The 115,343-nt window shown below is 47.0% G+C and carries 87 protein-coding genes and 3 pseudogenes (2 of these 90 running past the window's edge); 38 read left to right on the top strand and 52 right to left on the bottom strand.

The window, feature by feature from the left end; all coding sequences use genetic code 11:
• Together MSMTP_RS08485 and eno are read right to left on the bottom strand one after the other, a co-directional pair.
• Positions 1 to 1,127: the 5' portion of an ABC transporter permease gene (locus tag MSMTP_RS08485; RefSeq protein WP_048178632.1), read on the bottom strand. It extends 43 nt beyond the left edge of the window; only the first 1,127 of its 1,170 coding nucleotides appear in the window; it begins with the start codon at positions 1,125 to 1,127; its stop codon lies off the left edge, out of view.
• 262 nt (positions 1,128 to 1,389) lie between these two features.
• Positions 1,390 to 2,676, bottom strand: a complete 1,287-nt coding sequence (gene eno, locus MSMTP_RS08480) for a phosphopyruvate hydratase (protein WP_048178631.1) — start codon at positions 2,674 to 2,676, stop codon at positions 1,390 to 1,392.
• Between the two features lie 523 nt (positions 2,677 to 3,199).
• On the opposite strand from eno, the gene MSMTP_RS08475 reads away from it, so the two are divergent.
• Positions 3,200 to 3,589 (top strand): transcriptional regulator, encoded by a 390-nt coding sequence (locus tag MSMTP_RS08475; RefSeq protein ID WP_048178630.1) that lies wholly within the window; start codon positions 3,200 to 3,202, stop codon positions 3,587 to 3,589.
• A 70-nt stretch (positions 3,590 to 3,659) separates the two neighbouring features.
• Here MSMTP_RS08475 and MSMTP_RS08470 read toward each other — a convergent pair whose 3' ends face one another.
• From MSMTP_RS08470 to MSMTP_RS08450, 5 genes are all read right to left on the bottom strand, one after another.
• A complete protein-coding gene (locus tag MSMTP_RS08470) occupies positions 3,660 to 4,115 on the bottom strand; it encodes a PPC domain-containing DNA-binding protein (RefSeq protein WP_048178629.1) in 456 nt (151 codons plus the stop codon).
• 105 nt (positions 4,116 to 4,220) lie between these two features.
• Entirely contained in the window at positions 4,221 to 4,907 is a 687-nt protein-coding gene (locus MSMTP_RS08465) for an ABC transporter ATP-binding protein (protein WP_048178628.1), read from the bottom strand.
• Positions 4,908 to 5,074: 167 nt separating this feature from the next.
• Positions 5,075 to 5,983, bottom strand: coding sequence for a DMT family transporter (locus MSMTP_RS08460; protein WP_048178627.1), 909 nt, complete (start codon positions 5,981 to 5,983; stop codon positions 5,075 to 5,077).
• Between the two features lie 63 nt (positions 5,984 to 6,046).
• Positions 6,047 to 7,000 carry a DMT family transporter gene (locus MSMTP_RS08455; RefSeq protein WP_048178626.1) on the bottom strand — a complete coding sequence of 318 codons (954 nt, stop codon included), beginning with the start codon at positions 6,998 to 7,000 and terminating at the stop codon, positions 6,047 to 6,049.
• Positions 7,001 to 7,080: 80 nt separating this feature from the next.
• A complete protein-coding gene (locus MSMTP_RS08450) occupies positions 7,081 to 8,781 on the bottom strand; it encodes an adenosylcobalamin-dependent ribonucleoside-diphosphate reductase (RefSeq protein WP_048178625.1) in 1,701 nt (566 codons plus the stop codon).
• 447 nt (positions 8,782 to 9,228) lie between these two features.
• Between MSMTP_RS08450 and MSMTP_RS08445 the strand changes: the two genes are divergently transcribed.
• The gene (locus MSMTP_RS08445) at positions 9,229 to 10,521 is read left to right on the top strand and encodes an IS701 family transposase (RefSeq protein WP_082090557.1); all 1,293 of its coding nucleotides are present in this window, start codon (positions 9,229 to 9,231) and stop codon (positions 10,519 to 10,521) included.
• A 396-nt stretch (positions 10,522 to 10,917) separates the two neighbouring features.
• Here MSMTP_RS08445 and MSMTP_RS08440 read toward each other — a convergent pair whose 3' ends face one another.
• Positions 10,918 to 11,385: a peptidylprolyl isomerase gene (locus MSMTP_RS08440; RefSeq protein WP_048178623.1), complete on the bottom strand. Its 468-nt coding sequence runs from the start codon at positions 11,383 to 11,385 to the stop codon at positions 10,918 to 10,920.
• Positions 11,386 to 12,325: 940 nt separating this feature from the next.
• On the opposite strand from MSMTP_RS08440, the gene MSMTP_RS08435 reads away from it, so the two are divergent.
• The 4 genes from MSMTP_RS08435 to MSMTP_RS18485 all read left to right on the top strand — a co-directional run bounded on the left by MSMTP_RS08435 (position 12,326) and on the right by MSMTP_RS18485 (position 14,658).
• The gene (locus MSMTP_RS08435) at positions 12,326 to 12,892 is read left to right on the top strand and encodes a hypothetical protein (protein ID WP_048178622.1); all 567 of its coding nucleotides are present in this window, start codon (positions 12,326 to 12,328) and stop codon (positions 12,890 to 12,892) included.
• A gap of 682 nt (positions 12,893 to 13,574) precedes the next feature.
• Positions 13,575 to 14,054, top strand: a complete 480-nt coding sequence (locus tag MSMTP_RS08430; protein WP_156153752.1) for a hypothetical protein — start codon at positions 13,575 to 13,577, stop codon at positions 14,052 to 14,054.
• Positions 14,055 to 14,199: 145 nt separating this feature from the next.
• A complete protein-coding gene (locus tag MSMTP_RS08425) occupies positions 14,200 to 14,385 on the top strand; it encodes a hypothetical protein (RefSeq protein ID WP_048178620.1) in 186 nt (61 codons plus the stop codon).
• Positions 14,386 to 14,391: 6 nt separating this feature from the next.
• Complete coding sequence (locus MSMTP_RS18485; RefSeq protein ID WP_082090556.1) at positions 14,392 to 14,658, top strand: M48 family metallopeptidase; 267 nt, start codon at positions 14,392 to 14,394, stop codon at positions 14,656 to 14,658.
• Positions 14,659 to 14,679: 21 nt separating this feature from the next.
• Here the strand turns inward: MSMTP_RS18485 and MSMTP_RS08415 are convergent, their stop codons facing one another.
• Positions 14,680 to 15,144 carry a hypothetical protein gene (locus tag MSMTP_RS08415; RefSeq protein WP_048178619.1) on the bottom strand — a complete coding sequence of 155 codons (465 nt, stop codon included), beginning with the start codon at positions 15,142 to 15,144 and terminating at the stop codon, positions 14,680 to 14,682.
• A gap of 205 nt (positions 15,145 to 15,349) precedes the next feature.
• Between MSMTP_RS08415 and MSMTP_RS08410 the strand changes: the two genes are divergently transcribed.
• The 7 genes and pseudogenes from MSMTP_RS08410 to MSMTP_RS08380 all read left to right on the top strand — a co-directional run.
• Positions 15,350 to 16,156 carry an indole-3-glycerol-phosphate synthase gene (locus MSMTP_RS08410; RefSeq protein ID WP_048178618.1) on the top strand — a complete coding sequence of 269 codons (807 nt, stop codon included), beginning with the start codon at positions 15,350 to 15,352 and terminating at the stop codon, positions 16,154 to 16,156.
• Between the two features lie 327 nt (positions 16,157 to 16,483).
• Positions 16,484 to 17,734: a tryptophan synthase subunit beta gene (trpB, locus tag MSMTP_RS08405; RefSeq protein ID WP_048183109.1), complete on the top strand. Its 1,251-nt coding sequence runs from the start codon at positions 16,484 to 16,486 to the stop codon at positions 17,732 to 17,734.
• A gap of 75 nt (positions 17,735 to 17,809) precedes the next feature.
• A complete protein-coding gene (trpA, locus tag MSMTP_RS08400) occupies positions 17,810 to 18,634 on the top strand; it encodes a tryptophan synthase subunit alpha (protein ID WP_369799632.1) in 825 nt (274 codons plus the stop codon).
• A 35-nt stretch (positions 18,635 to 18,669) separates the two neighbouring features.
• Positions 18,670 to 19,770, top strand: a complete 1,101-nt coding sequence (trpD, locus tag MSMTP_RS08395) for an anthranilate phosphoribosyltransferase (protein ID WP_048183103.1) — start codon at positions 18,670 to 18,672, stop codon at positions 19,768 to 19,770.
• Complete coding sequence (locus MSMTP_RS08390) at positions 19,767 to 20,510, top strand: phosphoribosylanthranilate isomerase (protein ID WP_048178617.1); 744 nt, start codon at positions 19,767 to 19,769, stop codon at positions 20,508 to 20,510. The genes trpD and MSMTP_RS08390 overlap by 4 nt, the downstream gene beginning before the upstream one ends.
• Positions 20,497 to 22,335 (top strand): anthranilate synthase component I, encoded by a 1,839-nt coding sequence (gene trpE / locus MSMTP_RS08385; RefSeq protein ID WP_048178616.1) that lies wholly within the window; start codon positions 20,497 to 20,499, stop codon positions 22,333 to 22,335. The genes MSMTP_RS08390 and trpE overlap by 14 nt, the downstream gene beginning before the upstream one ends.
• Positions 22,336 to 22,399: 64 nt before the next feature.
• A pseudogene (locus MSMTP_RS08380) lies at positions 22,400 to 22,984 on the top strand (aminodeoxychorismate/anthranilate synthase component II); the annotation flags it as partial.
• Positions 22,985 to 23,274: 290 nt separating this feature from the next.
• Here MSMTP_RS08380 and MSMTP_RS08375 read toward each other — a convergent pair.
• Both MSMTP_RS08375 and MSMTP_RS08370 read right to left on the bottom strand, forming a co-directional pair.
• Positions 23,275 to 24,069, bottom strand: a complete 795-nt coding sequence (locus MSMTP_RS08375) for a hypothetical protein (RefSeq protein WP_048178615.1) — start codon at positions 24,067 to 24,069, stop codon at positions 23,275 to 23,277.
• Between the two features lie 318 nt (positions 24,070 to 24,387).
• The gene (locus MSMTP_RS08370) at positions 24,388 to 25,317 is read right to left on the bottom strand and encodes a hypothetical protein (protein WP_048178614.1); all 930 of its coding nucleotides are present in this window, start codon (positions 25,315 to 25,317) and stop codon (positions 24,388 to 24,390) included.
• Positions 25,318 to 25,353: 36 nt separating this feature from the next.
• Here MSMTP_RS08370 and MSMTP_RS08365 point away from each other — a divergent pair, with 36 nt between their 5' ends.
• Complete coding sequence (locus MSMTP_RS08365; protein WP_048178613.1) at positions 25,354 to 25,563, top strand: hypothetical protein; 210 nt, start codon at positions 25,354 to 25,356, stop codon at positions 25,561 to 25,563.
• Between the two features lie 111 nt (positions 25,564 to 25,674).
• Here the strand turns inward: MSMTP_RS08365 and MSMTP_RS08360 are convergent, their stop codons facing one another.
• The 3 genes from MSMTP_RS08360 to MSMTP_RS08350 form a co-directional block, all read right to left on the bottom strand.
• Complete coding sequence (locus tag MSMTP_RS08360) at positions 25,675 to 26,559, bottom strand: hypothetical protein (protein ID WP_048178612.1); 885 nt, start codon at positions 26,557 to 26,559, stop codon at positions 25,675 to 25,677.
• Positions 26,560 to 27,012: 453 nt separating this feature from the next.
• Entirely contained in the window at positions 27,013 to 27,852 is an 840-nt protein-coding gene (locus tag MSMTP_RS08355) for a hypothetical protein (protein WP_048178611.1), read from the bottom strand.
• A gap of 137 nt (positions 27,853 to 27,989) precedes the next feature.
• A complete protein-coding gene (locus MSMTP_RS08350) occupies positions 27,990 to 28,838 on the bottom strand; it encodes a hypothetical protein (protein ID WP_048178610.1) in 849 nt (282 codons plus the stop codon).
• A 527-nt stretch (positions 28,839 to 29,365) separates the two neighbouring features.
• Between MSMTP_RS08350 and MSMTP_RS08345 the strand changes: the two genes are divergently transcribed.
• The gene (locus MSMTP_RS08345; RefSeq protein WP_048178609.1) at positions 29,366 to 29,584 is read left to right on the top strand and encodes a DUF2769 domain-containing protein; all 219 of its coding nucleotides are present in this window, start codon (positions 29,366 to 29,368) and stop codon (positions 29,582 to 29,584) included.
• A gap of 166 nt (positions 29,585 to 29,750) precedes the next feature.
• On the opposite strand, the pseudogene MSMTP_RS19175 reads toward MSMTP_RS08345, so the two are convergent.
• The 5 genes and pseudogenes from MSMTP_RS19175 to MSMTP_RS19170 all read right to left on the bottom strand — a co-directional run bounded on the left by MSMTP_RS19175 (position 29,751) and on the right by MSMTP_RS19170 (position 34,859).
• Positions 29,751 to 31,127, bottom strand: a pseudogene (locus MSMTP_RS19175) (monomethylamine:corrinoid methyltransferase).
• Positions 31,128 to 31,142: 15 nt separating this feature from the next.
• Entirely contained in the window at positions 31,143 to 31,796 is a 654-nt protein-coding gene (locus tag MSMTP_RS08330; RefSeq protein WP_048178606.1) for a methyltransferase cognate corrinoid protein, read from the bottom strand.
• Between the two features lie 577 nt (positions 31,797 to 32,373).
• On the bottom strand, positions 32,374 to 32,739 hold the full coding sequence (locus MSMTP_RS08320) for a Rieske (2Fe-2S) protein (RefSeq protein ID WP_048178605.1): 366 nt from the start codon (positions 32,737 to 32,739) through the stop codon (positions 32,374 to 32,376).
• A gap of 290 nt (positions 32,740 to 33,029) precedes the next feature.
• A complete protein-coding gene (locus MSMTP_RS08315; RefSeq protein WP_048178604.1) occupies positions 33,030 to 34,484 on the bottom strand; it encodes an NAD(P)/FAD-dependent oxidoreductase in 1,455 nt (484 codons plus the stop codon).
• Positions 34,485 to 34,721: 237 nt separating this feature from the next.
• Positions 34,722 to 34,859 (bottom strand): hypothetical protein, encoded by a 138-nt coding sequence (locus MSMTP_RS19170; protein WP_156153750.1) that lies wholly within the window; start codon positions 34,857 to 34,859, stop codon positions 34,722 to 34,724.
• Positions 34,860 to 35,693: 834 nt separating this feature from the next.
• On the opposite strand from MSMTP_RS19170, the gene MSMTP_RS08310 reads away from it, so the two are divergent.
• From MSMTP_RS08310 to MSMTP_RS08300, 3 genes are all read left to right on the top strand, one after another.
• Positions 35,694 to 36,944: an RNA-guided endonuclease TnpB family protein gene (locus tag MSMTP_RS08310; RefSeq protein WP_048178603.1), complete on the top strand. Its 1,251-nt coding sequence runs from the start codon at positions 35,694 to 35,696 to the stop codon at positions 36,942 to 36,944.
• An 872-nt stretch (positions 36,945 to 37,816) separates the two neighbouring features.
• Complete coding sequence (locus tag MSMTP_RS08305) at positions 37,817 to 38,335, top strand: 4Fe-4S binding protein (protein WP_082090555.1); 519 nt, start codon at positions 37,817 to 37,819, stop codon at positions 38,333 to 38,335.
• Between the two features lie 37 nt (positions 38,336 to 38,372).
• On the top strand, positions 38,373 to 40,133 hold the full coding sequence (locus MSMTP_RS08300; protein WP_048178602.1) for an aldehyde ferredoxin oxidoreductase family protein: 1,761 nt from the start codon (positions 38,373 to 38,375) through the stop codon (positions 40,131 to 40,133).
• Between the two features lie 931 nt (positions 40,134 to 41,064).
• Here MSMTP_RS08300 and MSMTP_RS08295 read toward each other — a convergent pair.
• Positions 41,065 to 42,624: a dicarboxylate/amino acid:cation symporter gene (locus MSMTP_RS08295; RefSeq protein WP_048178601.1), complete on the bottom strand. Its 1,560-nt coding sequence runs from the start codon at positions 42,622 to 42,624 to the stop codon at positions 41,065 to 41,067.
• 895 nt (positions 42,625 to 43,519) lie between these two features.
• Here MSMTP_RS08295 and MSMTP_RS17940 point away from each other — a divergent pair.
• A complete protein-coding gene (locus MSMTP_RS17940) occupies positions 43,520 to 46,249 on the top strand; it encodes a NosD domain-containing protein (protein WP_052718328.1) in 2,730 nt (909 codons plus the stop codon).
• 466 nt (positions 46,250 to 46,715) lie between these two features.
• Here the strand turns inward: MSMTP_RS17940 and MSMTP_RS08285 are convergent, their stop codons facing one another.
• The 5 genes from MSMTP_RS08285 to MSMTP_RS08265 form a co-directional block, all read right to left on the bottom strand.
• Complete coding sequence (locus tag MSMTP_RS08285; protein ID WP_048178600.1) at positions 46,716 to 47,858, bottom strand: hypothetical protein; 1,143 nt, start codon at positions 47,856 to 47,858, stop codon at positions 46,716 to 46,718.
• A 689-nt stretch (positions 47,859 to 48,547) separates the two neighbouring features.
• On the bottom strand, positions 48,548 to 50,848 hold the full coding sequence (locus MSMTP_RS08280) for a DEAD/DEAH box helicase (RefSeq protein WP_048178599.1): 2,301 nt from the start codon (positions 50,846 to 50,848) through the stop codon (positions 48,548 to 48,550).
• Positions 50,849 to 51,662: 814 nt separating this feature from the next.
• The gene (locus MSMTP_RS08275; protein WP_048178598.1) at positions 51,663 to 53,576 is read right to left on the bottom strand and encodes a threonine--tRNA ligase; all 1,914 of its coding nucleotides are present in this window, start codon (positions 53,574 to 53,576) and stop codon (positions 51,663 to 51,665) included.
• Between the two features lie 990 nt (positions 53,577 to 54,566).
• Entirely contained in the window at positions 54,567 to 55,685 is a 1,119-nt protein-coding gene (locus MSMTP_RS08270; RefSeq protein WP_048178597.1) for an AI-2E family transporter, read from the bottom strand.
• Positions 55,686 to 56,222: 537 nt separating this feature from the next.
• Entirely contained in the window at positions 56,223 to 58,529 is a 2,307-nt protein-coding gene (locus tag MSMTP_RS08265; RefSeq protein WP_048183090.1) for a phosphoadenosine phosphosulfate reductase family protein, read from the bottom strand.
• Positions 58,530 to 58,791: 262 nt separating this feature from the next.
• Between MSMTP_RS08265 and MSMTP_RS08260 the strand changes: the two genes are divergently transcribed.
• Entirely contained in the window at positions 58,792 to 59,925 is a 1,134-nt protein-coding gene (locus MSMTP_RS08260; RefSeq protein WP_048178596.1) for an RES domain-containing protein, read from the top strand.
• Positions 59,926 to 60,145: 220 nt separating this feature from the next.
• Positions 60,146 to 61,444 (top strand): NAD(P)/FAD-dependent oxidoreductase, encoded by a 1,299-nt coding sequence (locus MSMTP_RS08255; RefSeq protein ID WP_048178595.1) that lies wholly within the window; start codon positions 60,146 to 60,148, stop codon positions 61,442 to 61,444.
• Between the two features lie 749 nt (positions 61,445 to 62,193).
• Here the strand turns inward: MSMTP_RS08255 and MSMTP_RS08250 are convergent.
• On the bottom strand, positions 62,194 to 63,255 hold the full coding sequence (locus MSMTP_RS08250) for a tyrosine/phenylalanine carboxypeptidase domain-containing protein (RefSeq protein WP_048178594.1): 1,062 nt from the start codon (positions 63,253 to 63,255) through the stop codon (positions 62,194 to 62,196).
• A 377-nt stretch (positions 63,256 to 63,632) separates the two neighbouring features.
• Between MSMTP_RS08250 and MSMTP_RS08245 the strand changes: the two genes are divergently transcribed.
• Positions 63,633 to 64,883 (top strand): Glu/Leu/Phe/Val dehydrogenase, encoded by a 1,251-nt coding sequence (locus MSMTP_RS08245; RefSeq protein ID WP_048178593.1) that lies wholly within the window; start codon positions 63,633 to 63,635, stop codon positions 64,881 to 64,883.
• Positions 64,884 to 65,047: 164 nt separating this feature from the next.
• Positions 65,048 to 65,203, top strand: coding sequence for a rubredoxin (locus MSMTP_RS08240; RefSeq protein ID WP_048178592.1), 156 nt, complete (start codon positions 65,048 to 65,050; stop codon positions 65,201 to 65,203).
• A gap of 109 nt (positions 65,204 to 65,312) precedes the next feature.
• On the opposite strand, the gene MSMTP_RS08235 is transcribed toward MSMTP_RS08240, so the two are convergent.
• Positions 65,313 to 65,498: a hypothetical protein gene (locus MSMTP_RS08235; protein ID WP_048178591.1), complete on the bottom strand. Its 186-nt coding sequence runs from the start codon at positions 65,496 to 65,498 to the stop codon at positions 65,313 to 65,315.
• Positions 65,499 to 65,799: 301 nt separating this feature from the next.
• Here MSMTP_RS08235 and MSMTP_RS08230 point away from each other — a divergent pair, with 301 nt between their 5' ends.
• From MSMTP_RS08230 to MSMTP_RS08220, 3 genes are all read left to right on the top strand, one after another.
• Positions 65,800 to 68,418 carry a PAS domain S-box protein gene (locus MSMTP_RS08230; protein WP_231582969.1) on the top strand — a complete coding sequence of 873 codons (2,619 nt, stop codon included), beginning with the start codon at positions 65,800 to 65,802 and terminating at the stop codon, positions 68,416 to 68,418.
• Positions 68,419 to 68,688: 270 nt separating this feature from the next.
• Positions 68,689 to 70,410 (top strand): hydantoinase/oxoprolinase family protein, encoded by a 1,722-nt coding sequence (locus tag MSMTP_RS08225; protein ID WP_048178590.1) that lies wholly within the window; start codon positions 68,689 to 68,691, stop codon positions 70,408 to 70,410.
• Entirely contained in the window at positions 70,407 to 71,972 is a 1,566-nt protein-coding gene (locus tag MSMTP_RS08220) for a histone deacetylase (RefSeq protein ID WP_048178589.1), read from the top strand. The genes MSMTP_RS08225 and MSMTP_RS08220 overlap by 4 nt, the downstream gene beginning before the upstream one ends.
• Positions 71,973 to 72,131: 159 nt before the next feature.
• On the opposite strand, the pseudogene tnpC reads toward MSMTP_RS08220, so the two are convergent.
• Positions 72,132 to 73,724, bottom strand: a pseudogene (tnpC, locus tag MSMTP_RS18480) (IS66 family transposase).
• Between the two features lie 122 nt (positions 73,725 to 73,846).
• On the bottom strand, positions 73,847 to 75,094 hold the full coding sequence (locus MSMTP_RS08200) for an ATP-binding protein (protein ID WP_048178588.1): 1,248 nt from the start codon (positions 75,092 to 75,094) through the stop codon (positions 73,847 to 73,849).
• Positions 75,095 to 75,956: 862 nt separating this feature from the next.
• On the opposite strand from MSMTP_RS08200, the gene MSMTP_RS08190 reads away from it, so the two are divergent.
• Positions 75,957 to 76,256 carry a hypothetical protein gene (locus MSMTP_RS08190; RefSeq protein ID WP_048178586.1) on the top strand — a complete coding sequence of 100 codons (300 nt, stop codon included), beginning with the start codon at positions 75,957 to 75,959 and terminating at the stop codon, positions 76,254 to 76,256.
• Positions 76,257 to 76,469: 213 nt separating this feature from the next.
• Complete coding sequence (locus tag MSMTP_RS17935) at positions 76,470 to 76,991, top strand: winged helix-turn-helix domain-containing protein (protein WP_052718327.1); 522 nt, start codon at positions 76,470 to 76,472, stop codon at positions 76,989 to 76,991.
• Positions 76,992 to 77,138: 147 nt separating this feature from the next.
• Here the strand turns inward: MSMTP_RS17935 and MSMTP_RS19160 are convergent, their stop codons facing one another.
• Both MSMTP_RS19160 and MSMTP_RS08180 read right to left on the bottom strand, forming a co-directional pair.
• Positions 77,139 to 77,303 carry a hypothetical protein gene (locus MSMTP_RS19160; protein ID WP_156153747.1) on the bottom strand — a complete coding sequence of 55 codons (165 nt, stop codon included), beginning with the start codon at positions 77,301 to 77,303 and terminating at the stop codon, positions 77,139 to 77,141.
• A gap of 281 nt (positions 77,304 to 77,584) precedes the next feature.
• Positions 77,585 to 78,208, bottom strand: coding sequence for an ATP-binding protein (locus MSMTP_RS08180; RefSeq protein WP_048178585.1), 624 nt, complete (start codon positions 78,206 to 78,208; stop codon positions 77,585 to 77,587).
• A gap of 148 nt (positions 78,209 to 78,356) precedes the next feature.
• On the opposite strand from MSMTP_RS08180, the gene MSMTP_RS19155 reads away from it, so the two are divergent.
• On the top strand, positions 78,357 to 78,503 hold the full coding sequence (locus tag MSMTP_RS19155) for a hypothetical protein (RefSeq protein ID WP_156153746.1): 147 nt from the start codon (positions 78,357 to 78,359) through the stop codon (positions 78,501 to 78,503).
• 2 nt (positions 78,504 to 78,505) lie between these two features.
• Positions 78,506 to 79,045 (top strand): GNAT family N-acetyltransferase, encoded by a 540-nt coding sequence (locus MSMTP_RS08175; RefSeq protein WP_048178584.1) that lies wholly within the window; start codon positions 78,506 to 78,508, stop codon positions 79,043 to 79,045.
• 341 nt (positions 79,046 to 79,386) lie between these two features.
• On the opposite strand, the gene MSMTP_RS08170 is transcribed toward MSMTP_RS08175, so the two are convergent.
• Positions 79,387 to 79,695, bottom strand: a complete 309-nt coding sequence (locus MSMTP_RS08170) for a hypothetical protein (protein ID WP_048178583.1) — start codon at positions 79,693 to 79,695, stop codon at positions 79,387 to 79,389.
• A 102-nt stretch (positions 79,696 to 79,797) separates the two neighbouring features.
• Between MSMTP_RS08170 and MSMTP_RS08165 the strand changes: the two genes are divergently transcribed.
• The gene (locus MSMTP_RS08165) at positions 79,798 to 80,004 is read left to right on the top strand and encodes a type II toxin-antitoxin system HicB family antitoxin (protein ID WP_048178582.1); all 207 of its coding nucleotides are present in this window, start codon (positions 79,798 to 79,800) and stop codon (positions 80,002 to 80,004) included.
• The gene (locus MSMTP_RS08160; RefSeq protein ID WP_048178581.1) at positions 79,997 to 80,212 is read left to right on the top strand and encodes a type II toxin-antitoxin system HicA family toxin; all 216 of its coding nucleotides are present in this window, start codon (positions 79,997 to 79,999) and stop codon (positions 80,210 to 80,212) included. The genes MSMTP_RS08165 and MSMTP_RS08160 overlap by 8 nt, the downstream gene beginning before the upstream one ends.
• A gap of 134 nt (positions 80,213 to 80,346) precedes the next feature.
• On the opposite strand, the gene MSMTP_RS19960 is transcribed toward MSMTP_RS08160, so the two are convergent.
• From MSMTP_RS19960 to MSMTP_RS08145, 3 genes are all read right to left on the bottom strand, one after another.
• Positions 80,347 to 80,610 carry a hypothetical protein gene (locus MSMTP_RS19960; protein WP_048178580.1) on the bottom strand — a complete coding sequence of 88 codons (264 nt, stop codon included), beginning with the start codon at positions 80,608 to 80,610 and terminating at the stop codon, positions 80,347 to 80,349.
• A gap of 400 nt (positions 80,611 to 81,010) precedes the next feature.
• Positions 81,011 to 82,513: a helix-turn-helix domain-containing protein gene (locus tag MSMTP_RS08150; RefSeq protein WP_048178579.1), complete on the bottom strand. Its 1,503-nt coding sequence runs from the start codon at positions 82,511 to 82,513 to the stop codon at positions 81,011 to 81,013.
• A gap of 432 nt (positions 82,514 to 82,945) precedes the next feature.
• Entirely contained in the window at positions 82,946 to 83,674 is a 729-nt protein-coding gene (locus MSMTP_RS08145) for a hypothetical protein (RefSeq protein ID WP_156153745.1), read from the bottom strand.
• 350 nt (positions 83,675 to 84,024) lie between these two features.
• On the opposite strand from MSMTP_RS08145, the gene MSMTP_RS08140 reads away from it, so the two are divergent.
• The 3 genes from MSMTP_RS08140 (at position 84,025) to MSMTP_RS08130 (ending at position 90,221) form a co-directional block, all read left to right on the top strand.
• Positions 84,025 to 86,529 carry a site-specific DNA-methyltransferase gene (locus MSMTP_RS08140; RefSeq protein WP_048178577.1) on the top strand — a complete coding sequence of 835 codons (2,505 nt, stop codon included), beginning with the start codon at positions 84,025 to 84,027 and terminating at the stop codon, positions 86,527 to 86,529.
• Positions 86,530 to 86,542: 13 nt separating this feature from the next.
• On the top strand, positions 86,543 to 89,326 hold the full coding sequence (locus MSMTP_RS08135; protein WP_048178576.1) for a BPTD_3080 family restriction endonuclease: 2,784 nt from the start codon (positions 86,543 to 86,545) through the stop codon (positions 89,324 to 89,326).
• Between the two features lie 556 nt (positions 89,327 to 89,882).
• Entirely contained in the window at positions 89,883 to 90,221 is a 339-nt protein-coding gene (locus MSMTP_RS08130; protein WP_048183081.1) for a nucleoside triphosphate pyrophosphohydrolase, read from the top strand.
• 226 nt (positions 90,222 to 90,447) lie between these two features.
• On the opposite strand, the gene MSMTP_RS08125 is transcribed toward MSMTP_RS08130, so the two are convergent.
• The 8 genes from MSMTP_RS08125 to MSMTP_RS08095 form a co-directional block, all read right to left on the bottom strand.
• Entirely contained in the window at positions 90,448 to 90,711 is a 264-nt protein-coding gene (locus MSMTP_RS08125; RefSeq protein ID WP_048178575.1) for a hypothetical protein, read from the bottom strand.
• Positions 90,712 to 91,182: 471 nt separating this feature from the next.
• Positions 91,183 to 91,851, bottom strand: a complete 669-nt coding sequence (locus MSMTP_RS19955; protein WP_231582968.1) for a HepT-like ribonuclease domain-containing protein — start codon at positions 91,849 to 91,851, stop codon at positions 91,183 to 91,185.
• A 99-nt stretch (positions 91,852 to 91,950) separates the two neighbouring features.
• Entirely contained in the window at positions 91,951 to 92,073 is a 123-nt protein-coding gene (locus MSMTP_RS20190) for a hypothetical protein (RefSeq protein ID WP_255351025.1), read from the bottom strand.
• Between the two features lie 60 nt (positions 92,074 to 92,133).
• Complete coding sequence (locus tag MSMTP_RS08110; protein ID WP_052718326.1) at positions 92,134 to 96,432, bottom strand: bifunctional RecB family nuclease/DEAD/DEAH box helicase; 4,299 nt, start codon at positions 96,430 to 96,432, stop codon at positions 92,134 to 92,136.
• Positions 96,433 to 96,457: 25 nt separating this feature from the next.
• Positions 96,458 to 96,649 (bottom strand): hypothetical protein, encoded by a 192-nt coding sequence (locus MSMTP_RS19150; protein ID WP_156153744.1) that lies wholly within the window; start codon positions 96,647 to 96,649, stop codon positions 96,458 to 96,460.
• Positions 96,639 to 97,016 (bottom strand): type II toxin-antitoxin system PemK/MazF family toxin, encoded by a 378-nt coding sequence (locus MSMTP_RS08105; RefSeq protein WP_052718325.1) that lies wholly within the window; start codon positions 97,014 to 97,016, stop codon positions 96,639 to 96,641. Before MSMTP_RS08105 ends, MSMTP_RS19150 begins: the two co-directional genes overlap by 11 nt.
• On the bottom strand, positions 96,991 to 97,254 hold the full coding sequence (locus MSMTP_RS08100) for a hypothetical protein (protein ID WP_048178574.1): 264 nt from the start codon (positions 97,252 to 97,254) through the stop codon (positions 96,991 to 96,993). The genes MSMTP_RS08105 and MSMTP_RS08100 overlap by 26 nt, the downstream gene beginning before the upstream one ends.
• Positions 97,226 to 97,531: a hypothetical protein gene (locus MSMTP_RS08095; protein ID WP_048178573.1), complete on the bottom strand. Its 306-nt coding sequence runs from the start codon at positions 97,529 to 97,531 to the stop codon at positions 97,226 to 97,228. The genes MSMTP_RS08100 and MSMTP_RS08095 overlap by 29 nt, the downstream gene beginning before the upstream one ends.
• Positions 97,532 to 98,197: 666 nt before the next feature.
• Here MSMTP_RS08095 and MSMTP_RS08090 point away from each other — a divergent pair.
• Entirely contained in the window at positions 98,198 to 98,872 is a 675-nt protein-coding gene (locus MSMTP_RS08090; RefSeq protein ID WP_048178572.1) for a class I SAM-dependent methyltransferase, read from the top strand.
• A gap of 19 nt (positions 98,873 to 98,891) precedes the next feature.
• Here the strand turns inward: MSMTP_RS08090 and MSMTP_RS08085 are convergent, their stop codons facing one another.
• The 9 genes from MSMTP_RS08085 to MSMTP_RS08045 all read right to left on the bottom strand — a co-directional run bounded on the left by MSMTP_RS08085 (position 98,892) and on the right by MSMTP_RS08045 (position 111,121).
• Positions 98,892 to 101,153 (bottom strand): hypothetical protein, encoded by a 2,262-nt coding sequence (locus MSMTP_RS08085; protein WP_048178571.1) that lies wholly within the window; start codon positions 101,151 to 101,153, stop codon positions 98,892 to 98,894.
• Positions 101,134 to 102,630, bottom strand: a complete 1,497-nt coding sequence (locus MSMTP_RS08080; RefSeq protein WP_048178570.1) for a hypothetical protein — start codon at positions 102,628 to 102,630, stop codon at positions 101,134 to 101,136. Before MSMTP_RS08080 ends, MSMTP_RS08085 begins: the two co-directional genes overlap by 20 nt.
• A complete protein-coding gene (locus MSMTP_RS08075) occupies positions 102,596 to 105,814 on the bottom strand; it encodes a tubulin-like doman-containing protein (RefSeq protein ID WP_048178569.1) in 3,219 nt (1,072 codons plus the stop codon). Before MSMTP_RS08075 ends, MSMTP_RS08080 begins: the two co-directional genes overlap by 35 nt.
• On the bottom strand, positions 105,811 to 106,590 hold the full coding sequence (locus MSMTP_RS08070; protein ID WP_048178568.1) for a hypothetical protein: 780 nt from the start codon (positions 106,588 to 106,590) through the stop codon (positions 105,811 to 105,813). Before MSMTP_RS08070 ends, MSMTP_RS08075 begins: the two co-directional genes overlap by 4 nt.
• A 1,298-nt stretch (positions 106,591 to 107,888) precedes the next feature.
• Complete coding sequence (locus tag MSMTP_RS08065) at positions 107,889 to 108,185, bottom strand: hypothetical protein (protein WP_048178567.1); 297 nt, start codon at positions 108,183 to 108,185, stop codon at positions 107,889 to 107,891.
• 125 nt (positions 108,186 to 108,310) lie between these two features.
• Positions 108,311 to 108,709 (bottom strand): molybdopterin dinucleotide binding domain-containing protein, encoded by a 399-nt coding sequence (locus MSMTP_RS08060; RefSeq protein ID WP_048178566.1) that lies wholly within the window; start codon positions 108,707 to 108,709, stop codon positions 108,311 to 108,313.
• Positions 108,709 to 109,959 (bottom strand): formylmethanofuran dehydrogenase subunit B, encoded by a 1,251-nt coding sequence (locus tag MSMTP_RS08055; protein ID WP_048183066.1) that lies wholly within the window; start codon positions 109,957 to 109,959, stop codon positions 108,709 to 108,711. The genes MSMTP_RS08060 and MSMTP_RS08055 overlap by 1 nt, the downstream gene beginning before the upstream one ends.
• A 10-nt stretch (positions 109,960 to 109,969) precedes the next feature.
• Entirely contained in the window at positions 109,970 to 110,434 is a 465-nt protein-coding gene (locus MSMTP_RS08050; RefSeq protein WP_048178565.1) for a (Fe-S)-binding protein, read from the bottom strand.
• Positions 110,435 to 110,839: 405 nt separating this feature from the next.
• The gene (locus MSMTP_RS08045) at positions 110,840 to 111,121 is read right to left on the bottom strand and encodes a ferredoxin-thioredoxin reductase catalytic domain-containing protein (RefSeq protein ID WP_048178564.1); all 282 of its coding nucleotides are present in this window, start codon (positions 111,119 to 111,121) and stop codon (positions 110,840 to 110,842) included.
• A 1,018-nt stretch (positions 111,122 to 112,139) separates the two neighbouring features.
• Here MSMTP_RS08045 and hdrA2 point away from each other — a divergent pair.
• A complete protein-coding gene (hdrA2, locus tag MSMTP_RS08040; protein WP_048178563.1) occupies positions 112,140 to 114,494 on the top strand; it encodes a CoB-CoM heterodisulfide reductase HdrA2 in 2,355 nt (784 codons plus the stop codon).
• A 107-nt stretch (positions 114,495 to 114,601) separates the two neighbouring features.
• Positions 114,602 to 115,343, top strand: partial view of a 4Fe-4S binding protein gene (locus tag MSMTP_RS08035; RefSeq protein ID WP_048183063.1) — the 5' portion only. The gene runs 530 nt beyond the window's last position; the window shows 742 of its 1,272 coding nt (coding positions 1-742); its start codon is at positions 114,602 to 114,604; its stop codon lies beyond the right edge, outside the window.

The raw sequence follows: 115,343 nt of genomic DNA, 5'->3' as shown, positions 1-115,343 counted from the left end.
TTTCTGGCAGGGTAAACCCCGGCAATCAGGTTAATAACGAAGGCAAAGATAGCGGCATAGACGAAGTTAAGGGGTTCGACCTCGAGAGGGAGGGTCTGCAGCCCGAAATACATTTCCTGGGGGATGTCAATCTTATAATTCTGGAGAAAAACAGTTGCCGCATAGCCCAGGACCGTGCCCAGCACCAGACCAATGGCGCCAAGGAGTGCGGACTGGATAAGGAAAACAATGGTGATGCTCCGCCGGGAGGCTCCCATGGCTTTCAGGATCCCGATCTCCGGGGTCCGTTGGGCTACAACGGTTATCAGGGTGTTGGCAATCCCGAAACCAGCAATCCCGTAGATCAGCGCGTAGAAGATATATATGAAAGCCTGCTGGGTTTCAAGGAGGTCCAGGATATCGGCGTTCGCCTCGCGCCAGCTTACGGCGTCCAGACCCGTTTCTTCCTCGATTGAGGCTGCTATTGTCTCTGCCTGGTAGGGGTCTTGCACCCTCACCCCGATGGTGCTCACGACTCCGGGCTCGTTGTAGAAATCCTGCACGGAATCAAGCCTTGCGTAAGCCATAACCTCATCGGCTGCGGTGCCCGTATGGGTAAGCCCTACCACTTTGAAAGAGCTTGTCTTTGAGTCCGGAAAAACAGCATCTACCCGGTCTCCTACCTTAACTTCGAGGTTTTCCGCAAGTTTGTCCCCGAGTATGATCCCCTGCCTGCTGTGCACAAGGGCAAAAAAATCCCCGTCAATGACGTCCTCGCTTACCCGCATGACCGCATCTTCTGCCATGGGTTCCACGCCCTCAAGGGAAACACCTTCGGCATTGTCCCGGAACTCCAGCGCCGCCTGACCCAGGTACTTGGGGGAAACGGCTATAACACCTTCTTTTTCCATGATTCGTGTGGAAGTGTGCCTGTAGAGGTGTATGAACTCCTCTTCCTCGTCTGCCGGGGAGATCACTATGTGCGGGTTATTCTCAATGCTCGATTCTACCAGTTCCCCCTGAAAACCCGACATCATAGCCATCATTACCGTAATCACGGCAACGGCAAGGGCAACGGCAATAATTGCAAAGATGGTCTGCCTCCGCCTTGAAAACCCCTGTCTGAATGCGATACCCAGTTCATACATGAAGACAAACTCCCTGCCCCTAAAGGACAAACTCCCTGGCTCTCCCCGGGAGTTCGGGGATAATTAAGGAAACTGATCATTTAATTTTTGTACCTAACTCTTTGCTTGCGGATTATAAATTAGTTTCTGAGCAGGTATTTGTATGAAAAAATCAGGACAGCAACCGGGCGCAAAGAATTGATTCAAGAAAACAAGAAGATGATTGGAATTAGGGAGAAAAAGGAAAGGAAAGGAAAGGAAAGAAAAAGGAAAAGATGGGGTGTTAGAGCTGCACGAAGTGTGCGACTTCACCCAGGTCTTCCTCGATCCTGAGGAGCTGGTTGTATTTTGCGGTCCTTTCGCCGCGGGCCGGGGCTCCGGTCTTGATCATCTCGGCTCCGATACCTACAGCAAGGTCCGCGATGGTGGTGTCTTCGGTTTCCGCAGAGCGGTGGCTTACAACCACGGTGTAGCCGTTCCTGGCTGCCATGCTTGCGGCGTCAAAGGCTTCGGAGATGCTTCCTATCTGGTTGACTTTCAGGAGAAGGGCATTTGCCGCTCCCATGTCCACGCCTCTGGAGAGCCTTTCGATGTTTGTGACGAAGAGGTCGTCGCCCACGATGATCGTGTCCCAGAGTTCGCTGGTCAGGGCCTCGAAGTCCTCGAAAGATTCCTCGTAGAAGGGGTCTTCGATGGAGAGGATCGGGTAGGTGTTTACAAGTTCGATGTAGTAGTCCATGAGTTCCGGAGCTGCGAGCTTCTTCCCGTCAATCGTGTAGAACTCGTCCGCATAGAACTCGGAAGCAGCGCAATCAAGCCCGATGGTTACTTCGGTTTCGGTGTAGCCTGCTTCCTCGATTGCCTGTACCAGGGCATCAAGAGCTTCCGTGCTCTCGCTCATCATGGGAGCGTATCCGCCTTCATAGCCCACGTTTGTCGAGGAGCCGCCGTATTTCTTTTCCAGGATTTTCCCGAGGGTGTGATAGATCTCGGCGCCTACCTGCATGGCCTCGAAGAAAGTTTCGGCGCCCTTGGGCTGGATCATGAATTCCTGGATTGCAAGGTCGTTACCTGCGTGCTTCCCTCCGTTCAGGACGTTCATGGTAGGGACAGGCAGGGTAAAAGCGTTAGAACCGCCGAAATAGCGGTAGAGAGGCATGTTAAGGGAATCGGCACCGGCCTTTGCAACAGCCATCGAAACTCCCAGGATTGCATTTGCTCCAAGGTTAGCTTTGTTTTCCGTTTCGTCGAGCTCGATCATCAGCTCATCGATTTCCCGCTGGTTCCGTACATCAAGCCCCAGCAGTTCCTTCTGGATAACGGTGTTCACGTTTTTGACAGCGTTAAGTACGCCTTTTCCACCGTACCTGTTCGGGTCTCCGTCCCGCATTTCAAGAGCTTCGTAGGTCCCCGTGGAAGCACCCGAAGGAACAGCTGCCCTTCCGAACCCCTTATCTGTAAACACATCAACTTCGACGGTGGGGTTTCCTCTGGAATCCAGAATCTCCCTAGCGTGTATCTTTTGGATTTTGTACTCTCCAGAACCCTGCTGTAAACCGATATACGACATCATTTCACCCTTTCTAATAACTGACCTAGGTATAGATATATCCTGTTATTTGAAGCTTGACCTTCAACTTAACCGTTGATTTTTAATTTACCCGTAAGAATGCCAAAATGTTATTTAATTTTTTACCGATTAGCGTTGAAAATACCATTGGACTTTATCAAGAATGTCAAGATCTATCGAGGTTTTTTAGTTTATTCCCGGATAATTTCTATCAACGTTCCTGTCAAATAATTTTAGCTACATTTTAGCTATATTTTAGCTATATTTTAACTATATTACGCAAGTACTTCCTAAAAAGGAGCTTCTAAGTTAGCTGCAGATACATGCATTAAAGGTTTTGGTTCGGGAAAACTCAACACATTTTATTCCAAAGAGGAATTTTCTCGGCTTTTTAGACCGTAACTTTTCATAACCGGATTCAGCAGAAGAGGATTAAATTTTTTTCAGGGGCATATTCAATCAAGTTAAAAAAATAATTTTATCTACATAAATTATATAAACCTGAAAGTATTATTTATTTGCGATGACTGACGATTCTCCTGTTGTTTTAACCGAAAAAGAGTATACAGTTATTGATATGCTCCAGACCCTAGGCCTCCCGCGAACGGAAGCCACGGCAATCGTATGTCTCAAAGACTGCAGCGAACTAAGGTCGCTTCACATAGAGATTGTTTCCGGGCTCAGGCAGCCGGAAGTAAGCGTAGCCATGCGCCCCCTTAAGGAAAGAGGATGGGTGGATGAAAGATCAGAAAAGAAGAGCAAGGGAAAAGGCAGACCTGTCAAATACTACCAGTTGATTTTACCCTTCCCCAAAATAATAGGGATGTTAGAGGATGAATTCCTGAAAGACAATAAGGAAAAAATGACTGCCCTCAGAAGACTCAGGGAACTGGAAGTTGTGCTGCAAAATTGAATTGATTAAAATATCAATTGAAAAAATTGATTAAACCGGGTCTTCTTCCGGACAGCGCTTCAGATCTTTTTTATCCCCGGTCATGACTCCTTCCGAAGCTGACCGGCGCAAAGCCCTGCTCCATATCCATGACCCTTTCAGCAGCAATCCCTTCAATTTCTAAGATAAACACTTCAACAACCATAAAAACCTCACTTTCACCCCGGAGACAGCCGAGTTTTACAGAGTCCTCACGACCTGTCCCGGCATGCAGGTGGACCTTTGGCTTCCCCTCCTCTAGGAAGATATCTCCAATCCCGAGAATCTCATGAACGTCATCAAAACCGGACCATATCGGGATTGGAGGGCGCCTGTTTTCTTTCGGACCCGTCACGAGCTTTCCTTCTTTTAGCGCGCCGAGCAGCACGAATACAGCCGACTCGATCTCTTCGAGTTCCGCGAGTTTAATCAGTTCCAGAATCAGGTCATCCCCGTGATCTACCCTGACGGTAAAGACCCGGCCTATTCTTCCTTTTGCGTATTCCATTAATAACCCTCGACATCTGTCCTTCTTAGCTGATTATCTTAAGTTACTGGCTCTACTTTCAAACACTGCCAGCCTGTATATTCAAACACTACTCAGGATGTACTTTCAGGCGCTGCTTATGATCTTCCCGTCTACAAGCCTGATTATCCTGTCGGCTTTTCCGGCCAGGTCCTCGTTGTGCGTTACCACTATGAAGGTCTGGTCATGTTCCCGGTTCAGCTTCCTGAGCAATTCATAAATCATGTCTCCGGTTTTTGTATCCAGGTTCCCGGTGGGTTCGTCCCCGAGCACGATAGCCGGAGAGCCGCTAAGAGCCCTGGCAACTGCAACCCTCTGGTTCTGGCCTCCCGAGAGTTCACCTGGCTTGTGGTCCATCCGGTCTTTCAGGCCAACTTCTGTCAAAAGTTTTTCAGCTACCTCTTTTGCTTCTTTCTTTCCCGTTCCGGCGATCAAAAGCGGCATCATCACATTTTCAAGGGCTGTGAAATCCGGGAGCAGGTGATGGTACTGGAATATAAAACCGAGCATCCGGTTCCGCATTTCGGAACGCTCCTTATCTGACATCTCGGTCACGTCCTGTTCGTCAATCAGAAGGGTCCCGGAACTGGGAGTGTCCAGAAGGCCTATCAGGTGCATCAGGGTACTTTTCCCTGAACCCGAAGGCCCGACAATTGACACAAATTCCCCTTTTTCGATCCGCAAGCAGGCATCGTCAAGGGCCCGGAACTCCACCCCGTCCTGGTAGATTTTGGTAAGGTTCCTAAGTTCGATGATGGGGGTTTTTTCTGTCATACCGGTCGCTTTTTCTGAAACTTTTATATTGAAACTAGTGGGCTTCTTATGTAAAGAGTTTTTGTATAGGGTTTTGCAGGGCGTGGGAAGGAAAAAGTGAGAGGAAGAAACAAAGAGAGAAGAAACAAAGAGAGAAGAAACAAAGAGAGAAGAAACAGTAAAAAAGGTCAGGGCAGGAGCTCTTCCAGATTTCCTTCTCCTTCCCTGCTGCTGCCCGCCAGGTAGGCGGCTGTGAGGATAAAGCAGCAACCTATAACCGTGCTTATATAAAGAGGGCTTTTCAGGACCGTGACGTCAAAGAAGATTCCTGAGACCGGTTCGATCAGGGCGAGGATGCTTCCGGTCTGGGCACTTATCCCGGATATCCCTTTCAGGTAGAGGAGAGCCGCAAGGGTGATGGTTACCCCGAAGAGCACCAGGGTCTGCAGGTTTTCAAGGACCAGAGGGAAAGGAGTAGAGGCAATGGAAGGCAGCACCAGGAGCAGACTTACGCCTGTGAGCCAGAAGGTCTGGGCCATTCCCGAATAGTCGTCTTTGAGGTAGCGGACCGTGATGATCACCGCCCCAAAGGAGAAGCCGGAAAGCATCCCGAATAGCAGGCCCTTGAAAAAACTGCTGTCCGCTCCGAAGTTGCTCAGGACCTCTCCGGGGCGGGCTATCAGCAGCACCCCGGCAACCGCAAGAGCGAGAGGCAGCAGACTTTTACCATTCCTTTTCTCGCCCAGGATAGTGGGGGCCAGCAGACTAACATATACGGGAGCCGTGTAGAGGAGCAGGATAGCTATGGAAATTCCACTGTACCTGATAGCCGAAAAGAAGCACAAACCGGTCACGGTATTCAAAAAGCCAAGTAGCAGGAGGTATTTTCTATTTCTCCCGAGGTGGAGTTCTTCCAGGCCCCCGCTCAGGAACAGGTACAGAAAAAGCATGCAAAGCCCGAAAAAGAGCCTGCAGAAAAGAATGGACCCCACGGACATGTCCTGGATCCGGTCCAGGAAAATCCCGAGCGTACCGTAGATGATGCTGCCGCCTATGACTTCTGACTGGGATTTGAAAGAGCCTGCCCGTGTGAGCATGCCCGTGAATTAATACTGCCTATATATATTATTTTGGAAACCTGTTTTTGGAAAACCGGACTTTTATTCTTCCTCAGCCTCGGCCTCGAAAACCCACCTGTCCCCGAAGAGCCTTCTCTCTCCGAAAATCCATTTTTTAAGGGAATCGAAACTTTCCAGGCTCACCACCAGAGCGGCTGCCAGGATGAAAACGGAGCCAACCAGCATGCCCCTGTGTATCGAGCTTCCCAGGACCGTGTAGTCGAAAAAGATACAGGAAACGGGTTCTACCAGGGTCAGGATGCTTCCCGTAACAGCGGTTACACCCGCAACCCCCCTCATGTAGAGTACTGCCGCGGTTGCCGTAATAAGAACCCCGAAGAGCACAAGGGCCTGGAGATTTGCAACAAGCACTGTCCCGGGCACCTTGACTGCAAACGGGGCCAGGAAGAAAAGGCTGATTATACTCTGCCAGAAGAGCTGGGTCAGGCCGTTATACTCATCTCTGAGGAAGCGGACCGAGATAATGACCCCGCTGCTGAAAAGGCCTCCAAGAAGCCCGTAAAGTATACCTTTCAGGTAATTGCCCGTGATATCAAGCTGTTCGAAACCGCCTTCAGGCCTCGTTACATAGAAAACGCCTACCAGGCCCAGGAAGAGAGCTAGAATTGTCCTTCCGGTATTTTTTTCCCCGAGCAGGAGAGGAGCAAGGAAGGTAAGATATATGGGGTCCGTATAAAGGAGCAGGACTGCCGAGGAAGCTCCCAGGTAACGGATTGCGGAATAATAGCAAAACATCTGTGAAACATAAAAAAGCCCCAGGAGAAGGAGGTACTTCTTCCTTTTTTTCAAAGAAAGCTGCCCCAGTTTGCCGGTAATTGAGAGGTAAACGAAAATGGTGATAAGGCCGAACAGCAGCCGATAGAAAAGAATCGAACTCACGGACATGTCCCGGAGTAATTCCATGAAGATCCCGACTGTACCGTAAATCATGCACGCAGCCAGGAGCTCAAAGTGGTGCTTATACGAGGCAGACATTATAATAAATAGAGTATATTAGTGTATATATAATTTCAGGAGGATAGAGGGTTAACAAAAGAAGAAGATTGAGGAAGGTTTCAGGTTTTTTCGGGTTTTTTCAGGCTGAGCACCACCCTCTCCCTGCTCCCTGTCCTGTAGATGGTCAGGCCTTTCAGGCCCTGTTTCCAGGCATAGGCAAGGGCTTTTCCGATCTCGTCCCTGCTCGCTTCATAAGGCATGTTGATGGTCTTTGAGATCCCTGCGTGACAATGGCGCTGGAAAGCTGCCTGCATATCGATGTGGGTCTTCCAGCCTATGTCCAGGGCTGACCTGAAGAGCCGCTTTTCTTCTCCGAACACAGGTTCCCCGGACACAGGTTTCCCGGATCCGGAGTCAGGCCCCTCAAGGTCCTGCAGGGTGCCGTGGACATAGACGTGCTCGAGGAACCTTTCATATTCAGCTTTCGGGAGTCTGGGCCTGAAACGGGCTTCGAAAATAGGGTGGACAAGCATGAATTCTTTGCCCACCGTCTGCGTCCTCCGGTAGACCCAGCTGAATACGGGCTCGATTCCTGCGGAACACCCGGCAAGGAGACTGATGGTGCCAGTGGGGGCAATGGCTGTAAGGGCGGCATTCCTCATAGGGTATTCCCACGTGGATATTTCCCATTCGGGAAAAGGTCCTTTTTTCTCCGCAAGCTTTCTCGATTCGAGAACTGCGGCTTCATCTATGCAGGCCATGAGTTTTTCCGCAAGTTCCAGGGCTTCGCCGGAGTCGTAGGGAAGGTCCAGTTTCAAAAGCAGGTCATGAAAACCCATTACCCCGAGCCCCACTTTCCGGGTTCTTTTCGTGGCTTTCTCGATTTCAGGGATAGGATATGCGTTTACATCGATCTCGTTATCCAGGAAACGGACTGCTGTCCCCGTCACTTCCCCAAGAAAAGCCAGGTCAACCGTCCCGGCTGTTGCGAAGAGGGAGAGGTTGATGCTGCCCAGGTTGCAGGACTCATAGGGGAGGAGCGGCTCTTCCCCACAGGGGTTTGTGCCGGTGATCCTGCCCAGTTCCGGGGTGAAGTTGTCCTTATTTATACGGTCATAAAAGAGGACTCCCGGCTCCCCGTTTTTCCAGATCCCGTCTACGATCTCGGAATAGATTTCCCCTGTCTTCACACCTGTCCTTTCATTCCAGACCTCTTCTGTCCGGCCTGCCTCGATTAGCTCCATAAAGGTATCCGGGATCATTACCGAGAGGTTGAAATTGCTAAAGTCCCCTTCCACCCGCTTGGCCCTGATGAAGGAGATAACATCGTCGTGGGACACGTCCAGGATCCCCATATTGGCCCCCCTGCGCCGCCCGAACTGTTTTATCACGTCCGTTGCCGCGTTGAAGAGCCCCATGAAAGAAAGCGGGCCGCTGGCAACTCCGTCAGTGCAGAGGGCAGGAGAGCCCATGGGCCGTATATTTGAAAAGTTAAACCCGGTGCCTCCCCCGGTCTTCTGGATCAGGGCCGCGGTTTTGATCGCTTCGAAAATATCCTCTACACTGTCCTCCACAGGGACCACGAAACAGGCGGCAAGCTGCCCGAGCTCGGTGCCCGCATTCATGAGAGTGGGCGAACTCGGGAGAAAGATTTTCCGGACCATCAAATCCCTGAATTCCCGGCACTCTTCTTCATTTGTTGCAATCGCCCTTGCAACCCTCTCGCAGAGATCTTCCCAGGTCTTCTCCCCTTCCCGCAAATACCTGGCTTTAAGGATCTCGGCAGTCAGGGCATCCCATCCTTCCGCTTTTCCCGGCATCCAAGCCTCTTTCCCGCTAAACTAAACGGCAACTGTCGAAGTTTTCCAATCTATAGCAAAAATAAAGTTTAGTGTATGTTGTTTGGTGTATAGTTGTTTAGTGCACAGTTGCTCAGTGTATAGTTGTATATTCCTCGGGATTTTTTATCATCGTAGCCGAATATCTGTGCAGGATCTTTTTTGAGAAATAAAATTACTGAACTATGAGCTGCTCCTTAAAAACCGAGCCTGAAAGTCGTATAGATTCTAAGAACCCCGGCTACTCACCGGTCGGCGGAGACGACCGGCCTTTTCATAAAAATATATAATTAACTTGACTTTGTCACATTCCCTTGGATTTTCCAGCGAAATCTATAACATTGAAATTATAGATTCGTTGTCATTAATGAGATAACTTCTGATTTTATCCTGTCAAATCGGATTTCTGTAGAAAAACTCGTTTTTGATATGCATTTCGATTCTTGTTTTCAAACAAAAACTCGTTCTTGCATTTCGAAGTGCATTGATTACCTTAAAGGCTTGATTCTCCTGCCAAGCAGGAGAAATCTGAGAAAGATGGCAATTTATAGCTCAAAAAGGTCTGACAACCAAGCTTTAAGCCACTTTCTCTCAAACTCTCCATGGCCTTATAAAAACCTTCTCCGATCGGTTCGAACAAAAGCCATTGAAACTATAGGTCCAAATGGTGTTATTATACTTGACGAATCAGGTATGAAAAAATCGGGAAACAGTTCTGTTGGAGTCTCACGCCAGTATTGCGGCAACCTGGGAAAGGTAGACAATTGTCAGGTTGGTGTCTTTCTTGCTTATTTTAAAGGAGGCAAGAGAACATTGATCGATTTCAGGTTATATCTGCCTGAAAACTGGGTAGAGGATAAAGAACGTTGTTTGAAGGCGAAAATACCTCCTGAAAAGATAAGGTTCCAGACCAAGTATGAACTTGGACTGGAAATGATTGATAACGCAATAAATGAGGAAATCCCTTTTTCCTATGTCACAATGGATGGGTTTTATGGAGAAAATCCAACGTTACTGACTGAACTTGAAAACAGAAGTATAACCTTTGTTGCGGATATAGCTTCTAATACTCAGGTTTATCTTGAAGAACCAGTTGTTGGAATCCCTGAGAAAAAAGGATCAAGGGGAAGACTTCCCACTATACCCAAAGTGTTGAATACTTCTCCTGTAAAAGTTAGTTCACTTTCCAGTTTACGAGATAAATGGAAACTGATCAAAGTTAGAAAAACGGAAAGAGGGCACAAAAAAGTCTATTTTAAAGCTTTACAAGTCTGGAGAAGGCAGAATGAGCTTCCTTGTGAAAAGCCGTTATGGCTTCTCATAAGTAAAGATGCAAAAACAGGGGAAGTAAAACACTCACTTTGCAATGCAGCAGAGAATACTTCACTTGAAAAGCTTGCAGAAATGCAGAGTTCAAGATACTGGGTAGAGAGAGCGTTTCAGGACGCAAAACAGAATTGTGGAATGGATGAATACATGGTTAGAAGCTGGAATGCATGGCATCATCATATGGCGATGGTAATGCTTGCAATGCTTATTTTGATCTCATACCAGATGAAATTCAGAAAGTTGCACAATCAAATTTCAATTCCTGCTGTCATTGAAATCATGAAGTTTCATAATCCTCTGAAAGTGATGAATGCTACACAACTTGCCATGAAAATAAATCAGGATAATGAGATGAGAGTTAGGGCAAGGTTAAGCAGGTTAAAAGGATCATAATATTTGAGATTTGATTGAAATGGGCTGAATTCTTGTTCCCGATACTGGTAAGTATATAATTCTGGTGGAAATGGGTGAAAATTTGTAGAAGATAAGGTTCTCAATTAAGAGAGATAGAATTTGAGAATAAATATAGAATATAAATTTTTTAAATTGTAGGGGAAATTGGATGAAATATGAAAGTATGATCTGGAAAAAGAGGTTAATCTGACAATGTCAAGTTAAAAGGAAATTGAAAAAGACGAACTGGGGACGAGAGTAAAAATAGAAGGGCTGAAGACGGAAAACTGAAGACGAGAATTGAAAAAGAAAACTGAAGACAAGAATTGAAGATGGAAAACGATGACGAGAATTGAAAAAGAAAAAAAGAAAAAGTGAGAAGTAAAAAACCGAAGCTTAAACAAGCTCGGCTTTTTCGATCTTCACTTCACTCATGGGGCGGTCGTTGCGACCGGTCTTCACTTTCCCGATCTTATCGACTACGTCCATGCCTTCGACGACCTTCCCGAAAACCGGGTGTCCTCTGTTCAGGTGGTTGTTGTCAACCAGGTTGATGAAAAACTGACTGCCTCCGGTGTTGGGGCCTGCGTTTGCCATGGAGATGGTACCCCTGTCGTTCCGGTTGTTTTTGGTGAACTCGTCCGGAATTTCATAACCCGGGCCGCCCATGCCCGTGCCTGTCGGATCTCCGCCCTGGAGCATGAAGCCGTCAATTACGCGGTGGAAAATTACGCCGTTGTAGAAACCCTCGCTTACGAGTTTTGCGAAGTTCCCTGCGGTAATTGGCATATCCCCGTACAGTTCAATTGTGATGTCACCCATGTTGGTGTGTAAAATTGCTTTTTTTCCCTTCCATACAACCATTTTAAAACCTCTGTCGAACTTTATATACGATGTTTTGTTTTTGTGTTTACTTTTGTTTTTTGTGTTTACTTTTGTTTTTTGTGTTTACTTTTGTTTTTTGTGCGTTGTATGCATATCTTACATGTAAATCCTTCGCCTCCCGAATTTCGCTTCGGGAGCACGAGGTCCGTTTCGCTACGCTCAAGCGGACTAATTATGTTTGTTTAGAATGAGTTGTGTTCTGGCAGAAGGTCACCTGTATCGGGTTTCTGTTCCGTTGTAAAAAAAGATTTCGGGAATCAGTATCTTTTTTTTAAAAAAGAAATGTTATATAAGGTTTTTACTTTTTTCATAAGTAGATTTGAGCACTTTTCGATTCAACTTTCTAAAAATATGTTTGAAAAGCCATATGATTCCGTTTTTTGGATTTCAGCTTTCTGTATCCAGGCTGTAAAAACTTATCCATTGGTCGTCTGGTCAGGGCATTTTTGCTTTTGGGGTTTGAGAAGTAAGTTGTCATAAATTTATTAATGTGTTTAGTCCCTGACTCCCCGCAGTTCCGGTTGGATTCGAATTTCCAAGTTTAGGGAGAGTGATATTGTTGGATCTGGAAGGAGTTACCCTGGTTTTATTTGTACAGCAGATTAATAATTTTTGATTTGAATATATACAATTTAAACTTTTTCATTGAACTTGTAATATATATTATAATTGAATTCAGGCTTTTCTTCTTTTTTAAATTATTGATTATTTAGACATTGAAACCTACTCATATTTGGAAGTATGTTAGGGAAAAAGTGGCGTTTATGATGAGGATTATGCCTCATGAGGGGGCTGTTGGAAACCTAACTTATATAAAAAATTTGTATAAATCCTCTACTTCATATAATCTTTTTTCTGATTTTAATATAGTAAATAAGTTGCAAACAAATTTTCAAAAATAGTGGTGGGGGCCGCTTGTATGGACATGTTTAAAGCGTTTTGCCTGTGTGCAATCGCAGGAATTATAGCAACAGCAATCGCGTTTCCGGCTTCAGCAGAGATTGTTTTCGAAAACGAAAATGAAACCGATGAAGAAATAAATGTATCAAGTGTATCAAATGTATCAGGTTTCGCACCTGAAATCAATTTTACGGAAATCCTTGATCCGGGACTGGACCTGAATTTCCGTTTCCTGACCTCAATGCTGGAACTGCTTGACCTGAACCTCAGGCTCATAGACGGGACCCTGGAGTCCAGGGTTTCAGACTACCCTTTCCTTGCTACCACCATGGAAGGAACGGGTTCCGGGGTTAGAGCCGTGGATTCGATTCTCGTAGTCATGGGCTCGGGACCCCAGGGCGTTAATGAAACAAATGTCAGCACGGATTCCATCAACGAAAGTTTTGCACGCATAAACGAAAGCCTCGAATCCCCCGATTCCATGGCCGAACATGCCAATTCAACCCTGGGAGAACCAAACGCCACCACCCCGATGATCTTTGAGATGTTTGATAGCATAAAAGGGATGCTGGCGATCTTCGGGTGAAGGTTTAGTGTATCGTGAATCGTACATCGTGAATCGTACATCGTGTATCGCACATCGTGTATCGTGTATCGTGTATCGTGTATAAAGGCAGATTGAGGGCATTCTTTGAATCAAAGATTCGGGATGCAAAAGGAATGAATTTCCGACCTACTGATTTGCCAAACGTGCCCGCATAGTCACAGAATTTCGTTTTTGTGGAGAAGAGGAAATAAACACGATTGGTTTTTCAAAAATTATCAGGCTTTTACATTTTTAAAACATTATAATAATTATTCATATTTAATCAATCAGATAATGTTAACTATTTTTTTCAACACTCAATTTTTATACTTATATTTGCCGTCAAAATTTTCAGCGCAATTCCGGCATCTAAGCCCGAAATTTCCGGAAAAATAAACGAAAGCCCCCCAAAATCCTTCTTTTTTTCAGTGTTCAAATCTTCCCAAATATAATAAAACCACCCATAAAAATCGGATATTTATAGCAGCTCCATCTGATTTTTTAGTAGGGGCCGGTTCACGCGGGTCCTTGTGGTATAGAAGGTACAGGTGGTGCTGGACTGAAGAATTACCGGAGGCTTTACATCTGGGGGATATTTCTGGGAGCCTTTATCGCAGCCGGGGCTCTCCTGGCTTCATCGGGAGAGATTTCGCTGGCCGATACGAGCGTCATGGGCACTTCCGTGACACTGACTTCCACAGAGCTGAATTCAACGGAGTATGAGGAGGTCCCTGTGGAAGGGGCTTTCAATTTCATGGTCTCGATGCTCGAGCTGGCAGAACTGAACACCAGGCTGATAAACTCAACCTTGAGCTCAAGGGCTTCGGACTACCCATTCCTTGCAACGACCATCGAAGGCACGAGCGAGGGGGTAAAATACATGGACTCGGTACTCACGTACCTGGGCTCGGAGCAGCAAATACTGAACGAAAACAATTTCACGGACGAATCCTTCACTGACGCATTATTTGCAAATGAATCCGTCAATGTATCTATCAATGAAACCATAGATGCAAGCCTGGAACTGCTGAACGAAAGCCTCGAATCCCCGCAGCAGATGATGGATGACGCAAACTCGACGCCGGGGGCAGAAAAGGAAACAACGGAGCTGATAGGTTCGATGTATGAGTCAGTGAAGCTGATGGTTTCGAAGGCGAGGTGAGTTTTTTACTTTTTTCAAACCACGGGCTATTTTTTAGGGTAAATCGGACCTTATCAAAGGTCTGGTAAAAGATTAGAGTTTAGATCATAATGATTATAATCCGTATCTTTTGTATCAAAATATGACTCCTGAAACCGGGAAAAATTTGGGAGAGAAAAAGGAGGAAAAGCCAGAGCAACTTGAATACCGTATTCCGCCGTTCATTTCCCGCGCCTTAGCGCGGCTTTTCCCCGACCACTGTTTTAAGGAAATATACGATGGAAAAAATCCGTACCTGAAAAAGAGTCTGCACCTGAAAAAACAATCCATGCTAGAAAAACCCAGTGAATGAAATACCATCCAGCCCCTGAAAATAGCCTATCAAGCAATCAAGCCCCTGAAAAACAAGTGGGGGAACTGCTCAAAAACAAACCAGATCAGGTTCAACTGGCGGGTCGTTATGGCAAAGATGTCCATAATCGATTACGTCATAGTCCACGAACTCTGCCACATGAAGCATAAAAACCATTCAAAGGCTTTCTGGAAGGAGGTGCAGAAAATCCTGCCGGATTACGAAGAAAGAAAAGAATGGTTAAGGGTTCATGGGGATTTGCTGAAGATCTAAGTTTGAGGAGTTTAACCGGAATCAAACCCCTTTTAATTTTACTCCATGAACCTTTCTACCTTTTGCAGGAATTATCCTTTTGAATTCTGCAATATCCGCTAACACAAGCAAATCTGCAATGTGGGGTGCGGTTTTTACATCAGAACTTCGGTCATATTTACTTTTTGCTATTTTTTTCAAATGATCTTCAAGTGAAATTCCGGGATAGTTTTCCGAAATTTTTGCACCAATCTTTACAGGCCCTTTGCTAGCATCAAGAAATGTTACTGCTTCTTCGAATCTCCAAATCTCGATGTATAATGGATTGCCAGATTCAAGCTTAAAGAGAATTTTGTCGCCAGGGGTTTTTTGAAAAAGTTGGTATTTTTGTCTTTTGTTTTCGCCAAAGGCTTTATTCCGTGGAGACTCCACCCACTTTCCCGAATTACTGTTTACGTAACTTTTTATGAGCTCGATTTTGTCAGTAACTTCCCTATTTTTCATCATATTTTACTCCCGGCTATTTTGTTATTTTGATTAAACCACCCGTCTTTTGTATTTTTTTTCAAAAGATGCACTGTATTCAATAAATGTTAAATTACCTAAATCTTTCGACGATTTTTACAGTTTCTCCTTCTCCAGTTCCAAAACCTTTATATATAAAAGACAATATTAAGCATTGTTGTACATAATTATACAACAGTGATGCCATATGCACGTTAAAATCCAGCAGATCCTCGATACAACAAAAACCCGCATAAGGGCTTTCGGACCGGAAATTAGACTTGGAGGGATGCCCGAATGTATGCAGAGGCGAGACTTCCTTTCGGCAGTAGCGGTTGCCAGAGCCGAAGGCAGGGTACCCGTGATTGCGGAGGTCAAGCCCGCTTCCCCGGGAAAAGCCTTCAGGGAGATCCTCCCCGGAGATGCTGCAAGACTGGCGTGGGAAATGGAGGAGGCTGGAGCTGTTGCGATTTCGGTCCTGACCGAACCCGAGGTGTTCCGGGGCTCGCTTGAAAACCTGGAAGCCGTCAGGAGGACGGTTTGTTTGCCGGTCCTTAGAAAGGATTTCATAATTGACAGGCTCCAGCTTGAGGAAACCCAGAGCGACCTCATCCTACTGATCGCAGGGGTCCTTGGGGAAAATCTCCTGGATTTCGTTGACCTCGCACTTAAAAAGGGATTCGAGCCGCTGGTGGAAGTCCACAATGCAGAGGAACTGGAACTGGCTCTCGATACCCCTGCAAGGGTAATCGGAATCAACAACCGGAACCTTGAAACCCTGGAGATCAGCCTTGAAACCACCGAAAAGCTTGCACCCCTGATCCGGGAACACGACCGGAAAAACGGGATAAATCACGTTATAGTGAGCGAGAGCGGGATCCGTGGGACGGATGACGTCTGCAGGGTAATCGATGCAGGGGCTGATGCGGTGCTGGTCGGGTCCGTAATAATGGAAAGCGAATCAGTTTTTGAAAAAACAAAAGAACTTGTCCAGAGCCTTGCCTGGCGCTGCTGACCTCTTTTTTACCGGCTCTCCGGAGCCGTGACAGCTTATTGAACAGTGAATTTCGGATTTCAGGTTTGAAGAAATCCGGGACTGCTTCAAATTTTAAAAATTTGGAAAATTTTCTGAATTTCAAAATTTCGGAATCAAAATTCCAGAATCAAAATTTCTGAATTTCAAAATTCCAGAATCAAAATTCCAGAATCAAAATTCCAGAATCAAAATTCCAGAATCAAAATTCCAGAATCAAAATTCCAGAATCAAAATTTCAAAAAATCAACCGTGAAAAGAGACAAGGGAGTAATCAAATTGACAGGAACTACAATTTCAGAATCACAGATCAAAAATCCGGGGCATGGAAAACTCTCCGGCCAGGAAACAGGGACAAATGCAGGGGTAAAGGCACAGGCAAAGGGAAAGTACGGCAAATACGGGGGCCAGTACGTTCCTGAAGTCCTGATGCCTGCCCTTGAAGAGCTGATGGAAGGGTACGAGCGGTACAAAAACGACCCGGAATTCCTGAAGGAACTGGACCATTACCTCAAGGATTTCGGAGGCAGGGAGACCCCGCTCTACTTTGCCAGGAACTTGAGCAAGAAATACGGGGCAAAAATCTACCTCAAGCGCGAAGACCTGGTGCACGGGGGTGCCCATAAGCTGAACAACGCAATCGGACAGGCGATCCTTGCAAAGTATATGGGGAAGACCCGGCTGATTGCCGAGACCGGAGCCGGGCAGCACGGGACTGCGACTGCGATGGTAGGAGCGAACCTGGGCTTCGATACCGTGGTGTACATGGGAGCAAAGGACATCAAGCGCCAGCAGATGAACGCTTACAGGATGGAACTCATGGGCACCGAAGTCCGGCCCGTGGAGTCGGGCTCGCAGACCCTCAAGGATGCAATCAACGAGGCGCTCCGCGACTGGGTTACGAACGTGGAGAACACACATTACCTGATCGGCTCGGTTGTTGGGCCGCACCCCTACCCCATGATCGTCAGGGACTTCCAGAGCGTGATCGGGCGCGAGATCAAGGAGCAGATCATGGAAAAGGAAGGGCGGCTTCCGGACTCCCTGATTGCCTGCGCCGGGGGCGGGAGCAATGCCATGGGGATGTTCTATCCTTTCATTGACGACAGGGAAGTCCGGCTGATTGCCGTCGAAGCCGGGGGAAAAGCCCTGAAGCGTACTGAAAAGGCAGCTCTCCACTCAGCTTCCCTCTGTGTTGGCGAAGAAGGTGTCCTGCACGGGGCCCGGACGAAAGTGCTTCAGGACAGGAACGGGCAGATCCTGGAATCAGAGTCCGTTTCCGCAGGACTCGACTACTCAGGGGTCGGCCCTGAACTAGCCGATCTTGCAGACAGCGGGAGGGTTACTCCCCGCTATGTTACGGACGACAAGGCCCTGGAAGCCTTCCACGAACTGAGCAGGCTTGAAGGGATCATTCCTGCCCTGGAATCCTCTCACGCGCTTGCCTACCTGAAAAAAGCCGCCGAAGCCGGGGAACTCGGGGAACTTGTGGTAGTAAACCTCTCGGGAAGAGGGGACAAGGACCTTGAAACTGTCTTCAGCAAGATGAAGGAGGCCTGAAAGATGAGTACCGAGATTAAAGCCAGGACAGGAACTGAAACGTCAGCAGGAATGAAAGCAGAGACTGGATCTGAAATGACAGCCGGAACCGGAAAACCGAGCATATCCGAAAAGTTTGCCGAACTGAAAGCAAGGGGGGAAGGAGCCCTGGTCAGCTACGTGATGGCAGGCGACCCATCTCCTGAAGCAACCCGGGAAATCGTTGCCGCTCTTGCAAGGGGCGGGACGGATATCATCGAACTGGGACTGCCCTTTTCGGACCCTGTTGCCGACGGCCCGACCATCCAGGCAGCAGGGCAGCGGGCGCTTGCAGCAGGCATGGACACGGAACGCTTTTTCAAGCTCGTTGAGGGGCTTGACAGCGGAATTGCCCGAATTCCCCTTGTGTGCATGACCTACTATAACCTGGTATTCAGGTACGGGATTGAGAAATTCGTAGAAGGTTCAGCGAAAGCAGGGATAAGCGGGCTGATAATTCCGGACCTGCCTGTCGAAGAAGCCTCCGAACTCAGGGAAAGCTGCGAGAGGCACGGGCTGGATCTTATCTTCCTGATCGCGCCCACCACCACCGGGGAAAGGGTGAAGAAGGTCCTGGACCGGAGTTCGGGTTTTGTCTACCTGGTCTCAAGGCTCGGGGTCACCGGCACAAGCAGCGAAGTTTCAGGGGCCACGAAGGAGCTGCTTGACAGGGTGGAAACCGACATCCCGAAAGCTGTCGGGTTCGGGGTTTCAAACGGCAGCCAGGCAGCTGAGATCAGAAAAGCCGGAGCTGACGGTGTGATTGTTGGCTCTGCATTTATCAAGATTATCGAATCCGGGAAGAACGTGAACAAAAGGCTGGAAACCCTGGCAAGGGAGCTGAAAACCGGGATCCTGGAAGCCGGCAAATCAGGAGAATAAAAAAAGTCATGGAGTTGTGAAAAATGCAGGGAGAAATGCAGGCATACATAAAAAAGTTGCAGGAAGGCAGGGATCTCAGGCCTGAGGAGGCGGAAGACGCGCTCAGCCAGATCCTGAGCACGGCGGAAGACGAGGAAATCGGGGAGTTCCTGCTGGCTCTCCGGGCCAAAGGGGAAAAGCCCGAGGAAATCGCGGGTTTTGTAAAGGGCATGAAAAAAGCCGCCAACACAATCCGGCCTGACCTGCCTTTCAGGCTTGTGGACGTTGTAGGGACCGGCGGGGATAAGCTGAACACGATCAACGTCTCGACGGCAGCCGCAATCATAACTGCTGCCGCAGGGGTCCCGGTTGCAAAGCACGGGAACCGGGCAGTCACTTCCATGGCCGGGAGTTCCGACGTGCTCGACGCTCTCGGGATCAAGGTGAACCTTCCTCCCGAAAATGTCCAGAGGACCATTGAGGAAATCGGGATAGGGTTCATGTTTGCCCCGGTCTTCCACCCGGCAATGAAACGGGTTGCAGGTGTCCGGAAGAAACTTGGGGTCAGGACGGTCTTCAACATCCTGGGCCCCCTGACCAACCCGGCAGGGGCGAAAGGGCAGGTTGTGGGGGTCTTTGATAAAAAGCTCTGTGAACCCCTTGCCCGGGCCCTGAAGGAACTCGGGTCCGAACACGCCCTTGTGGTGCACGGGGACGGGATGGACGAGATCTCAAACATAAGTGAAACCTTTGTTGCGGAACTGAAAAACGGGGAAGTCTCAACATACACCCTCACCCCCGAAGCCCTGGGCATGCTCCGGGCAAAACCCGAAGACATCGAAGGCGGGTCCCCGAAAGAAAATGCCCGGGACCTCCTCTGCATCTTCAAGGGACAAATGGGGCCCAAGCGGGACCTTGTGATCCTGAACGCCGCTGCGGCCCTCTACGTCAGCGGGATCGTGGGCTCCATCAGGCAGGCAATCCCGATTGCCGAGGACGCCATTGACAGCGGGAAAGTCATGGTCAAGTTCAACCAGTTCAAAACTTTCACAGCCGAACTTCACGAACAGGGCAAAAAGCGGAGCACCCTCGAAGAAACCCTCATGCCGGCTTCCGGCACTCCTTCGTTAAGCCCCGCCTCCGGGGAAAAGGCATGAAAAAAAGCTTGAAAAACCCAAATCCAGAGACCCAGCCAAAGACCCGGCCAAAGACCCGGGTAAAGATTTGCGGGCTTCGCACCCCCGAGGATATCGAAGTTGCGGAAAGGGCAGGGGCTGATGCGGTGGGTTTTATCACTGAAGTCCCGGTGGAAAGCCCCAGGAAACTGGAAGCCGGAACCGCAGCATCCCTGGTCGCAAAAGTCCCCAAATGCCTGGACTCCGTAATGGTCATCATGCCTGAAAACGCAAACCAGGCCCTGTCCCTCATTGAAAAAGTCCGGCCCGACATCGTGCAGGTCCATTCCGGGCTTCCCCTCCCTGAACTGGAAATCTTAAGGGAAAATACGGATCTCCCGATCATAAAAGCCCTCTCCGTGCCTGCAGGCCTGGGGGCTTCAAAGCTCCGGAACCTTGCCAAGCGGCTCCTTGAGGAGGTCCGTGAGCTGGAAGAAAGCGGAACTGTGGACAGTGTGCTCCTGGACTCGGGGCTTGCCGGGAAAAACGGAGGCACCGGCTGTGTCCACGACTGGGCTCTGAGCCGGCAAATTGCCGAAGAAAGCCGTCTTCCCCTGGTCCTGGCCGGAGGGTTGAAACCTGAAAACGTGCGGGAGGCGATAAGGACCGTATCCCCCTATGCGGTTGACACGGCCTCGGGGGTCGAAAGCGGAGGAAAAAAAGATGCTCTGAAAATCCGGAGCTTTATTCAAGAAGTGAGGTGCGCCGATGTTTTCCTTTGACCTTGGAAAAGAAGGATTCGAAAAGCTTGTCTCAGGGCTGGAAAAGCCCGCCATCATCCAGCTCCTGGCAAAAGTGGACTCAGCCATGATCCGAAACCTCACCCCCCTGCAGCTTTACAGGACTCTGAAGAGGACACAGGACGCAGGCCAGCAGGAAACAGGAAAGCAGGGGACAGGAAAGCAGGGCAAAGGCCAGGGCAAAGGCCAGGGCAAAGACCAGAGTGCAGACAAGGGTGCAGACAAGAGCGAAGGCTGCCCGGGCTACTCTTACATGCTGGAATCCGTGGAAAAAGAAAAGACAAAGGCAAGGTACTCCTTTGTAGGAAGCGACCCTGACGCCGTGCTGACCATAAAAGACAGGGAAATCAGTGTCGAACTCCTGAAAAAGGAAGCTTCCGGCCTTTTCGAGCAGGTCCGTAAGGAAATCACGGAAGGTTGCAGAGATCCGGAAACGGGAGAAAATACCATCAGGGCAGCAGTCCCACCCGGAAAAGACCTCTTCGATGCCCTCCGCCTTGCTTTTCCCACAGCAGACGGGATAGGCCTTTTGAATTCGAAACGTTTTGACAGGCAGACCTTCCTGGGAGGTGCAATCGGCTTTACGGCCTATGATGCAATCTATGACAGCTGGTTAGACACCGGGAAAGGTTTCGAGTCCGATGTTCCCGAACTTCAGTACCTGCTGGTTTCCAAAAGTTTTGTCTTCGACCACCTGAAAGGAGACATCTACATCGTGCTCACACCCTTCATAAGGCCCGGCTCAGACCCGGAAGCCCTTTACGGACAGGCAGTTTCAGAGGCAAAAAAACTGTACACCCTGCTTGAAAAAGCAGTGAGGGAAGAAGGAAAAGAAAAGGAAGAAGGAAAAGAAAAGGAAGAAGGAAAAGAAAAGGAAGAAGGAAAAGAAAAGGAAGAAGAAGAAGAAGAAGAAGAAGAAGGTAGCGAAGAAAACTTTATGGAAAGCCCCGCCTCAATTTCAAGAACTTCACCCCCTACCCCGGTTCCCGGTGTGGAAGAGTCGGAAAGAGCAGGGTTTGAAGCGGCGGTGCTCCAGGCAAAGGAACACATTTTTGCCGGGGACATCTTCCAGGTTGTACTTTCCAGAAAGCGGGAGTTTCAGCTTAAAGAGTCGCCTTTCGAACTCTATACCCGGCTCAGGGCAATCAACCCGAGCCCCTACATGTACCTCTTCGAGTTCGGAGACCTGGCAATCGTCGGGGCAAGCCCCGAGACCCTGCTTACCGTGCACGAACGGACCGTAATCACAAACCCTATAGCAGGCACCTGTCCCAGAGGAAAGACCGGAGCCGAAGATGAGGAACTGGCAGCCCGGATGCTCGGGGATGAAAAGGAAAGGGCCGAGCACGTAATGCTGGTGGACCTGGGGCGAAATGACGTCCGGATGGTTGCGGAAAGCGGTTCGGTTAAGGTTTCCGATTTCATGAAGGTCCTGAAATATTCCCATGTCCAGCATATCGAAAGTACGGTTTCGGGAAAACTAAGGCCCGAATGTGACCAGTTCGATGCCTTCAGGGCGGTTTTTCCCGCAGGGACTCTCTCCGGAGCCCCGAAAATCCGGGCTATGGAGATCATTTCCGAACTCGAAAACTCCCCCAGGGGTGTCTACGGAGGCGGAGTCGGCTACTACAGCTGGAACGGGGACGCGGACTTTGCAATCGTTATCCGGACCGTGCTTGTCCGGGGAAAGCTTGCTTCCGTGCAGGCAGGAGCCGGCATTGTTGCGGATTCGGACCCGGCATACGAGTTCCGGGAGACCGAAAGGAAAATGGCTGCCATGCTAAGGGCTATAGAAGAGGGAGCCTGAGAAAACCGGGACGAAAAAGCAGAAAGAGAATTCAAAAAAAGGAGCTTGAGAGGAGGCGTTATTGATGAAGGTGGTTTTCATAAACAACAGGGATTCCTTTGTATGGAACCTTGTGGATTACATTTCATATTTTGAAAAAGATACCGTGGTTCTCCCGAACACGGTCCCTGTAGAAGAGGTAAGGGCTCTGGCCCCCGATGCGCTGGTGATTTCCCCGGGTCCTGGCAACCCCTCGGACCCGAAAGATATAGGGAACTGCATAGACATCATCCGGGAACTGGGACCGGAAATTCCCCTGCTCGGGGTCTGCCTGGGACACCAGGCGATCAATTTCACATTCGGTGGGACGGTCAGAAGAAGTAAAGCAGGCCCGGTGCACGGGAAAAGTTCACAGATCAGGCACAACAGTTCCTCGCTTTTCGGAGAGATGGGAGAAACATTTGAAGCCGGACGATACCATTCCCTGGAAATTGGATATCCAGCCCCCGGAATCAGGATAACCGCCAGGGCAGAAGACGGAAGCATCATGGCAGTGGAGCATGAAAAGTACCCGATATACGGCCTCCAGTTCCACCCGGAATCCGTACTAACCCCCAACGGGCTGAAAATAATTGAGAGTTTTCTGGAAATTGCCAGAGGGTTTGAAAAAGAAAATATAAAAAAAGAAAATATTAAAAGAGAAAATATAAAAAAAGAAAATATTAAAAGAGAAGAAAAGAAACCCAAACAAGGAAATGTGCAAGTTAAGGAAAAGAACGGGGAAGTCGAAAAAGGGAACGGGAAATTTAAAAAGAGAAACGAGAAGTCGGAAAGGGATGAACAAAAATTGAAAAAAGAAAACCGGTTGTTAGAAACCGGCCATGAGCTTCTCCATCCGCCTGTGCAGCAGGAATGATTTCCTTATTTTTCTTCTGCTTTCAGACTGCTTGCTCTACCTGATTATTTATCCTTATTTTCAGCTTCCTCGGTTTCAGCTTCCTCAGTTTCAGCTTCCTCGGTTTCAGCTTCCTCGGTTTCAGCTTCCTCGTCTTCGGCTTCCTCTTCGAAAAACGTTTCCTCACGGAATGCTTCGTTGGCCTGATCCTGATAGCTGGAGGGCCTGAGGTCCTGATAGCCTCCGAAGTTCTTGATGGTATCGTAGATAAGTTTGGGGTAGACTTCTATCTGCTGCCTGGCAATAAAGCCTTTTTCTTCCGAGGACTTTATGATTGCTTCACAGGCGGCCTTTGCTGCATCCACGATTTCAGGCAATTCCTGTTCATTGGATACAAAATCGATTTCTTCAAGAGCGAGGGTAGTCCAGAGGGTGACAACTTCCATTTTCTTCTCAACGGCTCCGAGCCCTATTATTTCAAGGACTCCAACTGCTTTTTGTGCAGGCACCTCGATTTTGAAATGGGCAGCTCCCTTTCCCACTTCCTGCACGGCTCTTGCAAGCGACCAGAGAGCATTGGAGTAACCTTTTTCAAGTGACATTTCCGAAAGCTCTTTCAGGGCTTCTATTGCAGCAGTAGCAGGCTCTTCAAACCTCTTCTGGGCAGCTTTGGTGCCGATATTCCTTATGTATACGGCAACCATTTTGGATTCTTTCTCTAAATCCCCTTTGATAAGTTCTACCCCGAGTTCCCTGAGGTAGTCGATATTCTGGATAGCGTCATATTCGTTTCTTTCACTGGCTGCCTTTATTCCTGCTTCTCCCAGTTCAATTGCCTTCTGTTCATTCATTGTGAACATATTTACACCCCTTTTAATCAAATAATGCTTGAAAGGTTAGATTTTGGATAATTATCTGATATCCTATATGTTTACTCTGATATTAGTCTTCCTATATTTTTAGAAATATAATCAGCATATCCGGGGCTAATACCCCTGAAAAAAGAGTATAAAACCTTAAAAAAGAAATTAAGAAACCGGAAAAGGGTAAAAAGGCATTTATGAAGATAAAAAATCCTTAAAAATACCTCTGAAAAGAAAGTTTCCGGAAAATCTTTCAAAACTGTATTCAAAAAATTCAGAAAGATTGAAACATTTTCGAAAGATTGTAAGTAACCCTTACCGGACTTCAGCAAACTGGCTATAAATCTTTTCGTGCAACCTCCTAATTTCCTCCGCATTCCGGTTCAGTTTTGCACGCGGAACCTTTACGTCCAGGAAAGAGTCAAGCAGGCACTCGGCCGAAAGTACGGTATTTCCCAGGTAACCAGCCTCAGCGTTCTTCCTGACAATTTCGATAGAGAGAGCCGCCTGAGCAGCGGCAAGTTCCAGCTTCCTCCGGGAGGAAAGTTTTCCGAGTTCTCCGAGACAGTAGAGAGGAGTGCACGTTTCTTCGCAAATCCTCCGCTCTTTATACAGGCTCTTCCTTTTCCTGAGCAGAGCCCAGTTCAGCGCAATCTGAGCGTCTTCCAGCAGGAGTTCGGCACTTATAACAGCGTTTTCAAGCCCTGCCCCTGCAGCACTTTTTCCGACATCCCGGATCAGCGAGGGGATATCAGCCTGGAACACTTCCAGGTCCTCACACCCGGAAAAAGTAGCAATTTCTTTCAGGAGAGACTGGCTGGTGATGGCGGCTTTTTCCATTCCCTTCCTGGCCGCCTCTTTTCCGACTTCTTTCAGGGTAGTAGCCACAAGCCTGAGAGATACCGGCATTCCACTATCAGATGCCTTTTTTCCGAGAGTCAAAAGAGCCGATGCAACAGCTAAGACCGTCTCTTCAACCCCCTTTCTAGCCGCTTCCTGTCCGATTCTTCCCAGTGAAACCGATGCATCAAGGAGACCTACTGTCAGTCCCTTTTCAACCGCAACTTCACCGAGGGTTTGTATGCAGGAGACCACCTTTTCCGGACCTGCTTCCGGAAACTGCCCGACACATTTGATTCCGAGATCACCCAGATCGTCGACCGTCCGGAGGAGCTGCACTTCATTCCTCGCCCGAACCGCCGAGAATCCCTGGTCAAGCAGCCGAGCTTCTTCTGTTAAAGGCATACTTCACCTCCAATTCCGCAGCCTTTACTATAAATTATGACCGGGCAGGATATTAAATTTTTCATTTTCCTCCATTTTTTTGTCCTGTTAAACGCAGCAACCCCGGCAAGGGGGACATATTCCAGAATAGGGAAAGAAAACGGAAGAAATAATGAGAAAAAAAGACACCAAAACGAAAAAGTAAAGAAGGAGAAGGCGGGAGGAAAGGCGAGAAGGGAGAAAAAGAAGGGTAAATTAAAGGGATAAAGGAATAAAGGGGGGCCAGAAAAGAAAAAAGGTAGAAAGGAAAGAACTTGAATGAAAGAAGAAGAAAAGGGAAAGGAAAAGGAAAACTTATCTCCTCAATTTCTTCTATTTTCACATTCCGGAAAGGATCTTTTCATGCAATTCCTTTACTTTCTGCAGCTTCTCCAGGCTTTCATCTGTTTCAGCAACTCCTTCACTTTCGAAGTTTTCAAGGGCAAGTTCCGTCACAATAGAAGAATTCGTCAGGACATTTTCTTCAGCCTGAACTTTTAAAGTCTCAAGCGTCCACTGGCTCTGTAGGAAAGCCCCCTGCATGTCCTTCTTCAGGGAAAGTTTTCCGATCTCTTCAACCGAGATGGCGGTTGAACTGAGAGCTTCATCAAAGTATTTTTCCGAAGCCAGCGCGCCAAGTTCCTCCAGCAGAAGGAGTACACTGAGAGATTCGGTCTCAAGCCCTTCTCCGGCAACATTTCTTCCGACCTCTCCAAGGAAAGTCAGCACATTTATCAGCGCTTCTTTCATGTCCCGTTTGCCCGCAACCAGGCCTATTTCCCTGAAGAGCAAAGCCATGGTAACCGTTTCTTCCGTACCCCTCTGCCCGGAAGAGGCTTTTCTGATCTCCATCAGGGTCGTTACCGCAACCTTTGAGGCGGTCCCGAGGTCGCTTTTCACAGCCTTCTTCCCGAGTTTTCCTATCGAAACAACGGTTTTTCCCACTGTGGACTCAAAGCCCTTTTCTGCTGCTGCCTTTGCCAGGTTCCCCATAGCCAGAATGGAATTGATCGTAACGAGTTCGAGTTTTGCCTCCGCAGCCAACTCCGCGATCTCATCGATGGAGAAGATGACCCTCTCGGCATCGGCCCCTTCATTTTCCGTTATGAAGTCTACCGCAATTCCTGTAAGGGAGTCCAGTGCCTGGAAAACCCGGCTCTCATCCCCCTCTTCAACCGAGGTTAAGCCTACCTCCATGGCATCCGCTTCATTCAATGTTATCATTTTCTTTTTCCCCTCTTGTCAGGTTTGTCAAACTATTATGAATTATTTAGATGTTTTTGAGTCTCAGCCTGCTGAATGCTTCTGCGCCCCAGTCAGATAAATAAATATAATAAGTGTACGGTTTTGTTTCCTGCCTACTCTATGAAGTTCTGAGGTTATTAGTGTTGCTATATAGCACGAAAATGCCCAGAGTATAAAGATACGGCTTTATCACCCGGTCTGAGCTTCCAAAAGGCAGCCATCGGGACGAGGGTTTTAACGCGAGAAATCGCAAAATATCGGTCAGAAAATAGGGAAATCCCCGTCAGGAAATAGGGAAATAACTGAGGAGAGTATAAAATATCTTCCTGTCGGGGGATCGTAAAATATTCCCGGCAGGGTAAAGCCTGGAATACTCAGCTGCCAGGAAAATGGGATTGTCAGGTGAAAGGGTGTAAGGAGACGCTAAAAACCTTATTTGTCCAGGCTTTCTGCTTCATTTATCATTTCGGTGCAATTAAAAACTTCAAGGGAGATTTTTGCCATAAGTACATGACTTATCATGTATTTCTCGTCAGTTTCGATTCTCATGTTCTCAAGGGAATGAGCAGCCCGGATAACAGCATTATCAAGGGCTTCGTTTTCGACTTTCTGAGGCTCACTTTCTGAAAGGAAAGGCTCACCTTCCTGCGAACCTCCATTCTCGGAATGGGTAAGTGCAAACCCGAAAACTTCAGAAAAATCGTCTGAAATAAAGGATGCATCCTCATGAAGCGGCGGGGACAGCAAAATTCCCGGCATAACGGGAATAATTCCTCCGTTATCCGGACCCCCTGAAGCGGAATTCTTGCACACGCTCGTACCTACCACCCCAAGAGCCAGGGCCGCAGTCAAAGCTTCACTTTTCTTATCTTGCACGGAGGCGGAATTAACTATTTCTCCCAGGTATGCCACCACAACCCTTACCGCAGCTTCCATCCCCTGTCCGGCTGCAGCTTTTCCGACTGCACAGAGGGAATACAGAATACTCTGGCTTGTATCTGTCATCTCCTTTCCCCTGGCAGCTTTTGCCATCCGGCCCAAGGAGATAAGGGAGATGAAAACCCCGGCTTCCATCCTTTGAAGAGCGGCAGCGTTCCCAATATTTTTTATACAGGTCACAGCTCTCTTGGCATCTGTTTCCAGCCTTTTGTTTATGTATTCTGTCCCGCGCTCGGTCAGGAAATCGATAGACCTGAGCACCCCCAATTCATCCTTTTCCTTAACCGAACTTAAACCAAGGTCTGTAGCCCTTGCCTCATTCAAGATAGACATGTATGATCCTCTTTAAGATATCACCAGGCGCGGAATGGAGCTGGCTTCCGGGTTATCTGGCAGTTTCCATGCTCCTTTACAGGGAAATGCAAGTGTCCGGGACCTCTCCAAACTGCTGTTTTCCCTTTTAATGAAGTTTATTCGGCATTCCCTTCCGGGAACCGTCTCTTTACATTACGGGTTTTCTTGCGGCTTACCCCTTCCTTTTCCGTTTCAAACTTCTCAAAATACTGGAGAGCTACCCCTGCAATGATGGAAGCGCTCATAAGGTAGCGGTCATCGGCGTCAAATTTGATCGTCTCCAGGGAATATGCTGCCTGCAAACGGGCCTTTTTAAGCCCCTGTTCATCTGCAACTCGCCCTATGCCCTCCAGGGAACGGGCAGTTGCTTCAGCAGCCTTCTTCAGGTCCTTTTCAATCGCATTGGACCCCAGTTCCTGCAGGAGGAGCTCGGCATTGAGCGCAGCGGCCTCAAAATTCTGGCTTGCGGCAACTTTCCCGGTAATCCCCAGCCAGGCTAGCGTGCTTTCCGCAGCGTCCCCGAGTTTCTGCTGGGTTACGCTTTTTCCGATCTCCCCCAGGGAAAAAATAACCGCTATTGTTTCTTTTTTCAGTTTCCTGCAAGCCGCCGTGTTCCCCATTTCTCCCAGGCAGGAAGCAGCCACCTTTGCGGGAACTTCAAGCTTCTGCTCTCCCGCAGCTTTTCCGACCTCCCCGATCGCCAGGGCAATGCTTACAAGGATACTTTCCATCTGCTGCCTGCAGGCTTCCTTTGCAACCGGGGCCAGGAGCAGGAGTGAGGTAATAGCTGCCATTTCCAGCCGCTTTAAAGCTGCTGCTCTTCCGATATCCTTTATGTACTCAACTATTCTCCTGGTATCGGCTTCCTTGCCTTCCCCGGCATACTTAACCGCAATTTCATTCAGGTAATTCAGAAGTTGTATGACCTCAGCTTCGCTTCCTTCATTGACTGCAGCCATTCCCATTTCAAAAGCTTCGGTTTCATCCAGCGGAAGAATCCTGCATCCCCCAAGTTCTACTTTTGCATAAGAGTATTGCCGTGTGAGGATATTAGCTTTGCCATGTAAGAAACAGGGCAGGGTTTTCCCTTTGGTCTCCCTCAGTTCAATGAAAAATCTTACATGAAAAGAACTTCCTATACAATTTCAAGAAATGATAAAAAGCTTTAAATAATATTTTACGGTAATAAGATACCGGTTGCTTGCAAGCGGACCTCGAAGCCTCATTTCACACACACACACGAGAATCACAACGATTACTCTAGATGGATAGGTTCATCCCTTCTTCCTGTCCGTTCCGTTCGCTTGTGAGTACCACCCCATCATAACCTTTCCTGAATTTCCGTCTTTAGAAAAACCCTGTACACCATCTTTTCAGAAATCCCCTAATAACGTTTTTTTCGCACCCCAAATACCGTCTTTACAAAAAATTCGGTACGTTAAATTCGGTAGGTTGACACCTTGCAACAACAGTTGTGAGAAAGGGGGATAATATGGGAGGAGAAATAAGTCCTGAAGAGTTGAAAAAACGGGAAGAAATGGTCATATCAATGTGCATTTGCCCGTCCTGCCCTTCCTGGGTCGAATGCGGGGAAAAAGGTGGCTACTGCTTTGAGACGATAAGCAAGAGAGGGGGCATAAGTGAAGAAAACGGCTGTATTTGCCTCGGCTTCCCGGTAGCTAACAAATTAAGGCTTGACTATATGTATTAACTGCATCAGAGGTTCGGCAAAAGAACAGGAAAGCTAAAAAGTCCAAATAGTAAATCATCCAATTATCTATTTTCACTCACAGCAACAGGACAGAAGTTTGATCCGAAAAAAGGTGCTCGGACCCGGATGTCCGGATCCGGCTCTGAAAGTTTCTGAAATTATCAGTTTAGAATACGAGTCCGAGGTCTTCGAGCTGCTTCCTTGCTCCGTCGTAGACCTGCATGTATTCGTCCGTGGGTGTTACGGTCTTAACGTCGTAGCATTCCTGGAAGGTCTTGCCTGCGGGTGCGTTTGCATAGTTCTTCTCGTAGAGGCCGACGAGCTTGTCGAGGATTCCGTTGACTTCTGCGATGTCCATGCCTGCGGTTGCCCTTGCGACTTCTCCCATCATCCTGGCTTCCATACCTGTGGTCTTGTCGGTGACGACACCCTTTGCGGCTGCCACACCGGAGAGGATTTCACGGCCTGAAGCGGTGTCAGTCATGGACTGGGCGGAAGCTTCGAGGAGACACATCTCGGTACAGGGGCCTGCACATGGGTAGTACTGGTTCCCGGAGAGGATGTCTGTAAACTCGGAGATAGTTGCACATGCCCAGCCTGCGATTGTCAGGGTTTCCCTGGTGTTGGTGGATCCCCAGCGGATGTGGACAGGGCCGTCAAGGTGCCAGCTTGCGCTGCTCATGACGAATGCGTTGATGTGGGTTGCAATGTCCACGATTGTGGTCTCTTCAATGCCGCCGGCGTATCCGCCAAAGATTGGCATCTGTTCGTCCATGATAATATCGCTGTTGCCTTTGTAGTGAGCAATTACTGCGATTGCATCGAGGTCGATCTTCAGCTCGTTGAGCTGGGAGACTTCGTGGCTGTCAGAGGAGATCTGTCCACCGTAGCAGTCAGAGGCAATGTTTCCCTGAGCGGACAGGGAGGTCTCAGGGCCCTATATGCCCATGCCTGGCCTGCCGGCCATTGCTGCTGCCTGCTTGATGAGCCTGGTTTCGGTCTTTGATGCCAGGACTTCATAGGGGCTTCCCGGAATTGGAGGCTTGCCGCGGACGGAGGTCATAACACCGTCTACAATGGTGTCTACTTCCTTTTCCAGGGCGTAGCTCATGTGGACTGGCATGAAGACTTCTTCGGAAATCGGGGACCCGGTAGGACCTCCCTGGACAATTGGCTTCCTCTTGTCTCCGATGCTTCTCTTCTTGAACTGAACTGAATCCCTACCGGTCCCGAGGGTGAATTCCGTCTGGATGTTGTTGAGTGCGTCCCAGATCTCTTCTTCGGTGTACTTGACGATCCTGTGGGTGTCAGTACAGTAGATACCGCAGTCGAGGAGCATCTCAAACCCTGCCTGGAAGAGCTTTTCCATCATGTCCTTGTCGGTAGGGATGATCTCTCCCTTGAAGTCAAGCCCGTACTTCTGCTTAAGCTCCATGGACTTCATGGGAATTGTCATGAGGTCCCAGTCGTCCTGGGTGCATTTCTCACCGACTTTTGCTCTGTCGTAGAAATCGTAGCAATCAAATGATTTTCTGAATGTCATGTCTGGTTCCCCCGATTATTTCATAACTTCAAGTGCTACTTTTGCGGCTTCTGCAGCGTTCTCTGCGGTTGCGTCTGCTCCGATTTCTTCGATCCAGCCGTCAGAAACAGGGGCTCCTCCGAACATGCACTTTACGCTGTCTCTCAGGTTTTCTTCCCTGAGCAGATCCATGAGGTCCTTCTGGCCGAGCATGGAGGTGGTCATAAGGGCGGAACCTACAAGAATGACTTTTTCTCCCTTGTGCTTTGCAACCTCTTCTACAACAGTCTCGTTGAGAACGTCGGTTCCGAGGTCAAGGATATCGAAACCATTTGCTCCGAGCATGGTTGAGACAAGGCGGTGTCCGATGTCGTGGATGTCCCCTTCTGCAACAAAAGTGATTGCAAGCCCGGTTTCTTCTCCTTCCTTCCTGGTCTTCTCAAGTTCGGGAGTAAGGATTTCCATTGCCCCGCTCATTGCTTTTGCAGACATCATAATCTGGGGAAGGAAGATTTCAGCAGCCTCGAACTTTTCCCCTACGATTTTCATTCCTGGGGAAAGGCCCTTTGTGATAATATCAAGTGCCGGAATTCCTGCATCAAGGGATTCCCGGGTTAACTGTACACATCCTGCGATATCCTGATTAACGACAGAGTCGCAAAGTTTGTCAAAAATTTCTTCGTTTGCCATTTTTGAATCCTCCATATTTATTTTTGCATTTTGCCCTGAGCTACGCGAACGGATTACGGAATCTTATTCCCACTTTATTCATATATATAAATTACGCTAGTAGACGCAGAAAAAAAGAACTCAATATAAATATATTATGGATAGATTCCTGAGGCCCGGATAAAGGGATTTATCGGAAAAACAGCAGGAAGAGTGCAAACGAAGCGAGGTTCAGCAAAAAACCGAAAACACTGGCAATAAGTCCTGCCCTTGCTACACTATCAGGTCCTTTTTTCAGGCGTGCCCTGGCAAGAACAATGCCTATGAAAGCAAAAGGTATCGCAAAAGATGTTAGAAATACGCTCCCGATTCCCAGCAAGAAAGACAGGGAAAAGAATATGCTTACAAGCCCGCATACCAGGCTTAAAGTCCCTGAATTTTCGGACAGATTGCTAATTTTCTTTCCTCCCTGAAAAATTTAATATTATGGGCTGCAATATAAAGAGCTTAAACTTAAATTAAATTCCATGAGCTTCATCTAAATAGGTTAATCTTGTCACATAACATAATAATTGGTAACATAAAGTTCGTTGAAAAATTATTTATCGAGCTTTACCCCTATTTTTCCGCCTTCAAGTTTCCACTCAACCTTCTTTAATTCAAGACTGTCGTTCAGGCATTCCCCGGTCCTGATGTCAAACCTCCTTCCATGGCAGATGCACTTAAGTTCATGATCTTCGAGCACGCCCCTGTCCAGCGGACAGTGTGCATGGGGACAGGTATTTAAAAATGCGTAAATTTTGCCCTCTATTTTAATGAAGAGTATACCTTTTCCTTCAAGTTCCACAAGATGGAGAATTCCTTCTTTCAATCCGCTTTCCTCAGCCGCATAATGCCAGGGAGGCTCAAAACCGGATGTACCACTGGTTCCGGAGATTTTTCCTGATGTCTTATCAGATACCATTTACCACACACCTTCAACCCTTTCCGGGATTTTATTCCCTGCTTATTATTAGCCGGGGAGCCCGATATAAGCTTTTGCCGGAGAAGGGAAAAGCTCAAGCTGAAATAAAGGTTGCGGAAAATGAGAGATGATGAAAAAGGAGATTGAAAAAGGAGACTGAATAAAGAGGCTGAATAAAGAGACTGAAAAAGGAAACTAAAAAAGGAAACTAAAAAAGAAAACTAAAAAAGAAAACTAAAAAAGAAAACTAAAAAAGAAAACTAAAAAAGATGATGTAGAAAAGCTCCGTATCAGTGAAGTATCCCATCATCATTCAGGATTTTCAGGAGTTCAATTATCGAATAGGAGGCTCTGGTGATCCCCATACTGCGCTTATCGGTATCCGTACCAGCAATGTAGAGGTTCTTTACAGGAGTACGAATGTCCGCGAATTTTCCGTCAATAGTAACTGCGGCTTTTTCGGGGATCATTATCTGCTCATGCTTCATCACTATTTGCTGCTCGATGTTCGGAAGAGCCCGATAAATCGTATCATAGGCCTTCCTGACCTCGTGTTTCTCACTTCTGTGTTCGTCGATTACAAAGGAAAAGCCCACGAGCTGCCTGTCCTTCGGGGCAAGGGAAGGGTCATAGTTGCTGGTAGGCATGGCCCAGTAAGCAAAGTCCTTGAACCAGATCTCGGAACCGATATAGTTAAACTCTGGAAGGTTTTTTTGCAGACCCAGCCAGATTGTGAGGCTTTTGGTGTGGACGATCCCCTTCAGGTTTTCCAGGTAATCCGAAGGCAGATCCCTCATTAGGTTCGGGAGGTCGGTTGAAAATCCGGTATAGATGACAATTTCTGCGGAGTAGGCTTCATCGGCTTCAACGCCTGCAACCTTACCATCCTGCACCTGGATGCCTGTTACCTCACACTCGGTCTTGATTTCTACCAGGTCCGGGAGGGAATAGATTATGGCGTTAAGGAGGGATTTAAGGCCCTTCCTGGGATAGCCCTGGGAATAGTTAACCCTGTTAGTGGCAAGCCTTTCCAGGGACGTGAAGGGCTGGGAAACCCTGTTCATCCGGGCCTGGAGGGAAGAGTGCAGGTTCAGGGGAAGCAGGGAAGCCAGAATGGACTCTGTGGACTGCCTTTTTCTGGGTTCCATTCTCCCGATCATTTCACCGAATTGTTCCTGGGTTATGCTGTCCCTCACAAAACTGCTGCCTGTAAGGATCCGGTAAGCTGATGTCTCTTTCATGGACCTGCCGGAAAGGAAGCCCGAAATAGTGTCCACGAAATCACAGGTATCTTTGGAAAGGGTCCTTGGCAGGTAATCATACACGGACTGCCCCGAAAGGTCAACCCCGAAAGTTGAAAGGGTCAGGGCTTTCGTAATCGCCTGGGAAAGCATGAGCCTGTCCTTTCTCGGGAGTACGTCGAAAGTAACGAAATCCTTCAGGTTTGAAGGGACTTTGGTAAAGGAGTTTTCTGTCCGAACATAGTAGTGCCCGTAGTCTTCGAAAACCGGCAGGTAGTCAAAGTAGTTGTCCATGAGTCTCCTGAGGGGCCCCTCATGGAGATGGGTTATGGCATGGGCTCCGGTATCCACCTGGAAGCCATCTACCATATAGCTGTTACAGTTTCCCCCAATGTTCCTGTTTTTCTCGAGGACCAGTACCTTTTTCCCGTGCTTGGAAAGCGTAAGCGCAGCCAGGAGCCCGCTGACACCCGCCCCGACAACAATTACATCGTATTTTTTCATTCCCTGAACTACCTCTATTTTTTCTGTGAATCAAGCTCTTCTTCACCGCACCTTATACATTTGGCAATCTCAATTCACAACACAATTCCACCTACAGTGGAACGCATAAAAGATAAAAATTATGTTATGCAACTGTAGTAAAGCGCCTTAATCACAGCATATGTTAAAAGTTACATTATATATAATTTCTTTAGAAAGGGTATTATACTTCCCCAAAAATGCCTTTTTATTACAGGTTCAGATGCAGGTAATGTAGCCAGGACTGTCCAGGCTCATATCTTTTTGCTCTTCCACGGCGCATTCCATGCAGAGCTTCCTCCCTTTTATCTTAACAAAGTTATCCGTCTCCTTTCCACAACGTTCACATTTATTCATTTTCCTCCACCCGGTTGATACTATGGACGTTTTGCTATAAATACGGGAAGGTAATCGGAAATAACGGAAGTTAAAAATGAAGATAAGATAGAATGAAAAAATGAAGACAGAAGGTAACAAGAAGAAATGAAGACAGAAGGTAACAAGAAGAAATGAAGACAGAAGGTAACAAGAAGAAATGAAAAGTGAAGGTAACAAGAAGAAATGAAAAGTGAAGGTAACAAGAAGAAATGAAAAGTGAAGGTAACAAGAAGAAATGAAAAGTGAAGGTAACAAGAAGAAATGAAAAGTGAAGGTAACAAGAAGAAATGAAAAGTGAAGGTAACAAAAAGAAATGAAAAGTGAAGGTAACAAGAAGAAATGAAAAGTGAAGGTAACAAGAAGAAATGAAAAGTGAAGATAGCAATAAAAGATGAATATGGTTCTTCACCATTTCTCGTGGATAAGACAAGTTTCAATTCAAGACCGCTTCTGTTTTTGTGAGGGTTGCACACAAAAAAAAAGGAGCCAAATAGCAATAGAAAAGAGGTTAAAATGTTTAAGTTTGAATAAGTGATCCTGAACCGGAGGAATTCGGAATTCCTTTTTCGCGATCCCCACAGCCAGGACCTTTTCAACGATTACTCTTGCAGGTTCACACTTCCTGCGCGTCCCGTCCGTATGACTTTACCCAGGTTTTTAACTTTGCAGGCGGGAAGTCTCCTTCCTCGGAGGCCGTAGGCCGACAGGTGGGGGATGAAAGCCGTCCACTTCCCGGAACTACAATAAAATAACTTTTTACAAATTGTTCAAAGACTCATATATATATGCAAACTGACATATTCAAAATGTCCCATGCAACTAACTGAAAAGATCAAAATTCATCCTACAGAAGAACAGGTCGATGTTCTCTGGACCACATCTAACCTCTGTAGGTTGACCTATAATTTTGCTCTGACCGAAAGACAGGAAGCGTGGAAAAACGAGAACAGGCGTGTCAGGTATGTGGAACAACAAAACAAGCTACCCGAGATAAAAGAAAAGTTTCCTCAGTACAAAATGGTCTATTCCAAAGTGTTGCAGGGAGTTCTCAAAAAGCTTGACGCTAACTACAAATCATTTTTTGCCCTTCGAAAAAACGGGGATACAGGTGCAAGACCACCAAAACACAGGGGAAAAAACTACTTTTTCACAATAGTATACAACCAGAGTGGTTTCAAGTTCGGGGACGGAAACGTTTCTTTTTCCCATAAGGTCAACGAAGTTCCTCTGTCTTTTGAGATTGATAGGGGGTTCGAAAAAAGGAAAGTCAAACAGGTAGATATCTACAACAGTGACCCCTATAAAGCCAGAGGAGACTGGTTTATCTCAGTTACCTATGACTACGAACCGGAAGTTCAGTACCATGATAACGGTCTGTATCAGGCGATTGATGCAGGGGTTACGAAAATGGTAACTGCTGTCAACTCTTACGGAAAGTTTTTCGAAGCAAAAACCGCAAGACCTGATAAGTACTGGAACAAAAAAATTGATACTCTGAAATCCAGGAGAGATCACTGCAAGAAGAATAGCAGAAGATGGCAGAGGTTCAATAGCAACGTCAAAAAAATGGAGAGAAAAAGATCTAACCAGAATAAGGATTATCAGCACAAACTCTCCCTAAAGATGGTTAAAAACACGAAGGCTAACACCATCATAGTAGGGGATCTGAAAGTCAAGAAAATGGCTAAGTCAAAAAAGCTGAAAGGAAAGCGGAAAAAAGGACTCAACAGGTCTACTCAGAATCAGGGTTTCATTTCTCGCTTCATCGGATTTTTGACCTACAAAGCAAAAAAAGTAGGTAAGAAAGTAATAAAAATCGATGAAAGTTATACGTCAAAAGAATGTTACGTTTGCAAAAAACGGCATGATATGCCACTATATCAGCGAACTATGTCTTGTGATTGTGGAAACGTCATAGACAGGGATAAAAACAGTGCTATCAACATCATTGAACGTTTCCTATCACAGAATGCCTTGTGGACAGGCTATCGGTTCTTTGCCGATAATCTTCGACAAACAGGCTTGATGATGGGTATCGAGTTCTTAGAGCCGATACCTGGATGATTCGAGTACTCGAAGGAAGCCCCTTCCTCGGCTCCGAAGGAGGCAGGGAGGGGTAGTTCACGCCCCTTTTTCCACAACATCTTCTTCTCGGGGCTTTTTTCCGAACCTGGTATGACGTGTACGCCAACTCCTGTTCCGCTACCTGGAGCCTGGGCCATTTTTCAACAACGTCCTCTGACGGGCCCAACTTCAAGCCGGAAATCCTGTACAGCTTTTTTAGTACGAGATCTCGAGAAAGCCCGGGAACCCTGGGCTTACCTGATACCGTGTACAGGGTAAACATTAAGTAACTGACTGGAACCGCAAAGAAAATACCCGGTTCCGTGTCAAATCGGATTTTCTATCAGCATCTGCGCTTCATGGAAACCTGGAAAGGCATGCATCGGGGAGCAGTATTCCAATTTCTCAAAAAATTGAGTTTTGCTTTCTCCGGTGCCTCCTTACCCGAACCCGCAGGGTTCAGGGTCATACCCAGTACAATCCGATTAGCGCTACCAGAGTGAACAGTACACCGAAAGTACCGATTATCACCCTGTTTTGCTGCATCATTTTGTCGTGCTGCATCATTTTGTTCTGCTGCATAGGGAACCTCCCTTATCAGAATATCTCCGATAACTACTTATAACTCATTTAACAAACCGGAATCCACTATCCTAGTTACGCGATATGCAAATAAAAACATTTCGATTTACATTCAAGTGAGGGTTCATTTTAGCAAAACATTTTTATATAGGGATTGTTACTCCCCCACTTTTTTTGGATGTAACTCCAGAAAATCCCGGACCAGTCCAATGCCATAATATATAAACCGAGGGCACATATTTTCCTTCATAGGGGAACTTTCCTTTATAGGGGAACTGGAGCGGGAACTAATGGCAAAAAGGCTCAAGGTTGCAAACCAGGCCCGCTGCATCGGGTGTTATTCCTGCATGCTGGCGTGCGCACGGACATGGTACGATACGATTTCTCTGAAAAACAGCTGCATTGACATCCAGACAAGTGGGGGGATAGAAAGCGCCTATGTTTCCATAGTCTGTCATGCCTGCATTGACCCCCCCTGCGCAAAAGTCTGTCCTCAGGGAGCACTGACCAAACGCAAAGGTGGGGGTGTAATAGTCCATAAGGAGCTTTGTAACGGCTGCGGGAACTGTATGGATGCCTGCCTGGTAGGGGCAATCCACCTTGACTCGGGAAAGAAAGCGGTCATATGCAGGCACTGCGGGGTCTGCACGAAGTTTTGCCCCCATGACGTGCTGGAAATGGTAGAAGTGGAAGAAAGCGGAGAACCGAAAATTACGGATACTGAGGCTAAAGAAAGCCAGGAAGTTTTGCCGGAACCGCAGCAGGAAACGGCTTCCCCGGAAAAGACAGAATCCGGAGTTGAGAAATGATGCATGGTTCAAGTATAAAACCCGGAGTTGAGAAATAATGCCCTGTTCAAGCGTAATTCCCGGCCTGACCAGCATACTCTACCTGGACCTGAGCAACAAGACCTATGATATCGTGGAACGGAAGGACCTCTATGAAAAGTACCTGGGAGGTGTAGGGGTGGCCACCGAACTCATGCTCGAAGAATATAAGGAAGGTACAGGCCCTCTTGATCCCGATATGCCCGTAATCCTGAGCACGGGCCCCCTTTCAGGGGTCTATCCCACCTGCACGAAAACCGTTGCTATGTTCCGCTCCCCCCTGAACGGGGAACTGGGGGAATCCTATGCAGGCGGGCACCTGGCAATGTCCTTGCGTTTTGCCGGGTATGAAACCATTGTCATCAAGGGTGCGTCGGAGTATCCGGTTTATGTTGCGATCCACAATGGTGAGATAACTTTTAAGGACGCCTCCTCAATCTGGGGGCTTTCCTCAACTACCGATATAGGGAAAATTCTCCGCCGGGTAGAGAAAGGGGCAGGCAGGCGGAGCATCATAAGGATCGGGGTTGCAGGCGAGAGAAAGGTAAGCTTTGCAAGCGTGAACGTGGACACCTATAGGCACTTCGGGCGCCTGGGGCTCGGAGCCGTGCTCGGGGCAAAGAAACTGAAAGCGATTGTCATTTCAGGCGATCAGGAAATCCGGAGTCCACAGCATAAGGACTACCGGAAGATGTATAAGGTGCTCTATGAAACGATTGTAAAAACAGGCCTGATGGAAAAGTACCACAACCTCGGCACAAGCGAAAACATCCTTGTCCTGAACGAATTGAAGGGGCTTCCCACAAAGAATCTGCAGGAGAGTTCTTTCGAAGGTGCGGAAACGATTTCAGGGGAGCATTTTGCGGACAACTACCTGATCCGCCGCGTCTCCTGCGCGGGCTGCCCCATCGGCTGCATCCACATAGCAATGCTCAAGCGGCCCTTCTCCAAGTCCCACGAGTATGAAACCCTGAACATTTCTTACGATTACGAGCTGATCTATTCAGTAGGCTCAAACCTTGGCATCTCAAATCCCGAAGCTGTGCTTGACCTGATCGACACCTGCGAGAAGGTGGGTGTGGACGTCATAAGCATGGGAGTCATACTTGCCTGGGCGACCGAAATACAGGCTCTTGGGACGATCTCGACCAAAGAAACCCTGGGACTTGAACTGAAATGGGGCGACCACAGGACCTATATGCGGGCAATAGAGTTGACCGTCCAGGCCCCGAACGAATTTTATTCGAGTCTGGCAAAAGGGGTGGTCTTTGCCTCAAAAAAATACGGGGGAGAGGATTTTGCCATACAGCTCGGGGGCCTGGAAATCCCCGGATACCACACAGGGGTAGGAAACATCGTTGGGCTGTCCATGGGCACCCGCCATTCCCATGTGGATAACGCAGGTTACTCCGCAGACCAGAAAGCCTTTAACAAAGACCTCTCGGACGAAGAAATCGTCGACCTGGTGATCAAAGAAGACGACCTGCGCTGCATGCTCAATGCCCTCACCATCTGCTTATTTGCACGGGGAGTCTACACCCCGGAAGTGGTATCCGAAGCCCTTGCAACCCTGGATATCGACAGAAGCCCGGAAGCGCTGACAGAACTTGGAAAGGAGATTTTCAGGAAAAAATACGAACTTAAGAAAAAATTTGGGTTCAAGTTCGAAAACCTGACCCTGCCAAAAAGGTTCTTTGAAACCGCCTCGACCACAGGGATTCTTGAGGAGGAAAGAGTAAGAAAAGCTCTCGAATTATATATAAGAAAAAGGGGGCTTTAAGTCCGAAAAAGCCTCAGAATGGTGTGCTTTCTGAAATTTTCAGCTTTTACGGACAGGCCCTGTATGCTTCGCCAAGCATTTTCCCGGTGTCGGGATTGTTCATCGCAATTGCACCATTTTTTAGCCCGAAACGCAATGGTGCGGATTTTGAGCCTTCGGGTATCCCTGGGATTCAGGGGATTCTTAATTTAAAATAATTATATATTGGACACTGAAATATACAAACTCAATGAATATAAAGATTTTTATTAAAAGGTAAAAATATCTTTTAGAAAAAAATTAAAATACTTTTTCTAGAAGTTGAACACATTCCACCCTGCTTTTTTTGAAACTTCAGGAGAGTGCCGGACAATTATCCAAAAAAATGATCTGAAGACTTTCTCCGGGGCTTCCGCAGTTAGCATTACTTCCATGGTTAGGGATAAGTCAAATATGATATCAAGTATTTTTGTTTACAATTCCTTAACCACGGAAGACACGTAAGGACACGGAAACCGGCCTGACGGCCGGTGAGTACTCCGGGACTTTAAATAATCGATTCAAAACCCATTGTGAACAAAACGCCAGATCAACCTTAATTACCGTCTTCCAACCGATCTTTTTCCGTGCTTTTCCGTGTATTTCCTTGGTTTGAATGCACACACCAAACGTCTCCACCAACAAAAACACAACCTATATGAGTATAGAGCAATTCCCGATACGAAAATCTGAAGTTATATTTTCATCATTCCTTAGCATTACTTCCATGGTTAGTAGTGCTTCCACGGTCAGTAGCCCTTCTATATCTGAGTTCAAAAAATAGGAATAAGGGAAATAAAGGCACCTGATAGGCCGCTTAGTGCTTATGAAGGCTCAGATCGCTTTCACTTCTCTTCAAGTTACTTCTCTACTTCTCTTTCACTTCTCTTCAAGTTACTTCTCTACTTCTCTATCACTCCTCTTCGGAAGCACCCGCACCTGCAGGTTCCGGTTTTCCCCTCTTGAATTTGGGGTCCTCCCCGTCTCCAAGTACACATGCTGTGCCCTCGGCTCCTTCGAGCCCTTCTCCTTTCCCGCCCTTACCTCCGATAAAGCGGTCCATTACCGTGCAGGTTACCAGGTCCCCGGCAACGTTTACGGACGTACGGGTCATGTCCAGGATACGGTCTACTCCCATGATGAGGGCTATTCCGGTGGTAGGGATTCCCACGCTGCTCAGGATCATCGCCAGGATAACTATCCCTACTCCGGGAATCGAGGGGGTGCCAATTGCGGCTGCCACGGCCATGACCATAACGAGCACGAGCTGCCCGAACCCAAGGTGGATTCCGAAGACTTCTGCCAGGAAGACCGTTGCAACGCCCTGGTAAAGGGCGGTCCCGTTCATGTTAACGGTAGCACCCAGGGGGATTACGAACTGGGAAATTGAAGGCCTGACCCCCAGCTTTTCTTCGGCGGTCTTGATGGAAACGGGCATAACGGCAGCGGAACTTGAGGTGGAAAAGGCAAGGAGAAGGACGTCCCAGACAGCTTTCAGGAAATCAAAGGGGTTTTTCCTGGCCAGGACGGAAATGATTATCAGGTTCATGCCCATCAGGAGCCCCAGGCTTGCCAGCACTGTTGCCACGTAGACGGCCATGCCCACCAGGGCATCTATCCCAAGCATGATGGTAAACTTGGTAAGCAGCCCGAAAACCGCAACCGGAGCAAGGGCCATGCTCCACTTCACCACGGTCATGCAGATAGCCTGCACGGAGTTCAGGAGGTGGATCAGGGGGACAGCCTGCCGCCTGCTCAGGGAGACAAGGGCCACACCAACTATGATAGCAATGATCACGACCTGTAACATTTCCCCCTGCACCATGGCGTCCAGGGGGTTGGAAGGGAGGAGCCCTCCGATCTTTGAAGGCAGGTCCCCGAGAGATAAAGAAAAATCCATATCTTGCGCGACTGAGGGAGCTTCTCCTTCCATCGCAGCCTGGAGCAGTTCCCCGCCTATGTACTGTCCGGGCCTGATGAAAAGCGCCATCCCGAGCCCGATGCAGGTCGCTATAGCCGTGGTCACGATAAAGTAAAGCGCAGTTGACAGGCCTGTTTTCTTAAGATCTGCCATACTCTCACTCGAAGCGACCCCCAGGATGATGGAAGCTAGTACAAGAGGGATCACGATCATCTTCAGCAGGCCCAGGAAAATGTACCCCGGAAGGGCGATCCATTCCCCGATAACCTCAGCCATTTCGGGCTCGACAAACCCTCCGAAGGGCCCAAGTAGCAGTCCCACAGCCACACCCAGAAACATACCCAGCAGGATTTTGAGCCAGAGCCTCTTTTCCATAAGCTCATGGAGGTGATGGCTCATATACTTGAGAGAATGAGGGTGATTAAAATCCAGGGGGCAATAGAGACGGGAAATCCCCTCGGCTATTTCATGAGTTATTTCTTTCGTTTCCTCGGCGATTTCGTGGGTAATTTCCATGGGATCGGGAATATGGTGGTGCTTCTTGTCAGGCATGGAGAATCAGTAACCTAAGTTCTGTTGATATTTGAGAAAATATTGAAGATTTTTATAATCTTTTGTTATAAATTTAGCTTGATCTTATATTTACTTTCTTATTTATTATTATAAATTCATAAAAAATACATAGGGAGTTTTGGTAAAAAACAGTAATATAAATACTATGATGAGAAAACGCAAACAAACCTTCACCAAAAGGATCCGGAAAAACGGACTCAGAAAATAAAAATAACAAAAAGAATAAATTTTGGCTACGGAACTGCTTCCCTTGACCCCAAAAAATCGTTTCGTGCTGAATAGAGATGAGAGCCTCCGCCAGCTTGCCTGGCAGTCCTTTCCGAAAATGAAAATTAAAAATTAAGGAAATCTATAATTACATGACACCTAAAAATATTAAGTCTTTTTTTAATTTTGAGTAAGTTTTTCTATATATCTCATGTCGCTTTTACTTTCTACCTATCCCTTTACCTTTATTTAGGAAAGCCGGACTGCACCCGGGAAGAATAGTCCAGAACAGAATAGTTCAGGACAGAATAGTCCAGAACAGAATAGTTCAGGACAGAATAGTCCAGAACAGAATAGTTCAGGACAGAATAGTTCAGGACAGAATAGAAGGAAATAAACTCGGCCAAAAATATTGAGGATTTAAAGGTAGTACAAATTTCCTAAAAATTAAACTGAAGAATTTTCGATGAATGTAGTTTATGGCTCTCGCAAGTGATTTTTTGCCAATAAACAACCTACAAATTATACGTGGATTAAAATATAAGAACATTCATTATTATTTAATACATTAATAAAGATAAAAATCGATATTTAATTCAAAATAAATTGAAAATCGATATTTAATTCACTTTTTACAATACAAGCAGACACTTCAGCAGGAATACCTATGAAAAATAAGGGAAGAATCCGAAAAAGAAACTGGAAAATAATTTGCCTGACAGCAATTGTAGCGGTTCTTATAATATGCACAGGGATCACCGCGGCAGAAGAAATTCATGTTTATCCCAGCAGCGACCCCAACGGGCGTGCAGTACGTGATATCCAGAATGCCGTGGACAGAGCGTTGGAGGGGGACACAATTATTGTACACAGCGGGGATTATACCGATTGTGTTGAAATCAGTAAGAATTTAGCAATCAGGGCGGATGCTGATGTTACAGTCCGTGACAATCCCATGATAGGTCTTCCCGTATTTACAATCAAAAGCCCGACTAATTCGGTAAGTATTAGCGGATTTACCATAAAGCGCAACAGTGCTTCCATAGGTATCAAAATAGAGGGAGCAAACTGTACGATTGAAAATAATGAAATTGAGGGTTATAATGGAAATGGCTATTTAACAAGTGGAATTTCCTTGATTTCTTCCGAAGGCGCCACGCTTTCCAATAACCGGGTTTCTGCCTGTATCACGGGCATCTCTATGGATTCTTCGAGCGCAAATATTTACCTGAATGATTTCACAGGAAACAGTCAGGACTTTTCTTTTGGCAGCAATCTGGACATCACATGGAATACTCCGGAACCCGTGAGTTATACATACGGCGGCAGGGAATATTACGGCTACCTTGGAAACTACTATGACGGTTACACCGGCACTGATTCAAACGGAGACGGCATTAATGACACTTCGTATGAAGAAAGGGATCTCTATCCTCTCTGCCTGCAGGCCTCGAATTTCATAGTAGGGGAAAATTCGGTTCCTGACGTCGAGCTCAACGAAGCCTTAAACGGGTCCATTATATCGGGGACAATAAACGTAAACGCGACAACAGTTGACGGGGACGTGGACTTTTGCAGCTTTGAATATTCCCCGGACGGACTGAGCTGGAATGAGATCGGAAAGGCTGAAACAGGCACCTTTTTGGGAGATTCCGACCTCTGGAGCGTGGAGTGGGACAGCACAAAAGTTGACAGCCGTGATTATTACATCCGTGCTAATGCGACTGACAAAGGCGGGCTAACAGGAAGCGACCTGATAATAGTCACCGTGAATAATCCTGTCCGAAACATTAACACTGGGAAGAGATTTGTTTCGATCCAGGCAGCCATTGATGACACCGGAACTCTTGAAGGGCATACCATTCTCGTGGATGAGGGGACATGCCGGGAAAATGTGGACGTTACAAAGAGCCTGGTTATCCACTCCGAAAGCGGGTCCGGGCTTACAGAGGTTCAGGCTTCGGATGCCGGAAAGCCCGTATTTAACATAACTGCCGATTCCGTTACGATATGCGGCTTTAACATAACAGGGGCTGAATATCCTTATGCCGGAATCTATCTAAGAAGTGCAAAGAACTGTACTTTCGAGAAAAACGTACTTTCTGAAAACTTCGGTGGCATAACCCTATTTTATTCCGGTAACAACACAATTTCCAACAACACAGCCTGCAACAATAGCTACGGAATCGGGCTGGAACAGTCCGGAAACAACACAATTTCCGGAAACACAGCCGATAATAATTCTGAGAGCGGCATCTGGCTGGAATCTTCCGACAGGAACACGCTTTCCGAGAATACAGCCTATAATAATTCAGAGAGCGGCATATATCTGGCTTCGTCCAGCAATAACACGGTGGAAAAGAACGAGGCCTGCAATAACTCTGAGTACGGAATCTATCTGGCTTTATCCAGTAACTACAACACGCTTTCCAACAACACAGCCTGTAATAACTCTGAATACGGTATATACCTGGACTTTTCCGGCAACAGCACACTTTCCAACAACACAGCCCTCGACAACACCTTCGGAGTCATTCTGGTTGAATCCGGTAACAATACACTTTCCAACAACACAGCCTGCAACAACACCTTCGGAGTCAATCTGGTCGAATCCGGTAACAATACACTTTCCAACAACACAGCCTGTAACAATAGCTATGGAATCGCGCTGGTGCAGTCCGGAAACAACATAGTTTGCAGAAACGAGGCCTGCAATAACTCTGAATACGGCATCTATCTGGCGTTTTCCGGCAAGAACACGCTTTCCAGTAGCAATGCCTGTAATAACTCCAAATACGGAATATATCTGGCTTTTTCCAGCAACAGCCTCATCTACGACAATTACTTCAACAACACAAACAACACCTATTTTGAAGGTACAAACACCGGAAACCGCTGGAATACCACAAAAGCCCCGGGCCTAAACACCATTGGCGGCCCATATCTTGGCGGAAACTTCTGGGCAAGTCCGGAAGGAACGGGCTTTTCCGAAAGTGCAACCGATAAAAATAATGACGGGATCTCTGATTCCCCATATAGCATCGCGGAAACAGGGGATAATATCGATTTCCTCCCGCTTGTACTCCCATCCTCTGTTCCTGATGGTACGACACATCACAGAGGGGGCAGCGGGACAGGAGAAGCCAGGATAATCCCCGCCGTGACAGAGGAAGAAACAGCAGGGACACAGGAGCCTGAAGAAACTGAGCAGTCCCCTGGCTCGGGGACGCTCACTCCTGACGGGGAAACGGATGCATCCGAAGAGCCTCCTGCTTCTGAAGTGCCAAAAGATTCCGGGGAAGAAAGAAACGATGAGGAACAGAAGACACCAGGATTTGAAATTGCATTTGCGCTTTCAGGTCTTCTGGGAGCTCTCTACTTCGCAAGAAAAGAATGAAACAAAATAGTCATTGAGGGTCATCTTTTCCCCTCTATGATTTTTTTTCTTTCCTTTTTCTCTTTTCTTAAAGCGTATTTTTGCTACTCTATCCAGTATAACGCTTTCTTTGACCCCAAAAACCGCTCGGTCATGAGAAGAGATGGAATCCTCCTCCAGCCTGGCTGGCGGCCCTGCACAAAAAGAAATTAAGATAAAAAAGATTGAATTATAACTACATTCAGATATTAATTCTGTTTTTGAGATCTATTAAAGCTCTCTTCGGGTTCGCCCCTACAAATTTTACTTTCTACTCATCTTTTAATTTTCATTTTGGAAAAAGCCGGACTGCGTCCGGGACAAGAACGACGCGGGAAGGCTAATACGGTTGTTCCGGCTTTAGTTCAGTAATTCTGCAGGAGGTGTCAGGAGGTAGTAATCAATTAAGATCTGCAAGTAAAGGTGGAAGGGGAAATAGCCCCCTTTATTAAATCCCGAATGTATTAATCCCACTGGAAATACCGTAGATGGAATTTAGTATCTGGCTGAAAACGCTGTCAGAGATGTCATTATATTCAATTGACGTTTCTTCATTCTCAATATTCCTTCCATCACCTGCCAGCTTAACCAACCATGCATTCTCATTTTTAACGCCCGCAGCTACATATCCACCATCTGAAGTCTGTTGAACGGAATAGAGCGTACAATTTGAAAACTCTTTTAGCCATTCCTGATTACCGTCGCTGTCCGTTTTGAGTATGAAAGCAGAACCGTCATATCTTCCCGTCAACACATAACCATTGTCTGAAGTCATTGAAATAGAGATGCCAAAATCATCCCTCGGGCTACCGAAGGTCTTATTCCAATGCTCCTGACCGGATTCATCGATCTTGATGAGCCAGATATCATCACTGTTTGATTCATTTGACCTGGTTGTGCTGGCAATTACATATCCACCATCAGAAGTCTGCTTAACAGAATTTAATAGAGGATTTAATGTTTCAAGACTCTGGTTTTTGCCAAAGGTGCTATTCCATTGCTGATTACCGTTTATATCATATTTAGTTATCCTGATATCATAATCAACTAGAAGAGAACCAAAATTACTTCCAATTTCATGTATAACCGTATCTCCAATTATGTATCCCCCATCAGAGGTATGTTCAGCCATATATTGGAGATAGATCTCGTGAGTGATTTCATCAGATACCTTGTTCCACATCTCATTTCCGTTCCTGTCAGTCCTGACCAGCCAGGGCTCGGCATAGCCGGAAGGAAATGTATAACCCGATAACACATAACCTCCATCTGAGGTTTGCCGGGTAAAGTACCCCTCATCAAAATACGTCCCCCCGAAAGTTTTATTCCACTGCAGATTCCCCTTATTGTCAACCTTGATAAGCCAGGCATCCGGATAGCCTTTTGTCCCTTTACCGTATGAATATGTTGAACCAGCAGCTATGTACCCGCTATCTGAAGTCTGTTCAACACATCTGAAATTATCTTCACTACCTCCGCCAAAAGACCTGTTCCATTGTTCTGCAGGTGCTGCTGCAGCTGCTACACTCGATAACTGCGAAAACAGAATTAAAACAAGAAAAATCTGGAACATTTTCAGCTTTTGACTCATATTGATCCTCCGATAACTGAAAGATTAATAAAAATACTGGATGAAGAGAAGTAAAATTTTACTTCAAATTATTACATATAACATTACAATAAAATGTATAAACATTTTCTGCATGTTACTTACTTTTTATGGCCAGACAATCAAACTATACATTTGAATTTTGTATATATTAAGAAAAAATACTAATTCAAAAGACGATCTGAGCTAAGGAGTTCAAAGAGGAGATTTTGGATAGCAACCAGTAACTTGCAGTAAATGCTTTCTTCGACCCCATAAACCGTTCTGTCCTGAGGAGTAATCGAAAACCTCCGCCAGCTTGCCTGGCGGCCCTCTCCGAAATAGAAATTAAGATAAAAAAGATAGGAACTGTATCTTAATTTTAATATTAATTATGTTTTTAATATTGAGCAAAACAGCCTTCAACCCTCTTGATGGCGCTTTTGCTTTTTACTTATCTTTTTATCTTACATTTTGAAAAAGCCGGACTGCGTCCGGACAAGGACGACTCAATGAGGCTAAATAAGGTTAAATCGGCTTCAGATCGGGAGTTCATCGATTATGCGGACTGTTTCCCCTACAGTTCTGGATCAAAATATAGGAGCCTATTTCCGGATTTAGAAATCATGATTCAAAAACTTGGTGCAAAAAACCTGATACAAAAAGAAGGTACAGGGCAGGTCCCCTGCCCTTCATTTCTGCCGGATTATATTCTTGACCCGGCGGTCCCATTCGGTGGACTCGAAAAGCTCTTTGAGTTCGGGGGAATCTTCAACAAAGCAGAAGCCCCAGTAGATCGCAGGCATGAATTCGCGTTTCCACTGTTCTTTTTTCTTTTTGTCCAGAAACTGGTAGGTCTCTTCCGAGGAGAGGCGGTGCACGAAACCAAGCACTTTCAGGAGTTCAGGGAGGGTCTTCTGGGCGGAACCGATTTTCAGGCATTTGAGCCGGAAACTGTCTATCCGCTTGAAATCGGGTTCGAAGCCCAGAGTTTTCAAGATCCTGCCTTTTTCCTGATAGGAAAGGTGTTTACTGGAATATTTGAGGGAGTTCAGGGCCTGGAGTTTCAGGAGCCATTCCACTTCCCCGAAGACTTTTGGTTTGACCCTTCTTGAGCTGTCTTTAAGGCGGCGGTCTTCGTAGGCTTCCCGCTTGAGTTTGTTGACGGAAGCGACAAGTTCGACAAGTTCCTCGGCGTCCCCGGCATCCCGGAGCCTGAACCTGAGAGCTCCACGCATGAGTTCCCGCTTTTCCCGTTCAAAAGCCCCGATATCCCTTTCCTCAGTCAGGGCCAGCAGGCGAGAATAATACCTGACCCGAAGAGCTGTTGGCGGGAGGCGCACAGGGACCTCCACGGGTTCCGGCCCTTCTGTTTTTCCTCTGCCTCTCCCTTTTCCCCTTCCTTTTCCTCTGCCTTTTTCCCCGCCAGGACCTTTTTTACCGGCACTGAAATCGATCTTTTTCAGCTCGATTCTCCCTTCTCTGATTGCCCTGGCGGCGTCCCCTTCGGAGAAGAGTTCCTCAAGGCGGATTTCAGGCTGGAGCATCTGGATCTGCTCAACTTTCTCCCCTCCGAAAACCCCTTCTCCGAAGTGCTGGTAGAGAGAATCGATGTTATCGGCAATTTCGAAGATGTTTCCCCTCTTTTTGCCCGTTTCCGGGGAGAGACGGGTTACCCTTCCGAGCTGCTGCTCGAAAAGGCGCATACTCAGGGTGGGCCTGAGGAGGACAAGAGCTTCAAGGGCAGGGAAGTCGAAGCCCTCAATCAACATGCCAACAGTGCAGAGGATAAAAGGAGCCTTTTCCGGGTCCCTGAAAGCTTCGAGGAGGGCTTTTTGTTCATCCTTCGAGAGTTCCGAAGAGATAAAAGCCGCATCTTTGAAAATCCCGGGTGCTGCGTAGTTGTCGAAACTCATGGGAAGTACGGGGTCCGGATCATTTTCGAACTCTTCGGCGGCGATTTCCTCGTTAAAGATTGCGGATGCGAGCTTGGCATGGAAGGCGTTAATCTTCTCATCCTCACTGCCAACCCCGTAGACCTGTTTCCGGACCGGGGCGCAGAAGACCAGGGTCTTTGCATTTCCCCTCCGGATTTTGGACTCGTACACATCTTTGGCAAGCCCGGTCCGCCGGATAACTTTCTTAATTTTATCCGCGGTGCTGCAGTCCAGGAAAAGGTCCTGCCGATCAAGTTCTGCCAGGCCTTTTTCAAAGTCAAAGACCTCGAGGATGTCTTCTCTGCTCTCGGCAATCGTATACTTCAGGTTAGCCAGTTCTTCGTCCAGGATACATTCAGGCAAACTTTTCCCGTAGACCTCCCGCATATCCCCGGAAATCTCGTCCACGAACTTGACGTTTCCCACAACCCCCTGGAACGGGGTCGCAGTCATGCCCAGGATCCGGGTCCGGTCCCCAAACGTGTTCAGGAAATCATTGCCCCGGTTGTTGATGAAATTGTGGATCTCGTCCACTATCGCAATATCGGCATATTCCAGAAGCAGCTCCTTGAGCTCCGCGCTTTGTTTGCCGAGCACGGTCTGGAGGGACGCGAAGAGCACAAAACCTTCAGCACTTCCTTCACCCCTTTTCACCTGTTTTCCTTTTCCCTCCCCTTTATCATTCCCTTTCTCTCCCCTTGCCTTGAATTCTTTAAGTTTATTCAGAAGCTCTTTTCGATCGGTCTTGTGTGCCGAGGAAAGGACAACACTGTTCGGGAAAAGGGGACGGTCCTTTTTCCTGTCATAATAGGTCTGGGTCAGGAGCTGATTATTTTTCGAGACCAGGAAAAGCACGAGCTTTCCCTCCTCATAGTATTTTTTCATTATGTGCTTTGAGAGGAAGGTCTTGCCCCAGCCCGTGGGGACCTTGATGTAGCCCCTCTGCTGAGTCTCGAAATACTGCAGGATATCTTCAAAGATCCTCTGCTTATCTTTCCTTAAAGTTTCCAGTTCAACGGTTTCCATGCCGACCACGGCCTTACCTGAAATTGTCATTTCTACGCTGTCCCTGCGCTTCTCTTAATGAAGCATGCTTTTTGGGCGTCCGTGTGTCCCCCTCGTAACTGCGGTACACCGGGTCCCTGCGCTTCTCTAAATGAATCATGCTTTTGGGATTTTCCTGGAATCAATGCAAAGGCTATCAAGCAGCCTTCCGGTAAACGGTATTAATACCGCACACAAACGAAAAATATTGAAAAATAATCCCACAATCTGTCTGGCCCCTTATCAATACCAGTCAGAAAGTACAATCAAGGGTTTATCGCCAAAAGTAAGCTAAGATTCAATTAAACTAAGATTCAATTAAACTAAGATTCAATTAAACTAAGATTCAATTAAACTAAGATTCAATTAAACTAAGATTCAATTAAACTAAGATTCAGTTAAACTAAGATTCAGTTAGACTAAGATTCAGTTAGACTAAGATTCAGTTAGACTAAGATTCAGTTAAACTAAGATTCAGTTAAACTAAGATTCAGTTAAACTAAGATTCAGTTACAAATGATATTCAATTAAACTAAGATTCCGTTACAAATGATATTCAGTTAAACTAAGATTCAGTTAAACTAAGATTCAGTTAAACTAAGATTCAGTTAAACTAAGATTCAGTTAAACTAAGATTCAGTTACAAATGATATTCAGTTAAACTAAGATTCAGTTAAACTAAGATTCAGTTACAAATGATATTCAACTAATTGATCGGAGAGATATATAAATTATTCCAGATTACAAAGAAAAACTTAAAGAAAGAGCAAGGATTCTGACTTTTTAACCCTGGCTCTATAAAGGAAAAACGGAAAAAACCGGAAGTTTAAAGGAACTTCGGCCTTTCCGAGAGGTATTTTGCAAGCGGCAGCCCTTTGTACGGCTTGCCTGCGGTTTCTGCCCTGATCCTTTCTTTGAGTTCTTCCGTGGTCATCTGGACTTTCATGGGCTTCTTTTGTTCGGACTCTTCCCGGACGGTCACGTTGATCGTGCCTTCCTCGACTTCCGTATCCCCGATAACCACTACATAGGGGACCCATTCCCTGCCAGCTTCCCGGATTTTCTTCCCTATGGAAAGTTCCCTGTCGTCAATATCTACCCTGCAGCCCAACTTCTTTGAAACTTCTTCTGCAAAGTCCATGTGTTTTTCGGAGATAGTGATGATCCTGACCTGGGTCGGGGAGAGCCAGACCGGGAACATGGGCACTTTCCCTTTCTCGGTTTCCATGGCGGCTTTTTCAAGGAGGGCGTAGATGCAGCGCTCGATTGCCCCGCTGGGGGAGCAGTGGAGTACGGTGGGCCTTTCGGCCTTGCCTTCGGGAGAAATGTAAGATATATCGTAGCGTTCGGCATTTTCCACATCGATCTGGACAGTGGAAAGGGCACTTGCCTTGGCAAGGGCGTCTACGAAATTGAACTCGAACTTGAGCACGAAGTAGAAGAAACGGGTGTCCCACATCTCCACGAGCACGGGTTTGTCCACGGTTTTTACCATGGAGTTAACCAGGTCCCTGTTAGACTCGTAAAAGTCTTTCGTGAAGCGGATTGCAACCTCGTAGTCATCGAGATCGATACCCATGTTATCAAGGACGCTTATGCAGAGCTTGTACTGCTGCATGAACTGGTCCACGGCCTGGTCCATGTCCGGGCAAAGGGAGTGCATATCCGGCATTGTAAATGCCCGAAGCCTCCTGAGGCCCACGAGTTCTCCCCGCTGTTCCTTCCTGAAACTGTAGCGGGTCATTTCGATCATCTTCAGGGGGAGGTTCTTGTAAGAGATCGTCATGTCGTGGTTCATAAGGAACTGCCCGAAGCAGGCTGCAAAACGCAGGAACATGTGGCGCTTGTCCGACTCGATGGAGTACTGTCTTGCCGGGAAGCGGTCCAGGTACTTTTTCAGGGTCGGGTGGTTCATGTCGTACATCAGGGGGGTTTCCACTTCCATTGCCCCGAATTCGGATGCGACATCAAGCACGTAGTTTTCCATCAGGGACTTGATGAGCCTGCCCTTGGGATAATAGCGCATGTTCCCGGAATCGGACCCCGGTTCGTAGTCGGCAAGTTCTAGCCTGCGCATGAGTTCCACATGGGGCGGGGCTTCCTTTACTGCCCTGCTCTTAGAAATCTCATAATTCACGAAATCCTGAAGTTTCGGGTAAGGAGAAAGGTCAAAGCCTTCAACCTCATGAAGTTCCCCGTCAGGGGTCAGGATGCGCCAGTAGGACCTGGCGGTGTCTTCGGCTTTCAGGGCTTCGGAAACTACTTCTTCCTTTTCTTCAGCTACAACAACCTTTTCCCCGCAAACAGCCGGAGCTGCTCCTTCAGGAAGGATGGTCCGGGACAGTTCCGAAAGGGGGTGGCCCTTACAGCTTATCTTGAAAGCCTTGTACCAGCCGAAGGGAGCGCGCTTGACCTCATACTTAGCGGAAAGGACAGCTTCGATGCCTTTCAGGACTTTAACCGCCACTTTCGGGGAAGAAAGGTCCGAGCTTAAGTGAGCGTAAGGATAGAGCATGATCCGGTCGGTCTTGACCTGGGATGCAACCTTTTCGATTTCCGAGACCGCCTTTCCGATTGTTTCTTCAGGGTTTGTCTCGTCTGCACTCTCCACAGCCATGAACGCGGTGAGGGCCTCTTCAAGCCTTCCGGACTTTAAGGAGTCTTCGATTTTTTCAGCTACCGGAGTCTGTTTTTTGGTTTCGTATTCTATATAATCAGAATGAATAAGCAATAATTGCATTGAATCACCTGTGCTCTCGGAACCACTGGAGTCAAGTTCCAGATAAAGTTAGGTTTGTTGATTAATTTTTTGATTGCATGCCTTTTAGGGACATGCGGCCTGCACAGCGGGCCTGTTCAGGTTTCCGGAAATTAAGTAAGAATATATGACAGTCCTAACAGCGTACAGTGATATAAAGCAATCCCTTTTACCGGTATATTTCCGTTCACAGAGACAGAGGTCCCGGCAAAATTCCGATAAAATTCAAAACCGCTGATGTTTCAGAAGAAGAGATGCTACGTAGTACACCCCGGGTCCGAGAACACAGCAGAACCGGAATAGATTGCGGTATTTTATCAAATCGAATTGCTGTGAGACCAAAAATGAGTGCGGGACATAACTCCACAAAATTCAAATTTTTTTTAGGATCGCTCACAAGCTTTATTTTTAATAAAAACGTTAGAAAAAACCGGACGACAACGATAAAATTGTTAGAATAGTAGTGGATAGGAGCCCGATGTTCCCACTTTCCGGCTCCTACCAATGATCCAACCCATGAGATTGAGAGGAAACCCTTTAACTCTCAATCTACGTTTTTTATAAGTACGTAGAAATATATATCATAATCGCTTCAAATTCAATGCGCCCTTTAAACGATTTAATTTTACTGAATATTATAAAGGTATGAAAATATTCAATGGCGTTAAATTTTTTGAATTAAACTTCATGAAGATGGATTGCCCAGCATCAAAAACCATGTCATGTAGCATCATTGAATCCCGGCTCGGCCAGGGAGAATACCGATAGCTTTCGGGATCTCAGGTAACTCCCGGATTCCCTTAAAGCGCCAATCTTCCAGGAAAACACAGGTCATACCTGCCTTTGAACTCCTCTTTACCAGGCTTTTTCCCTTTTGCAGGAAAAGGAAAAACGATGCAGGGCAACATAATAGAGGGAAAAGGCAGTAAATGCAGTAAAGACAATAAAGACTCTTTACTGCATCGGGACTCGTTACGGCGCCTCTTCACATGTCTCTTTCTTACAGTTGTACCCCAGGTTCTTGAGGTTTGGGTCGGCTTTTTCCACAAGCTCGGGATGCATGGTCTCCTGGTAAACCCTGTACGCCGCCACCAGGGCTCCGAGCAGGATCGGAGCTGCAAAAAAGCCCGCAACCCCGCCAACAAAAGCCCCTCCCAGGAAAGCAAGCATCAGGAACATGGGATGGATGTTGGACTTTAGACTGGTCAGGTAGGGGCGGAGGATCAGTTCGGGGGGGCCGTAGATGACAAGAGAGGAAACCACGAAGAAGATGAGCGCACTCTCGAAACCCTGGTCAAAGTAGCGCAGCACCGTCAGGGGGACGAGTACCATATACCCGGCAAAGAGAGGAATTATCGATGCTATGAAGATAAGGGTTGCAAGCGCAAGCACATGGGTAAGCCCGAAAGCGTAGAAAACCACAACGGAAGTCACACTTACAATCAGGGCTGCATAGGCGTTTCCTATGAAGACGCCGGTCAGGATCAGGTCCAGGTGGGATGCATATCTATTTACGGTACCCTGATATTCCTCAGGCACGACTGCAAGGAAGGCGCAGTAAAGCCGGTCCCCGTCGGAAAGCAGAAAATAGCAGAGGATTATGGAAACGATGAAATTTATGACAAACAAACTTATGCTCTGGGCATAGGAAATAATTCCTATCCCCCCGATTGCAGGGAGAAGCGAGGAAAAAAGGGACCAGACAGCCGAATTAATCTGATCGAGGTATCTCTCCGGGATTTCCAGAGCACTCACAAAATCAAAGATACTGCCGATGACCACGGTCTGGTTGTCAATGACCCAGGAAATCTGGTGCAGGATTTCAACAACACCTGCTCCGACAATGAATATGATGGGGACGAAGATGCAGGTACTGGCGACCAGCGACCCTAATTTCTTATACCTTTTGAACTTCATGCGGATAGGTCTGGCAATATAAGCAAACACAAGCCCCAGCACGACCCCGTCTGCCAGAGGGATCATGATTAAAAAGGCGAAATACAAAAGCACAGCTATTACCAGAGCCGCTGCGATCTTCCAGCGGCTTTCAATCAGCTGGCTAACTCCGTCATAGGGTTGATTGAACTTCATTTTCTTTACCAGGATAATTACTTTCTTCCGGAGAGGCTTACTTTTTCCATTCCGGCAAGATAATTTTATTTACGAAGACTCATACAAGAATTCAATTTACCAGGATTTATACGAGTTATCAGGATTTATACGAGTTATCAGGATTTATACGAGTTATCAGGATTTATACGAGTTATCAGGATTTATACGAGAATCCAATTATAGTCCCGAACGCAAATATTTACACTTACATTATAACCACGGAAGACACGGAAAGCACGGAAGGATTGTGCCCCTATTTCTTTTATTCCGTGTTTTCCGTGCTTTCTGTGGTTAAACTTTAACTTGAGATTGGTGAAGGAATTTAGGTCCTTGACTATAGTACAGTAATTCAGCTTTGAAACACCGACTTCTCCTAAAGCCTCTGTCATCGGAGAAATATAATTATAACCTATTTAAAAATATAACAGTATTCCTACCTGCCCAGTCCTCTACCGCATTCCCACTGATTCATAACCAGTATTTAATCAGTATTTGATCAGTATTAATATAGCGTTCTTAGATTTTTAATTTTTCATCGAAGTCCGGGAAAAGCCTGTCGAAATACCTGGTCACCACACAGGCTTCCGTGCACTTGCCGCACCTGATACAGGCTTCACTTACACGTACCTCGTTCCCATTGACAGCAACCGCACCCACGGGGCAGGCTTTCTCACAGATCCCGCAGCCGGTACAGCGGGAAAGCCTTGCGAACTGTTTTGCGGTCTCCTTAAAAAGGGAAACTGCCCTGGGTTTTGTGTCCGAGCTTACCAGCAGGTTTCCGTTCGAAAAGAACTTCACGGTCCCGGAACCGGTTCTTACGAGCAGCATGCCCAGTTCTTCTGCCCGGACCACAGGGCCAAGCACGTTCAGAAATTCGGCAGCTTCCCTCAGCTTGACCCCTTTTACCCCGGCTTCCACGGAAAAGCCCCCTGCTTTGCAGGGAGAAATCCCGGAAACAACCTCGATTTCAAAAGCTTCGGCATTTTCTTCCGGAAGGACAGAAATTCCCAGCTCTTCGGCCAGTTTCAGCATCTTGGGAGGCAGCTCTTTCCAGCGCCAGAACCCGTGCTCAACGAATTTTTCCGAAAGCCCCAGGCTTTTTGCCCAGGCAAGGAGAAAAGTGTTCCACCTCTCATGCATCTCAGGGTGCAGTTCCTTTACCCTGGCGTATTCAGCCGCAAGGGCCGACGGGCAGAGCCAGCAGCCGACCCTTTCAAAGCCCTGGTCATACAGGGGGTTGTAAGCCAGCTTCCGCCAGTGGATATAAAGCCAGACCTCAAGCGCCCTCCAGTCCCGGATCGGGAAGATGTTGAGCTGGTTCGGGACAAAGGGGTTCGTTTCACTGGCTGCGATCTTTGCCCGTGAAAAAGACTCGTGCTTCCTTTTCCCGTCAACTGTCAGGTATGCCACGGCGTCTGCGCTGTGCCCGGCTTTGCGGGCAGCTGCTTCAATTCCGACCTCGTATAGGAATGCTCCGGGTCCGTTTCCGGACAGGGCCCTTTCAGTTCCCTTCCCGCGGCCATTTTTCCCTGCCTCAATATCCCCTGCGGATGCCAGCTTGCAGACCTTGCAGCACCAGCGGAAATCTTTTGCAGGGGGCCCGAACCTCTCCACATTCTCCCAGAACGCATCCCCGGAATTCATCTCCTCATATGGCACACCCTGCTCCCGGCAATACTCCCTGGCAAACTCGACCGTTTCCGGAAACTCGATCCCGGTGTTCACGAAAAATGCCTTGAATTCTCTTTTCTTGAGAGCGGCCCGGGTAAGGTCAAGCACCACAAGGCTGTCTTTTCCCCCGCTGAAGGAGACGTAAACCGGCAGCTTCCTGTACTCATTCCGATTTGCAATTCCCCGGATGGCATTGATGGCATTTTTCCCGAGGGCCTGGAGATGTTTTTTGTTCGCCTCGATGCAGGAGGCCATGGAAGGGACTTTCTTATGAAGAAACTCCTCCGAACTGTCGATTTTTCTTACACGGAGGACTTTTTCGCCTGAATCTTTTTTAGAGTCAAATTCCGAACCGTCGATGTAAGAAATCCCGTATCCGCTCAGGCTGCCCGCAGTCACGAGCACGAAGTCCCCTGCCCTTATGTCCCTGGAAAAAGACTCCACCTGCCCGGCGTCCACGTTTTTTCCGTTCAGATGCCTGTTTTTCGTCTTTTTCAGCTCGACTTTTTGTCCTGCTCCGTGCTGCAGGAGTAACTTTGATCCTTCCACGGAGGGCTCAAACACGTAGTCCATTTTCGAAAGCTCGAAGCGGAGCACCCCAAAGTGCAGCCCGTCCACGATGATTTCATCGGTCTTGTCCTCACCAGGGATTTTGTTCAGGAGGATTATCCGGTTCCCCAGGGGGTCGCAGCCGAAAGCCGAAACAAGCTGCTCTGCCAGGACTTCCCGTTCGTAGGGGGAACAGAAACGGACATCTGCCGGCTGGGAAAGGGTTATTGGAAAACCTTTCGTGCCGCAAATCCCGCACTCTTCCCCTATCAAAGGCAGGTTGCACTCCCTGCACCAGAAAATGCTGTCGTTTTCGTACTCGAAACGCCTGCCGGAGCTTTTTCCGGATGGTTTCCCGGATGGTCCCTTATGAGTCAAGGACTCCTTCTGCCTGTTCCTGTTTTCCTGGCTGCGCTCCATTTTAAAAGAAGAACTGCCGGATTTATTAGGGGTTTTTTTCCTTGAAGCCTGAACCTTCTTGTCAGTATTTTTGTCAGTATTTTTGTTAGTCTTCTTGTCATGAGGCCGGGGACTTTTATTTCCCGGAACGTTTCCCGGCCTTTTCGGGCGAGGAGATCGGAACTTGTCTTTTTTCTGCGGCATGGAAAGCACTGGTCTGATTCAAAGAAAACGGTTAAGTAAGTTATCGTTCAGTTTTTCAGGAAGGATATGTTTATCGGTATATCAAATTACCTGCAGTATGCAAACTATCTCTTAATGGGCTCACAAGATAAATACACAAGTATGTTGCTGAAGAAGATATTAGTATTATTATTATTATTATTGTTATTATTATTTTAAAGACTATATTAACTACCAACAAGAAGTTTTAACTACTTATATTTTTATTTATTCATTAGATAAAATGCATAACTTTGACGATATTTCTGATGAAGAGTGCTTGCGAATTGAAAGTGGGTACTATAAAGATCAAGCGTTTGAACATTTCAAAAATTTCTTTTACGATACGTTAGAATCTGATTATGGCACTAATTTTTATTTATGTGAAAACTGCATTGAAAAATTCAGGAAAGATTGGGCTGGAATCGACATTGTAACTGGATTTTATAATACTAATAAAATTGCATTAGATGAATTTGACCCCAGTCACACCAAAAGGCTATTGTGTCCGAATTGTGGTAGTTCTCTAAAAGATTATATTTGGCCTTGTGAGTTCTCAATTGAAAGTAATGAACACTTTAATGAAATAAGAAAAATTGCTGATACTGCAAAAAAAGCACCATTTTTGGTCCTTATAGAGCCATTTGGTAAACAAATTTATGAACTTATTATGAATATTGCAGAAGAAACTGAGAAAATACCGATAAATGATATTCTATATCGATGTAGATGCATTAAAAATCCAGATAAATTTAATAAAATGGATTACTCTGAACGTGTTTCCAAAATGGGTCCTCCTTCTGATAAGGAAGCAAGTGAAGGACGATTTAATCATAATGGCTATGGATACCTATATGTTGCAAGTCGTAGTAAACTAAGTTATAAAGAAGTAAAAGGCAATAAGGATAGAGAAGTAAAAGGCAATAAGGATAGAGAAGTAAAAGGCAATAAGGATAGAGAAGTAAAAGGCAATAAGGATAGAGAAGTAAAAAGCAATAAACAATATCCCAAATATTATATGGCGGAATTAAAGATCACACAACCTCTCAAAATATTGGATTTAACAGACATTACTGGTAATGTATATGATAATGATCTTTACAAATCAATCATTTCGTCTTCATTAATATATAATTCGCCAAGTAACAAAGGTTGGGATAAACCAGAGTATATATTTACTCGGTTTATTGCAGATTGTGCCATATATTTAGGTTTTAATGCTATAAAATATAAAAGCAGATACAGCATTGAAGGAGAGAATTTTGTAATTTTTAAAGATAAGGTAGTAGGCCATTCACACTGGGATAAAATTTATCAAACTGAAAAATTTTATGAGTTTGAAGAAGATGACCTATTTTTTAAACTATTATATTCCTGAAATACTCTGCAGAAAACCTATTTGCATATCTATTCTATTTGGATACAATAGAGAATGTTATTCAGATAATTATGGGTTTTTACAGCAAAATGCATCCCAAATTACATGTCTAAATAAGCCTGTTCATACTTTCAGAATCCTTGAACATCACAAATTTCAATTTTTTTAAGAGTTGTGTATTAATTCAATAATTTTAATCCTACTATTTGAAGGCCACAAAATGAATTACGATGTAGTCGTCGTGGGCGCCGGCCCGGTGGGTTCCACCGCTGCCCGGTACGCAGCAATACATGGGGCTAAAGTCCTCCTTGTGGAAGAACACGCATCAATAGGCTCGCCTGTAGGCTGTACCGGGCTCCTTAGCACAAGAGCGGTTGCGGAATGCGAGCTCAGGCCTTCGGACGAGTTCGTGTTCAATTCCATTCGGGGGGCTTTTGTCCATGCTCCCGACGGGCAGTCCCTCCCAATCGACGGGAAGCAGACCAAAGCCTATGTGGTCTCCAGGAAAAACTTCGACCGCACCCTGGCAACCCTGGCAGTCGAGGAGGGAGTCGAGCTTTCCCTCAGGACAACGGCAGTAGGGCTTGAAAACGCGGGGCTTGAACATTCAGGGCTCGAAAAAGCAGGCCTGAGAGCCGAAAATGAATACAAAAAAGAAAACGGCAGGAAAGAAGGCAGGAAAAAAGATCATCCTGTAAAACTAAAGGTCCTCAGGAATGGCAAACCCGAAGTCATAAATGCGGGGGTGGTGATAGGAGCAGACGGCGTGAAAAGCCGGATAGCCCGGTATGCGGGACTGGGGATGCCAAAACGTGTGCTGCCGGGGATCCAGGTCGAAGCCCCCTATGCTTCCGAGGACAGCGCTTTTGTTGAACTTTTCCCGGGCTCTCATGCCCCCGGTTTTTTTGCCTGGACCGTGCCCCTGAACGAAAAGGTTTCGAGAATAGGGCTTGCCGTGGAACCCAAAATGCTGGGGCAGGGTGAAACACCCGTTTCCCGCCTGCAGAAGTTCCTCAGTTCTAATCCCCACGTAAAAGCCAGGTACGGAGGGGGCATGCTGGATTTCGTGGTGGGAGGTATTCCCATCGGCCCCCCGGAAAAAACATCAACTGACGGGGTACTTGTGGTAGGAGACGCTGCCGGGCAGGCAAAACCCACCTCCGGGGGAGGAGTCTATCCCGGAGCCCTTGCCGCCAAAATTGCAGGAAGAGTCGCCGCCGAAGCCGCCCTTGAAGGAAACACCGGCTCAGGAAGGCTTTCCGAATACGACCGGCTCTGGCGAAAAACGCCTGGAAAGGAACTTGAAATCGGCATGAAAGTCCATGACCACATAGGGAAACTGGAAGACAGGCAGCTGAACGAACTGATAGCTTCCCTGAACACCCCTTCAATCCTTGAGACAATCACGGAATACGGGGACATGGACCACCCCTCGGTCGTACTGAAAAAGCTCATGCTCTCCGGCAATTCCCTGCGCCTGATGAAAGCCTTCGGGACCTTTTTAAGGACTTGTTTTTGAAAAAAATGACCTGCAACCTACAGCCATTTTAAGGATCGGTCTTAAAAATCCGAGTAACCGTTTAGATGGCAAACCCGTGCCCACCCCACGCTCGACGCAGGCGAGCGGCCTTTCCTTGAAAATAATTGAAAAGAAACAGATTTTTCACCAGGAGAAGCAATCTTACGATTAATTTGCTAAATATTCTATAAAGTAAATTTTGAAGTGTATTGTGATAACCAAAAAGTGCATCCAGATGACTGAAAACTACATTTCAATAATTAAAAAGTGTATCCAGATGACTGATAAGTATATTCTGATAACTGAAAAGTGCATCCCGATGACTGAAGAAAGGTATTCTGATAACTGAAAAGTGCATCCCGATGACTGAAGAAAGGTATTATGATAACTAAAAAGTGCATCCCGATGACTGAAAAAAGGATTCCAATATAAAAAGGCAAAACGTGTCCTTTTTTTTGATCGATCTCTTAAAACCAAAGCGGCCTGAATGCGTCCTCAACCGATTATTAAATCCTCTTGAGGGAGCGAAGCGACCGAAAAGGACCGCGTGCTGTTGCACTTGCAGTGCAACTCCCAGTAAATCTTCGATTTACTGCGATCCCGAAGCGCAATTCGGGTGGGAAAAGCCGGCCGCCTTCGGCGCCCGGTGAGGGGCCGGGGTTCTGAAAAGTAAGGAGAAAAGGAGAGTCGGTCTAAGAATATATTTTTCGCACTTATGACATCACTGCATTTTCATCACTGCATTTTCATCACCGCATTTTCATCACTGCATCCTGAGCCGGAAGCTCCATTTCGGGAGGGTAGCGCGGCATTTTCAGGAAACCCCGTTCGAGCAAGTCCCGGGCCATTTCAAAGTTTTCGAGGCCGATTTTTCCGCAATACAGAGTTTTCAGGGCAGCGGATTTTGAGGGCCGGGTTTGCAGGAAGTCGCGGACTTTCAGGAAGCCGCTCAGGTAGATGTAGTCTTTTGTGTAGCCTCCGGGAAGGGATGTGTCTACCATTCCTCTTTTGACCCGCTGGGTAATCGTGTAGGCTTTTTCCGGGGGGAAGTGCCGGAGCATTTCTTCGAAAATTTCGGAAAAGGAGGCATGAGGGACCATTGAAGCTGCTATTACCCTTGCGCTGTATTTCTTGAGGGTTTCAGGGTCCAGGAGGCCGTTTGCGTATTCGTTGTAAACGGCGAGCCCTTCTTCGGTTTCACTGTAGCCCGGAAAACCGGAGAGGAAAATTGTAAGGGGCTGCCTTTTCCCGTTTTCAGCCCTGAAAACGTGGGTGCGGATTTCGTGGTAGAGGTAGCGTTTGATACTATTTTCGGAAAACCGGGCGGAAAGGTCAACGTATACTTCCCCCCGGGTGGAGTTGACAGCCAGCTTCGCCCCACCTTCAAGGAAGGGCCTGACTTCCCATTCCAGGCCGTAAGCCCGGAGTTCATTTTCAAAAATCCCGCGGACCGCAGCCGGGCCCAGGTTTTCAGGCTCGTCCGCAACCTGAAACATCCTGAGATTTCTTCCAGCCTCCCGGAGGACCTTTTCTGAGGGGGGTCCGAAATAAGATACAAGCTCAGGCCCGAAAGCGGGAGAATCCCTGTGCTTCAGGAGTTCAGCCAGTTTCCGGAGCCTGTCAATTTTTTCGATGTAAACGGGAGCAAAGAAAGAAGCCCTGCAGTTTTCAAGTTTACCCCTTATCCGCCCCATTTTCCTGCAAAACTCCCCAACTTCCGGACCCGGCTCCTCGTATTCGAAGACAGGGTCGTAGGATTTGCCAGCGGCGTATGCCTTCAGGAACTTTGCCCTTTCCCTGCCCCCATTCACCGGGTTTATGTAACGCAGGATATTCAGCTGCTTTTCAATGTCAAAGAGGCGCCAGTCATGTTTAAGGACGCAGGCCTCGGACAGTAAATCGAATTCTATAATGGCTACTCCCCCGTAAATTTCAGTTCATTCACCGTAAATTTCAGTTCAGCCGCCGGAAATCCTTATCAGCTGGTTCCCAGGAACTGATAATTAATCCCTTCAAGACAGATACTTAATCCCCGGTCTACTATTTGCTATAAACTTATAAAAAGAAAATGCTGATTCTAAATTTTTGCATATTCTAAAAAATCAGGAAAGGATATTGAACCGGGGGTTTGACCGTGGTTCCAATACCTATTTAACGCCCGGAATCCCATTCTTCTGTGGGGGTAATTATGAATTCGGATCCTAATCTTCTTAATGACGTGAAGGACCATGTATGCACCTGTGCCGAAGGTCTCAAGTTCACTCCTGATATCGAAGAATTCCTGAAAATACCCATGAGGGAACTCTATGTTTCCCTGCCGATCAACATGGATGACGGTTCGATAAAGGTTTTCAAGGGTTTCCGGATCCAGTACAACGAAGCTCTGGGGCCTACCAAAGGGGGGATCCGCTTTCACCCGGAAGAGACCATCGAGACGATCAGGGCCCTTGCAGCCCTCATGACCTGGAAGTGTGCACTGCATGAACTGCCCCTGGGAGGAGCAAAGGGAGGGATCATCTGCAACCCCAAAGAACTGTCCCACCTGGAACTTGAACGCCTGAGCCGGGCTTATATCCGGGGGGTCTACCAGATAATCGGACCGGATAGGGACGTGCCTGCCCCTGATGTTTACACGAACCCCCAGATCATGGCCTGGATGATGGACGAGTATTCGAAGCTTGCGGGGAAAAACGTCTTCGGGATCATTACCGGAAAACCAACAAGCCTTGGAGGTTCCGCAGGCAGGTACGATGCAACAGCCCGGGGAGGCTGGTATGCCATAAAGGAAGCTGCAGAAGAGCTGGGACTGGAGCTAAAAGACTCTACAGTTGCCGTGCAGGGTTTCGGGAACGCCGGGTACCACGCAGCTTATCTTGCCAAGAAGCTCTTCGGCTGCAGGGTCGTTGCGGTCAGTGACAGCAAAGGCGGAATCTACTCCGAAAAAGGGCTGGACCCGGAAGACGTTTCCGGACACAAGCTTTCCAGAGGCTCGGTGCTCGGCTACCCGGGAACTGCAAACATCACGAACGAAGAACTCCTGGAGCTGGACGTGGACATCCTTATCCCGGCAGCCCTCGAGAACGTTATAACCGAAGAAAACGCAGGCCGGGTAAAAGCAAAAATCCTGGCCGAACTTGCCAACGGCCCCACCAGCAAAGATGCCGACCCCATCCTCTTAACAAAAGAGGTTCACGTAATCCCGGACATCCTCTGCAACGGGGGCGGGGTAACAGTGTCCTATTTCGAAATGGTCCAGAACCAGTGCAGTATGCAATGGGACGAGGAAGAAGTCCAGGAGAAGCTTGCCCGGAGAATGAAAAAAGCCTATCATTCGGTGCTTGATTTCTCGAAAAGAAACAACATAGGTATGCGCCAGGCGGCCTACACCCTTGCCGTTGGCAGGGTCGTTGAAGCCATGCAGCTCCGGGGCTGGATCTGAGGGTCGGGAACGGACAGCCGATCCGGAGTATGGGGTTTCATACTCGTTGAAACCTATCAGGTTTATAGAAGCAAATCAGGCTTATAGAAGTAAATCAGGCTTATAGAAGCAAATCAGGCTTATAGAAGCAAATCAGGTCCACTTAAACTTAAAAGGTGATCCAAATGTACAGATGCCTAAACTGCGGGTACATCTACAACCCGACCTGTGGGGATTCCTCACAATCCATATCCCCCGAAACACTTTTCAAGGAACTTCCCAAGTCCTGGAAATGCCCGCGCTGTGGGGCTCCGAGGGAAAAGTTCGAAAAGATGCTCTGAAGATAACTTTAAACGATGTTTGAATCCATGTGAAAGCCAGAAATTAAAGAAAAGACCAAAAAACAGGAAGCTAAAAAACAAAAAATAAGGAAAGCTTGTGGAGAGTAGCTTACTGACCAGTGGCTTCCTTTTCATTCATCAGGTTTCTTTCGAAATTCAGGACTCTCCTGACTATAATCTTTTTGGACCCGTACCAGAGTTCCTGGTTTTCAGGGTATTTTTTCATGACGTACTCGGCAAGTTCGGAATTTTCCATATCGTCGAGTTTCCTTTTGAGCTGGTTAAAATCTTCCATGACAGACACCTTTTCCTTAAAACGTTTACAGCTTTATGCGGAACCCTTTCCTGAAATTCGCAGGAAAGTCCCGGGGATTTTACCGGGCGGCTACTCGCCGGAGTTCTCAGACTATATTCCCCATGATACCGGTTTTTTATATATAATTCACGGAATCATAACTTTTAAAATGATACTATAGTTATATATTCGTATTTTCACATACATAGGGGTGTAATTTTTGGATGAGAGTTCTACAGTTCCGGGGATGAAAAGTATTCACCGTTAACAAATAATAAATAATTAAATTAGATATAAATAAATGCAAAACAGGGGAGGGTCTGGTATAGACTTTGCGGATAAAAAAAATGTGGAAAAAGAAGAGAACTGGATGGAAGAATTTCTTGCAAACAGCCCTAACCTTATTCTCAGGATCGGAAACGACGGAACGGTTCTCTATGCAAACCGGACAGGTGAAACTTTACTCGAATTCTGGAATATCCGTGCCGGAGAGAAACTTCCTCCTGATATCGGGAAAATTGTCCGAAATGTGGTATTCCAGAAGAAACCGAAAAAAATGGAATTACGAGCAGAAAAAAAAGTATATTCAATCACGTTCACCTCCCCGGCAGGAGGCAAGTATGCAGTTATCTACGGGTCAGATATCACTTCCCTGAAGCAGACGGAAGAAAAACTGCGAATGCGAGACAGGCAGCATGAAGCCCTTTCCAGGTTGGGGGGACTGGCTCTCAAGGTCCCGGACCTGGAAGACATGATAAAAGAAACCACAGCCCTGGTTGCCTCCACCCTTGAGGTCGAATACTGCAAAATCCTGAAACTCCTGCCCTATGGGAGCTTCCGCCTTGATGCCGGAGTTAGCTGGAATGAGGAGGTCGGGACTATGCTTAAAAAGAAAGCAGGCTTAAAGGCCAGTGGGATGAGTGTCCTGATCGGGAGCAGGGAAAAGCCTTTCGGGTTAATATCGGTTCACAGCAAGAAAAAAAGGAATTTTACAAAGGAGGACACATACTTCCTTAATTCCGTTTCGGTTTTGATTTCGGAAACCATTGAGCGGAAAGAAATGGAAGAAGCCCTCCGGTACAAAGTAAATTTCCTGGAAACCCTTCTTGATGCCATTCCTGCCCCTGTTTTTTACAAGGACACGGAAGGGATCTACAGGGGCTGCAACGAACTTTTCGCCAGAAGGATTATGGACCTCCCCAAGGAGAGAGTTATCGGCCGTTCGATAGACGAACTCAAAGAAAAAATTCCCGTCGAACTGGGAGCGGTTTATAAAAAAATGGACGGTCAGCTGTTGCGGAAGGGAGGAGTCCAGTTTTATGAATCAAAAGTAATGTGCAGTGACTGGGTGGAGCGGGACTTTTTCCTCAATAAAGCCACTTACAAGGACCTTTCCGGGACAGTAGAAGGGCTTGTGGGAGTGATGCTGGACATCACCGGACGTAAGCGGACCGAAGAACACTTACAAAAGAGCGAGGAAAGGTACCGGCTTATTGCGGAACAGACAGGACAGCTGATCTATGATCTGGACCTGAGAAGCAGCACTGTCGAATGGGCGGGAGCGGTCCAGGAGCTTACGGGTTACAGCTACAATGAAATCCAGGATTTTGATTTCTATGACTGGCTGGAACATATCCACCCTGAAGACCGCAGAAGAGTGCAGAAAGAGCTAAGGAAATGCTGGAAAAGCGGGAAAAAGTTCCATGAAGAGTTCAGGTTCCGGCGAAAGGACGGGAGCTACTTTTTCGTGGAAAACAAAGGGGTCTACCAGAGGGATGAGGACGGAAAGGTCTGCAGAGCTCTCGGTGTGATGAAAGACGTTACCGGGGTAAAAATTGCCTCGGAAAAACTGAAAGAAAGTGAAGAGCGTTACCGGTCATTTTTACAGAACTTCAAGGGGATAGCCTTCAGACTTGATATGAATTTTGATCCCATCTTCTTACATGGAGCCGTGGAGGAAATCAGCGGGTACAGGGAGGAAGATTTTCTTTCAGGCAAAGTGAGATTGCTCGAATCCGTTGACCCGGAAGACAGGCAGATGATCCTTGAAAGCAGGGTAAAAATTGAATCCGATCCTGACTGCATCCTTGAACACGAATACCGGATCCTGCGAAAGGACGGGGAGGTCAGGTGGGTCCACGACATTGTCCACAGTATTTGCGATCCCTCCGGGGAAATCATGTTCATTCAGGGTTCTATTTACGATGTTACCGAGAGGAAAGTTGCAGAGGAAGCCCTCGCAACAGCAGAGAAAATCCGCATGAAGGAAATCCACCACCGGATAAAAAACAACCTCCAGGTTGTTTCCTCCCTGCTCAACCTCCAGGCAGATAAGTTCAAAGACGAAGAGGTCGTCAAGGCCTTCCAGGAAAGTGAAAACCGCGTAATCTCCATGTCCCTCATCCACGAGGAACTTTATAAATCAGGAGATATGGAAAGCATTGATTTTGCGGATTACCTCCGGAAATTAAGCACGGAACTTCTCAGGTCATACAGCGTGGGAGACAAGAAAATTCAACTTCACATGAACATGGAAAATATTTACCTGGGAATAGACACAGCTGTCCCCCTGGGTATAGTCCTCAATGAACTTTTCTCCAATTCCCTGAAATATGCCTTCCCTGAGAAGAGGGAAGGAGAAATCCTGATTTCTCTCAAATGCGAGCCGGCTCCGGGACAAGAGGGGGAGTGCGGGGTTTCGGTTTCTGAAAAGGACGGCAGGGCTTCCGAAAAAGAGCAGCTTTATACACTTATTTATTCGGATAATGGGGTAGGCCTTCCGGAAGGAATCGACCTCAAAGAAAACGCCTCCCTTGGCTTGCAACTTGTAAATGCTCTCGTTGACCAGATCGAAGGGAGCATCGAACTTGAAAACGGTGCCGGTTCCACTTTTAAAATCATGTTCAAGGACATCGGGTAGACGCCCGGGACCGAACCGGGCTCTGTGATGATAGGGAGAAAACTGCCCCTCCCTGAAACCTTCACCTGAAAGCTTAGATTTTTGAGGACCTGGATTTTCACCCGGCATTCTTTTGGAAAAAAAACCATCTGTTTTGCGGCTGGGGAAGTTCATCACACAAATTATTTCTATAGTAAGCCTAATTCTTTCAGACTGGCTAAAAAACGGATGATACGGAACTGATGACTAAATTACATATGAATCGGAAAGGCAAGGATAGGCGAAACGTGAATGTTAATCGGAATTGATGTAGGGGGCACGACAACCGATGCTGTGCTCATTGAAAACGGAAAAGTGCGCAGTACCGCTAAAGTCCCGACAGAGCCCCGTAACCTTCTTGAATCGTTAATCTCCGCCCTTGACGCTGTCAGCGAGGGAGTTTCTCCCGGGCAGCTTGAAAGGGTGGTCTTCAGCACAACAGTAATCACAAACCTCATTGCCGAAGGCAAAACCGACCCTGTGGCCCTGCTGCTCGTCCCGGGGCCGGGCATGAACCCTGCAGGCTACAATTTCCCGGACAGTTTCATCCTGAAAGGGGCGGTGGACTACCGGGGCAGGGAAATCCAGCACCTGGACGAAAAAGAGGTCAGGGAAACGGCTGCCCTCATTAAGGAGCAGGGTTTTTCCAGGGCTGCGGTTATTTCCAAGTTCGGGCAGCGAAACCCGGCTCATGAGAAGAGAGTGAAAGGAATCCTGGAAGAAACGGTGCCTGGCCTAAAAATCGAACTCGGGCACAGGACTGCGGGAAGGCTGAACTTCCCAAGGCGGGTTGCAACCACCATGCTTGCCACGGCCGTAAAGGACCGCTACCGGGAATTTGTCGGGGAGATCCGAAAAGCGCTTTCGGAAAGGAAAATCGAAGCCCCGGTCTATATCCTCAAAGCCGACGGAGGGACCCTTCCCCTTGAAAAGTCCGCGGAAGTCCCGGTAGAAACGATTTTCTCGGGGCCTGCTGCCAGCACAATTGGGGCCCTTGCCCTGACCCGCGATGGGGAGAGTTCGGTGGTCGTAGACATTGGAGGCACCACCACCGACCTTGCCCTGATCCTTTCCGGGGAACCCCTGATGGCTTCCAGGGGTGCAAAACTGGACCGTTTCTTGACCCACATCCGGGCTTTTGCCGTCCGCTCGATCCCTGTGGGTGGGGACAGCATGGTCAGGGTCATTGTATCCGAAAATGAAAACTCCGGGGAAAAGAAAATAAGCGTCGGCCCCGACCGGAAAGGTCCTGCATTCTGCCTGGGAGGCCCGGAACCGACGCCCACTGACGCCCTGCGGGTGCTTGGCATCAGCAGCATAGGAGACCTCAATCTTGCAAAGGAAGCGATTGCAGGAATTGCCTCTGAGCTTGGGAAAACGGAAATCGAAGTGTCAGAGCTGATTGTGGATAAGGCCACGGAAATGATCGCTGCTGCGGTGAAGGAGATGTTCCTGGAATGGGAACAGGAACCAGCATACCGCATCTGGGAAGTCCTCCAGGAGAAAAGGGAAGACCTGAGAAACGTCGTTGGCATAGGAGGGGGAGCCAGGGGCCTGATTTCGAAGGTTGCGGAAAAACTGGACGCCAAACCCGTAATCCCTAACCATGCCGAAGTAGGAAACGCAATCGGAGCAGCCGTTGCAAGGCCCACCCTTACCCTGAACCTCCATGTGGATACCGAGCGGAAGGAGTACTCGGTAGCCGAGGACGGAGACGTCGTCAAGCTCCACACTACCGGGATCAAGAACATAAACAAGATGCGCAGCGAGGATGCCGAAGCCCTTGCCGCCGAACTCCTCAGGAAAAGGGCTGAACACTTCGGGATTTCCGAGTACGCCGGGGAAGCCGAAACCACACGGAGCGAGGTTTTCAACATGATTCGGGGCTGGGCAACCGTGGGCAGGCTTTTTGACGTGAGCATGCAGATCCCTGCAGGCCTGATCCCTGAATGGAAACGGGAGGAACAGGCATGAAGCTCGGCCTTGGAAAAATAAGGGATGTCCTGACAGGCAGCCCGGAGCAGGAAAATAAAGCGGAAGCGAAAGATGTGGAAGCAAGAAAAGAAGAAGAAGAAATTGACAGTAGGGACGAAGATCAGGAAGTAATAAATGAAAAAGGACAGGGAGAAGAAGGAATAAACATGGAAAAGCCCGAATCCCATATCAGAACCGCCCGCCGCTTCCAGCCGAAAAAGGGAAAAACCGGCCTTATCTTCTTCCCGGCCTTTGACTGGGCAATTTCCCCGACGCACCCGGAAAGGGAAGAGCGCCTGCTCTACACGCGGGACCAGATTTTCGAAGAAGGCCTTATGGACCTGCCCCAGATCGCCGAATACAAGCCCCGCCTTGCCGATTTCAAGGACATTGCGCGTGTCCACTTCTGCGTGCCGGATATCGAGGCCCAGGCAACCGTCCCGCACCAGATCTCCGCCGGGTGCAGCCTGGTTCTTGCCGACGCCCTCATGAAAGGAGAGGTGAAAAACGCCTTTTCCCTGGCAAGGCCGCCAGGGCACCACGCCATGCGGGTTTCCCACGGGAACCGGGGTTTTTGCAACATCAATAACGAAGCAATCCTGGTAGAGTACCTCCGTAAAAAGTACGGGATACGGAAAATCGCAATCGTGGACACCGACGTCCACCACGGGGACGGGACCCAGGAGATCTTCTACCATGACCCGGACGTCCTTTTTATCTCTTTCCACCAGGATGGGAGGACCATTTTCCCGGGTACGGGTTTCATGAACGAACTCGGAGGCCCAAAAGCCCTTGCCCGGACAATCAACATCCCGCTCCCCCCTGCCACGCCTGACGAGGGAATCCACTACATCCTGGACAACCTTGTGTTCCCGATCCTGGATGACTTCAAACCCGAGCTTATCCTCAACTCCGCAGGCCAGGACAACCACTACACCGATCCCCTGGCAAACATGCGCTTTTCCGCCCAGGGCTACGCGAAACTGAACGAGAAACTCGCCCCGGACATCGCGGTCCTGGAAGGAGGCTACGCAATCGAGACAGCTCTCCCCTACGTAAATACGGCCATCATCCTTGCCATGGCAGGGCTCGACTATTCCCACGTCCGCGAACCGGACTACACGCCGGGTATGTTCGTCCAGGCAAAGCGGGACAGGCAGACGCTTGACGAAATCATCAGGGTCCAGCTTGAAAACTGGAAAAACCGGGACTTCCTGGTCGAAGAAACCGTTGCCAGCCTCGGTGACTTCTACAGGCGCAAAAAGAACATCTTCTACGACACCGACATGATCCAGGAGTCTCAAGAAGAAAGCGTAAGAATGTGTCCTGATTGCCTTGGCTACATGACCATCGACTCCCAGGCCCAGCACGGCTACAGCGGGGAAAAGGTCTTCTGTGTCTCCATCCCGATCTACGCCTGCGAAAAATGCCGCAAAGAAGCCATAGAAGCCTACAGGAACCGGACCCACGACATTAAATACGACCACGTCTACCTGCAGGACAAAAAAGCGGATGTGTATAAGACCTACAATCCGAAAACAAGGCAGGAAACCGTTTTATAAAGGGGCTAGCCATTCCGCCCCCTTTATTTTTTAACTTTTAGGCCAGTGGATGAGATGAAGAAAAGTCAAAAAGTGAGCCCAAGAAGCGACTTCAAGAAGTAAAATCATGAAGAGGCGTCAAGAATTGACGCCAGCTCATTTATTTGTAACAATTCACGTTTAAGAAGCTGAGGTATTTCTACTCCTTTCATTCGGAGGTATCTCAAATTTTTCCTTCAACATTTCCATAAATCTTTTCCCCCTCATCTTTGACGTCTCATAAATACTCAGAAGCACTTCAAATACTCCAGCACCGTACCATGTCCTTCTCCCACCACTAATTTTCCTATGCAATACTCCTTTACGCATCGCACGCTCTGCGTCATTATTGTGCCAGGGTACTCCCTCAAATTCCATGAACGTAAATAGCATGGACTGTCTCTTTCGAAGCTCTTTTGATATTCTGATGACATCCACATCAGTCCATTGTCTATTGAGTAGAGCCTTCATCTCTTTTTGGAACTCTTTACAAGCATTTTTACGTTTTTCCATTGATGGAGGCGGATCTTTCTGCGTGAACTCAATTGCTCTTTTCAGAATTGATCGAACACCATCAACGAATTCTATGAACTTTTTAGGTGGTCTTCCAGGTTTTGTCCTTTTTGCAGGCTTGGATGTTAAAAGACTTCGAGGTTCTATCTTGTGTTTAATTTCAGCTCTTTCCAACCACCTATTCACATGAAGAAGGTCAAGCTGATGTCCCGCACATTTTACTACATCATACGGTTTCCAGGCATCTCTTCCCAGAACACCTTTAAATCCTTCAAGTATTCTTTCCGGTACTATGTGACCACGAGTTGGAGAAACTTTATAGTAAGTACCTAATAAAGAAGTAAAACCCCATAACCAGCTATTCTTACCGTTTATCCTAAATCCCGTTTCGTCGCCATTGACAGCCTTTGATCTTACTATTTCTTTATGGAGTTTCTCATAGTCTTCCTGAAGTGTATCTGCCACCCATTTTTCCAGTTTAAGCACAGTGGCTCTACTAATCTTGATATTATATGTCTCATACAAGCTGGATTGAATCTTTTCTATACTCAATCCTAACATTCGCTGATAAGCAACCCATGAAGCTATAGAAGGTCCAAACTCCTGGTTTGGTGGTATCCATGAAACTTCTCCACGAACCATCTTTTTGCACTTTTTGCACCAATATCTTTGATAAATAATTTCAAAGATAGTAGGTTTTGGAACTGGGATTTCAGTGATGGTACGGGTTTCTTTGGCACCTTTAACAGGTTTGCCCAGAGGAGTGCCGCAACATGGACATTCTTCCGTTTTGATATATATAGGAGGAGAGTTGGGAATTGGTGTTTTTCGCCCGTGTCCAACATGTCCAGGCTGACCACCTCTGGCTTTTTTCGGCCCTTCCTGTCTATTTCGCCGGTAATAAGTTTTAGATGATGGAACACCACCTGCTTCAGAAGTCTTGTCAGATGATGCGAGAACAGGTGCAGAACCCTAAAATTGAGCAAGTTGTTTTTTGAGATATTTATTTTCATTTCTGAGGTTTTTTGCACGCTCTTTGAAGCGTTCAGTTTGCTTTGTGAGGTTGTCATTCTCTGTTTTGAGCTTTTCTACGTGCTGCAAACTGCTTTGCTTCTCGTTACGCTCTTTTTCGAGTTCTTCCTTTAATTGTGTGATTTTTTGTTCCAAATCACTTACTTGTTCCTTCATGTTTTTTGTTTCATCTTGAGGAACGTTCTTCATTGAATGGCTAATATATTTTTCAAAGTAAAAAAATGTTTTGAAAATATTATTTTTTAGTTGCGGACCTTTGAACAAAGTTTAAAAATTAATCTGGAAATCTTCTAAAACGTGAATTGTTACATTTATTTTTCAAGCAGCCATTTCCAGAGAGGTATGATTATAATTTCTTTCCCGTCAATTACTCTCTCGGTTTCAAGGTCTTCACTGATGACATAAGCCCCGGGAATTTCAAATTTATTCAGGAATTTGAGCAGCCCCCTGAGGTCCCTTTCCCTGATATTGTTTTTATATTTGCACTCGATCGGGATGATCTTACCCTTTTTGACGAGCACACAGTCTACTTCATCCCGCCCGTTCCTCCAGAAGAACCTGGCCTGTGAACTGCTGATTACGAGATTTTCGACAACCCTTCCGAAATCAGGGGTTTCCCAGAGATCCACGACAAGGCTCGGGCTTGTGAGATAAAGCCTCTTGGTCTTCTTTTCGCTTGTTAGAAGGTTTCTGGAAAAATTATAGCATTTTTGCAGGAGAAAGCCCCTCTCAAGGTAGGAGATATACTTTGTAAGGGTCATCCGATTTATACCAAGATCATTTGCAAGACCCTCGTAATCCGTTATCATCCCAGGGTTTGAGGCTACAATGTAGAGTATGCGTTTGAGCAGGTCCTCATATTCTATAGGGAAGATTTTAGGGAGATCGTCATAGACTGCCTTGTTTACGATGGACTCCACATACAGATGGATAAAAGCTTCATCTGCCGTTACAAGTTCCGGAAACTGTCTTCTGACGTAGAGGAGCACCTGCTCTTTCAGTGCCTCCTTAAATAGCTCAGGTTTTTCAGCCATTTCTTCATCCCCTTTCAAGCGGAGAAATTCCCTGAAACTAAGCACCGGCATCTGGAAGAGGAAAATTCGGCCTGCAAGGGATTCTTCAGCTTTCTTTCTCAAAAATAGGGATGAAGACCCTGAAACAAAGAACTTGATTTCCGGATAGCTGTCATAATAATACTTCAACTGGTCCTGCCAGCCTTCAAGTTTCTGGACTTCATCAAGAAAGATGTACACTTTGCCGGCTTTTCCCAGTTCGACCCCTATCCGCGCCTGAAATTCACTGATTACCTCTTCCAGAGAGAAAACGGTTTCATCAAAGGAAAAATAGAGAATTTTTTCTCTCTCAACCCCCTTTTCGATCAGGTAATCTATGAGCTGTTTCAAAAGCACCGTCTTCCCTGTCCTGCGAAGTCCTATCACGCCCACGGCAGGCCGGACATCAACGTATTTAAGCAATTCATAATAGAGGTCTCGGCGCTTATCATAACCATAAAAGAAGCTTTCTCTCCAGTGGAAGTTGTACTTTGCAAGGTTTAACATTTTATCCCTCTGTCCAGCAAGGTTTTTCGTGTACCTGAATTATATGTGTAACTGGTATATCATATTTCTGCATTATATGATAATCCTGATTAGCATATTATTGACTTTTATGCTAGTTAGGATTAGCATATTTTTGATATTTATGCTAATCCTGATTAGCATATTATTGGTTTTTATGCTAATCTGGATTAGCATATTTTCAAGTAGGATGTCAAAGCTTATGAGCAGAATCACTCGTATCTGAGGGGATAATTCTCTAATACGCTGTGAATACCACGTTATGAAAGAAGAGCAATCTTCGTACTTGTTCGGTTACTTGTTCGGTTACTTGTTCGGTTACTTGTTCGGCATCCATTTTTGCAGCTTTAGTGCGGCTTATGCGGCTTTAATGCGGAATTTGTGCGGTTTTTGCGGTATTAATGAGGAGTTATTATGGCTTGAATGCGGGGTTTATAATGTAGTAAGTAAATCTTCCTCTGCTCTCTCATGTTCCTGAATGAAAGTCTAAATTGATGCAGATTTTGAGTTATTTTTTACCATCTCTTTAATGCCAAGTTTTGCTTTTTATTTCACTCTTTATTCATTTACATTTGGGAAAGGCCGACCGACTTCACGGCCGTACAAGAACGACCCAAATAAGGCTAATAAGGTTGTTATGGCTATTAGCCAGCATTTTTCCAAAAAAGAACCGCTGTTCGTAAATCATAAAAATCCCAACAGAATCCGGGAGTGCAAGATACTCGATGAGGGCCTAGATCACTGGTTGAAGAAGCTGGCCTGGCAGTTGACAGAAAAAAAAGCTACTGAAAGGAATTAATAGGAACGCTCTAATAAAATAGTTTAACGAACAGGGGGGAAGATAATGCCTACAAAAGAAGAGCTCGAAAGCCAGATTATGGATTTCTGGGATGAGATTTTTACGCTCGAAGACAAAAGGAAAGAAGAGCTGGATATTAAGTATGCGGAATGGCGGAAAGTAGAACCGAGACTGGATGAAGGTGGAGATGAATTCGTAGCACATATAGAGTCAATGGAAGGAATCAGTGATGAAAGCCTGCTTATCTACAAAGATGTTAAAGAAATCAAAGCCAGGTACAAACAGGAAATGGATAAGATAAGTGCAAAAATAGATGCACTGAATAAAGAGAAAGAAATGATGTAAAGATGTCACTGGTTGACTTTTCAGGGCAAAGGCTGGAAATAAGATACCCGAAAATAGGTTTTTCCAGGGCATGTTTTCCTCAACTGCCCCACTGCTCAATAAGGTCAAGTTCCCTGGCGCGTTTGTGGCGTCTTTGGAGACTTTTAATGACATCTTTTTTTATGGCGCATTAGGCTTGATTATGATCATTTAACGTCTTTGGTCATGATACCTTTGGCGCGATTATGGCATCTTTGTGGCGTCTTTGGCGTCTTTTGCGCCTTTGGAATCTTTACCTGTTCAGAAGCTGATTTTAAAGAAGTCGGGACCCAGTTAATTGTTACTTTTAAGAGAAAGTACTTTGAAGAAAGTGAAGAAAAGGAGGTAGAAAGGGAGGTAGAAAGGGAGGTAGAAAGGGAGGTAGAAAGGGAGGTAGAAAGGGAGGTAGAAAGGGAGGTAGAAAGGGAGGTAGAAAGGGAGGTAGAAAGGGAGGTAGAAAGGGAGGTAGAAAGGGAGGTAGAAAGGGAGGTAGAAAGGTGGTCTGAAAGGTGGTCTGAAAGGTGGTCTGAAAGGTGGTCTGAACTCAATGAAAGCCAGCGCAAGATCCTGATCTTACTACAAAAAAATCCAGCAATTTCAAAAATAGAACTTGCCGAAAAACTTGGAATAAATCCCTCTGCAGTCCAAAAGAACCTGAACACCTTAAAGAAAAAAGGTTTCCTCATAAGAGTCGGACCTGCTAGAGGTGGACACTGAGAAGTAATAGAAGAGTAAAGTAGGGAAAACTGCCTGTGGGACTGTTTGAGTATAACTGTTTTATTATATTTCGCCTGCGGACTGCTCCCCCACTTCTCCGGGTACCGTCCCCCAAAACCCAAACCTCAAAAACCCAAGCCTCAAGCCTCAATCCCGGACTTCAATAGCTCTCTCAAACCTGTTTTCCTCAAAAATAGCGAACTTGCCTTTCCCGGTCCTGCTCACATAGTAATTCCTGTCCCTCAGCTCTTTTGGCTGCCTGGAGTAGAAATCGATTGAAAGGCAGCCCGGGGTTGGACCGGACAGTTTCAAGTTGTTTTTGCTTTTGTATTCGGAGAAGTTTCGCTCATTGGAGTAGCCGCGGGTGGAGAGTTCGTGGAGGAATTAGGGGGGAGGGCTGAGTGATTGTAACTCCAAAGAGGTATAACTGTTTTATTATATTTTGCTGAGCAACTCTCTAAACCCCCACAAATCTTTCAAAAAAATCATTTATCCCAATCACCAACTTGTGCCTATCTAGTGTAGGTCTGGTGACAATTTTCATCATGAATCCACTCTAAAGAGTTACTCCACATATGAAAGAAGTGCTGTGTTTATTCAACGCCCCCCTGATCCTCTTTAGCTAAAAATGCCTCACCTTTAGCCGTCATGCGGTATTTCTGCTTACTGCTACGGGGTTTGTCCGGGATTGTCATTTCAATGAAACCTGCATCAAGCAGAGGACTTAGTATACGCTTTCTGAATTTGCTGCGGTCTGTCCTCTCAGTGACCTCCATCAGATCGACAATAGAGCATTCATTTTTACATTTTTTGAGTACTTCGGCTTGGTGCCGGCGAAGCTCCAACATAGTGCCGGTGCTGGCACCAAGTTCACTGACTTGGTGCTCTGTGATATCCAGTATCCCTCTTATTTCTTTAGATTCAGGCTGTACTGCAATGGACTCCGCCAGATGAACAATGAACCTCACCCTCATACCCACTTCAACTATCTCAGGTTCGGGAAGCCCAAGTGCTCCTGCTTCTTTGAACATGCGCCGGACACCGCTTCCCCACTGCTCGATAAGGTCCAGTTCCCTGAATACACGAGCAATAACCCGATTGCGTATCTTTGATACGCCCTGTAGCATATCCTCAACCGTCAGGCCCGGAAGCAGGATTCCCGGGTTTTCTATTTCAATCCGGTCATCAAAAAAGGCAACCTGATATGAGCTCCCCATTGTGAAGTACCGGGCAGTTGAAGAGGTAGAGTAATTCTCAGCAATGAAATCAAAATGTTACATTATTTGCAATGGTGGTTACATCTGCAATAAGAATATATATAAGGCTAGCATAAATTATTCGATAATAAAAAAGAAGGAATTGACAATGGCAAAGCCTATAGAACTTGGTCTTGTTCTTGAAGGAGAAGATGCAAAGGAGTTTTTCAGGAACGAAAAAAATCCTGTAGTTTCAAAGAAAATGGTGGGAATGTTCAAGCGCGCAAAGAAAATACATGAGAATAACAGGTTTTAAGCTTGAGTTTCATAATTCCAGACTCTGAACTTCATACAATCCCTCTTAATAAAAACCACAATCTTTCTTCTTTTAGCTGTTTAAGCAGGGAATTGAATGATTTTCTGAAAAATGATGCTTTTAATGATCAAAATAATTTGATAAGCAGGACCAGTTTGTGCTTTTGGAAGAACGAACTGGTAGGATTTTTTACTCTTATAGCAGATACAATCGAAGCTAAGGCTGTAATAGACGGACTTGAACATTACGAATACCGCAAGTATCCTGGAGTCAAAATTGCAAGACTTTCGGTAGATTCCAGATTCGAAAGAAGAGGGATAGGTACATACCTATTGCTTGCAGCCATAGGTAAAACATTATCTGTTTGCGATAGTATAATAGGGTGCAGATATATTCTTGTTGATTCCAAAAGAAATTCAATCGGCTTCTATCAACTGAATGAATTCAAACTTGTAGAGAAATACAAAAACCGAGAATTCGTTCCAATGTATCTTAACATGCAGCCGATAATTGCTGAAATGAATACTGAGACTGAAAATTAAAAGTCCTGATTATCCAGATCTTTGTCGTGAATCCTATAATCAGGGAGTTTCTGAATACTTATCAGGCTAAGGGTAACGAACACTTTGTCAAAAATTTATTGTATTCCGAGATTATGGGGCTTTAAACGTAGTTTTTTATTATATTTCTCCCGGTGGGCTGCTCCCCTACACTCCCCCCGTACACTTCTCACCCATCCCCCTCCTCCCCAGATCAATCTTAAAAACATGCTCCGGCCTGAACCCCCTCTCATCATTCAAAACGACCCCACCCCTATAAAACTGAAAATCAGGAAAAACGACAAAGTAAACCACCATCCCCAATTTCAAAAAATAAGCAGGAATCAGTCGCCTGTCCGAATATTTCCGAAACCTGCTCGCCGGAAAAGCGATTTTGTGCCAGCCGAGGTCCAGCCCGCCTCCCCCCCGGGAAAGTTCTTCCCATCGAAGAAATAGACGCATTTTTCCGTAAAGATCGAATAGTCCAACTCTTCCATCCCTTCATACGTGAATACCCTGACAGGTTCCTGCGTCTTTTCGTCCCTGAAGTACACGTCAAAAACGGAGTTTTTGTTCCCCCTGGGCCCGATGTGGCACTCGCTTTCCGAACTGACCCTGCCTGTTATCTGCCTGTTATGACCCGCCGGATGCATAACTGTATTTTTATATTTCAACCGGGGGCTGTCCTTCTCAAATCAGGAAATCAGAACAAAGCCTGAGAAGTGTATTAATAAGTAAATTACCAATTAGTAATTATGCAATTTACAGTTAGGCTTGAGGAATCCGAGGAAGGGGGATATACTGCCCAGTGCCTGGAACTGCCGGCTGCTATCAGTGAGGGCGACACGAAAGAAGAGGCTCTTGAAAACATAAAAGAAGCCATCCAGCTGGTACTTGAAGTGACGAGGGAACAATCCCAGGTACTCGGAGAAGTCACAAAGGTGGATGTACCAATTGCCTAAGCTTCCTTCCCTTTCCGGAAAAAAGGTGATTAGAGCCCTGAGCAGGTTGGGATTTGTTGTCGTCAGGCAGAGAGGAAGCCATGTCGTGCTTCAAAGGGGTGCAGATATGGTAACCGTACCTATGCACGATCCTGTCAAAAAATCCACGCTGAAAAGTATCCTCAAACAGGCTGATGTTACCCTCGAAGATTTTCTGGAACAACTTTAACTCATTTTCAAGAAGTCGTCCGGTGTATAATTTTTTTATTATATTTACCCGGGGCTGCTCTCTTCACTTCTCCGCCTACCGTCCTCTCAAACACCCAGAACCTCGAAAAACCCGGAACTCTTTGCCTCGCTTTTTCACTCTGACAGCCTTCCGGAACCTGTTTTATTAAAAATAGCAAAATTGCCTTTCCCGGTCCTGATCACATAGCAATTCCTGTCCCTCAGCTCTTTCGGCTGCCTGGAGCAGAAGTCGATTGAAAGGCAGCCCGGAGTGGAACCGGGAAGTTTTAAGTTGTGTTTGCTTTCAGATTTCTCTATCTCAATGCGGTCATCAAAAAAGGCGACTCTTATGGGCGCTCCTTTCTGGGAGTAATCGGTATGGACAACGGCATTGATCACCGCTTCACGCAGGAATTTAATGCGGCTTTAGTGCGGCTTATGCGGCTTTAGTGCGGCTTTAGTAAGTCTTTATGTCTTTTTTGTCCCCTTTATGTCCCCATTGTGTCCCGTTTGTCCCCTTTGTAAAATGGACATTCTGTCCCTTAATCTGCATTTCCAGGATCATCATTTCAACATAACTAAAGTCAAGAAACCTCTCAATCTGTTTCCGGAGCTTCTCTTATACGTCTTGTGACCTAATCCAGAAGCAAGTTAGGCCTTTCCAGCATCACTTTCCATTGGAAGATAAGCACTTTATCCGTAACCTGTAACTCGGGCTGTAACTCGGGCCGTAGAAAGGTGGTCTGAAAAGGTTTGCGAAAAGCTTGTTTGAAACTTGAAGATGGGAAGAGCGCTATGCTCATTCAACATCTTCCTGACCCCTTTTGACTATGAATGTTTTACCTTTAGCTGTCAGTCGGTACTTCTGCTTGCTGCTGCGGGGTTTGTCGGGGATTGTCATTTCAATATAATCAAGTTCCAGAAGGTTCTTGATTTGTTTTTTAAGCTCTCCTGATACTGTCTTGTGCCCCAATCCAGAAGCTAGTTCTGCCTTCCCAGCATCATTTTCCATTAAAAGAACGAGCACTTTAGCAGCAAGCGGTGACTCGGGCCGCAACTCGGGCCGCAACTCGGGCCGTAACTCGGGCCGTAACTCGGGCCGTAACTCAACTTCATCTGTAACTGAGCCGGTGGTTTCAACCTCAATGGACTCCGCCAGATTGACAATAAACCTCACTCGCATACCCACTTCAACTATCTCCGGTTCGGGAAGCCCAAGTGCTTCTGCTTCTTTGAACATGCGCCGGACACCGCTTCCCCACTGCTCGATAAGGTCCAGTTCCCTGAATACACGAGCAATAACACGATTGCGTATCTTTGATACGCCCTGTAGCATATCCTCAACCGTCAGACCCGGAAGCAGGATTCCCGGGTTTTCTATCTCAATCCGGTCATCAAAAAAGGCAACCCTGATAGGAGCTCCCATCTGGGAATAATCCGCATGGACAAAAGCATTTACCACAGCCTCCCGGAGGATTGGAAGGGGAATATTCCAGATGTCCCTCCTCCTGAGCTCGGAAAAATCCGCCCCTCGCATGGCGTGCTTTTTGAGAAACTCCATGACCCGTTCAACCGCTACCGGCAGGTGCTCGTGGATCTCAATATGGTCGAAAATGTCAGCTTTGTCCTTCCCTATGAACCTTCCACACTGGACCCAGGCATCCGGAAAGACCATTTCCTTTTCCTCTTTCTTTCCAAACAGCAGCATCCCGCCAACCGTAGGGACCAGGTGCCCCTGGTGTTTGGTGACAAGGCGCAGGGATTCAAGGTCTTTTTTTACCAGCTTACGCTGGCGTTCGAAACAAACTACTGCGGCTTCAAAATCCAGGTCATCCACAATCAGGTCAGGAAGGACCTGTTCATCAAAGGACTTTCCTTCAGCCCCCCGCCTGATTTCTGCAATAAGCTCCCTGTCCGCCTTCCTGTTGGTGGAACCCAGCCGCACATAAACCCCATCAGACGGCCCTTCCTTCTTCAGCCAGTGCGGGCGAGAGCCGCTGGGATAGACCTCCACCCCGAGCAAAGTCTTATCCTCAAAAGCGATCAGCTCCACATTGGGAACCAGCCTCGGCTCAATCCCATCAGCGATCTGGCTGCACAAACGCTCTTCCTCATCCAGGGGGTTTTCAACGCCAATAACCTCTCCTGACCCGTCTTCCACCCCGATGAACAAACGCCCTCCAGAACTGTTAGCAAAAGCTACCAGCGTTTTAAGGATATTTCTGGGAGAGGACAGGTCCCGCTTGAACTCCAGAGTTTTGCCTTCAGGGCTGGAGAGCAGTTGAGCAATTGAGAGAGTCATTCTTCCTCCATTAGGTCAGAATTGCCAGTTTTGTATCGATAAACCCCTATCAGGATTGTTCCTCCTATTTCACCTGCAGAAGATGCAGCTTATCCGATAGCTCCTCAATCAAATTTTTCCTGAATACGAAAGTACCGGATTCTCCACTTCATGACTTCCAGGAGCTTTATTGCAGCAAGTTCCCGCTTTTTCCGGTATGATTAGTGGTTTACAATGTTTATTATTTTTATTGTGGGAAATATAGTCGGGAATCTTACATAGATGCTGCTGCAATCAAAAATAACCAGATGCATAACTCCTTTATTATATTTCTCCCGGCGGCTGCTCCATCACTTCCCCGCCTACCGCCCTCTCCAACACCCAGAACCTCGAAAAACCCGGAACCCTGAGCCTCGATCTCTCACTCTGACAGCCTTCCGGAACCTGTTCTCATCAAAAATAACGAAGTTGCCCTTTCCGGTCCTGATCACATACCAATTCCTGTCCCTCAGCTCTTTTGGCTGCCTGGAGTAAAAGTCGATTGAAAGGTAGCTCGGGGTTGAACCGGACAGTTTCAAGTTGTATTTGCTTTTGTATTCGGAGAAGTTTCGTTCGGAGGAGTAGCCGCGGGGGGAGAGTTCGTGGAGGAATTCGGGGGGAGGGCTGAGTGATTGTAACTCCCGGAAGGTATAACTGTTTAATTATATTTCGCAGGGGGACTGCTCTTTCACTTCCCGACCTACCGTCCTCTTCAACAACCTGAACCAAAAACCCATACCTGTTTTCCTCAAAAATGACGAAGTTGCCTTTTCCGGTCCTGATCACATAGCAATTCCTGTCCCTCAGCTCTTTTGGCTGCCTGGAGTAGAAGTCGATTGAAAGGTAGTTCGGGGTTGGACCGGACAGTTTTAAGTTGTGTTTGTTTTTGTATTCGGAGAAGTTTCGCTCATTGGAGTAGCCGCGGGTGGAGAGTTCGTGGAGGAATTCGGGGGGGAGGGCTGAGTGATTGTTACTTCCGGAAGGTATAAACTGTTTTATTATATTTCGCTGGAGGACTGTTCTTTCACTTCCCCGGAAAACGTTCTTAAAACCCAAAATGACAAAATTGCATTTTCTGATCCAAGCCCGCATAAAGTGAGTAGTGAAGAGTATTGGGTTATTGCGATAGAATTTGTTTGCCAAAATTTTTATTAAATTTGTTATATGTACTTATACTAAGAGCCTATCCGAAAAGTGTTCTGATTTACTACAACTTTTACAATTGGCAAGATGCACAATGTAACTGATACTTGATTTATGACTCCTTGCAACTTCTACAACATGCCATTATTGACTTTTCGGATAGGTTCTAAATACCTTCCTTTTTCAAAATATTAAGAACTGTTCAGTTATTACTTATCTACATACTAGAAAACTTAATTAATTAAAACATCATCTTGTACAATATATTCAGAAAGCTTATGATAATTTAACAAGTTCAGTAACCATAAATAAATCTAAAAGTTCGAAAATAGTTCCAGCAAGGTGTTTTCGTGGCAAAAGCTGAAGAAAAATCCATTGAACAATATGATCATCTGGGTAAAGAAAGGGCAAACAATCCTCCTGTCGGGTTAGTTACTCCAAAAACCGATCCAGATACCGGTGAAATGAAAAAGTATGAGTACGACCCACATCTTGACCCTCAACTTCAGTGGGCAGGAAAGACCGAACACACTTCTTTTGACGTTCCTACAGTTTCACTTCACGTACATGAAAGAATCGATCCGAAAACAATTGTAGAATCTGCAAAAAAAGGAAAAAAGTTGGTTCAAGCCTCACTTTTTGATGTTTACGATAGACCCCTAAGGGAAGCAATTGAATTTTACAAACACAAAGAAGGCTGGACAAATCGCTTGATAGCTGGCGATAGTTTGCTTGTTATGAACTCCTTGCTGGAAAAAGAGGGTATGGGTGGCCAGGTCCAAACGATTTACATAGATCCTCCATATGGAATCAAATATGGATCTAACTTCCAACCTTTCGTAAACAAAAGAGATGTTAAAGACGGAAAAGATGAAGATTTAACAAGCGAACCTGAGATGATCAAAGCTTTTAGGGACACATGGGAGTTGGGTATTCATTCTTATCTTACTTACATGCGAGATAGGTTGCTGTTGGCAAGGGAATTACTGCATGAAAGCGGTAGCGTATTTGTACAGATTTCCGATGAAAATGTGCATCATGTGCGTGAATTGATGGATGAAGTCTTTGGACTGAATAATTTTGTTGGTCAGATCGCATTTCAGAAAACAGGTGGTTTTTCAACAAATTATATTCCATCAAAAGCTGACTATATTATTTGGTATTCCAAGGATAAATTGAAAGTGAAATACAGACCACTATTCATTGATATGCCTGAACCCCCATATGATGATCCTAATTATGTATGGATAGAGTTAGAAAATGGATCAATTCGACGAATGACCCCAGAAGAAAGACGTCGTGAACAACCAATACCGAAAAAAGCTAGAATATTTCGACATGGACCACTTCAGTCTGATGGGAAATCAAAAAGCCCACAGGAATTTAAATTTGAGGGAGATATTTTTGTACCAAATCCCAATTGCCATTGGAAAACTACGGTTGAAGGTCTAAATCGTCTTGCTTCAGCCAATAAAATTCTAAGATCGGGTAAAAATATTGCTTATAAGCTCTATTGGGATAACTTTCCAGTAAGAAAATTGGATAATATATGGTTGGATACTCAATCCGGTGGATTCAATGATCCGAAAATTTATGTTGTACAGACAACAAATAAGACTATTCAGCGCTGTCTTTTAATGAGTACTGACCCAGGAGATCTTGTTCTCGATATCACCTGTGGATCTGGAACCACAGCCTATGTAGCTGAACAATGGGGTCGTCGATGGATCACATGTGATACATCTCGTGTTGCACTTACCCTTGCCAAGCAAAGGTTAATGATAGCTAATTTTGATTACTATCAACTTGCTCATCCTGACGAAGGTGTGGGTAGTGGTTTTTTATACAAAACTGTTCCGCATATCACACTTAAATCCATCGCTAATAATGAAACTGCCCAAGAGGAAACTCTTTACGATCTACCTTTGATAGACAAAAAGAAGAACCGTGTTACAGGCCCTTTCACAGTAGAAGCTGTGCCTTCACTAACAGCCAAATCTTTAGAGGAAATAGAGCAAGAAAATAGTGGATTTGGTGTAAGTATATCTCGTTCAGGTGAAACATTAAGACAGGAAGAATGGAGAGATGAACTGCTTCGAACGGGAATAAGAGCTAAAAGCGGGAATATGATTAAGTTTTCCAGAGTTGAACCACTTTCGGGTACGCGCTACATCCAGGCTGAGGGAGAAACAAAAGAGGGGAAGCCGAAAAAGGTGCTTATTGTATTCGGTCCGGAACATGCTCCTCTTGAGCAACGCACAGTAGAAAATGCCTGGCAGGAGGCAAGAGCATTAGAGCCAGATATACTTCTTTTCTGTGCCTTCCAGTTTGAAGAAGAAGCCGCAAAAGATATCGATGAAATGAATCCGGAAATTGCAGGAATGTATCTCCTGAAGGCACAGATGAATTCAGACCTCTTTACAGAAGATTTGAAGAAGAAGAGATCTGGTAATGAAAGTTTCTGGCTTATTGGCCAACCAGAGGTAAAGCTTCGGTATATTTCCGAAGGGGAAGAGGCGGGAAAATACGAAGTAGAAGTTCTCGGTTTTGATTACTACAACCCCAAAACTGGAGATGTGGAAAGTGGGGGTAAAGGAAATATATCTATGTGGATGCTGGATACAGATTATGATGAACGTAGTCTTTTCCCTTCACAGGTCTTTTTACCAATGGCAGGAGCAAAGGATGGATGGGCAAAGCTCGCCAAAAACCTAAAAGCTGAGGTTGATACTGAGAAATTAGAAAAATTCAGGGATACTGTATCAATACCCTTCGAAAAAGGTCGAAATGGAAAGATTGCAGTGAAGATCATCGATGACCGTGGAATCGAAAGTTTGAGGGTGCTTAAACTGTAAGGTGGAATCGGTCATGGAAAGAAGAAAGGTTATTGACAAACTCATTATAAATGGTCCCTTTGAAGAGCCGAAGCAGCATTGGTTTTACGACCGTGAGAGACGGCTTTTTGAGAAAAGAGATGGTAGAAGACCTGCTGGTTACCTAATAGCCACTCCTGGAAGTAAATCCTTCGATGATCCAGGAATTTTTGTAAAGATAAAACTCGTTGAAGAAATACGTAAAAGGGTGAAATCCTGGGAGAATAGCGATTACCCTGGAGTAACCGGAGTAACAAAAAGGCTGTTGAGGTACTGGCAAGATCATGAAGAGCATATTCATAATCCTTTTTTCTTCTGTCAGCTCGAAGCCATTAAAACATTAATCTGGCTTACTGAAGCTCCAGATTCAGAAAAAGTAGGGATAAAAATCCCTTCGGATGGTGGGGACTTTTCTCGCTGGTGTAACAAGATGGCTACTGGCACTGGAAAAACTGTGGTGATGGCAATGCTCATTGCCTGGCAGGTGTTAAATAAAGTAGCCAACCCTAAGGATACAAGATTTTCTAAAAATATCTTGGTAGTAGCTCCTGGCATAACTGTTAAGAGCCGTCTTTCTGTACTCAATCCAAATGAACCTAATAACTATTACGAAGAATTCAACATTGTCCCCTCAGGTCTGATTGAGAAATTGAGGCAGGGTAAAATCAAAATTATAAACTGGCACAAACTTGCCTGGGAAAGCGAAGAAAGAATCGCAAAAAGGAAAAGTGTCGATAAGCGAGGGGCAAAAAGTGATGAAGCTTATGTTCGAGAAGTTCTTGGGGAACTGAAAAATTCCCGAAATATTGTTGTCATAAATGACGAAGCACATCATGCATGGCGTATTCCTGCTGAAAGCAAAGTAAAAGGGGTTAAAAAAGAAGATATCGAAGAGAGCACAATTTGGATTGGTGGGCTGGATAGAATCAACCGTAAGCGGGGCATCCTTCGTTGTTTTGACTTTTCAGCAACTCCTTTTGCCCCATCGGGAAAAAAAGCGTCTGAAGAAGCACTTTTTGGATGGATTGTAAGTGATTTTGGTTTAAACGATGCAATAGAATCGGGACTAGTAAAAACTCCGCGAGTAGTTATCCGGGATAACAGCATAAAAACTGAAGAGCTGAAATCCCGTTTATACCACATCTATGCGGATCCTAATGTTAAAGATGATCTCAACTCAAAAAAAGAAGAAACGGCTCCTTTTCACGATCTTGTAACTAACGCCTATTACCTTCTGGGCAAGGACTGGTTAAAAACTAAAGAACAGTGGGGAGAAATGGGTCATAAGGTTCCTCCGGTTATGATAACTGTTGCAAATCGAACGGAAACTTCTGCCAGAATCAAATACGCTTTTGACCATAATGAAATTCATATTCCTGAACTGTGTGACCCTGAAAAAACACTCTTGATTGATAGTAAAGTTTTGAAGGAAGCTGAAAGTAAAGAAGAAAACTTTGATTTTTATCCGGATAAAAATGATGAAGAGGTCAAGTTAACTAAACAGCAGCAAGCTGAGCTCCTACGATTGAAAGTAGATACAATAGGAAAAATCGGGGAACCAGGAGAACAAATACATAACATAATATCGGTTGGTATGCTTTCTGAAGGCTGGGACGCAAAAACAGTGACTCATATCATGGGCTTACGTGCTTTTTCAAGTCAGCTATTATGTGAACAGGTTGTAGGCAGAGGTCTCAGGCGAACTTCTTATGAGATAGATGACGACGGTTTCTTTGAGCCTGACTATGTGAACATTTTTGGAGTACCATTCACTTTTCTTCCTCATGAAGGAGGCGAGGGGATTCCAAAACCGACAAAGCCAAGAACAGCAATTGAGCCTGTAAAAGAAAAGCAAAACTATGAAATTTCTTGGCCAAACGTACTCAGAATAGACCACGTGTATCGCCCAATTTTGGAACTTGATATGGAGAAAGTAACTCCAATAGTACTGGACCCTTATGAAAGTATAACCCAAGCTGAAATGGCTGCAATTATTGCAAGTAAACCTAGCCTTGCAGCAATGTCTGAAATCGATTTACAGGAAATAGCCGATAAGTTTCGAACCCAGACAATCATATTTGAAACGGCAAAAAGAATATTCAATAGTGAACGAGGTGGCTTGAAAGGGAACAAGGATTTTTTCCTTGCCCAGCTAATAAAGATAACAAGTGACTTTATTAAAAGCGAAAAAATAGTGATTAGTAGCCGTTACTTTAGGGAAAATGAATTGAAAAGAAGGGTTTTGATCACAATAAATACCAACAAAATTGTGCAACATATTTGGAGTGCAATTCGTGCGGAAAATACGGAAAAATTGGTGCCTATTTTTGATAAAGAAAACCCTATTAGGTCAACTGGCCAAATGCGTACATGGCATACAACTAAACCTTGTGAACACACAGAAAAATCTCATATTAATCTTATTGTCGTGGATAGCACCTGGGAAGCATCCGAAGCCTACACATTGGATAAACACCCTTCAGTGGATTCTTGGGTAAAAAATGATCATGTCAGTTTTACCATCTCGTATAACTACCAGGGAATTATCAGAAAATACTACCCAGATTTTATAATTAAGCTGGCAAATGGAGAATTTTTGATACTTGAAACTAAAGGTCAAGATAATGACCAGAGCAGAACCAAGAGAGCTTTCTTAAAAGAATGGGTTAAAGCGGTAAATAATCACGGTGGATTTGGAAAATGGCATGAAGATATTTCACATTATCCATCAGATGTGGAAGACATAATTGAAAAATATTGTTCTTATCCACAACCCTGATTTTAAATGATTGTTACAAAATAAGGTGAGTGCATGTGGTTGCACGATATAGCATTCAGACTGAAAAAGCGGCTGAGGATCACTTGCAGGTAGAGAGTCTAAAAAATATAAAAAGAGAGTCATGATACCCATATAGGCCAATTTAAGCCGGATTTTTAACTTCACACATTAGTTCAGTCAGAAAACATTGTTGCTGTGCAATTTACTAATTCTTCTTTTTCATTATATTCAAGGAAAAGCCGTTTGCTACCGCAAACGGAACTGCTGCCGAAAACTCCCAACCACTGAGGGCCGCATCTTTAGAATCAGTAAAACAAAAAAATGCAACCTTATTTCCAATAACCCATCCAAAATCCGGGCGGCCATAACACTAACTTAAACCATTACTCCAACTCAATCTTCTCCCCATTTGGCAAGCTAAAAGCAAAGTACTTCTGATAGATAATAGAAACCAGGATAAAACCGGAACATAACCGGATTCTAACAGACAGTTGAAAAACAAACAGTTGAAAAACTGGGTAACAATTGATAAGAAATGGAAATAGAAGGTTTCATAATGACCGAAAAAACCAGCTACACATCCTATGACAAGCTCGTCCGCGACAAAATCCCGGAAATCATAAGAAGCTCAAACAGGGTTCCGGAGTGCGAAATTCTTGATGAGGATGAGGAATACCCGCAGTATCTTATAAGAAAACTCTATGAGGAAGTCCTGGAGTTCATGGAAGAGCCGTGTGTTGAGGAGCTGGCGGACATAAGGGAAGTTGTTGATGCGCTTTCCCGGGTCACAGGGTTTGAAAGGGTTGAGCAAATCCAGGAGAAGAAGAGGGAAGAGAGAGGCGGTTTTGAGAAGAGGATATTGCTTACCGGGGTTTATGAGGACGAGGGAGAATAAAAACTTCGGCTCCGTAGAGCTATTCTGCTTCTGGACTGAAGGTTGTGCGGGGGAGTGGGTGAGCCCGCCGCCGGGGAAATATAAAAATAGAGTTATAGTAAGTCCTCTTGAGGGAGCGCAGCGAGCGAAAAGGACCCCGTGCTGTTGCACTTGCAGTGCAACTCCCAGAAAATCTCCGATTTTCTGTGATCCCGAAGCGGAACTCGGGAGGCGGAACTCGGGTGATTCAACATTCGTTCCAGGCTTCGTCATATTCGTTATCCCAGAAGGAGGCTAAGGAGTCCTCGGTAATGGTTCTCCTGCTTTCAAAAGCCTGAACTTTCAGTTTCAATTCCCGGATCTCAGGGGGCAGGTAATCAGTGACGTCTCCTTTCGTGTAACTTATTTTTGTACTTACCTGCAGGCTCTCAGACGTTTCGAAGACTAAGTCTTTATCCAGTATGGTTCGATAAACCTTGTTTTCATGACTCACTTTTCGAGGCTTTTTCATCTTGTTTCATGATAGGTTATAAACTCAATTCTATATAAGGAATAAGATCAAGAAGAAGCACCGGACTGTAATGCGGAGGACCAGGGTTTAAAGAGGGAGCGAGGAGAGAAGGCGAGAGGAGAAAAGACCCTGGTTTATTGGGCGGGTTTAATGGTGATTCCGGTCCGCCGGTTAGCTGCTCAGTATCGGGAAAACAGGGTCCTCACCGTTTGCGTCAGCAAACGGCCTTTCCCGAATTTATGAAAAAAGGATTGAAAGAATAGAGTGGCATTGTTAGCCTTTACTTTTATTCAACTAACCTGCCTTTATTTCAATTTACTAGATGGCATAATACCCAGTATCGATATTATGGGGGGTTTGGATGCGCCTGCCACCTGCTAAATATAAAAATAGAGTTGTATATTTCCTCTTGATTGGAACGAAAACGCCTCTTTACCATCGAATCTTTCCATCAAATCTTTACCGCCGATCTTAAAAATCCTCACAGTTACCCAAATTCAGCTCCCTGATCGACCTTTCAACAGCTTTTTCAAGCACCGGAGCATCGTTTATTGCGGCATCCCAAACATGGTCATAATCCACATCAAAATAAGCGGATCTCAGGCGGTCTCCCATTCCTGCCATACCCTCCCAATCTACTTCCGGAGCCTTTGACCGTATATCGGCAGAAACGGATTTTGCGGCTTTACCTATGATCTCCAGCTGGAGTACGACTGCATCCTTTGTTAGATTGTCATCCAAAAAAGTGTCCCTGTCCATCCATTCGGTAAACTCTTTTATACTTCTGGAAGCTTTGAGCATCTCGCACAGGTAAAGCAGAGGTGATTTTATGCCCCCGGTAGCTCCCTTTAATATATCAGCCTTAACTATCGGGTTTATGCCCCTTTCCGAAACAACATCCACCGGGACTCCAAACAGCTCCTCAAGATAGGACTCAAGCCCTGTAAGGTCAAAAAGGCTTGCTCCTTCCCCTAAGCTCACCAGGACATCAATATCGCTTCCCTCTTTTTCTTCCCCACGTGCGTATGAACCGAAAATGTCTGTGATTTCTGCATTGAATTCCCTTTTTATCTCAGCCTTTCTTTCTGCGATAAGGAGCCGGATCCGGTTAAGGTCAAGGGGTGTTTCTTTCGTATTCATGGCATCGGTCCTGCATTTTTGAAGATTTCCGATCGTATAATGTACAGTATGGGAGCTGTACAATATATACGCCTCTGCCGTAGAAGTCGGTGACAATTCTTAATTTTCGTCTTCTTCTTCATTTACTTCATTTTCCAGGAAAAGCCGCAAAGCTTCGCTTTGCGTGGCTGATGTCGGGTCTAAGAAATCGTGAGGGCCGCGGTTTCTGAGTAAGCAAAACAAAAAAGCACCCCCATCCCCGAAGAAAATCGTCATAAAACTTTGGCGGCCAGAATACTGATTTTAATCCTCAATTCGGTTAGCCTTCGCCCTTATCCCCGTCAACCTGCAAACCCCCTGCTCAAGTTCCACCTCGAACTCCTCCACTTCCCCTCTCTCCCTGCAAAACTCCACAAGCTCAAGCATATGCCCGAGCCCTTTGCTCGCCCCGGCGTTCTTCAGGAGGTCAAGGGGAGGTTCCAGTAAGGGGCGCGGGAGGAAGACCACGCATTTTGCTTTTGCCCTGGTTATCGAGACGTTCAGCCTGTTCAGGCTGTAGATGAACTCGGCTTCGTTCATTGCGGTATCGATATCGCTGACCCCGTAGCTAACTATCACGGCTTCGGCTTCCTGCCCCTGGGTCTTGTCAACCGTGTCCACGAAGGGGCGGTGCTGCCAGTTTCGCAATTTGCCGAGGTGGTCCCGGATCGTGCGGATCTGGGCGCGGTGGGGGCTTACGATAAATAAGCCATGTTTCCAAAAATCGGAGTCTCCTTCCCCGGAGTCCGGGTAAGGGGTGCCGGGCTCATCCCTGGACAGGGTCTGCCGAAGGGATACGGCGAGTTTTGCGACCAGTTCGGCTTCGATCTCGTTTTCTATCGAAGCCCGGGTGTTTTCAAGAATTACCACGCTTAAAGGGTATTCAGGGTCAAGGACCCAATTTATGAATTCGGGCTCTGGTTCGGATTCGGGTGCGGAGTTGGGTGCGGAGTCCGGTTCCGGGTTTTGTTCTGATTCTGATTTTGCTGATGTTTTCTCGACACCTTTTGTCGAGCCCGGCGGCAGGAGTTTGAGCTTCTGCTTTGCGATCCCTTCGTTTGCCGGCCTGTAATCTTTGCCGTAGAGGGCTGCTGCCGGAAAGCCGGACAGCGTCTCGTTCATCCTCCAGTTTTCAAGGAGCTGGCAGGTGTACCTGGGGTCCGGGATGCTGTCCCTGAGGCGGAGGTAGGAGAAGATGGAGTCGTACAGGCCGGGTAAGCCGTCTTCGGGCTCAGGGTAGTCGCCGGCTATGATGGGCGGGAGCTGCAAATCGTCTCCTGCAAGGATGAGCCGTTTTCCTTCGTCCAGGACAGACATGCCAAGAGCCAGTTCTGAGGGCTTCATCTGGGAGGCTTCGTCAACTATGAGGAGGTCAATGGGGTCGCATTTCTGTTTTATTTTGTTGAAGCTGTTGACCGTCCCCCCCAGGACCAGGAAGGGACAGGCGCTCTTTTCCTGGATATCGTACTCGGAGAGGACTTTTAAAGCCTCCCGGGCTTTCTGGGTCTTTATGTCCTTCAATTTGTAAATCTCAAGTCCTTTTCCTTTTCGTTCTTCTATTCCCTTCCCTTCTCCTTCTCCTTCTCCTTCTCCTTCTCCTTCTTCTTCTCCTTCTCCGGAACCCTCTACAAGCCCCTCTTCCTCAGCGAATTCCCGGACCCTCAGCAGCAGGTTTTCGATTGCGGCGTGGGTAAATGCCGTTATCCCAACGTGGATAGTTTCCCCGGCTTCCATTTTTGCCCGGACAAGGTCCAGAAGGGCTTTTGCCAGGAAATGGGTCTTTCCGGTCCCAGGGGGTCCCCAGATAAGGGTCAGGCGTTTTTCCAGCATGTGGATGAAGGCTTTTTGCTGGCTCGGGGTAAAGCCCGAGTTTTGGGCATGTTTCAGGGCAGCAGTGCGGACCCTGTCGGTTTCCCGGGTGGGGATTGAAAAGCCCCGGGGGTCCCTCAAAAGCCGGATAAAGTCGTGTTCCAGTTGCTCGTCAAGCTCGGTGAGCCGGGAAATTATCCGTTCCGAGGAAAAGTCCGTGAACCTCGGGTGAAGGACTGCCTCGTCTCCGGTCTTGAAAAAGCTCTGTTTGGACACTGGTTTGGGTGCTGAGTTGGCTGATGGATCAGAAACTGACATTTCTTTATCTTTAGAAAAACCCAGCTGGTCCTCATTATAATAGACCTCAAGGAAAAACCCCATTATCTTCCCGGTTTTTTCGTTTTCGACCTTCTTGTTGACCATTGCAAAGCAGACTTTGCTCCTGCCGGGGTTCCGCAGATTGGTCCGGTATCTGTAATCTTCAAAGCTGACCTGGGCTTTTTCCCCGGCTTCTCCCTTCGGGACCAGGATGTAGCCAAAGTTTTCGTTCTGTTCGAAGAGGCTTGAGTCCAGGTCACAGTTGACTTTCCAGAGGTTCTGTTCCAGGTACTGGACAGGAATACTGATCCCTTCCTTCACCCTTTCCGAAAAAGGAAGGCTTCGCCTCTCCCTGATCTCCTGGTTCCTCAGGTAAGACTCATAGCGGGTAATGAAAACCATCCTGGAAACTTCCGGGTAGTTGTACCTCCGGGACGCAGGAATCCGGAATTTGGGAGGCCACCTGACCAGGGAGTCCCGGGTTTTTTCCCGGAGCCCGTCAAGGACGCTGCTCGCTGCAAGGAGCCGCATCGAAAGTTCCTTTTCGATCCAGCCAGCCGCTTCAACCTTCTTCCTCTCCCATGCCATCGAGATTGCGTCACTCTTAAGCGCATTGCCGTGCTCGAACCAGAACAGGTCCCCAGGGTCAAGCTTAAAATCGAAATCGGCTTTCGGCAAAGCCTCCGTCACCTCGGGAAGCCGGAGGGAAAAGGGGATCGGCAAACATACCAGCTTCCGGATCTCCTCGGTCAGCACAACAAGCGGGAACGATACTTTTGCAAAAGGGTGCTGCTTTTCCCCGAACAACGAAGGGTCCTGATAGTAGAATAAGAGTTCAAGGGCAACCGGTGCCAGTTCCGGGATTTTTACCGCTTCCCGGAGGAGTTCCCTGAACAAAGAGGCTTCGTAGCTGTCATAAACGTATGTCTGCAGGGACTTTTGTTCCTTCCATTTCAGGGTTTCATTAGCTTCAGAGGATTCGTTGGCAGCGGGTTCGTTTGCAGTGGATTCATTAGTTTTATTAGCTTCATTGCCAGTGGATTCGTTACTGGTGGCTCCGTTGGCTCCGTTGGCTTCATTATAAGCTTCGTTATAATCATGCAGAATTTTCAGCTCGTCAAATAAATCCAGCAGGAATCTCCGCTGTATCTCTTCACATTTTTCAGGGCTTTCCGCCACATAAATCCTTTCGTTTACCGGACTTCCGTAAACGGCTTTCCCCTTGAAGCGCCGAAAACCCGCCGAGTAAATCTTGCCCGAAACCGGGTCTCTCTGCAGGGTGAGAAAAAGGCTTACGTCCTCATTTTTAGGCAGCGGAAGGGAAACTCCCCTGTTAAGCACGACCTCCTTTTCCTTCAGAGCCCGGAGAGTGTTTCGCAAAAACTCCCCTTTCCCACGCAAAGAGCCGCACCTGTCCAGGATTTCTTCAACCTTTCCGGTTCCCTCGGCACCTTCAGAACCTTCGACACCTTTTGTGTCCTTGCTTCCCTCGCTTCCCCCGGCTTCAAGAAAAGCCTCCAGTTCGGACAGGGTGTTTATCGACGTCTTGCTGTCCCACTCCGCCTCCCGGAGATATTCCCTCCCGCTTACCGAAAGGTAAGGGATAAGGGAGACTGAACCGCTTTTTTCAGCCTCTTCCCTGCAGTGCCTGTAAAAATCGCATAACTCGCAGCGGTGATAAACGTGCCAGGGCACATCTTCGAGAGGTTCTGTAAGGATTTTTGGCAGGCGGTACCTCAAAAATTCCTCGATAATCCTGATATTGAAATTCAGCTTAAAAAGTTCCGGCTCATCCTGCCCGTAAAGCCAGATGCCTGCCTGATCCATGTCCACCTGCATATCAATGCCGTTTTCCTCCAGCACCTCTCTGAGCATCAGGGCATATAACGTAGCCTGGATACGGTGGCTCGAACTCAGTTCGTCACTGGCTTTTACATCGATTACCTGGAGGCAGAGCTCACCGGACCCGCCTGGCTTGCCTGGGCTGGTCGGGTCCTTTGAGTCCATCGGCTCCTTCTTAACAACCCGCACCAGGTCAGGCCTACAAGCCGAAAACCTGCACAGCTCAGGGGATAAATTGTACTTCCGATAAAACCGGGGCGGGACTAAAAGCGTAGGCTGGTAGACTGCATCCCCTTTTTTCAAGCTCCTGAAAATTTCCAGGCTTTCCTTTACGGAATGAGCCCTCTCATGAAGAGCCCCCTCGCCTTCAGGGATCAGTAAATTGTCCTTCAGTTTTTCAAGGACCACAAGCTCTTCCCACCGGTTCCCCGCCTCCAGAAGAGCTTTCGTAGCCGGGCTCTGGTCCGGCCTGACCTCCGGGATCCCGGATCGGGCCCTTTCCTGCAGGGGTGTCGAATTGTAGCGGAGATAGCGCTCACAGTTGTGGTAAAAAAATCTGGCTATTAGCGAAGGGCTCAGTCTGTGTTTTATCATCAAATCCCGGTTTTTCCCAATAATATTACTCGTAAAATATAGTTGAGGATTCAGGATACGAATCGGTATTAAGATTTATATTTCTTGTTGTTTCTCCGGTGTAATTAGGAGAGGAGGGCAGGATTGAATCATTTGCCTGTGGGGCTGCGGGGGAAATATAAAAAAAGAGTGATGCTGGTCCGCTTGAGGGAGCTCTTGAAAAACCTTCATTCTTCAAGAGCTACATCTTCAATATTGATGGAAGAATTAAGGTTCCGAAGGACTTCTTTACTTTTTTCAATGTTTAATTTCGCAAGATATTTGACTATTAGTTTCCTGTTTAGTGTAAAAATCTTGGTGGGTTTGATTCTGCTTTCATAATTGAGATAGCCTTCATCGAGGTCGGAATTGTTTATTACCACGCAGCCTGCATAATTTTTAGGGTTGCTGGTGATCGCACAGCAGATTACGTCATCGTTATGCGTGTTGTAAGAACTGTTAGAAATGATAATGGCAGGCCTTCGTTTGCTTGTGGAAAGGTCGGAAAAGGGGAATGGGATGAGGACAATATCCCTCTGCTTAACATTCGTTCCAGGCTTCATCATATTCGTTATCCCAGAAGGATGCTAAGGAATCCTCGGTAATGGTCCTCTTGCTTTCAAGAGCTTTAACTTTCAGCTTCAATTCCTGGATTTCAGAGAGCAGGTACTCAATGACGTCTCCTTTCATGTAACTTATTTTTGCACTTACCTGCAGGCCCTCGGATGTTTCGAAGACCATGTCCTTATCCAGCCTGCTCTGATAAACGTGGTCTTCAGGACTTGTTTTCCGAACCTTTACCATTGTGCTTTCCCTCTATTATTTTCAAAAAAATGTCAAGTAATTCCGGGTCTTCGGATTCTAAATGCAGGACTTTGTTTTTGACCTCATCATTATTCTGGTGGCTAAAAGTAATCAGGCTGGCATGCAATTTCCCGTCTCTTTCAAACTCTCTTACAAAGGCAACGTTTATAGGGAATATATTCTCACCCGAGTCAGCTATCTTATTCAGGAAATCTTCTTTAAAAATATCTCCCAGGGTCTTCCCCTCAAGCCTTACTTTTTCAATTGCTGCCATCATGATAGGTTATAAACTCCATGCTATATAAGGAATAAGATCACGAAGAAGCGACGACTTCACCAGGATTTAGCAAGTCCCCAGCCAGGCTACCTTTGCAAATAAAATTATGGAATTTAACCCTGAGAGGAGCGAAAAAAGTTATTCGTACATAGATTAGTTCACTTGAGGGAGCTAAGCGACCGAAACGGATATCGCATTGTTGAACAGCAACTCAACTGGGAAAACAGGGGCATATCCGATTATTCACGTATTGGAAAACAACGTAACCGGAATGCCGTCTTCAACCGTTCTTGTCCGCACGAAGTTCGGCTTTTCCAGGAAATCCCCGAAAAAGATTCAAGAAAATAAGAAAGCAAATTAAGAGGTGCATTTGCTGCAAACTGCGAAAGAAAACGGTTGCAGGTGTCTAATTTTTTATTCATATACTTCATTTTTTGGGGAAAGGCCGTTTGCTACCGCAAACGGGACTGCTGCCTGGAACTACCAACCAGTGAGGGCCGCGGCTTCAAAATCTGGGAAATAAAAAAAATCAACCGTATTTCCAGATGAATCATCAAAAAACCCTGGCGGCCAGAATACCTCCTCTAACCTTAATTGATAGAATAAAATTAGTCCCAGCACCACCCTTCAAACTTAAAAACCTCCGGCACAAATATTCCAGTAGAAATGAAAAAACCAAATTCCACAAAACCATTCGATGCCTTCGAAAAACACGCCAGTGAATACGATGCCTGGTATGATAAATACAGGCCTGCCTACGAGTCCGAACTCCTCGCCCTGAAACAATTCCTCCCCGCTCACCCGGAAAAGCTGAGAGCCCTGGAAATCGGGGTCGGCACCGGGAGGTTTGCCTCTCCCCTCGGAATCGGATACGGGGTTGAGCCTTCAAAGGCAATGGCGCTTTTAGCTAAAAAAAGGGATATCGAGGTAGTCCGGGGCATTGCCGAAGCCCTGCCCTTCGAAACCCAGACCTTCGACCTGATTTTGATCGTAACAGCCCTCGCTTTCTTCACAGACCCGGCTCAGGGCCTGAGGGAAGCTGTAAGGGTCCTGAAACCCGGCGGGCAGCTCATAATCGGAATGCTCGACAGGGAAAGCCCGCTCGGGCAGTATTATGTGGCAAAACAGAAGGAGAGCAGCTTTTCTTCGGGTGCCCGTTTTCTTTCGGTAGCTGAGGTTTCGGGGCTGCTGGCAGGACTCGGGTATGAAAAGCTCGAAAGCTGCCAGACGCTTTCAGGAATTCCCGAGGAGCTTGAGAAAGTGGAGCTGCCGAAGAGAGGTACGGGGGAAGGAGGCTTTGCCGTCCTTTCTGCGAGGAAACCGGGGAATCGTACCTTTTAAAGGGGTAAGGTGTTCATTTTTACCGGAATTGCCAGTGTGAAAGGGAATCATAGTTGACTTCCTTGGAAGTCGTGTTTTCAGAAGTCGTGTTTTCAGGGTCATCGGGTTCCGGGGCTTTAATGTCCGATTCATTGCTACTGTTTTTAATGTCCGATTCATTGCTACTGTTATCGGCGGTGGTCTGATTGGATTCCTCATCGGAAAGATTCTCAGGACTCACGGGGTCGGCAGAGTCAGCAGAATCTACAAAGCCAGCAGAATCTACAGAGCCAGCAAAACCCACCGAATCAGCAGAATCGGTAGAATTGCCAGAGCCCGCTGAATCAGCGGAACCTGAAGACCCGGTTACCCCAACGCTTTTTGAAGCGTTTCCTTCCTGCACAACGGATTCATTCTCAGCCCCTGACGTGTTTTCGGCTTCAGGGGAGACGTTCTCCATTCCGGGGATTTGGGGGCCGTAGTTGAAGAATGCAAGGGCAAGTGCGCCGAGGACTGCTAAAGCCAGGAGGATAAGGATGAAGCTTCGGACGCGTTTCATAAGCTTTTTCCTGCGGGTATGGATTTTTTCATCCCTTGACCCGGCGTAGTTGCTTCCAAGCCAGGAGTCCAGCTTTTCGGCTTGCTTTTCGCTGAGTTCCAGGACAAAGTCGTCTCCTGTCCCCGTTGCACGTTTGTCCGTGGTCTTGAAGGCTGAGGCTTTTTGCTCTATGAGGAGCTTGAGGAGCAGTTTCCCGCCTTCTCCCACAGCGGGCAGGGTTGAGAGGACATTCTTTAAAAAGTTCACAGCTTCATGCGGGCTCAGGGGGTCGAACCCTTTGCGAAGCCCCCAGGTGAATGTTTCCTTTCCGTGGGGGTTCCCGTAAAAGGAAACGTCGGCAGTTAGGGCGAGCAGGGAGGGGAGGTAAGGGGAGGGCTCGCCTTTGCGGAAGCCTTCCTCGAGCATCAGGGCAAGTTCGGAGACGAAGTCTTCGTAAAAGAAACCGTTTTCCAGGAGGTAGCGCTGGACCTCTTCTTTTTCACCTATGCTGTTAAGCCCCCGGTACAGCTCCAGAATGAAGGCTTCAAGCCCTTTGCTTACGGAATCCGTTCCGCTCAGTTTCTTTATCACTTCAGCTGCAAGTTCCTTGTCCCGGAACACGAAGACCCTGTCAGCCCAGCCCCTGGCAACCAGGGAATCAGCCAGCGCTTTCAGGGACTCGGGCTTTTCCCTGTAAAGTTCGAAGAGGGTTTCGATTTCTCCCTTTGCCATGAAACTGTCGGTTATTTCGGGCCCGAAATGTTCGATCATACCCCTCCGGACTTCCTCCAGCAGTTCCTCCCGGTCCCCGGTCCTTTCCCGGAAACTTTCTTCATACCCCGGGTATTCCTGCTGCTCTGCCATGCGGACGAAAGCCCTGTAGAGAAATTCGTAATATTCCACAGGATAGGAAGGCTCCGGACCCCGCGAAGCCAGGTTGGATCTCAGGTCCCCGTTTTCAAAGAAAAAGTCAGGGTCAGGCTCCCCGGGCCCGGCGGACAGGTCAAGCCCGGACGGATAGAGGGAAAGGGCAAACCTGAAAGGCAGGTGAAAAGCAGGCTTCAAGCCCGAAACAAGGCTGAAAAGCAGCAAAAGCCCGTCCTCAAGTTTGGAAGTCCTGACCGAGACCGGCCGGTTTGAGAGAAGGATTCCCGCAAGCTGAGCAAGGGATTTGGCAAGGGATCCGGCAGGGAATTTTTCCGGGGAAGAAAAAGAATTCAGGAAACTCGAAGAATCAAGAAAACCCGGAAAATCCGGAGAGACCAGTGAATCCAGATCACCTGCTTTCCACAAACCGATTATGTCATACCGGATTGACTCCAGAGCTTCGGTTTTCGCCCTGGCATCCTTATAGAACTTCTTGAGCCAGGTCCCCTCCCGGTCAAACTCCTCCGGCGGGATTTTCGAGATAAAGACAACCCTTTCTTCCCTGCCTAGCTTTATTTTAGCCAGAAGGCTGCAGCCGAGAAGAATTTCCCTTTTTCCGGGCATGTCTCCGGGCATGTCCCCCGTCATGTCTCCGGTCTCGACATACAGGGCGCTTCTTTTAATGTCCAGCTTTTTGGCAAGTTCGGAGTACTCTTTAAAGTCCTTATTTCCTGCCAGCAGCTTTCCGCTTGAGCTGAATACCCCGAAAGCATGACCATGACCGTAATCAGAACCATGACCGGGATTGGAACCGGAACCGGAACCGGAACCAGAACCAGAACCGGAACCAGAACCGGAACCGGAACCGGAACCGGAATCAGAAGCCGAATTTCGCAATTTCACCGACCCTCCATGGGAAAATCTGGGTAATTCTCTGCTGTTCTTCGATCATTTTTCCTTCTTTTGAAAACTGGGGGGTGAGCGTTGCGTCCACGCTTACGGTGTAAAAGTAGATAGGGACTTTCCGGGCCCTGTGGAGGATTTCCCTGAAGGTATCGGTTTTGCTCAGGAGTTTGTAGATTTCCTCTTCGATTTCCCGGGCTTCTGCCGACTCTTCCGGAATTTCGGACAGGTCTTTGAACTTGTCGATTTTTGTTACCACGAGGGCGTAGGACTTGTCGCTTCCCAGGAGGTCCATGAGCCGGGAGTAAAGCCCGAAGAGGCGGGTTAATTCCATTCTTCCTTCCAGGTGGTAGTCCAGGAGGTAATCCCCGTCCACGAGGAAAATGATTTTCCCGGCAGTTTCCATTTTTTTGTATATGGAGGCCAGGATCAGGTCGTGGAATTCTCCCTGGAGCTCCTTTGCGTAGTCTTTTTTCAGCTGTTCCAGGAAGCTGATAGTCCCGATCCGCCTGTAGATGGTGTTTATATTGAAACGTTCCAGTTTTTCATCGAGCTTATTGACAGCCAGGGCGTAATTCTCGGGGCCCAGGTCGGCGGTATACTCCCCGCTGTAATCGATGAAAGAAAATTCTATGGGGATTGCCCCTTTTTTCCCGGAAAGCTCATACATTGCCATATCCGCACGGCTGGTGCTCCTTGGCATGTCCCCTGATTCGATTTCCGCAAGCATGGACTCGATTCTCAGCCGGTCCTCGTTTGCTTTCGAGAGCTTCCCCTGCGTGTCATAGGAAAGGATGATTTCCCTGTGCGTGCCTCCGTAAAAGTTCACGAAATGGTTGTACAGGGCAAGCAGGAGAAAGGTCTTTCCCGATCTTGAAGGCCCGTATATGAAGACATCGGAAATCCGGACATCCCGGATAAGCCCTGTCAGCTGGTACAGGGAAAGCACCACCAGCAAAGCCAGCCCCAGGTCCAGGGGTCTTTCAGACCCGCTTTCAAGGAAAGCCCCCAGCCTTTCACCTGAAAACGGGTACATGAGTTCCAGGACAAGGACAAGGATGTAGACGCCCAGGGCAAAAAAAAAGAGTCTCGCACCTGCCCTTGCATAGCCCGTAAGCAGGTTGAACCTGTTATTGTGGAGAGCCTGCCAGTCCAGAAGTCCACCTGCCAGGAGGCCCAGGAGCAGCCCGTTTGCCCTCAGGATCCCCAGGTCAAAAGAAAGAAAATACAGGAAAGGCAAAAAGACCGCAATTAAAAAGAAACCCCCTTTTCTTGACTGTTCGTGGAAAAACATCCCTGAAGCGCTTGCAACGAAGAATGCCGGAAAGAAACTCAGCAAAAAAGCTCCTGGCCAGGAAACCTGTGAGAAAGCTAATGTCCCTGCAAACCATAAAAAAAAGAAAGACAAAAGCAGGACCAGGCCTACTGCCGGAAGTTCATAAAGGAGTTTCAGGCTGCTGTGTATCCTCATTTTTCAAAGCCTCTCTCAAGCTTTTTTCTTCATACAGTTCATTGATCCTTGCCCCGACGTTTACCCCTTTCTTTTCCAGGTTTGCCAGTTCCCCGGCTTCCTTCAGGTCGAGCAGGGCTTTTCGGGTTACGTATTTTCCTTCATGGAGTTTGAGCACGTGGTGCAGCAGGTTATCCTTCTTATTTTCATACACCTCCCAGAAGCCTCCCCCGGCGGTCAGGGGTGAGATATTGTCCAGGAAACCCGTGGCTGAAAAGAAGGTAAGGGCAATGTCCCAGGGCTTTGTGTGGCTGTGGGTGGCAAGTTTTGCATCATTGCTGTTGCTGAGAGCCAGGACCCCGTTTATTTCTTCTTTTATCCCGTCAGCTATGGGTTCACTTGCAATCCGGCTTGAAATGTAGGAGGACCGCGAAGAAACCACCAGGGCGGCTTTTCCGAAATTCCAGCGTTCGGTGGTGCTGATAGGGATCATCAGGTTATGGATCCCGAGCTTGTAACTTTCTATCAGGTTTTTGTAAGTTACCTGGATTTCCCCGATGAGTTTGTCAAGTTCGCGTTTCCCGCTCTCGTCCCAGTCAAGGTCCCTCATATCGGAACTCTCGTCGATAAGGGAGAGGATTTTGGGGTTGATATCCCCGAACTTTGTCATGTAAAGACTGCTCAGGGTCTTGCTGCCAGCTTTGCTCCCCGAAGTCCTGACATCACTGAGTTTTGTGAAATGCTCGTAAAATTTATCGTATTCCCTGGAAAGGTCCCTTCTGTAAACAAGGGTTTCCTCAGTAAGGACCTCGGTTTTCCCGAGGAAATCGGAAAGGAAATTCTGAGCCTCAAGGTTTCCTTCAAGCTCCCGAAACTCCGTCTCGATCCGATCCAGTTTCCCTGAATAGTCTTCCCTCTGCAGGTAGTAGAGGGTCAGGACCTCTCTCAGGAGGCTCCTCAATTTCGGCCTGTCTCCCGACTTAAACGCCCGGTCGATTTCCTCAAGATCGGCGGCTTTCCTGTTCAGGTCGAAAAAGAGGGAATCCATGATCCCGGTTTTAAATTCCTCGGCCTTTTTGTTCTGGCTTTCACTCAGGAAATTTTCAGGGACGTAAAATTCGAAAGGAGGGTTTACCTGGACATAGTCCCTTCCCGAGCTCTTGATATAATCCTCCATGCTCCGTTTCTGGGCTTCAAACCTCCTGAGAAGCTTCTTTTTATTCCCCTTTACGGCCCCGACCAGTTTCTCCTTAAAGCCCCCTTTTTCGATCCGGGTGATCCTGTAATCGTAATAGTAGTAGAGAGAAATCGATTCCACGAGTTTGGAAAGGGCCTGGAGGTCTATTTCAAGCTCATGGGACATGGCAGTAATTTCTCTCTGGAGTTCCGGGACCCCGGTCAGGGTCAGCCAGGTCTCCTTATCCGTGCTTTTGAAATTTCCTGCCCCGAAATTGCTGATGAAGATGTCAATTTCCGATTTCAACTGCTTCTCATGGTCCCGGATGTTATCCAGCTTCTTCTTCCGGGAAAAGTACTGTTCAATGTCCCGGTCGTTATCGCTTAAGGCCTTATCGACTTCTTTTTCGACCCGGGAATTCACCTGTTCCAGATAATCCTTTTCAACCTGTTTACTTTCGATTTCGGCTTTTGTTCCCAGGCTCTCTTCCTTGAGCACCCTGGTTTTAGCGTTGAGCCGGTCAACAGAAGCCACAAGTTCCTGTTTGCCTTTCAGGACATTTATGAGCACGGCTCTTGCAGCTTCCTCCTCAATGCCCGCGACCCGCTTGAAAAGCCTTGCCGTATCTTCGATCCCCTGCAGGGTCTCGGGAATCAGGCGAAAGAGCTTCTTGTCATTTTCGTCCTTCAACTCGTCTTCCTTTACGCTGCCGCTAAAGCTTTTCACCCTGGAGATAAAGTCCAGCAGGTCCTCATAGCTGCTTATGTTTTCAATCCCGGCGTCTGCCGAGATGTTGTTGCGTATGAAAAACTCCACGGCTCCGGGGGTCTGGTAGTTAAGGAGTTTTCCGATTTCGTTTTTCCAGACTTTCTCGGCGTTTGTGTATTCTTTTTTAATAAACTCGGAATCTGTCCGGGTAGGAGGCAGTTCCCTGAACATCCCGGAGCTGTCCAGCAGAGTTTTTACGGCCCTGTTGATTTCTTTTCTTGCCCCGCTGATTTTTTCGAGTTCCAGGATGATTTCTTCATACTGTTTTTTCAGGGTCTTCAGCTCTTCGACGGGGTACTGGATTACATGGGCATCTGCAAAAATAAACGAGGAATACAGGCGTTTTGAGTCGCTGAGGTTGATATCCCCTTTTTCGATATGGAAGAAATTCGTCAGGATGTGGGGGAACATGGAATCGAACTCATGCACCTCTACCCTGGCCTCTTCCCCCTTTTTATAACCCGTCGGCCCCAGGGAGCTGAGCACCACATAGTTGAAAAGCCTCTCGTTAATGTTCAGGTATTCGAGTTCGGTAAGTGCAATTGCGGCATTTAGCTGCTCCATTTCCCCTTCTTTTGTGGTGGGAATCACCGCAAAGAGCCAGATCTGGGTAGCCTCCCCCCGCAGAGCCCGGATATACCGCGCAAGATCAATGAACATCCCTGCCCCGGTCCCTCCCCCGAGCCCGACAATAATTGCCGTTGTCCCGGTACTCGGGAAAGTCGGAAAGCCGCTTGCCTGCCCCTGGCTCAGGACCTTGTAGAAGATCGCCTTTGAAATCGCCCTTCGTCGGTGCACTCCCCCTCCGAAATCGTCAATCAAAAAGGGGTCGATTGTCCTGAGCTCCTCAAAACTCAGCCCCTCTGCCCCCGGATCGTTCAGCCACCAGGTGCTTACGGCAGGGTCCGATTTCCTTTCCTTGATCTTGGTTGCGACCTCCTGGCTTGCCAGGTCCGAGACCTGGTTTATGTTTGCCAGGGAAGGGAGGTAATAGTAATTGTATTCGATATTCCCCCTGGCCCCCATTTCCTGGATCCCAGCCCGAAACTCGCTTCTCTGCACCTCGTCTTCCACTTTCTCGTTGGCATCCGTATCCATGGTATAGATCCTGAGCCTTTTTCCTGAAGCAAGGTAATTGCCAAGGATCCATTCGTGCCTGCAGATCTCCCCGCAAAGGCGTTTCCCACAGCCTCCGATCCCAACAATGGTAAGGTCCGTAGGAAGCTGCAATGTAGAATAGCTACTTTCCCTTCCGTTCATTCCTCTTCCTCCTCTTCAGATCCGCCGAACCTGATCCCCAGGATAAAGCCCAGCGCCAGCAGGGCAATCCCTCCAAGCACATAGCCCAGGCTAAAGGGGCTTTCCTCTTCTTCTTTCTCTTTCCTTTCCTTTTCCTCTTCTTCGATCACATGGTCCGCGATTTCGTTTGCCTCGGTCACAAGCCCCTTATCGAACATGTCCTGCAGGTATACGCTGAAAAAAGAGTCGTCCACAAGCGTCATTTTCCCCCTGAAATCTTCGATCTCGGTAGCCACTATCGTAAACGTGCGGGTATCACTCTCCCCCAGGGGGTTTCCGTCCTCATCGGTCAACCTGACCCTGTAGTAAGCGTACCCTGTCAGCTTGGGGTCGTATTTTATCAGGGTAAGCTCGTCGCACTGCTTAACTTCCCTTATTACCGGAACCCGCCCATTTAAGCGGACAACGATTTTATCCCGGTTGTCCTCAACGGGAAGCACAAAGCTGCTCTTATTGCTTTGAAGCTCCAGCCCCGTAAAATTATAGATCGGTTGCTTACCGTATCTTACCAGGTCCGTATCAAAAGAGATAAAATCCGCAGCAGCGGGAATATTGCTTATAGTAAGGACGAGGCTTATCACCTGCTTTTCCTCAACCTCTCCGGGCAGCTCTCCCTCCACCTCGATCTGGGTTGCCAGCACAGCCCCCGAACCCGCAAACAGAAGGAATAACAGGAAACCTAACGCAATCACGCAAACAGCTTTATGCCCGGCTCCCCTTGCTCCCCTCGCTCCCATATTTGATTCCCCCTATCAAAAGGATCCAAACCTGAACTTAATGTCCCCATATCAAAACGACCTTTAATCGAGCTTAATGTCCCCATATCAAAATAACCTTTAATCGAGCTTAATATCCCCATCTCAAAATGACCTTTAAACTGACCTTAATCTCCAGACCTGAATGACCTGAGCCTGGATTTAACAGCCCCATATCGAAATGACCTTTAAACTGACTTTAACAACCCCATACCGAAATGGCCTTCAATTGAAAATATTCCCATCCCAAACCGGTCTTCAATTGAACCTAATATTCCTATTCAAATTCTTCATATATCAATAAATAACTATTTTTTAAATTAATTTATAAAGAAAGAATGATAAAACCCATACATGGTATTAAAATGGAATTATAAAAATTTTGAGATATTGTATAAATTTGTACGAGTGAAAAGATTATCTAACATTCAAAACTTGCAGCAACTTGAAAGTCCTGTATCCGGTCACACATCCAGCCATATATCCGAACGAAGCAACCGTAATACAGGCAATAACTTATTCCCACAAGCCTTTTTTGATCTGCTCATCGGGTACCGGCGCTCTCACCGGTCAGCTTGCTGACCGGCTTTTTCCAAAATTGAGAACTGGGAATTGAAAATTGAAAGTTGAAAAATGAAAAATGAGAATTGAAAAATAGAAATTAAAAATTGAAAAATGAGAATTGAATTCAAACACAACAATATTTGGAATTAAAATATCAATCACAGAAAGGGCATCCGAACACCAAAAAAATCTTGGGGTAACTGTAAAAGTTATCTAGATACCCAAAAAGAATATCGTGATAACTTTAAAAGTCATCAGGGCACCCAAAAAGGACATCGTGATAACTTTAAAAGTCACCCGGATACCCAAAATGAATATTGAAATAACTGTAAAGGTTATCTGGCAAATCAGAAAATAACAAAACTAAGTTAAAAGTAATCAGAATACAATATAGCTGACCTTCCGCAGAAGTCCACAAAAATGCCATCTATTTTCTCAATATGGTTATGAAATAAAAACCAACTCGCAATAATACAAAGAATATCGGACAAATCGGTAAATGAATGATACATTTGTGTACATCTGCGAAAAGTGAGATATAGTCAAGTACCCAAATTCTTTCACCAATCTCAAGTGAAATTTTAACCACAGAAAGCACGGAAAACACGGAATAAAGGAAATAGGGGCACAATCCTTCCGTGTCTTCCGTGCTTTCCGTGTCTTCCGTGGTTATAAAGTAAGTGTAAATATTTACGTTAGGGACTATAATCATTTTTTCACGGCAATCTTGCCCGGATTTCCTTCAGCCGTGCTTTTCCGAGTTCAACTATCTTCATTAATTCCAGGTATTCTTCTTCGGAAAGCTCACTGCCTGTGAGGACTTTTCGGACAAAACTCCCATCCGAATACAGTAAAACCCGGTTCCAGGCAGTAAAATGCAGCCCGCTCAGGTACTCGCAGGGAAGTTCCCATTTGGGCTTTACGTTTTCGAAAGCTTCGAAACGGTAAAGAGTTTTTCCGTTTTTCAGGAGAGGGGAGAATTTCAGAAACATATTATCATTAACATCATCCATAGTTCCATCTCAGGCTTCGTTTTTCTGGAGGGAAGTTAGACAGGGGTGGAAGACAGATACGGACCATAAAAAACAGGGAAACGTTTTTTGGGGGGTCCGTAAGGACCCTTTAAGAAATCAAATATTCACAAATCAAGGTCCGTTACCTTTGCTCCCTTGGCAGAGGTTACCGTGGCTTCGATGTCCTTGAACTTAGGGACTCCCATGCCGCCGGTTTCGTCCGAGACAAGCATGTTGGACCAGGGGCTGTTTGGCATATACGCAATGCCTTTGTGGGGGGTTTCGTAGCCGGATTCTTCGACTTTGACCACGATGTTCCCGAAAGAATTTTTCACGATAACCGTGTCGCCTTTCTTTACGCTCATTTGCTTGAGGTCTGCGGGATCCATTTTTATGAGGGCAGAAGTATTTTTGTACTCTTCCCCGAAACGGTCCTCGATCATTGCCTTGTTCTGGAAAATGTCCCTGTAGGTTATGATTTTTACCTTAATTTCAGGGGCTGCCAGGAAAGATCCGAAATCCATCAGAGCGCCTCCATGATTTTTGTGAGAATTTCTTCATCCGTGGGACGTTTTGTCTCAAGTATCGGGTCGAATTTTACCTCAACCCCGTCCATCCGGGTCGCACTGCCTCCGCACTCAACCCCTGTAACTGCCGTGCTGAAATGGACCTTTGCCTTCCTGGAGGTAAGGGTCTCGCAGGGGTCTATTGAAATTATGGGGATATCGAGCAGGTTCTTCACAATCGAATGGGGCAGGCTTGCCAGGGGGTCGGAACCGATGATAAGGGCTGCGTCCACAGCCTTTGCTTTCAGGGCTTCCACGGTTGAATATTCGGGCCCGTGCTTTGCCTCCCCGTTTTCGAACTTCACGCAGTTCACGTAGCCAGTCTCGGCAAAGAGGTTTTCGTTAAAGCCCCGCATGTTGTAATGTCCGACCATGGGGATCAGATGGAACTCCCCTTTCGCCTTTTCGTTCAGGACTTCCACGAGCCGGATTATCGGGTCAAGGTCATCCAGGGAATAGAGCAGGCCCAGGCCCATGAAGATCGTCCCGAACTTTGCTCCTTTCAGCATATTGGCAAGTTCCAGGAGCCTTTTCGGGGGGAATTTGTAGGACGTCTTTGGCAGTTTACCGGAAACCCCGTCAATCAGGGCATTTATAAACTCGGTATCTCCACCGGGCGGGATCTGGAAGAAGTTGCTCCCGCAGATCTTTGCGGTATGGGACTTCCTGACATCAATTGCAATGGCAGTCCTCTCTTCTTCCCAGCCCTTCTGCTTCTGTTCCCCACGGGGGAAGTAGGAGAATTTTGAAAGGTGGCGCGGGTGGGAATCCGAAGGGTCTGCGCCCCAGAAGACCATTACATCTCCCTTGTGCCGCACATCGTCAAGGGTGCAGGTATTGAACTTCTCCTGAAGGAGAGCTTCGACCACCGGCCCCAGGCAGAAGGATGAGGTGTCGTCCAGAGTTGCATTCAGTTTTTTTGCAAGTTCAAGTGCTTTTTTCTGGGCTTCGTTCGTGGACGTCCCAAGCCCAAAGATGAGGGGGTTCTTTGCGTTCTTCAGGATCTCCGCAGCCTTTTCGATTGCTGAGGCTTCTTCTGCGGGCTTTCCGTCCACCTGGGAGACAGCTTCCCTGCTGCCTTCCTTCATATGGGCAACCCCTACCCTGCAAGCTGTGTAAACCTTGCTTACCGAGTCTTTCTCAAGCTCAACCTCAATATCGTCGCAGAGCAGCCCACAGCCGGTACATACATAATAGTTCCCTTCCATCAGCTTCACCTCACACAAACTCGATTGCCTCTACCGGGCAGGTCACGATACAGCCAGTGCAGAGAATCTTGTTTTTCCCGAAACGCCGGCACTCGTCTACATTCTGGGCTTTTACGATCCCATCCTCGATTATCAGGATAAGCTTATCGGTGCTTTTCGGGGCTTTTCCCGCCCCGACTCCGTGAGGGTCGTTTGCCACGTTTACCGGGCAGGCAACCACACAGTTTCCGCAGCCAAAGCAAAGCTCCTCGTGCACGATCAGGCCGGTTTCTGTCGCACCTTCGGTAGTGGAGAACATACCGCTTACGGTTTCATAGTTCTCTTTATACTTCGGGTCATTCTTCATAGGAGGGCAGTCATCCGGCGTGAGCTCGCGGGCCATGAGAGCAGCTGCAAAAGCCATACAGGAGTTTTTCCCACATTCCTTGCAGTTGGTCTTTGGAAGCAGTTGATAGAGTTCCATTGTACTTGTCATTTTCACATCACCCTTGAGTCAAATTCCATTGGGCATAAATCCATTGGGCATAAATCCATTGGACAGAAATCCATGAACCAAATTAGTTTAGTGAAATCCCTTAGAATTTAAATCAAATATTATTTAATTAAAGTGTATTAAGTACCTTATCTTAAATTATTGCATTTTAATTTGCAGCGTTAAGCCATATTTGCGGCGTTAACACCTTTTTTAAGCTTTTCGGCCCCTATATTGGAATCCCGAACCCTATCAGGAGCTAATGAAAGCCGCATCTTAAAGTCCCGGCTTCCGGAAAGGGAAATATATTTAAACAAGCCGAAATGCGCCTTTTATCCCCGAAAAAGGCATTTTCCCGGGAGGGAACCGAGCAAAAGAACGGGCCGGTAGTCCTGAAGGAAACACAGGTCAATCGGCTTTGAAGAAGAGTTCGCAGTGGCATTTGCCGTCCCTTTCGATTTCATCTTTATGATAGATGCAGGGACAGATTATTTTCTTATCTTCACTCTCATTCCCGGTTACTATCCTGCAGGGACAGTAGCGTTTCCCAAACTTCTCAAGCCTTGCAGCAAGCCCGTCAAGCACATAATCAAGTCCCTCCTTATCGGGATTGAGCTGATAGCCTGCTTTGTCAGCGTATTTTTCCGTCCATTCGTACATTTTATTTTTTAAGTCTTCGTGCTCACTCATGTGAAATCCCTTTGTTTTTGGTTAGAAATAACAATGATCAGGTAACCGAATTCTTAGTCAGGTAACCGAATTTCAGGTAACCGGTAATTCCAAAATATCATCAGTTGCTTATATAATCATTAAATTAAAAGAAGCAACCGGTAGAATTGGAAATTGCTTGCTAAACTACAATCAAATTTCAGCCCTTAAACTCGATTACGAATAATATCTCAAACTATAAAGTAGTTGGGAGATACCCGGTCAGGCAGATGGTTCAGCGGCAAATGGCAGAACAATGCTTGCAGGATATCAGTTACCGAATATCAAAAATATTTAATATTGGGTTTTATATATAAAGGATGTCATATAAATGCATAATGATATTTATTGTTAGATCCTGGCAATAAAGCCACCTGATGTTCATCATACATATAACTCCTGAAGCCATGACCTCAAGCCCGGCGGAAGTCATTTCACTTAAGGCTGCCATGCCTTTCTCCCGCAACGTCCTCCGCAACGTCCTCTGCAACGTCCTCTGCAACGTCCTCCGCAACGTTTTCTTGCAAATGAGCCTTTATATATCAAACATCGGCCGCAGGCAAGCTAGCACATTATAGTTAAAAAATTAAAAAAACCCTTATAAAATAAAGGTTTTGATTTTGTACAAAATAACTATATTTTTATCCGGTTCAGGAGAAAAATTATATTAAGAACTGAAAAGCCCCGGAAACCGCAAAAAACAGGAATTTCCGGATTCCGGGGGAAATCCTCGTTGAATTAATTTTTTCTGTGCCCAAAAGGGAAACTCTCAGGGATATTATTCAGAGAGATAAAATCTCAGGGATATTGTTCAGAGAAATAAAATCTCAGGGATATTGTTCAGAGAGATAAAATCACAGGAATATTATTCAGAGGAATATTATTCGGAAAAAATTCGAGACCTGAAATTATAACTTATAAATTATATAGGAAAACATATCAAAAGCTATATCATGCCCAAACCCTTTAACATTAGCCATAGATACAAGGAGTTACAAAAATGAGAATCGGAGTATATGTTTGCCATTGCGGACTGAACATTGCAGGCGTCATAGACGTCGTTGCACTGCAGGAGATGGCAAGCAAACTGGATGATGTAGTGCTTGCTCGGGAAGTGCAGTTTCTGTGTTCCGATTCCGGGCAGGAAGGCATTATCAAGGATATCAAGGACGAAAAACTCGAGAGGATTGTGATAGCAGCCTGTTCCCCCCGCCTTCATGAAAAAACGTTCCGGGGCGTGGTGGAAAAGGCAGGCCTGAACCCTTACCTGATGGAGATGGTAAACATCAGGGAACAGTGTTCCTGGGTGCATGCCGACGACCCCCAGATGGCGACCCAGAAAGCCTTTGACCTGATCAGGATGGGGGTTGCAAAAGCTAAGTTCCTCAAGGAACTCAGCGCAAGCCACTCGGAAGCAAGCAAAAACGTCCTCATCGTGGGAGGCGGGGTTGCAGGGATAGAGTCCGCCCTGAACCTGGCCGAGGCCGGCTTTCCCGTGACCATGGTTGAAAGGGAATCCACAATAGGGGGAAAGATGGCCCTGATGAACGAGGTCTTTCCCACAAACGACTGTTCCATCTGCGTGCTCGCCCCCAAGATGACGGAAGTCCAGAACCACCCCAACATCAACCTCTACACCTATTCCGAAGTCACCGACATCTCAGGCTCGGTCGGAAAGTTCCACGTAAAGGTTACCAAAAAACCCAGGTTCATCCTGGAGGACAGGTGCAAGGGCTGCGTTGACCTCTGTTCCGAGGTCTGCCCCGTGGAGATCGAAAACCCCATGAATTACGGGGTTGGAAAAACCCGGGCAATCTACATGCCCATCCCCCAGTCGGTCCCCCAGGTCGTGCTCATTGACCCGGAAAAATGCGTGGGCTGCGGGCTCTGCCAGCAGGCCTGCCCTGCCGAAGCGGTTGACTACGAACAGAAACCCGAGGAAATCGAGTTCGTAGCCGGAGCCGTCATCGTTGCAACCGGGTACCAGCTTTTTGATGCCAGGAGGAAACCGGAACTGGGTTTCGGGAAATACCCGGACGTTATCACCAACATGCAGCTCGAGCGGATGCTGAACTCCGCAGGGCCGACAGGAGGAAGAGTCCTCAAACCCTCCGACGGGGTACCCCCAAAGAGTGTTGCATTTATCCAGTGTGTCGGGTCAAGGGACAAGACCGTAGGGAACGAATACTGTTCAAGAGCCTGCTGTATGGCAGCCCTCAAGAACTCCCAGATGATCAGGGAGCGTTACCCGGACACGGACGTTACCATCCACTACATCGACATCCGGGCAGCCGGGGAGATGTACGAGGAATACTACACAAGGACCCAGGGTATGGGTGTGGACTTCATCCGCGGAAAGGTAGCGGAAATCCAGCCTTCGGAAGACGGGAGGCTTGCCCTCCGCTATGAAAACACCCTGGAATGCCGGGCTGCAGAGGACATCCATGACATGGTCGTGCTCTCCACGGGCTACGAGCCCACAAAAGCCGCGGAAGGGATAGGCAGGATGCTGAACCTTGCAAGGCGGCCGGACCGCTTCTTTGCTCCTGCCCACCCGAAAATGCGCCCTGTTGATGCCCCGGTAAGCGGGGTCTTCCTTGCAGGCTGCGCCTCGGGCCCCAAGGAAATCCAGGTCTCGATTGCCCAGGGGAGCGCCTGTGCTTCAAAAGCAATGCAACTCCTCGGGAAAGGTGAGCTCGAAGCCGACCCCATGGGAGCCCACGTCGACCCCGAGAAGTGCATCGGGTGCCGGACCTGTGTGGAAGTCTGTAAGTTCGGGACGATCAGCATCGTGGACAAGAAAGCCGTTGTTGACGAAGTCTCCTGTTACGGCTGCGGGGACTGCAGTGCAGCCTGCCCGGTCGGAGCCATCCAGATGCGGAACTTCGAAAACGAACAGATCCTGGCCCAGGTCAGGGAAGCAACTGCCCACAAGTCCCAGAGCCCCTTTGTCGTGGCTTTCCTCTGCAACTGGTGCAGCTACGCCTGTGCCGACCTGACCGGGATGTCGCGGCTGCGCTACCCCACAAACATCAGGGTAATCCGGACCATGTGCTCGGCAAGGGTCAACCCCGAGTTCGTGCTCGAAGCCCTGAAAGGAGGAGCTGACGGAGTCCTTATTGCGGGCTGTCGGATGGATGAGTGCCACTACATCCACGGGAACTACGACGAAAAGAAGCGGATAGAAGTCCTGAAAGACGTGATCGGGGAAGTCGGGCTTGATCCGAAGAGGATCCGGACCCTCTGGATCTCGGCTGCGGAAGGAGAACGCTTCTCGAATACCATTACCGAGTTTGTTAAGGAGCTGGAAGAAATAGGCCCGATCGGGACCGAACTGGAGGAGGTGGCACAGTGAGCGAAGAATACCCCGAAGAGCTTTCCGAACAGGAAGCCGAAGAAACCGGAGCTGAAGAAACCGGAGCCGAAGAAGAAGGCCAGGACAAGATCACGGTCACCACGACCATGGACCTGCAGGGTTCCCATTTCCTCTACACCCAGGCCACGGAAAAGTCCATCAAGACCATTGACTACGATTACAAGCGCTGCAACGGCTGTGGGATCTGTGTGGAGATCTGCCCCACGGACGCCCTGGAACTGGGGCCTATTCACGAGATTGCAACCGGGCTTGACGCCCCTGCCGTGATGATGGACCTTGACAAGTGCACCTTCTGCAGAATGTGCTCGAACCTCTGCCCTGTCCACGCCATCAGTTTCGAAGCCGTGGGCGAGGTCCCGGAGGAGGACAAGTACCCGAAGTACGACACTTACGTCGATATCAACGAAAAGTGCCTGCCCTGCGCCCTCTGTGAGGGAGCCTGCCCCCAAGACGCAATCGAAGTCGAGTTCACCTTCCCGAAAAAAGAAGAAATCGCGCCCCTGAAAGAAGGTGCCGAAGGGGAAATCGAAATCGACATGGACAAGTGCAACTTCTGCGGCATATGCGCCCGTTTCTGTGACGCTTTCATCCTGCTCGAACGCGAGCCCACCCCGGACAACCTGGTGCCTTTCGAGCAGCTCCTGGTAGACGAGGACCAGTGCGACTACTGTGTGCTCTGCCAGGACATCTGCCCGGAAGAGGCGATAAAGGTCAAAGGGGAACGCCCCTGCGAAGCCCCAAAGGTGGAAGGCAACGTCAAAGTGGACGACGAGAAATGCACCCTCTGCGGCCGCTGCCAGGCAGTCTGCCCCTATGAGGCCGTGGACC

Origin of the sequence: Methanosarcina sp. MTP4 (genome assembly GCF_000970045.1) — an archaeon.
Taxonomy (GTDB): Archaea; Halobacteriota; Methanosarcinia; order Methanosarcinales; family Methanosarcinaceae; genus MTP4.
The sequence above is the reverse complement of the archived record's forward strand: the minus strand, read 5'-3'. Positions and strand labels throughout refer to the sequence as shown.

Coding starts and splice junctions, on each gene's coding strand:
- MSMTP_RS08100 (WP_048178574.1), bottom strand. CDS start 97,254: ATGGTAAAGGTTCGGAAAACAAGTCCTGAAGACCACGTTTATCAGAGC.
- MSMTP_RS08135 (WP_048178576.1), top strand. CDS start 86,543: ATGGAAAGAAGAAAGGTTATTGACAAACTCATTATAAATGGTCCCTTT.
- MSMTP_RS08470 (WP_048178629.1), bottom strand. CDS start 4,115: ATGGAATACGCAAAAGGAAGAATAGGCCGGGTCTTTACCGTCAGGGTA.
- MSMTP_RS08410 (WP_048178618.1), top strand. CDS start 15,350: ATGCACGTTAAAATCCAGCAGATCCTCGATACAACAAAAACCCGCATA.
- trpD (WP_048183103.1), top strand. CDS start 18,670: ATGCAGGCATACATAAAAAAGTTGCAGGAAGGCAGGGATCTCAGGCCT.
- MSMTP_RS08110 (WP_052718326.1), bottom strand. CDS start 96,432: ATGATAAAACACAGACTGAGCCCTTCGCTAATAGCCAGATTTTTTTAC.
- MSMTP_RS08475 (WP_048178630.1), top strand. CDS start 3,200: ATGACTGACGATTCTCCTGTTGTTTTAACCGAAAAAGAGTATACAGTT.
- MSMTP_RS08220 (WP_048178589.1), top strand. CDS start 70,407: ATGAAGCTCGGCCTTGGAAAAATAAGGGATGTCCTGACAGGCAGCCCG.
- MSMTP_RS08260 (WP_048178596.1), top strand. CDS start 58,792: ATGCATAACTTTGACGATATTTCTGATGAAGAGTGCTTGCGAATTGAA.
- MSMTP_RS08345 (WP_048178609.1), top strand. CDS start 29,366: ATGGGAGGAGAAATAAGTCCTGAAGAGTTGAAAAAACGGGAAGAAATG.
- MSMTP_RS08275 (WP_048178598.1), bottom strand. CDS start 53,576: ATGCAATTATTGCTTATTCATTCTGATTATATAGAATACGAAACCAAA.
- MSMTP_RS19170 (WP_156153750.1), bottom strand. CDS start 34,859: ATGAATAAATGTGAACGTTGTGGAAAGGAGACGGATAACTTTGTTAAG.
- MSMTP_RS08225 (WP_048178590.1), top strand. CDS start 68,689: ATGTTAATCGGAATTGATGTAGGGGGCACGACAACCGATGCTGTGCTC.
- MSMTP_RS08170 (WP_048178583.1), bottom strand. CDS start 79,695: ATGCATCCGGCGGGTCATAACAGGCAGATAACAGGCAGGGTCAGTTCG.
- MSMTP_RS08285 (WP_048178600.1), bottom strand. CDS start 47,858: ATGAGTCAAAAGCTGAAAATGTTCCAGATTTTTCTTGTTTTAATTCTG.
- MSMTP_RS08235 (WP_048178591.1), bottom strand. CDS start 65,498: ATGGAAGATTTTAACCAGCTCAAAAGGAAACTCGACGATATGGAAAAT.
- MSMTP_RS08165 (WP_048178582.1), top strand. CDS start 79,798: ATGCAATTTACAGTTAGGCTTGAGGAATCCGAGGAAGGGGGATATACT.
- MSMTP_RS08080 (WP_048178570.1), bottom strand. CDS start 102,630: ATGAGGATACACAGCAGCCTGAAACTCCTTTATGAACTTCCGGCAGTA.
- MSMTP_RS08330 (WP_048178606.1), bottom strand. CDS start 31,796: ATGGCAAACGAAGAAATTTTTGACAAACTTTGCGACTCTGTCGTTAAT.
- MSMTP_RS08440 (WP_048178623.1), bottom strand. CDS start 11,385: ATGGTTGTATGGAAGGGAAAAAAAGCAATTTTACACACCAACATGGGT.
- MSMTP_RS08180 (WP_048178585.1), bottom strand. CDS start 78,208: ATGGGGAGCTCATATCAGGTTGCCTTTTTTGATGACCGGATTGAAATA.
- MSMTP_RS08350 (WP_048178610.1), bottom strand. CDS start 28,838: ATGGGAATGGCTGCAGTCAATGAAGGAAGCGAAGCTGAGGTCATACAA.
- MSMTP_RS08465 (WP_048178628.1), bottom strand. CDS start 4,907: ATGACAGAAAAAACCCCCATCATCGAACTTAGGAACCTTACCAAAATC.
- MSMTP_RS08300 (WP_048178602.1), top strand. CDS start 38,373: ATGCCCTGTTCAAGCGTAATTCCCGGCCTGACCAGCATACTCTACCTG.
- MSMTP_RS08240 (WP_048178592.1), top strand. CDS start 65,048: ATGTACAGATGCCTAAACTGCGGGTACATCTACAACCCGACCTGTGGG.
- MSMTP_RS08360 (WP_048178612.1), bottom strand. CDS start 26,559: ATGATAACATTGAATGAAGCGGATGCCATGGAGGTAGGCTTAACCTCG.
- MSMTP_RS08450 (WP_048178625.1), bottom strand. CDS start 8,781: ATGCCGGGAAAAGCGGAAGGATGGGATGCCCTGACTGCCGAGATCCTT.
- trpE (WP_048178616.1), top strand. CDS start 20,497: ATGTTTTCCTTTGACCTTGGAAAAGAAGGATTCGAAAAGCTTGTCTCA.
- MSMTP_RS08045 (WP_048178564.1), bottom strand. CDS start 111,121: ATGAGTGAGCACGAAGACTTAAAAAATAAAATGTACGAATGGACGGAA.
- MSMTP_RS08125 (WP_048178575.1), bottom strand. CDS start 90,711: ATGAAAAAGCCTCGAAAAGTGAGTCATGAAAACAAGGTTTATCGAACC.
- MSMTP_RS08435 (WP_048178622.1), top strand. CDS start 12,326: ATGGACATGTTTAAAGCGTTTTGCCTGTGTGCAATCGCAGGAATTATA.
- MSMTP_RS08355 (WP_048178611.1), bottom strand. CDS start 27,852: ATGTCTATCTTGAATGAGGCAAGGGCTACAGACCTTGGTTTAAGTTCG.
- MSMTP_RS08090 (WP_048178572.1), top strand. CDS start 98,198: ATGAAAAAACCAAATTCCACAAAACCATTCGATGCCTTCGAAAAACAC.
- MSMTP_RS19155 (WP_156153746.1), top strand. CDS start 78,357: ATGGCAAAGCCTATAGAACTTGGTCTTGTTCTTGAAGGAGAAGATGCA.
- MSMTP_RS08415 (WP_048178619.1), bottom strand. CDS start 15,144: ATGATGAAAAATAGGGAAGTTACTGACAAAATCGAGCTCATAAAAAGT.
- MSMTP_RS08200 (WP_048178588.1), bottom strand. CDS start 75,094: ATGTTAAACCTTGCAAAGTACAACTTCCACTGGAGAGAAAGCTTCTTT.
- hdrA2 (WP_048178563.1), top strand. CDS start 112,140: ATGAGAATCGGAGTATATGTTTGCCATTGCGGACTGAACATTGCAGGC.
- MSMTP_RS08445 (WP_082090557.1), top strand. CDS start 9,229: ATGCATTTCGATTCTTGTTTTCAAACAAAAACTCGTTCTTGCATTTCG.
- MSMTP_RS08320 (WP_048178605.1), bottom strand. CDS start 32,739: ATGGTATCTGATAAGACATCAGGAAAAATCTCCGGAACCAGTGGTACA.
- MSMTP_RS08365 (WP_048178613.1), top strand. CDS start 25,354: ATGACCGGGCAGGATATTAAATTTTTCATTTTCCTCCATTTTTTTGTC.
- MSMTP_RS08295 (WP_048178601.1), bottom strand. CDS start 42,624: ATGCCTGACAAGAAGCACCACCATATTCCCGATCCCATGGAAATTACC.
- MSMTP_RS08070 (WP_048178568.1), bottom strand. CDS start 106,590: ATGGGAGCGAGGGGAGCAAGGGGAGCCGGGCATAAAGCTGTTTGCGTG.
- eno (WP_048178631.1), bottom strand. CDS start 2,676: ATGTCGTATATCGGTTTACAGCAGGGTTCTGGAGAGTACAAAATCCAA.
- MSMTP_RS08270 (WP_048178597.1), bottom strand. CDS start 55,685: ATGAAGTTCAATCAACCCTATGACGGAGTTAGCCAGCTGATTGAAAGC.
- MSMTP_RS08075 (WP_048178569.1), bottom strand. CDS start 105,814: ATGAACGGAAGGGAAAGTAGCTATTCTACATTGCAGCTTCCTACGGAC.
- MSMTP_RS08280 (WP_048178599.1), bottom strand. CDS start 50,848: ATGACAATTTCAGGTAAGGCCGTGGTCGGCATGGAAACCGTTGAACTG.
- MSMTP_RS08375 (WP_048178615.1), bottom strand. CDS start 24,069: ATGTTCACAATGAATGAACAGAAGGCAATTGAACTGGGAGAAGCAGGA.
- MSMTP_RS08065 (WP_048178567.1), bottom strand. CDS start 108,185: ATGGATGATGTTAATGATAATATGTTTCTGAAATTCTCCCCTCTCCTG.
- MSMTP_RS08095 (WP_048178573.1), bottom strand. CDS start 97,531: ATGATGGCAGCAATTGAAAAAGTAAGGCTTGAGGGGAAGACCCTGGGA.
- MSMTP_RS08150 (WP_048178579.1), bottom strand. CDS start 82,513: ATGACTCTCTCAATTGCTCAACTGCTCTCCAGCCCTGAAGGCAAAACT.
- MSMTP_RS08060 (WP_048178566.1), bottom strand. CDS start 108,709: ATGGATTTCGGATCTTTCCTGGCAGCCCCTGAAATTAAGGTAAAAATC.
- MSMTP_RS08315 (WP_048178604.1), bottom strand. CDS start 34,484: ATGAAAAAATACGATGTAATTGTTGTCGGGGCGGGTGTCAGCGGGCTC.
- MSMTP_RS17940 (WP_052718328.1), top strand. CDS start 43,520: ATGAAAAATAAGGGAAGAATCCGAAAAAGAAACTGGAAAATAATTTGC.
- MSMTP_RS19955 (WP_231582968.1), bottom strand. CDS start 91,851: ATGAATACGAAAGAAACACCCCTTGACCTTAACCGGATCCGGCTCCTT.
- MSMTP_RS08190 (WP_048178586.1), top strand. CDS start 75,957: ATGCCTACAAAAGAAGAGCTCGAAAGCCAGATTATGGATTTCTGGGAT.
- MSMTP_RS08050 (WP_048178565.1), bottom strand. CDS start 110,434: ATGACAAGTACAATGGAACTCTATCAACTGCTTCCAAAGACCAACTGC.
- MSMTP_RS08265 (WP_048183090.1), bottom strand. CDS start 58,529: ATGCCGCAGAAAAAAGACAAGTTCCGATCTCCTCGCCCGAAAAGGCCG.
- MSMTP_RS08055 (WP_048183066.1), bottom strand. CDS start 109,959: ATGGAAGGGAACTATTATGTATGTACCGGCTGTGGGCTGCTCTGCGAC.
- MSMTP_RS08455 (WP_048178626.1), bottom strand. CDS start 7,000: ATGTCTGCCTCGTATAAGCACCACTTTGAGCTCCTGGCTGCGTGCATG.
- MSMTP_RS08310 (WP_048178603.1), top strand. CDS start 35,694: ATGCAACTAACTGAAAAGATCAAAATTCATCCTACAGAAGAACAGGTC.
- MSMTP_RS08255 (WP_048178595.1), top strand. CDS start 60,146: ATGAATTACGATGTAGTCGTCGTGGGCGCCGGCCCGGTGGGTTCCACC.
- MSMTP_RS08370 (WP_048178614.1), bottom strand. CDS start 25,317: ATGCCTTTAACAGAAGAAGCTCGGCTGCTTGACCAGGGATTCTCGGCG.
- MSMTP_RS08305 (WP_082090555.1), top strand. CDS start 37,817: ATGGCAAAAAGGCTCAAGGTTGCAAACCAGGCCCGCTGCATCGGGTGT.
- MSMTP_RS08245 (WP_048178593.1), top strand. CDS start 63,633: ATGAATTCGGATCCTAATCTTCTTAATGACGTGAAGGACCATGTATGC.
- MSMTP_RS08130 (WP_048183081.1), top strand. CDS start 89,883: ATGACCGAAAAAACCAGCTACACATCCTATGACAAGCTCGTCCGCGAC.
- MSMTP_RS08230 (WP_231582969.1), top strand. CDS start 65,800: ATGCAAAACAGGGGAGGGTCTGGTATAGACTTTGCGGATAAAAAAAAT.
- trpA (WP_369799632.1), top strand. CDS start 17,810: ATGACAGCCGGAACCGGAAAACCGAGCATATCCGAAAAGTTTGCCGAA.
- MSMTP_RS08460 (WP_048178627.1), bottom strand. CDS start 5,983: ATGCTCACACGGGCAGGCTCTTTCAAATCCCAGTCAGAAGTCATAGGC.
- MSMTP_RS08390 (WP_048178617.1), top strand. CDS start 19,767: ATGAAAAAAAGCTTGAAAAACCCAAATCCAGAGACCCAGCCAAAGACC.
- MSMTP_RS08105 (WP_052718325.1), bottom strand. CDS start 97,016: ATGATGAAGCCTGGAACGAATGTTAAGCAGAGGGATATTGTCCTCATC.